75 protein-coding genes, 20 tRNA genes, 3 rRNA genes, 2 riboswitches and 1 other annotated feature are annotated in these 81868 nt (G+C 42.3%); of the genes, 76 read left to right on the forward strand and 22 right to left on the reverse strand.

Features of this window, described 5'->3' with window-relative positions:
• From FZC88_RS22165 to rocF, 12 genes are all read left to right on the forward strand, one after another.
• A 23S ribosomal RNA gene (locus FZC88_RS22165) occupies nucleotides 1-265 on the forward strand; the annotation flags it as partial.
• Between the two features lie 154 nt (nucleotides 266-419).
• Nucleotides 420-536, forward strand: a 5S ribosomal RNA gene (gene rrf, locus FZC88_RS22170).
• Between the two features lie 8 nt (nucleotides 537-544).
• Nucleotides 545-619: transfer RNA gene (locus FZC88_RS22175), tRNA-Asn, on the forward strand.
• Nucleotides 620-621: 2 nt separating this feature from the next.
• A tRNA-Thr gene (locus FZC88_RS22180) sits at nucleotides 622-694 on the forward strand.
• Between the two features lie 20 nt (nucleotides 695-714).
• Nucleotides 715-789: transfer RNA gene (locus FZC88_RS22185), tRNA-Glu, on the forward strand.
• Nucleotides 790-830: 41 nt separating this feature from the next.
• Nucleotides 831-906, forward strand: a tRNA-Val gene (locus FZC88_RS22190).
• Between the two features lie 61 nt (nucleotides 907-967).
• Nucleotides 968-1043: transfer RNA gene (locus FZC88_RS22195), tRNA-Thr, on the forward strand.
• Nucleotides 1044-1054: 11 nt separating this feature from the next.
• A tRNA-Tyr gene (locus FZC88_RS22200) sits at nucleotides 1055-1138 on the forward strand.
• 66 nt (nucleotides 1139-1204) lie between these two features.
• A tRNA-Gln gene (locus FZC88_RS22205) sits at nucleotides 1205-1279 on the forward strand.
• 4 nt (nucleotides 1280-1283) lie between these two features.
• Nucleotides 1284-1356, forward strand: a tRNA-Lys gene (locus tag FZC88_RS22210).
• 60 nt (nucleotides 1357-1416) lie between these two features.
• Nucleotides 1417-1492: transfer RNA gene (locus FZC88_RS22215), tRNA-Ala, on the forward strand.
• 960 nt (nucleotides 1493-2452) lie between these two features.
• Nucleotides 2453-3355, forward strand: coding sequence for an arginase (gene rocF, locus FZC88_RS22220; RefSeq protein WP_148971374.1), 903 nt, complete (start codon nucleotides 2453-2455; stop codon nucleotides 3353-3355).
• A 62-nt stretch (nucleotides 3356-3417) separates the two neighbouring features.
• Here rocF and FZC88_RS22225 read toward each other — a convergent pair whose 3' ends face one another.
• Nucleotides 3418-3579: an aspartyl-phosphate phosphatase Spo0E family protein gene (locus FZC88_RS22225; RefSeq protein ID WP_098351124.1), complete on the reverse strand. Its 162-nt coding sequence runs from the start codon at nucleotides 3577-3579 to the stop codon at nucleotides 3418-3420.
• A gap of 167 nt (nucleotides 3580-3746) precedes the next feature.
• Between FZC88_RS22225 and sigW the strand changes: the two genes are divergently transcribed.
• The 6 genes from sigW to glmS all read left to right on the forward strand — a co-directional run bounded on the left by sigW (nucleotide 3747) and on the right by glmS (nucleotide 11010).
• The gene (gene sigW / locus FZC88_RS22230; RefSeq protein ID WP_113970158.1) at nucleotides 3747-4310 is read left to right on the forward strand and encodes an RNA polymerase sigma factor SigW; all 564 of its coding nucleotides are present in this window, start codon (nucleotides 3747-3749) and stop codon (nucleotides 4308-4310) included.
• Between the two features lie 15 nt (nucleotides 4311-4325).
• Nucleotides 4326-4979 (forward strand): anti-sigma factor family protein, encoded by a 654-nt coding sequence (locus FZC88_RS22235; protein ID WP_148996497.1) that lies wholly within the window; start codon nucleotides 4326-4328, stop codon nucleotides 4977-4979.
• Nucleotides 4980-5214: 235 nt separating this feature from the next.
• Complete coding sequence (gene cdaA / locus FZC88_RS22240) at nucleotides 5215-6051, forward strand: diadenylate cyclase CdaA (RefSeq protein ID WP_148971376.1); 837 nt, start codon at nucleotides 5215-5217, stop codon at nucleotides 6049-6051.
• Nucleotides 6044-7285, forward strand: coding sequence for a CdaR family protein (locus tag FZC88_RS22245; protein WP_187443730.1), 1242 nt, complete (start codon nucleotides 6044-6046; stop codon nucleotides 7283-7285). Before cdaA ends, FZC88_RS22245 begins: the two co-directional genes overlap by 8 nt.
• Nucleotides 7286-7310: 25 nt before the next feature.
• A complete protein-coding gene (gene glmM / locus FZC88_RS22250; protein ID WP_148996499.1) occupies nucleotides 7311-8660 on the forward strand; it encodes a phosphoglucosamine mutase in 1350 nt (449 codons plus the stop codon).
• A 547-nt stretch (nucleotides 8661-9207) separates the two neighbouring features.
• Nucleotides 9208-11010: a glutamine--fructose-6-phosphate transaminase (isomerizing) gene (glmS, locus tag FZC88_RS22255; RefSeq protein ID WP_148996500.1), complete on the forward strand. Its 1803-nt coding sequence runs from the start codon at nucleotides 9208-9210 to the stop codon at nucleotides 11008-11010.
• A 64-nt stretch (nucleotides 11011-11074) separates the two neighbouring features.
• Here glmS and FZC88_RS22260 read toward each other — a convergent pair whose 3' ends face one another.
• The 3 genes from FZC88_RS22260 to FZC88_RS22270 are packed head-to-tail and all read right to left on the reverse strand — an operon-like array spanning nucleotide 11075 to nucleotide 14714.
• Nucleotides 11075-12187: a Ger(x)C family spore germination protein gene (locus tag FZC88_RS22260; protein WP_148996501.1), complete on the reverse strand. Its 1113-nt coding sequence runs from the start codon at nucleotides 12185-12187 to the stop codon at nucleotides 11075-11077.
• Between the two features lie 2 nt (nucleotides 12188-12189).
• A complete protein-coding gene (locus tag FZC88_RS22265) occupies nucleotides 12190-13641 on the reverse strand; it encodes a spore germination protein (protein ID WP_187443731.1) in 1452 nt (483 codons plus the stop codon).
• A complete protein-coding gene (locus FZC88_RS22270) occupies nucleotides 13638-14714 on the reverse strand; it encodes a GerAB/ArcD/ProY family transporter (protein WP_187443732.1) in 1077 nt (358 codons plus the stop codon). Before FZC88_RS22270 ends, FZC88_RS22265 begins: the two co-directional genes overlap by 4 nt.
• A 278-nt stretch (nucleotides 14715-14992) precedes the next feature.
• Here FZC88_RS22270 and FZC88_RS22275 point away from each other — a divergent pair, with 278 nt between their 5' ends.
• On the forward strand, nucleotides 14993-17191 hold the full coding sequence (locus FZC88_RS22275; RefSeq protein ID WP_148996504.1) for an FUSC family protein: 2199 nt from the start codon (nucleotides 14993-14995) through the stop codon (nucleotides 17189-17191).
• A 138-nt stretch (nucleotides 17192-17329) separates the two neighbouring features.
• Entirely contained in the window at nucleotides 17330-18061 is a 732-nt protein-coding gene (locus tag FZC88_RS22280) for a YqcI/YcgG family protein (RefSeq protein WP_148996505.1), read from the forward strand.
• Between the two features lie 37 nt (nucleotides 18062-18098).
• On the opposite strand, the gene liaG is transcribed toward FZC88_RS22280, so the two are convergent.
• The gene (gene liaG, locus FZC88_RS22285; protein WP_148996506.1) at nucleotides 18099-18962 is read right to left on the reverse strand and encodes a LiaG family protein; all 864 of its coding nucleotides are present in this window, start codon (nucleotides 18960-18962) and stop codon (nucleotides 18099-18101) included.
• Nucleotides 18963-19131: 169 nt separating this feature from the next.
• Nucleotides 19132-19890, reverse strand: coding sequence for a CAP domain-containing protein (locus FZC88_RS22290; RefSeq protein WP_262372021.1), 759 nt, complete (start codon nucleotides 19888-19890; stop codon nucleotides 19132-19134).
• Nucleotides 19891-20070: 180 nt separating this feature from the next.
• On the opposite strand from FZC88_RS22290, the gene FZC88_RS22295 reads away from it, so the two are divergent.
• From FZC88_RS22295 to FZC88_RS22325, 7 genes are all read left to right on the forward strand, one after another.
• Nucleotides 20071-21126 (forward strand): DmpA family aminopeptidase, encoded by a 1056-nt coding sequence (locus FZC88_RS22295; RefSeq protein WP_148996507.1) that lies wholly within the window; start codon nucleotides 20071-20073, stop codon nucleotides 21124-21126.
• A 103-nt stretch (nucleotides 21127-21229) separates the two neighbouring features.
• The gene (locus tag FZC88_RS22300; RefSeq protein ID WP_148996508.1) at nucleotides 21230-21814 is read left to right on the forward strand and encodes a DNA-3-methyladenine glycosylase; all 585 of its coding nucleotides are present in this window, start codon (nucleotides 21230-21232) and stop codon (nucleotides 21812-21814) included.
• Nucleotides 21815-21913: 99 nt separating this feature from the next.
• Nucleotides 21914-21994, forward strand: a riboswitch (cyclic di-GMP riboswitch).
• 58 nt (nucleotides 21995-22052) lie between these two features.
• The gene (locus tag FZC88_RS22305) at nucleotides 22053-22763 is read left to right on the forward strand and encodes an EAL domain-containing protein (RefSeq protein WP_148996509.1); all 711 of its coding nucleotides are present in this window, start codon (nucleotides 22053-22055) and stop codon (nucleotides 22761-22763) included.
• A gap of 139 nt (nucleotides 22764-22902) precedes the next feature.
• The gene (locus FZC88_RS22310) at nucleotides 22903-24882 is read left to right on the forward strand and encodes an ABC transporter permease subunit (RefSeq protein ID WP_148996510.1); all 1980 of its coding nucleotides are present in this window, start codon (nucleotides 22903-22905) and stop codon (nucleotides 24880-24882) included.
• A 14-nt stretch (nucleotides 24883-24896) separates the two neighbouring features.
• Nucleotides 24897-25370, forward strand: coding sequence for a helix-hairpin-helix domain-containing protein (locus FZC88_RS22315; RefSeq protein ID WP_148971390.1), 474 nt, complete (start codon nucleotides 24897-24899; stop codon nucleotides 25368-25370).
• 123 nt (nucleotides 25371-25493) lie between these two features.
• Nucleotides 25494-26279, forward strand: coding sequence for a divergent polysaccharide deacetylase family protein (locus FZC88_RS22320; protein WP_148996511.1), 786 nt, complete (start codon nucleotides 25494-25496; stop codon nucleotides 26277-26279).
• A 104-nt stretch (nucleotides 26280-26383) separates the two neighbouring features.
• Nucleotides 26384-27139, forward strand: a complete 756-nt coding sequence (locus tag FZC88_RS22325; RefSeq protein ID WP_148971392.1) for a (S)-benzoin forming benzil reductase — start codon at nucleotides 26384-26386, stop codon at nucleotides 27137-27139.
• 593 nt (nucleotides 27140-27732) lie between these two features.
• Here FZC88_RS22325 and FZC88_RS22330 read toward each other — a convergent pair.
• Nucleotides 27733-29049: a Na+/H+ antiporter NhaC family protein gene (locus tag FZC88_RS22330; protein WP_148996512.1), complete on the reverse strand. Its 1317-nt coding sequence runs from the start codon at nucleotides 29047-29049 to the stop codon at nucleotides 27733-27735.
• A gap of 86 nt (nucleotides 29050-29135) precedes the next feature.
• Nucleotides 29136-29240: riboswitch (SAM riboswitch) on the reverse strand.
• A 557-nt stretch (nucleotides 29241-29797) separates the two neighbouring features.
• Between FZC88_RS22330 and FZC88_RS22335 the strand changes: the two genes are divergently transcribed.
• Both FZC88_RS22335 and FZC88_RS22340 read left to right on the forward strand, forming a co-directional pair.
• On the forward strand, nucleotides 29798-30970 hold the full coding sequence (locus FZC88_RS22335; RefSeq protein ID WP_187443453.1) for an MFS transporter: 1173 nt from the start codon (nucleotides 29798-29800) through the stop codon (nucleotides 30968-30970).
• Nucleotides 30971-31261: 291 nt separating this feature from the next.
• Entirely contained in the window at nucleotides 31262-31534 is a 273-nt protein-coding gene (locus tag FZC88_RS22340; RefSeq protein ID WP_148971261.1) for a DUF2187 family protein, read from the forward strand.
• Between the two features lie 120 nt (nucleotides 31535-31654).
• Here FZC88_RS22340 and FZC88_RS22345 read toward each other — a convergent pair whose 3' ends face one another.
• The 6 genes from FZC88_RS22345 to FZC88_RS22365 form a co-directional block, all read right to left on the reverse strand.
• Complete coding sequence (locus tag FZC88_RS22345; protein WP_187443733.1) at nucleotides 31655-31912, reverse strand: YpbS family protein; 258 nt, start codon at nucleotides 31910-31912, stop codon at nucleotides 31655-31657.
• Between the two features lie 86 nt (nucleotides 31913-31998).
• The gene (gene cls / locus FZC88_RS22350) at nucleotides 31999-33447 is read right to left on the reverse strand and encodes a cardiolipin synthase (protein WP_148996513.1); all 1449 of its coding nucleotides are present in this window, start codon (nucleotides 33445-33447) and stop codon (nucleotides 31999-32001) included.
• 117 nt (nucleotides 33448-33564) lie between these two features.
• A complete protein-coding gene (locus tag FZC88_RS22355) occupies nucleotides 33565-34998 on the reverse strand; it encodes an alanine/glycine:cation symporter family protein (protein WP_148996514.1) in 1434 nt (477 codons plus the stop codon).
• A 306-nt stretch (nucleotides 34999-35304) separates the two neighbouring features.
• Nucleotides 35305-36507, reverse strand: coding sequence for a DUF819 family protein (locus FZC88_RS22360; RefSeq protein WP_148996515.1), 1203 nt, complete (start codon nucleotides 36505-36507; stop codon nucleotides 35305-35307).
• Between the two features lie 257 nt (nucleotides 36508-36764).
• Nucleotides 36765-36932: a hypothetical protein gene (locus FZC88_RS24180; RefSeq protein ID WP_187443454.1), complete on the reverse strand. Its 168-nt coding sequence runs from the start codon at nucleotides 36930-36932 to the stop codon at nucleotides 36765-36767.
• 219 nt (nucleotides 36933-37151) lie between these two features.
• Nucleotides 37152-37565, reverse strand: a complete 414-nt coding sequence (locus FZC88_RS22365; RefSeq protein WP_148971266.1) for a CBS domain-containing protein — start codon at nucleotides 37563-37565, stop codon at nucleotides 37152-37154.
• A 405-nt stretch (nucleotides 37566-37970) separates the two neighbouring features.
• Here FZC88_RS22365 and FZC88_RS24630 point away from each other — a divergent pair, with 405 nt between their 5' ends.
• The 3 genes from FZC88_RS24630 to FZC88_RS22375 all read left to right on the forward strand — a co-directional run bounded on the left by FZC88_RS24630 (nucleotide 37971) and on the right by FZC88_RS22375 (nucleotide 39551).
• Nucleotides 37971-38120 carry an Lmo0850 family protein gene (locus FZC88_RS24630; RefSeq protein WP_181778163.1) on the forward strand — a complete coding sequence of 50 codons (150 nt, stop codon included), beginning with the start codon at nucleotides 37971-37973 and terminating at the stop codon, nucleotides 38118-38120.
• 83 nt (nucleotides 38121-38203) lie between these two features.
• Complete coding sequence (locus FZC88_RS22370) at nucleotides 38204-38485, forward strand: hypothetical protein (RefSeq protein WP_262372022.1); 282 nt, start codon at nucleotides 38204-38206, stop codon at nucleotides 38483-38485.
• 166 nt (nucleotides 38486-38651) lie between these two features.
• The gene (locus FZC88_RS22375; protein ID WP_148996516.1) at nucleotides 38652-39551 is read left to right on the forward strand and encodes a diacylglycerol/lipid kinase family protein; all 900 of its coding nucleotides are present in this window, start codon (nucleotides 38652-38654) and stop codon (nucleotides 39549-39551) included.
• Between the two features lie 47 nt (nucleotides 39552-39598).
• On the opposite strand, the gene FZC88_RS22380 is transcribed toward FZC88_RS22375, so the two are convergent.
• The 3 genes from FZC88_RS22380 to FZC88_RS22395 all read right to left on the reverse strand — a co-directional run bounded on the left by FZC88_RS22380 (nucleotide 39599) and on the right by FZC88_RS22395 (nucleotide 44003).
• Nucleotides 39599-40180 (reverse strand): YqaA family protein, encoded by a 582-nt coding sequence (locus tag FZC88_RS22380; protein WP_148996517.1) that lies wholly within the window; start codon nucleotides 40178-40180, stop codon nucleotides 39599-39601.
• Nucleotides 40181-40837: 657 nt separating this feature from the next.
• Entirely contained in the window at nucleotides 40838-42520 is a 1683-nt protein-coding gene (argS, locus tag FZC88_RS22390; RefSeq protein ID WP_148996545.1) for an arginine--tRNA ligase, read from the reverse strand.
• A gap of 51 nt (nucleotides 42521-42571) precedes the next feature.
• Nucleotides 42572-42776, reverse strand: a binding site (T-box leader).
• Between the two features lie 51 nt (nucleotides 42777-42827).
• Nucleotides 42828-44003 carry an FtsW/RodA/SpoVE family cell cycle protein gene (locus FZC88_RS22395; RefSeq protein ID WP_148996519.1) on the reverse strand — a complete coding sequence of 392 codons (1176 nt, stop codon included), beginning with the start codon at nucleotides 44001-44003 and terminating at the stop codon, nucleotides 42828-42830.
• A 458-nt stretch (nucleotides 44004-44461) separates the two neighbouring features.
• Between FZC88_RS22395 and FZC88_RS22400 the strand changes: the two genes are divergently transcribed.
• Entirely contained in the window at nucleotides 44462-45241 is a 780-nt protein-coding gene (locus FZC88_RS22400; RefSeq protein ID WP_148996520.1) for a hypothetical protein, read from the forward strand.
• A 24-nt stretch (nucleotides 45242-45265) separates the two neighbouring features.
• On the forward strand, nucleotides 45266-45991 hold the full coding sequence (sfsA, locus tag FZC88_RS22405) for a DNA/RNA nuclease SfsA (RefSeq protein WP_148996521.1): 726 nt from the start codon (nucleotides 45266-45268) through the stop codon (nucleotides 45989-45991).
• A 43-nt stretch (nucleotides 45992-46034) separates the two neighbouring features.
• On the opposite strand, the gene FZC88_RS22410 is transcribed toward sfsA, so the two are convergent.
• Complete coding sequence (locus FZC88_RS22410) at nucleotides 46035-46526, reverse strand: BsuPI-related putative proteinase inhibitor (RefSeq protein ID WP_148996522.1); 492 nt, start codon at nucleotides 46524-46526, stop codon at nucleotides 46035-46037.
• Between the two features lie 214 nt (nucleotides 46527-46740).
• Here FZC88_RS22410 and FZC88_RS22415 point away from each other — a divergent pair, with 214 nt between their 5' ends.
• The 7 genes from FZC88_RS22415 to FZC88_RS22445 all read left to right on the forward strand — a co-directional run bounded on the left by FZC88_RS22415 (nucleotide 46741) and on the right by FZC88_RS22445 (nucleotide 53292).
• Complete coding sequence (locus FZC88_RS22415) at nucleotides 46741-47973, forward strand: ABC transporter substrate-binding protein (RefSeq protein ID WP_148996523.1); 1233 nt, start codon at nucleotides 46741-46743, stop codon at nucleotides 47971-47973.
• The gene (locus FZC88_RS22420; protein WP_148996524.1) at nucleotides 47951-48808 is read left to right on the forward strand and encodes an ABC transporter permease; all 858 of its coding nucleotides are present in this window, start codon (nucleotides 47951-47953) and stop codon (nucleotides 48806-48808) included. The genes FZC88_RS22415 and FZC88_RS22420 overlap by 23 nt, the downstream gene beginning before the upstream one ends.
• 178 nt (nucleotides 48809-48986) lie before the next feature.
• On the forward strand, nucleotides 48987-49622 hold the full coding sequence (locus FZC88_RS22425; RefSeq protein WP_187443734.1) for an ABC transporter permease: 636 nt from the start codon (nucleotides 48987-48989) through the stop codon (nucleotides 49620-49622).
• Entirely contained in the window at nucleotides 49619-50587 is a 969-nt protein-coding gene (locus FZC88_RS22430) for an ABC transporter ATP-binding protein (RefSeq protein WP_187443735.1), read from the forward strand. The genes FZC88_RS22425 and FZC88_RS22430 overlap by 4 nt, the downstream gene beginning before the upstream one ends.
• Before the next feature lie 12 nt (nucleotides 50588-50599).
• A complete protein-coding gene (locus tag FZC88_RS22435; protein WP_148996527.1) occupies nucleotides 50600-51259 on the forward strand; it encodes a TVP38/TMEM64 family protein in 660 nt (219 codons plus the stop codon).
• 14 nt (nucleotides 51260-51273) lie between these two features.
• Entirely contained in the window at nucleotides 51274-51855 is a 582-nt protein-coding gene (locus FZC88_RS22440) for a CDP-alcohol phosphatidyltransferase family protein (protein WP_148996528.1), read from the forward strand.
• Between the two features lie 12 nt (nucleotides 51856-51867).
• A complete protein-coding gene (locus FZC88_RS22445; RefSeq protein WP_148996529.1) occupies nucleotides 51868-53292 on the forward strand; it encodes a dihydrolipoyl dehydrogenase family protein in 1425 nt (474 codons plus the stop codon).
• 101 nt (nucleotides 53293-53393) lie between these two features.
• On the opposite strand, the gene FZC88_RS22450 is transcribed toward FZC88_RS22445, so the two are convergent.
• From FZC88_RS22450 to FZC88_RS22460, 3 genes are all read right to left on the reverse strand, one after another.
• The gene (locus tag FZC88_RS22450; RefSeq protein WP_148996530.1) at nucleotides 53394-54482 is read right to left on the reverse strand and encodes an NAD(P)/FAD-dependent oxidoreductase; all 1089 of its coding nucleotides are present in this window, start codon (nucleotides 54480-54482) and stop codon (nucleotides 53394-53396) included.
• 12 nt (nucleotides 54483-54494) lie between these two features.
• On the reverse strand, nucleotides 54495-55046 hold the full coding sequence (locus FZC88_RS22455; protein WP_148996531.1) for a GNAT family N-acetyltransferase: 552 nt from the start codon (nucleotides 55044-55046) through the stop codon (nucleotides 54495-54497).
• A 225-nt stretch (nucleotides 55047-55271) separates the two neighbouring features.
• Nucleotides 55272-56459 (reverse strand): dicarboxylate/amino acid:cation symporter, encoded by a 1188-nt coding sequence (locus FZC88_RS22460; RefSeq protein ID WP_148971281.1) that lies wholly within the window; start codon nucleotides 56457-56459, stop codon nucleotides 55272-55274.
• 299 nt (nucleotides 56460-56758) lie between these two features.
• Between FZC88_RS22460 and FZC88_RS22465 the strand changes: the two genes are divergently transcribed.
• From FZC88_RS22465 to FZC88_RS22500, 8 genes are all read left to right on the forward strand, one after another.
• On the forward strand, nucleotides 56759-57829 hold the full coding sequence (locus tag FZC88_RS22465) for a D-alanine--D-alanine ligase (RefSeq protein WP_148996532.1): 1071 nt from the start codon (nucleotides 56759-56761) through the stop codon (nucleotides 57827-57829).
• A gap of 89 nt (nucleotides 57830-57918) precedes the next feature.
• The gene (locus tag FZC88_RS22470; protein ID WP_148996533.1) at nucleotides 57919-59295 is read left to right on the forward strand and encodes a UDP-N-acetylmuramoyl-tripeptide--D-alanyl-D-alanine ligase; all 1377 of its coding nucleotides are present in this window, start codon (nucleotides 57919-57921) and stop codon (nucleotides 59293-59295) included.
• Between the two features lie 109 nt (nucleotides 59296-59404).
• Nucleotides 59405-60094, forward strand: a complete 690-nt coding sequence (locus tag FZC88_RS22475; protein WP_148996534.1) for an alpha/beta hydrolase — start codon at nucleotides 59405-59407, stop codon at nucleotides 60092-60094.
• Between the two features lie 261 nt (nucleotides 60095-60355).
• Nucleotides 60356-61882 (forward strand): degradosome RNA helicase CshA, encoded by a 1527-nt coding sequence (cshA, locus tag FZC88_RS22480; RefSeq protein WP_148971285.1) that lies wholly within the window; start codon nucleotides 60356-60358, stop codon nucleotides 61880-61882.
• A 298-nt stretch (nucleotides 61883-62180) separates the two neighbouring features.
• A complete protein-coding gene (locus FZC88_RS22485; RefSeq protein WP_187443736.1) occupies nucleotides 62181-63152 on the forward strand; it encodes a nuclease-related domain-containing protein in 972 nt (323 codons plus the stop codon).
• 47 nt (nucleotides 63153-63199) lie between these two features.
• Nucleotides 63200-64162, forward strand: a complete 963-nt coding sequence (gene uvsE, locus FZC88_RS22490) for a UV DNA damage repair endonuclease UvsE (RefSeq protein ID WP_148996536.1) — start codon at nucleotides 63200-63202, stop codon at nucleotides 64160-64162.
• 100 nt (nucleotides 64163-64262) lie between these two features.
• On the forward strand, nucleotides 64263-64742 hold the full coding sequence (locus FZC88_RS22495; protein WP_148996537.1) for a PH domain-containing protein: 480 nt from the start codon (nucleotides 64263-64265) through the stop codon (nucleotides 64740-64742).
• Nucleotides 64735-66192: a PH domain-containing protein gene (locus tag FZC88_RS22500; protein ID WP_148996546.1), complete on the forward strand. Its 1458-nt coding sequence runs from the start codon at nucleotides 64735-64737 to the stop codon at nucleotides 66190-66192. Before FZC88_RS22495 ends, FZC88_RS22500 begins: the two co-directional genes overlap by 8 nt.
• Before the next feature lie 46 nt (nucleotides 66193-66238).
• Here FZC88_RS22500 and FZC88_RS22505 read toward each other — a convergent pair whose 3' ends face one another.
• Entirely contained in the window at nucleotides 66239-66823 is a 585-nt protein-coding gene (locus tag FZC88_RS22505) for a rhomboid family intramembrane serine protease (protein ID WP_148996538.1), read from the reverse strand.
• Between the two features lie 693 nt (nucleotides 66824-67516).
• Here FZC88_RS22505 and acpS point away from each other — a divergent pair.
• From acpS to FZC88_RS22575, 14 genes are all read left to right on the forward strand, one after another.
• Nucleotides 67517-67867 carry a holo-ACP synthase gene (acpS, locus tag FZC88_RS22510; RefSeq protein ID WP_148996539.1) on the forward strand — a complete coding sequence of 117 codons (351 nt, stop codon included), beginning with the start codon at nucleotides 67517-67519 and terminating at the stop codon, nucleotides 67865-67867.
• Nucleotides 67868-68092: 225 nt separating this feature from the next.
• Nucleotides 68093-69106, forward strand: coding sequence for a LolA family protein (locus tag FZC88_RS22515; protein WP_148996540.1), 1014 nt, complete (start codon nucleotides 68093-68095; stop codon nucleotides 69104-69106).
• 479 nt (nucleotides 69107-69585) lie between these two features.
• On the forward strand, nucleotides 69586-70791 hold the full coding sequence (gene alr, locus FZC88_RS22520) for an alanine racemase (protein ID WP_187443737.1): 1206 nt from the start codon (nucleotides 69586-69588) through the stop codon (nucleotides 70789-70791).
• Between the two features lie 126 nt (nucleotides 70792-70917).
• Nucleotides 70918-71199, forward strand: coding sequence for a CopG family ribbon-helix-helix protein (locus FZC88_RS22525; protein WP_032085355.1), 282 nt, complete (start codon nucleotides 70918-70920; stop codon nucleotides 71197-71199).
• A 4-nt stretch (nucleotides 71200-71203) separates the two neighbouring features.
• Nucleotides 71204-71554, forward strand: a complete 351-nt coding sequence (ndoA, locus tag FZC88_RS22530; protein WP_034763063.1) for a type II toxin-antitoxin system endoribonuclease NdoA — start codon at nucleotides 71204-71206, stop codon at nucleotides 71552-71554.
• Nucleotides 71555-71967: 413 nt separating this feature from the next.
• The gene (locus tag FZC88_RS22535) at nucleotides 71968-72798 is read left to right on the forward strand and encodes an RsbT co-antagonist protein RsbRA (RefSeq protein WP_148971294.1); all 831 of its coding nucleotides are present in this window, start codon (nucleotides 71968-71970) and stop codon (nucleotides 72796-72798) included.
• Nucleotides 72795-73151, forward strand: a complete 357-nt coding sequence (locus FZC88_RS22540; protein WP_044340427.1) for an STAS domain-containing protein — start codon at nucleotides 72795-72797, stop codon at nucleotides 73149-73151. The genes FZC88_RS22535 and FZC88_RS22540 overlap by 4 nt, the downstream gene beginning before the upstream one ends.
• 2 nt (nucleotides 73152-73153) lie before the next feature.
• Nucleotides 73154-73555 (forward strand): anti-sigma regulatory factor, encoded by a 402-nt coding sequence (locus tag FZC88_RS22545; protein ID WP_034763056.1) that lies wholly within the window; start codon nucleotides 73154-73156, stop codon nucleotides 73553-73555.
• Nucleotides 73556-73565: 10 nt separating this feature from the next.
• Complete coding sequence (locus FZC88_RS22550; RefSeq protein WP_148971295.1) at nucleotides 73566-74576, forward strand: PP2C family protein-serine/threonine phosphatase; 1011 nt, start codon at nucleotides 73566-73568, stop codon at nucleotides 74574-74576.
• Between the two features lie 77 nt (nucleotides 74577-74653).
• Nucleotides 74654-74986 carry an anti-sigma factor antagonist gene (locus tag FZC88_RS22555; protein WP_148996541.1) on the forward strand — a complete coding sequence of 111 codons (333 nt, stop codon included), beginning with the start codon at nucleotides 74654-74656 and terminating at the stop codon, nucleotides 74984-74986.
• Nucleotides 74986-75453, forward strand: a complete 468-nt coding sequence (gene rsbW, locus FZC88_RS22560; RefSeq protein ID WP_282139240.1) for an anti-sigma B factor RsbW — start codon at nucleotides 74986-74988, stop codon at nucleotides 75451-75453. Before FZC88_RS22555 ends, rsbW begins: the two co-directional genes overlap by 1 nt.
• Nucleotides 75431-76228: an RNA polymerase sigma factor SigB gene (sigB, locus tag FZC88_RS22565; protein WP_148971297.1), complete on the forward strand. Its 798-nt coding sequence runs from the start codon at nucleotides 75431-75433 to the stop codon at nucleotides 76226-76228. The genes rsbW and sigB overlap by 23 nt, the downstream gene beginning before the upstream one ends.
• Nucleotides 76228-76824: a PP2C family serine/threonine-protein phosphatase gene (locus FZC88_RS22570; protein WP_148971298.1), complete on the forward strand. Its 597-nt coding sequence runs from the start codon at nucleotides 76228-76230 to the stop codon at nucleotides 76822-76824. Before sigB ends, FZC88_RS22570 begins: the two co-directional genes overlap by 1 nt.
• Before the next feature lie 344 nt (nucleotides 76825-77168).
• The gene (locus tag FZC88_RS22575; protein ID WP_148996542.1) at nucleotides 77169-79337 is read left to right on the forward strand and encodes a Tex family protein; all 2169 of its coding nucleotides are present in this window, start codon (nucleotides 77169-77171) and stop codon (nucleotides 79335-79337) included.
• An 87-nt stretch (nucleotides 79338-79424) separates the two neighbouring features.
• On the opposite strand, the gene cmpA is transcribed toward FZC88_RS22575, so the two are convergent.
• Nucleotides 79425-79538 (reverse strand): cortex morphogenetic protein CmpA, encoded by a 114-nt coding sequence (cmpA, locus tag FZC88_RS22580; protein ID WP_113970254.1) that lies wholly within the window; start codon nucleotides 79536-79538, stop codon nucleotides 79425-79427.
• A gap of 149 nt (nucleotides 79539-79687) precedes the next feature.
• Between cmpA and FZC88_RS22585 the strand changes: the two genes are divergently transcribed.
• The 13 genes from FZC88_RS22585 to FZC88_RS22645 all read left to right on the forward strand — a co-directional run.
• Nucleotides 79688-80164, forward strand: a complete 477-nt coding sequence (locus tag FZC88_RS22585; protein WP_148971301.1) for a SprT family protein — start codon at nucleotides 79688-79690, stop codon at nucleotides 80162-80164.
• 128 nt (nucleotides 80165-80292) lie between these two features.
• A tRNA-Asn gene (locus FZC88_RS22590) sits at nucleotides 80293-80367 on the forward strand.
• Nucleotides 80368-80374: 7 nt separating this feature from the next.
• A tRNA-Ser gene (locus tag FZC88_RS22595) sits at nucleotides 80375-80465 on the forward strand.
• Nucleotides 80466-80480: 15 nt separating this feature from the next.
• Nucleotides 80481-80552, forward strand: a tRNA-Glu gene (locus tag FZC88_RS22600).
• Between the two features lie 115 nt (nucleotides 80553-80667).
• Nucleotides 80668-80744 (forward strand) — tRNA-Asp (locus FZC88_RS22605).
• An 80-nt stretch (nucleotides 80745-80824) separates the two neighbouring features.
• A tRNA-Gln gene (locus FZC88_RS22610) sits at nucleotides 80825-80899 on the forward strand.
• A 5-nt stretch (nucleotides 80900-80904) separates the two neighbouring features.
• A tRNA-Lys gene (locus tag FZC88_RS22615) sits at nucleotides 80905-80980 on the forward strand.
• Nucleotides 80981-81009: 29 nt separating this feature from the next.
• Nucleotides 81010-81091 (forward strand) — tRNA-Leu (locus FZC88_RS22620).
• 83 nt (nucleotides 81092-81174) lie between these two features.
• Nucleotides 81175-81260: transfer RNA gene (locus FZC88_RS22625), tRNA-Leu, on the forward strand.
• 18 nt (nucleotides 81261-81278) lie between these two features.
• A tRNA-Arg gene (locus FZC88_RS22630) sits at nucleotides 81279-81355 on the forward strand.
• 55 nt (nucleotides 81356-81410) lie between these two features.
• Nucleotides 81411-81487 (forward strand) — tRNA-Pro (locus FZC88_RS22635).
• A gap of 14 nt (nucleotides 81488-81501) precedes the next feature.
• A tRNA-Gly gene (locus tag FZC88_RS22640) sits at nucleotides 81502-81575 on the forward strand.
• Nucleotides 81576-81670: 95 nt separating this feature from the next.
• Nucleotides 81671-81868: ribosomal RNA gene (locus FZC88_RS22645) — 16S ribosomal RNA — on the forward strand; the annotation flags it as partial.

An 81868-nucleotide genomic window follows, 5' to 3' on the forward strand; every position in this document is an offset into this window, starting at 1 on the left:
TTTGAGAGGAGCTGTCCTTAGTACGAGAGGACCGGGATGGACGCACCGCTGGTGTACCAGTTGTCTTGCCAAAGGCATCGCTGGGTAGCTATGTGCGGAAGGGATAAGTGCTGAAAGCATCTAAGCATGAAGCCCCCCTCGAGATGAGATTTCCCATCACGTATGTGAGTAAGATCCCTAGAAGATGACTAGGTAGATAGGTCAGAGATGGAAGCATGGCGACATGTGGAGTTGACTGATACTAATCGATCGAGGACTTAACCAYAAAGAGTCATTTTTTAAATGAACAACAAAATTGGTCGATATTCGGCTTTCTTGACATCAATTCTTTATCTAGTTTTCAGGGAATAAATTTTAATTTACCCCTTGAAAAATTTCAAAAATATTATATAATAAAATTTGTCATTGTAAGCAATATGTCTGGTGATAATGGCGAAGAGGTCACACCCGTTCCCATGCCGAACACGGAAGTTAAGCTCTTCAGCGCCGATGGTAGTTGGGGGATCTCCCCCTGTGAGAGTAGGACGTCGCCAGGCTATATCATTCCGCAGTAGCTCAGTGGTAGAGCTATCGGCTGTTAACCGATCGGTCGCAAGTTCGAATCTTGCCTGCGGAGCCATTGCTTCCATAGCTCAGCAGGTAGAGTGCTTCCATGGTAAGGAAGAGGTCACCGGTTCGAGCCCGGTTGGAAGCTTTTATATTTTTATTCGGAATGGCCCATTGGTCAAGCGGTTAAGACACCGCCCTTTCACGGCGGTAACACGGGTTCGAATCCCGTATGGGTCACCAAAGTTTTTTGCAAAAGCAAAATTACTCACCAGTTACATATTGGAGGATTAGCTCAGCTGGGAGAGCATCTGCCTTACAAGCAGAGGGTCGGCGGTTCGATCCCGTCATCCTCCACCAAGTTTTTTTGCGAATGCAAAATAAACCTCATTTTTTAAAAAAATGTTTGATAATGATATATGCCGGTGTAGCTCAACTGGTAGAGCAACTGACTTGTAATCAGTAGGTTGGGGGTTCAAGTCCTCTTGCCGGCACCATTTTTTAAGCTGGAGGGGTAGCGAAGTGGCTAAACGCGGCGGACTGTAAATCCGCTCCTTCGGGTTCGGCAGTTCGAATCTGCCCCCCTCCACCATTGTATATTTAAATGTAAAATGGACATCCTATAAATGTCCCTTTTTTATGCCATTAAAGTTATTATTGGGCTATAGCCAAGCGGTAAGGCATCGCACTTTGACTGCGACATGCGTTGGTTCGAATCCAGCTAGCCCAGCCATTACGAGCCATTAGCTCAGTTGGTAGAGCATCTGACTTTTAATCAGAGGGTCGAAGGTTCGAATCCTTCATGGCTCATCACACATTTTCTCACATGCTTCCTAAGGTGTGAGAATTTCTCTATAATCTATAACATATGGGGCCTTAGCTCAGCTGGGAGAGCGCCTGCTTTGCACGCAGGAGGTCAGCGGTTCGATCCCGCTAGGCTCCACCAAGATTTTTTGCGAGAGCAAAATAATCCTCATTGATTTCTTTTGCAAAAGCAAAATAAATGTCCTTTATGTTTGCGAAAGCAAAAAATCTATCCGCTTACGAAGCGTTAGCGGAGTGAAATAACCATACATACGACATGATTAAACCTTGAATCTTTTAGGAGATTTGAGGTTTTTTTGTTTGAGGGGAAACATTACGATTAAGGGATGATCCACAGTGAGAGATAGCTATTGATGATGGCTAGTGCGCTCATTAATCTGCAGCAAGGGGGACGGAGAGATGTGGGGAGGTTGTGTTTGGATGTATGTTTTGGAAGAGGATAGAAACTGGTTGACGAATATGAGTGTATCCAGGGTCAGTATGAGGTGCGTAAAGTTGAAAATGACTAATTTTTATTTAAAATCCTTCAATATAAGTCCTATTTTGAAGCTGATTTTTAAATATTATGTTTAAAAGCATGTAAGAGGTCCTTGAATGGGTAGTGGAATCCACTTTCAAACCGTCTGTGTAAAGGATTGCGGATTTTATTATCGACTTGCCCGTATATATTATCGACTTCACCACATATATTATCGACATTTTAAATATATTATCAACTTCCATATATATATTATCAACTCCATATCTTATCCGGAGCTTGATCCTGTGCAATAGAAAATCAATGCTCAATCTGTAAGTTGATCACCCAACCTCTTTGTCTATCCCAATCCGACCTGGGATATTATCAACTTTCTACCTTTAACTTCCATTATATACTTTCAAAATGAACCATACCACGCTCCGCCAACCACAATGGATTGCACACCACCTTCGTCCCAAACCAGCCTACATAATCTTACATCAATCTACATCAAACCCTTTTACACACGCATATATATACACAATTCTGTCCAGTTGAACCATGGGTCATAGTATGGATAGAATAGAGGTGTAAATAAATTTCGAATTGGGGGAATTTTTCATGAAGAAAAATATTTCTATTATTGGTGTACCGATGGATTTAGGCCAAATGCGCAGAGGCGTGGATATGGGGCCGAGTGCGATTCGTTACGCCGGTATTGTTGAGCGTCTGGAGAATCTTGGATATGACATTAAAGACTTGGGTGATATCGAGATTGGCCAGGCTGAGCGTGTACATAATAATCCTGATACGAACCTGCGTAATTTGAAAGCGGTTGCTGAAGCTAGCGAGACGTTGGCTGGTAAGGTGAATGATGTAATCGGGAGTGGAGATTTCCCATTGATCTTTGGTGGAGACCACAGTATTGCGATAGGAACATTGGCGGGTGTTTCTCCTCACTATGAAAACTTAGGTGTGATTTGGTATGACGCACATGGTGATTTGAATACGGGCGATACGTCTCCGTCAGGTAACATTCATGGAATGCCTCTTGCGGTTAGCCTGGGTATCGGGCATGAAGATTTAACTGGTATCGGGCAGAGCTCACCAAAGATCAAGCCTGAGAACATCGTCATTATCGGAGCTCGTTCATTAGATGAAGGTGAAAGAGAGTTAATTAAAGAAAAAGGCATTAAAGTTTACACGATGCACGAGATCGATCGCCTTGGCATGACAAAGGTAATGGAAGAGTCCATTGACTATTTGAAGGGCAGAACGGATGGCGTCCATTTATCACTTGATTTAGACGGATTGGATCCGAGCGATGCCCCTGGTGTAGGGACTCCTGTACTTGGAGGGATCAGCTACCGCGAAAGTCACTTAGCGATGGAGATGCTGGAGGAGTCAGGAATGATTACATCTGCAGAATTTGTAGAGGTAAATCCGATCCTCGATGAGAAGAATAAAACCGCTACTGTTGCTGTGGCGTTGATGGGATCACTATTTGGAGAGAAATTACTATAATCATGAAATAAAAAAATAAGGCTGGGAACCCTTCAAGGTTCTCAGCCTTTATCTATTTCTCTTCAATGGTGCTTGACCACTTGATATTGATTTAACAGATCGTCAAGACGAGTACTCAAATCAACTACTTGTTCGTCGGCAAAGGATGATTTTAATGCTAGTTCAACCATTTGGCGACGGCAGTCTTCAATTTGAAATAATAAATCATTCATTCTTCCCCTCATTTCGAGATCCTCCCACAATAGAAATAATTAGTTCCTTTATACCCTTTTTCTAATAATTGTAAACATTTTTCCCGTGAAATTTGTTAGGATAGTAATATAAAAAATTTGAAACCTTTTGATAGGAAGTTACGTATATAAATATAGCCGCATAGAGCGGAGGTTATGAAATGGAAGCGTTAGTGAAAAAGCGGATTAAGCAAGTATTGAAAGGTGATCAGAATGCCTTTGCCGAATTAGTCGAGCTTTATAAGGATAAAGTGTTCCAAATCTGCTACCGGATGCTTGGAAATCGTCATGAAGCAGAGGATATTGCCCAAGAAGCTTTTATCAGGGCATATGTCAATATTGAAACCTTTAACCAGAAGAGAAAGTTCTCGACCTGGCTATTCAGGATAGCGACGAATCTTTGTATCGACAGGATCCGTAAGAAGAAACCGGATTATTTCTTAGATGCAGAGGTAGCGGGGACTGAGGGCTTGACGATGTACTCACAAGTGGCTGCAGATGTTCAGCTGCCTGAAGAAGAAGTAGAGAATATGGAGCTTCAGGAAACCATTCAGAAGGAAATTTCCAAGTTGCCTGAGAAGTATCGATCGGTCATTGTCTTAAAATATATCGAGGAGCTTCCTCTTCAAGAAATCAGCGAGATATTGGATCTACCCCTGGGAACGGTTAAAACAAGAGTACATAGGGGGCGTGAAGCTCTCCGTAAACAATTAAGATCACTGTAGAGAGGGTGAGTGAATATGAAACCTTGTCCTGAAGAAATCATCGAGTATATGCACGATTATTTAGATGGAGATTTAAATAGAGAAAAAGAAGAAATGCTGAAGCATCATTTACAGGAATGCAGTGAGTGTCAGCATCACTTTCATGAGCTGAAAAAAGCGATTGCGTTTGTACAGAGCACGTCTCATATTAGTGCTTCTGCAGACTTTACAGATAAAGTCATGTCAAGATTGCCGAAAGAGAAGAAGAAAGTGGGGGTCGAGAGGTGGTTCCGCCACCATCCGCTACTCACGGCTGCGGCCCTATTCCTTTTCTTTATGACCGGAAGCTTCTTAACGTCATGGAATGACAATCAGGATTTTTCATTTACGAAGAATGCGAAGTTAGTGGTTCAGGATCATACGGTTGTGGTGCCTGAGGGCGAAGTCGTGAATGGAGATCTGACGGTCCGGAATGGTGATGTGAAAATTGAAGGAAAAGTAACGGGGAATGTCACGGTCATTAATGGAAATGTCACAGTCAATAACGGAAAGCAGTACTTGGCTTCTGCAGGGAGCGTGACAGGAGAAATCCATGAAATCGATGCTGCCTTTGAGTGGCTTTGGTACCAGATCAAAAAAGGGGCTAAAGACACGGTGGATTGGGGAAATTCGCAACTTGAAGAAAAGTAGGATAAAATAGAGGGGATGGAAGTAAGGTCCGTCCCTAAAAAGGACTGACATGTATGAATCCATGTCGGTTTTTTTATGCAAAAACGTGAGTTCATGAATAGAAGAGAAAGAATCATGAGGCCGTGGGTGTCTTTCATTTGACAGTGATAAAATATGCTATAATAGGAACGTTACGAAAATGGAGAAGCCACACATGGCGGCTTACGCTTTCGATTAAGCTATTGGAGGATGTAATATGCCGTTTATCGATATTTTTTCGGATTACTCCGCGCTGGATTATGTCTCGGATATAGTAGATATACTCGTAGTATGGTTTGTAATCTATAAACTGATCATGCTGATAAAAGGAACGAAAGCAGTACAATTATTAAAAGGTATTTTTGTCATAATCATTGTGAGAGGTCTTAGTAGTATCTTTGGGTTGGATACACTTGGATGGATGATGGAACAAGCCCTCACATGGGGGTTCCTGGCGATTATCATCATCTTCCAGCCTGAACTCCGCAGAGCCCTTGAACAATTGGGAAGGGGCCGTTTATTCTCAAGGACGGGACTTCAGGAAGAAGAAGAGCAGGAGCAGATGATTGAATCAATGACGAAAGCCGTAAGCTATATGGCAAAACGTCGGATTGGTGCCCTCCTTACTCTTGAACGGGAAACAGGGATGAGTGATTATATTGAAACAGGTATACCACTAAATGCCAAGATTACGTCCCAATTGCTGATTAATATCTTTATTCCCAATACACCTCTTCATGATGGAGCTGTTATCATTCAAAAAAATCAAATTGCTGCAGCGGCTTGTTATCTTCCCTTATCGGAAAGCCCATTCATTTCAAAAGAATTGGGAACAAGACACCGGGCAGCACTTGGCGTCAGTGAGGTAACAGATAGTATTACGATTGTTGTATCAGAAGAAACGGGAGCTATCTCCATTACGAAAAATGGAGAGTTACATCGCGACCTCTCTTTGGAGCGCTTCACAGAAATTCTTATGGTAGAGCTCATAGGCGATAAGACAAATGCTTCCTCGACGAAATGGAGTTTTAGGGGGAAGAAAGAAAATGGATAAATTCATGGAAAGTCGTTGGTTCATGCGAATTGTGGGGCTGATGTTAGCCTTCATTCTTTATCTGTCCGTCAACTTTGATGATATTCAGAAGACGGCTAACAACAACAACGGCAACTCTCAAAATGCGATTGAAACGATCCAGGACGTCCCGCTTGAAGTTTTCTATGATCGTGAGAATCTAGAAGTAAGCGGCTTACCTGATACAGTGAATGTGACTGTAGAAGGCTCTAAGGCGATAGTGCAACAAGCCAAGCAAGTGAAGGATTTCCGGGTCTATGTAGACTTGAATGATATCGGTATCGGTGAGCACCAGGTTGATATTAAGATAGATAATATTTCTGAAAAACTTGAAGTAAAACTCGATCCGGATTTCGTCAATATATCGGTTCAAGAAAAGGTAACCGAAGAATTTACGATTGAACCTCAATTCAATGAGAGTATATTATCCAATGGATATGAAGCAGAAGGACTGGCTGTTGATCCGAAAACGGTGAAAGTGACAGGCTCGAAGGATGAAGTGGAGAGAATTGCATATGTCATAGCCACTCTTGATGTTGATGAGGAAATCAATGAGAATGTGACAAGGGAAGCCAGGGTGCAAGTGCTTGACCGTGAGTATAATAAATTAGATGTTCAAATTGATCCGGAAGTGGTCGATGTGACCGTTTCGGTAGTAAACAAGAGCAAGAGTGTACCGGTCACGATTAAACAAAAGGGCAGTCTTCCAGAAGGGACGACGCTGGAGTCGATTTCAGTTGAGCCTAAAGAGGCAACCATCTTCGGGAGACAGGATGTACTGGATACAGTAGAAGAGTTGCTTGCAGAAATAGACCTTTCTAAGATTACGAAGGATTCAACCGTTACGGTACCGCTCGCCCTGCAAGATGGCTTAAATAAAGTGGCTCCTGAAGAAGTCAAGGTGAAGGTTGATGTCAATACAACCGAGGAAAAGAGCCTATCAGGACTTGAAATCACCCCACAAGGATTACCTGAAGAATATGAATATACCATCATGTCACCTGAGGAAGGTGTCGTCGATGTAGCGCTGAAAGGTCAGAATGCACAGGTGAGCAAAGTGACGAAAGAAGACTTCTCGCTTGCTCTGGATCTTTCAGGGCTCGAGCCCGGTGAACATGAGCTGGAAATAGTGGCAGAAGGACCTGAGGATATTGAATGGACCCTGTCTCAGAGAACAGTAAAAGTAGAAATTAAAGAAAAGAACACATCAGCATAAGAGCTGTAAAAAGGAGAGAATGACAATGGGTAAGTATTTTGGAACTGATGGAGTAAGAGGTGTAGCGAACACAGAATTAACACCGGAATTAGCATTTAAGCTTGGACGTTTTGGTGGTTATGTTCTAACAAAGGATGCTACGCGTCCCAAAATATTGATTGGAAGAGATACTCGGATTTCCGGACATATGCTGGAAGGAGCTCTTGTAGCCGGACTTCTATCAATAGGGGCTGAAGTGATGCGCTTAGGTGTCATTTCAACTCCAGGGGTAGCTTACTTAACAAGAGCGTTAGGGGCTCAAGCTGGTGTCATGATCTCAGCTTCTCATAATCCTGTAGGGGATAACGGAATTAAATTCTTCGGACCGGATGGTTTCAAGTTATCGGATGACCAGGAAAATGAAATTGAAAATCTATTAGATCAAACAGTTGATCAGCTTCCTCGTCCGATCGGTGCTGATTTAGGACAAGTAAGTGACTATTTCGAAGGCGGACAAAAATATCTGCAGTATTTAAAACAGTCAGTAGACGAAGATTTCGATGGTTTACATATTGCGTTGGATTGTGCACATGGTGCAACATCCGCTCTTGCTACTCATCTGTTTGCTGATTTGGATGCTGACATTTCGACGATGGGAGCATCACCAAACGGGTTGAATATCAATGAGGGTGTAGGATCTACCCACCCTGAAGCACTTGCTGAGATGGTGAAAGAAAAAGGTGCAGACCTGGGGCTTGCCTTTGATGGGGATGGAGACCGTATTATCGCAATCGATGAGCATGGACAAATCGTGGATGGTGACCAGATCATGTACATCTGCGGTAAATACTTGAAGTCACAAGGTCAGTTAAAACAGTCTACAGTCGTATCTACAGTCATGAGTAATCTTGGCTTCCATAAAGGGCTTGAAGAGAATGGGATCCAAAGCATTCAAACTGCGGTTGGAGATCGTTATGTAGTGGAAGAAATGAAGAAGCATGGCTATACTCTTGGCGGTGAGCAATCAGGCCACATCATCTTCCTGGATTACAACACAACAGGAGACGGTCTGTTAACGGGTATCCAACTTGTGAACATTATGAAAATGACCGGTAAATCATTATCTGAACTAGCGGGAGAAATGCAAAAGTTCCCACAAAAACTTGTGAATGTACGAGTGACAGACAAGCACCATGTAACGGATAATGAAACGGTTAAAAAAGTGATTCAAAAGGTTGAAGAAGAAATGAACGGAAATGGCCGTATCCTTGTTCGTCCATCTGGAACGGAGCCGTTAGTGCGTGTCATGGCAGAAGCTCCTACTGAAGAACTTTGTGATCGATATGTAAATGAAATCGTACAAGTCGTTGATGAAGAAATGGGTCTGAACGAATAGTGGAATTTATATGCATAAGGGGTCAATATGTGCCCCTTATGCATATTTAATAAGTAGAGTACTATTGAACTTTATCGTACTAACGTTCTGATAAACGGGGCTGTTGCCTATGGGTTTATCGCTGTTCTATTTCGGGAACATGACAATGGGATAACAACTTCTTGTTCTTGTAAAATTTTTATTGACTAGGGGAAACCTGCTAGTGTATGATGATTTTGTTTTCATTTTTCAAATTATATGGAAATGAGTCAAGAAGGAAAGGTGGATAGTGAGTAAACATCTTATAAAGCGCCAGGGCTAAACGATGGATACGAAAAGGATCGTTTAGTTGACGAGGTGGAGGTTTATCGAGCATTCGGCGGATGCCTCCCGGTTCGTATGTGTCACCGAACCGAAAGTTTCTTCCTTAAATCGTTGAGGCAACTTAATGGACAAAGGGAAGAAAAAAGTGACCAATGTGAATACTAATGACAAACAGAGATAAGGGGGCAAGTTGTCCCTAAAAGAGTTCTTGCCCCCTTGCATGTTCAGGGAGGATATATTAATTATGTGTGGAATTGTTGGATATATTGGAAGTTCAGATACAAAGGAAATTCTTTTAAAAGGTCTTGAAAAGCTTGAGTACCGCGGTTATGACTCTGCAGGTATTGCCGTTCAAAACGATGAAGGCATCCATGTGTTTAAAGAGAAGGGTCGTATCGCCGACCTTCGCGGTATCGTTGATGAGAGTGTATCAAGCAACACAGGAATCGGTCACACTCGCTGGGCTACCCACGGTGTACCAAGCAAGGTGAACGCTCACCCTCATCAAAGTAATTCAGGCCGTTTCACAATCGTTCATAACGGAGTAATCGAAAATTACTCTCAACTTAAGCGTGAATATTTATCGGATGTAACGTTCAAGAGTGACACGGATACAGAAGTCATCGTTCAGTTGATTGAAAAGATTGTAGAAGAAGGAAACACGGTAGAGGAAGCTTTCCGTCAAACGTTAATGCTTCTTAAAGGCTCTTATGCCATCGCCCTTTTAGATTCTGAAAATGATGAAACAATCTATGTAGCGAAAAATAAAAGTCCACTGCTCGTAGGTCTTGGAAAAGACTTCAACGTTGTAGCAAGTGATGCTATGGCGATGATTCAAGTAACAGACCAATACGTTGAGCTAATGGATAAAGAAATGGTCATTGTAACGAAAGAAAAGGTTGAAATTCAAAATCTGATCGGTGAAGTAATGGAACGTGCTCCTTACACAGCTGAAATCGATGCGAGTGATATCGAAAAAGGAACGTACCCTCACTACATGCTTAAAGAAATCGATGAGCAGCCACTAGTGATGCGTAAAATCATTCAAGCTTACCAAAATGAGAGCAACGAACTTCACATCGATGAGCCGATCGTCGGCGCGATGAAGGAAGCGGACCGTGTCTACATCATTGCATGTGGAACGAGCTATCATGCTGGTCTTGTTGGGAAGCAATTCATCGAGAAGAGTGCAGGAATTCCTGTAGAAGTGCATGTAGCAAGCGAATTCAGCTACAATATGCCTTTACTTTCTAAGAAACCATTATTTATCTTTATTTCTCAAAGTGGTGAAACGGCTGATAGTCGTGCCGTACTGGTTCAAGTCAAAGAGCTTGGGCATAAATCATTAACGATCACAAATGTAGCGGGTTCTACCCTGTCCCGTGAAGCAGATTACACTTTGCTTCTTCATGCAGGACCTGAAATTGCCGTAGCTTCAACAAAAGCGTACACAGCTCAGCTGGCTGTACTTGCTATCCTTGCACATGTTGCAGGGCAGGCATGTGGAAATAACCAGGACTTTGACCTTGTTCAAGAGCTTGGTATTGTTGCCACTGCGATGGAAGCACTTTGCGATACCAAAGAAGAGTTTGAAGATATCGCACGCGAATATCTGTCAACGACTCGCAACTGTTTCTTCATCGGCCGTTCACTTGACTTCTATGTAGGTCTGGAAGGCGCTTTGAAGCTGAAAGAAATCTCTTACATCCAGGCAGAAGGATTTGCCGGAGGAGAGCTTAAGCACGGTACGATCGCTCTGATCGAAGAAGGTACTCCGATCGTTGCACTTGCAACTCAAGAAGAAGTAAACCTAGGCATCAGAGGAAATGTGAAAGAGGTAGTCGCTCGTGGAGCCAACCCTTGTATCATTTCCATGAAAGGCTTAGAAGACGAAGAAGATCGCTTCGTCATCCCGGAGGTTAACCCATTGTTAACACCTCTTATCTCTGTCATCCCATTACAATTAATTTCTTACTATGCTGCTCTGCATCGCGATTGTGATGTAGATAAGCCGCGTAACCTGGCAAAGTCGGTTACGGTTGAGTAAGGGATAAATAGATGAAAACCGGTTGGTCTCTCTGGGCCGACCGGTTTTTTTATGCTATTAGGAGTTATTTCTTATAATCTCCTGTATGAGGGATGAATACATTTACCTTTACTTTTAAAGAATCCTTTGAAAGATCATTAATCGTCCCAACATCCCATCGCTTATGGTGAAAGCGATACGTGTTCCTTGTTAAATTATAGATGTCGATCTTTTTCTCAAGCGCTTTTTCGTACGTATTCATAACTTGTTTTTTGATTTTTTTCTCCAACTGTTTTTCAATCGTTGTAACCTCTAATCCCTCAACATTTTGATCTAACGTACTTTCAACATCGATTTCAACATTGTATACTGGCTTGTCCTTCCCTTTTAATTTTATTTTCACCTTAGGTTTAACAATTTGAACACTGACTTTTAATTTTTTCAGGGGGATATATATTTTATTGGTTTCTGGATTGAACCACTTCAGGCCTTCCATATCGTCTTTTGTAAATTTTCCTTTATACTTTTCTTCAGAGAATACATATAATCCGTCGATCGCCGCTAATTTCTTTTCTTTGTCCTCCTGCCAATTTTCTTTATTTATATAAATAGAAGGAATGTACGATGCCCCCACAGGCTCGTAAAAATCACCTATGAAATCATGAAATGGGACAACAGGAAGAAATGAATTTTCCTTCATCACCGTAATTGGCCTATGTATTATAGAGTAAAGAGGAGGTTGTCCAAAGAAGCTTTCCGCCTCAAAAATGTCTTGAATGCTTTCATTGGTTCCATACGTCCAGGTTGTATAGCGTAAAAAAGAATTTCTGCCCATGAAATCCAGAATCGTGTTTAACCATTTTTCCATCGCTTTCTCACTTATGACGAGCGTATTAATTTGTCCATAATGAAGAGGTACAGCCGTGGTTTGCTCTATATGATTGAACGCTTCTTCTATTGAAGAGCCTTTCCCCCTGCCAATCAGAATGGGTGCTGCTGTAGGCTCTCCTCCTTCCTTCTTTGCAATATTTGCAAAGCTCAGTGCCTGGAAGTAAACGATGATCTGCTCATCTTCTACATCAAATCCGATAGAGGTGATATAAGCCTGGTCCTGGATTTCCTTAGACCCTAAACAGCCCGTCAATAAACAACACAGAAGCAGGATAAGATGTAATGGAATGATTGATCGCCTCACCATCTTTAAGGCTCCTTCCTATCTTGATCGATTGGTGAATACCCCAAGTTCCGTTTTTTTGTGAGTGAGCTTGGCAATTTAATATATCCTTTAAAGTAATCAGCTATTGTCGGCTTTGCAAAGATGGTCATGAATGGTTGACCAAAACTTTCTGTACTGACAAGGGCAATCAAGAAGATAAACCCGCATAGGAAGAAGCCATAAAGGCCTAATAATGCGGAGACAAAAAGGTTTGTAAACCTTAATATAAGTACATTTCCAGTCAAGCTTTGATTCATTAATGTATAACTGGAGATGATCGTGACGGCCGCGACAACGAGCATAGTGGGGGAGGTGAAGCCTCCTCTGATGGCAGCATCCCCTACAATCAGACCTCCTAACACGGCAACCGTCTGACCGACTGCTTTCGGAAGACGTACACCTGCCTCCTTGAACAATTCAAATAGGATGAGCATAAGGGCCAATTCCATCCCGGTTGAAAGGGGCAGTCCCGTTCTCGATACTGTTATAGTCGCTAATAAAGGATAAGGGATTTGCTCCAGCTGATGAGTCGTAATCGCAACCCAGAAGCCCGGCAGGAAAATGGTCGTTGCGAAAGCAATGAACCTCAAGAGTCTTTCTATGCTCACATAGAAAAAGCTCGTGTGGGCATCTTCCGGTGAGTTCAGCATCAATCCAAGGTTAGCAGGACCTATTAAGCAGGTTGGATTCCCGTCTACGAGAATGGCGAACCTTCCCTGGTTTAAGGACTCCACTACGAAATCGGGTCTTCCCACATATTGAGCTAATGGAATGATCGAAAGCGTATTATCGTATAAATACTCTTCTAATTCGTAACTGCTGACAATAATGTCAGTATCAATGGATTCCAGTCGGTTTTTTACATCCTTAAGAATGTCGGGGTTCATGATATCGTCTATATATAGAAGCATCACATCTGTCTGACTCCGTCTCCCGATGGACATTTTGAGGCTCTTTAATGAGCTGGTTTTTAACCGATGCCTGATGAGGGCCATATTATCACCTATGTCTTCAACAAACCCGTCACGGGGGCCTCTAATAGAAACTTCTGTGTTTGATTCTTCAGGTGAACGTTTTGCGAGCTTGCCCGCAGAGAAAAAGAGCACATTCTGATCATGAGGAGTCACAATCATGATATCCCCTGAAAAAATCCTTCGCTCAGCTTGCCTCTGAATATCCATCCCCCTGTCAGGATATGAAACATTGATGAAATCAGAAAATTGGTCAGCCTCCAGGGAACCATAGAAATGGAGGAGCCTTTGGACTTCAGGGATAATCCACTTGTATAGGGTGTTTTGATCAGCCATATTGGGGGAATAGACATAGATCAACTCAATATCATTCCCGTCCCTCCGAACCTTTTTCTCTGAAACCAAGATGTCCGAGCTATCTTTAAAAGGTAACAAATCAATGGCTTTTCCATGGTTCTCTTTCATGATTTCTTCCCTCCCATCTTTACTAAAATCCCCAGTACACCAATGCATAGTACTAATAGAACAAGACTATAAGGTAAAAAATAGGTATACAAAAAATTGAAAAAAGAAGCTTCATTCCAAGGTATAAGAGCTCCTAGAAACAATAACCCGTATAAGATCAGGATTTTTAGGAACCGTTTATTTTCAGTTGTAAATAACAGTTTTTCAGTTATGTAGACACTGATGCTGATCCGGACAAATGCCCCGGACAGCCATTGAAGGATGGATAGGGAATCTAAACGGGTTATATACTGTCCCAGGGTCAATAATCGCCACTGTTCATATGCTGGATTCTTCATTTTAATGGATTCTTCTATACCGAATTCAGAAATTGCCCCTGTGACAGGTCCCAACGTAAGAAATGCAAGTAAAACCCCCAGACCAATAAGCCATTTCTTTTTGATTTCCCCTGTCACAACAAACGGAACTAAAAACAAAAAAACGGCGAGTTCAAAAATCCCTGCACCTACATAGATCATTCCAAATAATGCATCTGATACTCCATTTTCGAAAATAGGAAAAAGCCGGGAGTAATCCTTATTCTTCATGTTGCCTGAAGCCACAAAAAACCCTAAACCGGTGACAATAGGAAGGCAAATAAATGCAATCATCCCGATGGTCCTGACCCCTTTGTACGTCCCATAAAGGGTGGTAACCGTGATACTGGTCAGGATTACCCAGAAAGGGACTTCAAAGGTATAATTTGTCAGACTCCAGTTCGCAGTGTAATTAAGTGTGACGAACGCACTCCCCATAAAATAGAGGCTTAATAAATATCCAAACACTATCGAGAGTTTTCTTCCGAAATGGGTGCGAATGTATTGGATGGGATCTTGATTCCCAAGCTTTTTATAAATGTAAAACAAAAGAAAAATCCAGAGGGAAAGTGGAGGTACGGATAACAATACACTTATCCACGAATCCCGTTTCCCTGCACTTAAAAGACTGGGAAGAATGAGTACATGGACCATTAATCCCGATGAAAGAATAATGATTGAGAAGATGTGAATAAGATAGATCGATCGTTTATTCATAGAATTTATCACCATTTGGTAGTTTGCCATTTGGGGTGGGAATTATGCGCAGAAGAGGTAGTTCAATAGGTAATTGGTGAGAAAAAGAAAATAATCAAGCACTTTCCTTTACCCAACCACGTAAAACCCTTATAATCATACAAATAGATTCATGTTCTCTTCGTGCACCAGCGAATATAGAGTAACCTGCTGCTTCCGCAGTCCAGGTTACTTTTTTATTGGAACGGGTACGATAATAGAGAATGAAAAACGGTGTGAAAGTAAGGGTATGATGATAAATGAAACAGTTACATAGACAGCATGTATGGCTCGGGAGGTTCCTCGCATCAGATCCTGGCCGGAAGAGATTTCAGCAGGCAGGTAAGGCAACGATCAGTTTAATATCGGCTGTATTTACGATGCTATTTTTATTAAAACTATTTAATCACTCAGCGATTACACCGGCCATTGTGTCAGGGATGGTGGGGATGCTCGGGATCTTCGTTGTCATGGATGACACAACGGCTAAAAAGAAGGTCACGACCCCGTTGATCGGTGTGGCGGTAGCGGTTGGAATCACATTGGGATCTGCCTTTGCCCATTATAGTCTTGTGGTGAATATCTTACTGGTAGGAGCGATATTCAGCGCTTTTTACTTCTCCCGATTTGCCATCCGCTACTTTTCCATGGGAATGGCAGGATTTATGTCGATTTATATATCGTCGATTCTGCAGCTTGATGTGGCTCACCTTTCATGGTTCTATATCGGGATTGTAATTGGTGTTGTGTACGCTTTTCTTTATAACTTCATTATCTTTAAAGGTTCGGTTCATGTGTTAAGAAGGAGTATGCGTTCATTTCATATTCAATCCAACTTGACGTTTACGATATTAATGAAGATGATCGAGGATCCGGACACGAGTAGTAAGAGGAGAAAGCTTCTCGATCGAAATGTTCGAAGGCTGAATGAGTATGCAAGGATCGTAGCCGGTGATATCAATGAAAATGATTTGAAGAAGCTTTGGCCAGGCATCGAGCCTTCCCAGTTACGTCTCTATGTTTTTGATACAGAGATGTTGATACAGACGTTAACCGATTCTTTGAAGCGGCTCAAGGAGTTGGATGCCTTAGAGGTTACGGAACTTAGACGCTTGTTGGTCTGGGTTCTCCGTTCGCTCCGTGATGCAGAGGTGCTGGCCCAGGATTATGATCCCCGTTCCCTTGAAGAAGCGGAAAAGGCGATCCAGGCGCTTCGTCTACTTTTGTCAGAGGTGTTGAATCAAGAAGAAAAGCCTAAAGGATGGGTGTACCTTCTAAGGCGTATCGAGTCCATTGCCAATCATGTACTGGAAGCAGCCATCACCATCCAAGAATCACTGAAGATTTCAGAAAGCAAGGTAACGAACATAGAGAATAACGACGAGTCTGAAGTTGAGGAAAAAGAAGAAAAGCCTGAAGAAAAGACCAAGAGTTTAAAACCTTCTACGCGTAAGGCGATTCAAGCGCTTGTAGCCGGTACGCTAGCGATTATTGTAGGTGAGCTGATTGCTCCTGCACAACCTTACTGGGTACTGTTGACCACTTTCATTATTCAAATTGGTACAGAGTCAGTAGGAAGAACCTATATGAAGGCCTTTCAGCGATCGGTCGGAACGGTGATCGGGGCCATACTTGGATTCGGAGCGGCAAAGCTCGTTTCAGGAAATTCCGAGCTTGAAGTTTTCCTCTTGTTTGTGGTTCTGTTTCTGGCCTTCTATCTTTTCACGGTTTCCTATACTCTCATGAGCTTGTTCATTACGATGCTCATCGCGTTTATGTATGACCTGCTCCTGGGTGGAATCAGTATGCAGCTGATGGGGGCACGGGTCATTGATACAGTTGCTGGAGCTGTGATTGCCCTCACTGTCTCGGCATTTGTATTTCCAAAGAAAACGAAGGACAAGGTGGCAGATGCCTTAGATGATTTTCTTGAAGAGCTTGGAGGATATGTTTCTTCCTATATGAAAACCTTCACGAATATTGAAGACAAACCATTAACAGATCAAGCTTTCGATTTGGATCAGTTGCTTCAGGGAATTAAGGATGAGGCGCAATCACTTTTACAAAGACCTGGTGCCGTGACAAGGTCAGGAATCGGTCGTTGGATCACAGTGGTGACAGCCATAAACTATTATGCGAAGCATCTGCTTGCTTCATCTAATAGAAAAGTACCTGCAAAGGTTTCGAAAGACCTATCGAGTGTTCTTCAACAGACAGAAGAGAAAATCACTCATAATATCGAAACGCTTCGACAACTATTAAAAGAAAAAGAGAGCAGCCGTGTGTTGTGGAGCTTAGGTCAGGAGAGGGAAAAGATCGAAACCCTGGCACCGAGCTGGAAGAAATCACAGGTGGATCTGATTCATCACCTCTACTATGTGTGGAGGATCAATCAATCGATTGTAGCACTTGGTGAGGAACTGGGTGCAGAGGTGAAGGAAACTCAAACAAAAGGGTAAAGCGAATTTCGCTTTACCCGTTTACTTATTTATTGCGCTAATTATGTTGCAGATAGTCGTTAACTTCTTGTCAGAAATTGTTTTAACCCGTCTTTCTTCGGGAAAAGCATACCATCTGAATATCGTGAGGTGGAGGAAATGGCAGCCGAAAGCTTATTGCTAACAAAAGAAGATATGAAAAACCCTGAACTTGTCCCTCAATGGGTGATCGAAGAATATAAGAATTTTCATGAAGTTGTTACAGATCGAACGTTCCCTTGTTACTTCGGTATGACCGGAGAGAAAAAAGGGGAGCTTCGCTATTCGTATATAAGTCACGATAATTGGGAGCATCTTCCCGAGACGATTAAAGAGTTTATCGACTTGTTCGATGTACCAGAAGGTGAGCGGCTGATTCGTCACGGATTCTTTTTGTTTGTTGAACCGGAGGATGAGGAAAGGTCCGTCCCTCATTACTGGGAGTATTTCTGGAAGATTCTGCAGTTTCTTCATGATGAGGATGAGGAGTCTTGGCCAGAGGATTATCCGGAGGATCCGGATCATCATTTGTGGGCGTTTTCGTTTGCCGGGGAGCCGTTTTTCGTGTTTGGGAATGCTCCTGCTTATAAGCAGCGAAAGACGAGAGACCTTGGGAATAGCTTGGTATTAGGCTTTCAGCCGAGAAGGATCTTTGAAGGGTTGGAAGGAACGTCGAAGGGTGGCATTATGTCCCGTGAGAAAGTAAGGGAGCGGGTCGAGAAGTGGGACGGCTTACCGAAGCACCCGAATATCAGCCATTATGGGGATCCTGAACACCGTGAATGGAAGCAATACTTCATTGGAGACGACGTGGAACCGATCGAGGGCAAATGCCCCTTTCACCATAAATAAGAGAAAGAGTGTCAGGCCAGGCCTGACACTCTTTTCCTTAATAAATATCCACATTCCCACTGGATACGGAAACATTGATGTTGTATTTACCAGACCCGGCCACACCTGAAATATCGCCATCTTCTATCTTCTGATTCTTTAATGGCAGGTTGCAGGAGATGTCTCCGCTGCTTGCTTTTCCGTTCAGCTTAAAGCTCGCGTCTTCCGGCAGGTCCAGGTTGACACCTCCAGAGCTTACATCAAAATTCAGGTCTCCTTTTAGTGTTTCCATGGAGACAGTTAATTCACCAGATGATAAGTCACTTTCCAAAGGACCTTCGTAATTCGACAATTCCACATCCCCGGAGCTGATGTCTACATTACCTTCTTTTGTTGAGAGAGCATTCACGACCAAGTCTCCGGAAGAACCGTCATGTTCAAATATATTCGTCTCAAGGTTTTCAAGAGTCATGTTTCCGGAACCCATTTCTACAGTTAACTCATCCAGCTTCATTCGATTCGTTTCGGATTCTCCTGCAAACTGCAGGTTACCTGAGCCAATCTTGATTTCCATGCTTCGATCATATTCTTTTGGAATGTACACGGTTACGTTTGATTTGCGGTTGAATCCTATCCATTCATACCATTTATGCTTTACTGCCACTTCAATGGTGTCGCCTTTTTTAGCTAAAGTCAGCGCTCCTTTTCCTTCAATGTCGACCTTTACTTCATTCTGATCCACAGGGATGACTTCTGTGTCGCTGCCTTCCATTTTAAGATCGATGTGATCGATTCTGTCCGTTACCCCGATGCGTTCCCCTGACTTACTTTCTTTAGCAAATAACGATGTATTGTCATTCAGGATGACGTATAGGGTTCCAAGTGCAAGCAGTGCAATGATCACGGCAAAAGCATTTTTCATTAATATCCCTCACTTTGACTTGTTTTTCCATTTTATAGTTTTATTTTAATGCAGCTGCCGGTTCATCACATTGAGCCATAGGATTATTTTTGAATCAGACCAGAGGCCGAGTTCGGTGCAGGCTATGTAATAGAAAAAGACCGGTCATAGAGGTGACCGGTCTGAACCTTTATTTTGCGATGAACATCTGCGTCCAATAGATTCCCTGGCTTGAATCCTTCGCTGTTCCCACGCCAATATGAGTGACTTGTTTGTTTAAAATATTTTTTCGGTGTCCTGGACTGTTCATCCAAGCGTTGACGACAGATTCAGGTGTTTTTTGTCCAACGGCAATGTTCTCCGCTGCCGTGGAGTAATCCACCCCAAAGTTCTCCATCATTTCAAAAGGAGATCCGTACGTTGGAGACGTATGAGAGAAATAGTCATTTTCCTTCATGTCCTCTGATTTCATCTCTGCCACATTCGCTAACTCTCCATCCATCTTCAAGGCACCAAGTCCATTCTTCTTACGTTCCTGGTTGGTTAAATCAACTACCTGCTTCACAAATCCACTAGCATCGGATGCCTGTGAATCCTGTTTGGGCTGACCATCTGCAGGTGGTTCCGGTTGTGCCGCATTCGGTTCTTGTGCAGGCTGATTCGGCTGACGGGCTTCTTCATTACCTGGCGCATTTTCCCCTGGGTCTAGGTGGGTAAATTCACGTAAGTCCCCATTTGGGTCTATCGGAGCCATGAAACGGTGAAGGGGAGTTTGGTTACCTTGCATTCCATCCATCTCATCTCTACCACCGTTATCATAAGTGACAGGATCGTAATTCACGTTTTGTGTATCCATCAGGTTATCGTTTGCATCGTTATTGTTACAGGCAGTCATCAGCATAAACGGGATGACGGCGCAGACTGTTATCGAAAGAAAGCGTTTTTTCATGTATGATCCTCCAATATTGTTGATTACCTTTTATATCAGGCATTAACAGTCTTTAATATGTACTCCTGCCGTCATTATTATCCTGTTAAAAATAGGGTTTGCTTCTGTGTTTCAAAAGGGGTTTTGAGCTCCTGACCCGAATAGTTACTAATAAGAAAGAAGGGAAGGGGGTTTTCATTAATGGAACGGAAACGATTACGGGAATTGGGAGGAAGGATCGGCTCCTATACATGTGGGAAATATAACAGCATTACCGATATTGAGGGAGTGAAGGTCGGACATAAAACCCTTCACTATGAGCATGACAATACCGTGATACGAACGGGTGTAACGGCGATTTTACCTCATGGGGGCAATCTGTTCCGTGAGAAAGTATGCGCGGGCCGCCATGTGATCAATGGCTTTGGAAAAACAGTCGGGACGATTCAAATGGAGGAGCTTGGTGTACTTGAAAGTCCCATTCTCTTGACGAATACTCTTTCCGTTGGGGATGTGTTAAAAGGGACGGTTCAATATATGCTGGACGAAACACCTGAAATCGGAGACACAACGGGGACAGTAAATGTCGTTGTGGGAGAATGCAATGATGGGTTTCTGAATGATATCCGCGGTCTTCATGTAAAGCCTGAAGATGCCCGGGAAGCCATTGTTCATGCACAATCGGGACCTGTCGATGAAGGGTGCGTCGGAGCGGGAACGGGAATGCTTTGTTTAGGGTATAAAGGTGGTATTGGGACGAGTTCCAGGGAGTATCCCTTTGGAGATGAGAAGTATACGGTGGGAGCCCTCGTATTAACGAATTTCGGTCAGAGGAAAGATCTAAGGCTTCCCAATCTTAACTCCGGGGAGGATCAACATACACCGGATGGGTCAATCATGATCATCCTGGCGACGGATGCACCTCTAAATGAAAGGCAGCTTAAACGACTGGCAAAACGTGCTACATTCGGCCTTTCTAGAACGGGCTCGTATGCAGCCCATGGGAGTGGTGATGTTGTTCTTGCATTTTCTACTGCACACCGCATTCCACATCAGCCTTCCAATGATAACACGATTCCGTACTCGTTCATTAAAGAAGACGGACAGATTATCTCTACACTATTTGAAATGACAGTCGATAGCGTAGAAGAAGCCATATGGAACTCTCTCTGTAAAGCGGAAACCACAACGGGCAGGAATGGACGGGAAATGGAAGCGATACCTTTAGAATTGCTAAGGGCTGGACTGTTGAAATAAGACAAAATCTTTAGACGTTACCTATTTTCTGTTATTTAACGATTAAATTAATAGGGTATACCATATATATGTACGAACTATTTGGTTGAAGGAAGTGACAGTCATGAATTATATCCCTATGCCTCTTTCGTTTTTCCAACAGCCCACTTTGGAACTTGCAAAGTCTTTGTTGGGATGTGTGTTAGTAAAAGAGACGGAGGAGGGAAAAGCTTCAGGTTATATTGTGGAAACGGAAGCGTATCTAGGGCCAGCGGATCGAGCGGCTCACAGCTATGGAAATAGACGGACGAAGCGGACGGAAGTCATGTTTCATGAGGCTGGCAGGATCTATACATATGTTATGCATACTCACTGTCTGGTCAATGTAGTGAGCGGGGAAAAAGAAAAACCCGAAGCGATTCTCATTAGAGCGGTCGAACCCCTTGAGGGCTTGGAGCTAATGGAAAGAAGACGATCGGGTCATGTGAAAAAAAATTGGACAAATGGGCCGGGAAAGCTGACAAAAGCGTTAGGCATAACCATGGAAGATTACGGGGGCAACTTCCTGGAACCCCCTCTCATCATCTCAAAGGGATACCGGCCTGAAGAGATTGTGGAAGGAAAACGAATCGGGATCGATAACACGGGAGAAGCCAGGGATTATCCGTGGAGGTTCTGGGTAAAGGACAATCCTTATGTATCAAGATGATTATTTTTGAGAATTTTCTAATAATCAATTTAAAAATAACCCATAAGTACTATGTTTGTGGTATATTTTTCTTGTGAGATGAAAATCATATACTGACAATTCGAATGGGAGCTTTGAACCTAAATGATAGATGGGCGCTTACATTTAGGGGAGCTAGTAGCGCAACCGGCCACATACGAACGTAGGAATACGTTTTTGTGTGGTTTTTTTTATAAACTATAGAGAGTATAGGGGTCCTATGAATATCTTTACTATTTTTCAAAACGATTATATTTATCATGATTTTCAGCCCTTATATGAAATGGGCGAGCATCAAACCCTCTATGCATATGAGGGCCTGTTACGAAACAAGTATAACGAAAATCCCGAAAGTGTTTTTCAGTCTGCCATGAAAGCGAATATCTTATATAAGCTTGATACCTTATCCATTTCAAAAGCTCTTGAAAGCTTTTCGGAGAATGGACTGAAGAACTGTAAGTTATTTCTTAATATTTATATCACGACGATTCTTCACCCGAGCTTTCATACCTATTTTTATGACTTGATGAAGAAGCATCCTGATATATTGGGGCGTCTTGTGCTGGAGATTAATGAGTCGAGTGCGGAGGAACTCTGGCAGAATCCATTATTAAAAGAGTCACTTAAAGAACTTAAGGAATTCGGAGTTTGGTATGCGATTGATGACTTTGGTCAAGGGACATCCTCTATCAAGAAATCCATTGAATATGAACCGGAAGTCATTAAACTGGATCGCTATTTTGCTTTGAATCTGGCACAAGATGAGAAGAAACAACGATTCCTTTCCTTTTTCAATCAATTCTACGGTAAGGATACGTTAATTGTGTTAGAAGGCATTGAAACCAAACAGGATATGCAAGTGGCAAAGGACATTGGGATTACAATAGGACAAGGCTTTTACTTGGGAAGGCCGAGTCGACTATTAGCGTAAATGAGAATGGTGACTCTGGAGTGTATGAGTCACCTTTTTTCGTGGACATCTGCTATGGTATTGTCCGAATTAAAATAAAATTGAAAATATTTAACATTTCCATTAAACTGAGGAAAAAGAGAAAAAAGGGGATCAAGGTATGAGGCTTCTCACATTTCCGCTGAAATTTATGTTTTATTATATTCTCGGATTGATTGGTATTTTAGCTGTGAGTATTGCTCCTGAAGTATTTAAAGAGAGGGGCCTGTACAATTTTGTCGGGTTCTTGGAAGAGTTTTTTAAGTTCGTGTTTGTATTTTTGGACGGTGAAAATTGGAGCTATTCCTATAAAGGGATAACCGTCGATTTTCTGGACATGCTTTGGGGACCTTATCTGTATTCTTTACAGATTATCGGTGGAGCATTGGGCTTAGGCCTGGGAATAGCGTTTATCCTTACCATCTTCACAGTGTTTATGCCCCGATGGGTTACGTCTTCACTAAAGAAAGTATTAAACCTCTTTGAGACGGTGCCTGACTTAATGTTTGCGTTTATGCTCCAGCTGCTCATTGTCTATGTTATTAAATATTTTGGCGTGGAACTGATGAATTTCACGGAGTATGGGGAAGAAAAGATCTTTCTTGCTCCTATCATCACACTATCCATTATACCCATGATCTCTTTCTTTCGTATTCTCCTTTTTATTACGGAAGAAGAAATGCTAAAGCCACATGTAGAGTTTGCCCAAAGCAAAGGAATGTCGAAAGGCAGGATCCTTTTTGCTCACATATTGAAAAATATTTCTCCCAGCTTGTTTTATCATGGAAAGCTGATCATATGGGGGATGCTATCTAGTTTATTCATCATCGAGACGATTTTCAATATGAGGGGAATAACGTATTACATCGTACAAGACTTCAGACCTATGGTCATAGCCATCTCCCTGATTATGATTTACACACCTTTTTTCGTTGTGTATCAAGGCGTGTATCTATGGATTAATCGGGAGGGAAGCGTCGATCATACCAAATATAAAAGGGATAAAACGAAGTGGAATGAATGGAAGATCTGGGGCTGGCTTTCTACTATTAGACGGCTTTGGTGGCAGCATATGAATAATGGGAAGTTTGCTATCGGGTTTAGTGTCATCTTTCTCTTGATTGCTCTCAGTTTCCTTTATCCAATGATGAAAGAAGATCCGATTAAACAAATTCAGTTTATGAAAAACGATGAAGGACGTATCATCAGTGCCCCTCCACATAAGCCTTTTGGAGAGATGATCTTAGGCTCCGATTTCTTCGGGTATAGCATCCTCGACCAACTGATTGTCGGGGCAAAGTATACCCTCCTCTTTGCACTGGTTGTCGCATCTCTAAGGGTTATAGGTGGATTCTATCTTGGAATAGCCTATCATTTTCATCTGAAAGAAAATAGGAAGAATTGGATTGATCGGATGGTGGATTCCATTCATTTCTTACCTTTAAGTCTTATTGCATATCTTCTATTAAGACCTGTTCTTTGGGGATTGCCCGTTTTAGGATGGGATCACTCCATCTTTGAAAGACTTGTTTTTGAAGCTGTCGTCTTGACGATTCTTGTGCTGCCGTTAACGACGGTTTTAATAGGGAATGAACTGAAGTTACTAGGTAAACAGGATTTTGTTCTGTCGGCGAAGCTCTTAGGGGGAAGTAATCGTCATTTGCTGTGGACGCACCTTTTCCCACATCTGGCACCACGACTATTCATTATATGGGGGCAGCAATTTATTCAAACGCTTCTCATCCTTGTGCATCTGGGGTTATTTCATCTGTTCTTGGGCGGAACGATCATTACAGGAGGACTGGTACCCGATCCTCCAAAATCGGGGACATTTGAATGGTCAGGTCTGATCAGTTCCACTAAAGATTCCCTTATGACCGGAAAGTACTGGATTGTCATCGCTCCGTTAGCAGCCTTTATGATTGCCATCATCGCCATGCAGTTGATTGTGCAAGGTGTGAAGGAAATCCAGCAAACAAAGGTAGGCGTACTGATAAACAACACTCCAATTAAGAATAAACATAAGCTGGTCAAGAAGAAAACCTACCGTCCAGTGACGGAAGACTTTCATTTGGTTCGACAACAATCCTTTAAGGGATAAGGGGGAGATAGAGAGTGAGTAGAAAGAGTCCTAAATTGCCACTAACCGACGAGGAAAGGTCGGCACTTCGTAAAGAGAAGATCAGACTGGGAGACATCTTCGAACTGTATCCCGATGTATTAAGTGAAAGACTAAACATCTCTATGGCTAGAGCCCGGTACTTAGTCGGCATGTCCATTTTTCAACGAATTCCGTCAATCGGACCGAATATGGCGCATAATGTAGTTGAAGACCTTGGTTTTCATTCTTACGAAGACATAAAGGATGAAAAAGGGGAAGACCTCATTATAGACTTGGAAAAGAAGTACGGCGTCTGGATGGACCCATGCGTGGAAGACTCCCTCAGGTGCGTCGTCCACCACGCAAACAACCCGGCATCCAAGAAAAACTGGTGGGACTTCACCACCCAAAGAAAAAACTACCGTCAAACCCACGGCTACCCCAGTGACCGCCCAACGAAAGCCTGGGATGAGGGACGGACCTCATAAACTAAAAAGGCAGGAAGATAGAATCAGCTTCCTGCCTTTATTTATATACGTTCTCTTCAGGGACAAACCTCTTTCGTATATCCTCCTCAAAATGGACATGATAAAGAAAAGGAGTGATCAGAGATGAGAATCGTGTTCATCTGTTTACTAATGACTTTCTCTTTTCATGATTCCATTTCAGCCCGAAACATCCTGCCCCTTCCAGCCCATCATAATGAACTCGCAATCGTCATTGATGATTTAGGAAACGAGATGAAGGGAACAGAGGAAATCCTGAAATTACCCGTCACCTTGACGATTGCAGTTATGCCCTTTCTGCCAACTACAAGACAAGATGCGGAGAAGGCACATGGGCTGGGCCATGAGGTCATCGTCCATCTACCCATGGAACCGATGTCCGGGAAAGCAAGTTGGCTTGGGCCAGGGGCAATCACCACTTCGCTTTCAAATGACGAAATCCGGAAAAGAGTAGAAAAGGCGATCGAAGAGGTTCCCTATGCAGTAGGCGTCAATCACCATATGGGTTCAAAAGCAACAGCCGATGAACGGGTCATGAGGGTCGTTCTAGAGGTATGCAAGGAAAAGGGATTGTTTTATTTGGATAGTAAAACAACAGGAAAGAGCGTCATTCCCAAGCTTGCGAAAGAATTGAGTGTTCCCTATCTTGAAAATGAATTATTCTTTGATGATGTCTATACCATCCAGCATATCGGAAAGCAAGCCAAGCTTCTTTCTAAAGAATTAGACAGTGACACTTCCACCATTGCCATAGGTCATGTCGGGGTCACAGGAATCAAGGTCGCAACCATGCTTGAAGAGTTTCTTCCTCTTTATGAGAAAAAAGCATCCATTGTACCACTGTCAGATTTAATACCTGAATATCATTTGATTGATGAGAGCATGCCTTGATGGTGTGCTCTTTCTTTGTAAATCTTCTGTTAAACCAAAGCTTATTTTTTTGATATAAGAAGACCCTCCCTTATAATCAGAAGGTAAGAAGGAGATGATTCCATATGGATTATGCCATTGTGACGGGAGCAACAAGAGGATTAGGTGAATCGATCGCCAAGCTATTTATCGAAAAAGGCATAGGTTTGATCAATGTTTCCAGATCAAATAATGAAAGACTGCAAAAGCTTGCCGGGGAAAAAGAGGTTTCGTATGAATTCTTTCCATGCGATCTTGCACAATCAGGAGAAACAGAAGCGGTCTTCCGTGAAGTGGGGACAAAAGTATTCGGATATCAATCTGACAGAGTCTATATTGTCCATAATGCCGGTGTGGTGACACCAATCAATCGGTCTGGTGAAGTAGAAAACCAAGCTCTTGAAACGAGTGTGCATGTGAATTTACTTTCTCCCATGATCTCAACCAATGAGATGATAAAAGCAGCCCGGGGATCTGACTCGAAGATGATCATGATCAATATCAGCTCAGGAGCAGGAAGTCGTCCTGTTCACGGATGGAGTACGTACTGCGCAACCAAAGCAGGTGTGAACATGTTGACGGAAACCGTGAGCTTAGAGCTTTCTAAAAAGCATAGCCGGCATCAAGTGATTGCTTTCAGCCCAGGGGTCATGGATACGGACATGCAAGGAGAGATCCGTTCCTCTTCTAAAGAAGCCTTTGCCGATGTCGAATCCTTTCAGCGCTACAAAGAGGAAGGAATGCTTCGTGAAACAGATACGGTCGCAAATGCTCTGATTAAACTTGTAACAGAAAGCGAAATCGAAAGTGGTAAGCTGTATCATGTAAATGATTTGTTATAAAAAGAAAGCAGATTCCTGGCAACGGAATCTGCTTTTTTCTTATCAAAATAGTTTGTTGCTATTATAGAGGAGGAGAAAGTAATAGTTGATTTCCGCTACAGGATGCTCGCTTTCCGCGGGGCTGGCGGTGAGCCTCCTCGGCTTCGCCTCCGTGGTCTCACCTGTCCAGCTATTCCCGCAGGAGTCGAACATCCTGCAGCGAGAATCAACTTTCTAAGCATGTATCCTTAATGGAAAACAATAAAAATAAGTTTAGCAAACAGTCTCATTTAAGGTATTCTTTTAAGGAAGAAGAATTATTTTTTCTAGTTACATTGTTTTCTTGTACACCTTGAAGCTCTGTCATAAAAATTCTGATAAAGATGGTGAGGGGAACTGCGCAGACTCCTGCGGAAGTACGGTCGTGCCGAGACCCCGTTCCGTAAGCTGAGGAGGCTCGGCCGAACGCTAGCTGCAAGCGGAGCAGTTCCCATCACCATCTGGCACACGCTAATTGACAGAGCCTTGCAGAGCTTATGTTAAAAAGCAACAATTTTTGAGAAAAGAGCGTATCAAAAAAAGAGACAAACCCCAAAGGATTTGTCTCTCTAAAATTAAGATCGAACCGGGTTAGCTTCCGGTGCTGATTTACGTGTGAATTTCGGCAGTGCAAATCGAATGGCAATCAGACCGCAAACAGCAATCAGGACAGGGTAGAAGGCATATGGGAGGATGCTGACCGGTGAAATGCCTGCGACTTCAGCCACTAACAGTGCCTGTGCTCCGTATGGGATCAACCCTTGAATCGAACAAGAGAAAATATCCAGGATACTGGCTGATTTACGGGCATCCACTCCATAGTTTTCACTAATCGATTTGGCAAGTGGACCGGCAATAATGATCGAAATCGTGTTGTTTGCTGTGCAAAGGTTAGTGGAACTCACTAATCCTGCAGTAGCAAGCTGTGCTCCCTGAGGAGACTTGATTCTGCGTGTGGCATGATAAAGTAATGCCTGGATCCCGCCGTTATGACGAATGAGTTCGACAACTCCGCCAATCAGTATGGAAAGGATCACAATCTCTGCCATTCCTGTCATTCCATCGGCCACACTGCCGAAATAACTGGATGGAGTAAAGCTTCCATCTATGAATCCAATGATTCCAGCTAAAACAATTCCGCCTAATAAAACGACAAACACATTTAACCCTGCAAGAGCACCGATGATAACTCCAAGATAAGGCAGGATTTTAATCCAATTAAAGCTTTCCGCTCCGACAGTTGATTGATTCCCCATAGTAAGAACCAGGAGAATCACCATTGTCACGATTGCAGCAGGTAATACAATGAAGAAGTTCACTTTAAATTTATCTTTCATTTCCGTTTTCTGAGTACGAACAGCTGCAATGGTCGTATCTGAAATGAATGATAAGTTATCTCCGAACATCGCTCCTCCAATAACTGTCGCCATCGCAAGGGGCATAGAAATATCTGTACCTGAACTAATCCCGACACCGATTGGCGCAAGTGCTGCGATCGTTCCCATGGACGTACCCATTGATAATGATATGAAAGCAGCGATAATAAATAATCCAACGATGATCAAGTTACCAGGGAGCACGGATAGAGCGAAGTTTACGGTTGAATCAACGGCCCCCATCTTTTCAGCCACTCCGGAAAATGCTCCTGCTAACAGAAAGATAAAGACCATGATCATGATATCAGGGTGACCGGCTCCTTTAGCGAAACGCTCTATCTTAGCCGTTAAAGTCTCTTTTCGGTTCATCAACAAACCTACTACGGATGCAATGATAATCGATACTAATACAGGAAAGGCATAAAAGTCTCCGGAAATGATGCCTGCTCCAAGGAACAGTGAAACAAATATGATCAAAGGCAGTAACGCCAATAAATTTCCTCTTTCTTGATTCATTCCTAACACTCCTTTGGCGTCCAATTTACTAACATACAAAAAACCTCTTCCAAAATAAGAAGAGGTTTCAAAAGAACGAAACACTCCTCTTATCTTTCAAGCATTTCGCTTGCTGGATGTGGCACAGCACTCAATATGAGTCCGCTGCCGAGACATCGCAGGGCCAGTCCCTCCGTCTCTCTGGATAAGAAGAATATCGTATTTAGTTGATTTAAAATATACTTCCATACTTTAAAGGGTTTACTCGAAAAAGTCAAACGGGAATTTTTTCTGAAACAAAAGCGGAGGCGGCTCATTCAGTCCCGACAAGCATAAGACAAGAACGTCGGAAAGGCGCCTTATGCCTTTTTGTCGTTATTGACTTATGACCTCGAGGGACTAGCCGCCGTAGCTGGATGAAACAAAAGCGGAGGCGGCTCGTTCAGTCCCGACAAGCATAAGACAAGAACGTCGGAAAGACGTCTTTTGCCTTTTTGTCGTTATTGACTTATGACCTCGAGGGACTAGCCGCCGTAGCTGGATGAAACAAAAGCGGAGGCGGCTCGTTCAGTCCCGACAAGCATAAGACAAGAACGTCGGAAAGGCGCCTTATGCCTTTTTGTCGTTATTGGCTTATGACCTCGAGGGACTAGCTGCCGTAGCTGGACGAAAAGCATGACTTTATCCATAATAAGGTATAAACTCATAGACAATTGAACGTTCAAGGTCTACTATAAGGAAGACAAAAAACATCTTGGGGGATACGGTAGTGGAAAGAACAGTACGAAATCAAATTTTTACCTTACAAGGATTTTATTTATTAACGTTCTTCGGTGTTGGTAGTTTATATCCCTTACTCAGTGTGTATTTGAGCGAAAGTGTGGGGTTGAATGGTTATCAGATTGGAACGATCATGTCTGTAGGTCCCATCATGATGATTTTCTTCCAGCCTATTTGGGGAATGGTGAGTGACACGACCAATCGTCCCACCGTGGTTCTTGGTTTAACCTCTTTAGTAGCGGGGATCTTTGCACTCGGTTACTTGTTTATGGACTTTTACTATGGCCTGCTTATCGTGGCCATTCTAGTGGCCATTTTCCAAAGTGCAATCATTCCCGTTTCTGATAGTATCAGCTTGAAGTATACAAGTAAAGTCAGGTATAACTACGGAAATATCCGCCTGTTCGGCTCTTTGGGCTTCGGTATTGCAGTCTTTATGATGGGAAGACTTTCAGAAGGATTTATCGGGCCAACCATCATTTTTTACTCTTTCTTTATCTGTTTAGTACTATCCGGATTCCTTTCCTTCCGGTTTCCGAAAGAGAGGGCGGCAGCCAAGCTTGATTTAAAGGCAGGGATGAAGGAATTATTCACGATGAAAAAGTTCCTTATCTTTTTAGCAGTCACATTCTTAGTGTTCGGTCCGAATTTAGCAAACAATGTGTATTTCGGATTATTTGTTGAAGATTCAGGTGGAACGTATGCGGGGATTGGTCTTGCGTTCCTGATTGCAGTGTTATCGGAAGTTCCCTTTATGAGGATCGCCGGTGGCTGGATTGATAAGTTCGGTTTGTTAACCGTCGCTGCTTTGGCAGGTGCTGCTTCCATGCTCCGCTGGCTCTTTTACTTTACAGAACCAAGTTTATGGCTTGTCTATTCATCGGCTGTCATGCAGGGTCTTGCCATTGGGTTATTCATTCCAGCCGGCTTGCGCTACATTAAAGAAATCACGCCTTCCCACATTACAGCAACGGCCGTTACGGTATATTCAGCAATCGGAAACGGACTGGGGAATTGGTTCAGTACCTTTGTTGGCGGCTTTATCTATGAAACGTACTCCATTTACACGGTGTACTTATTCTTCGCAGTTCTATCCCTGTTGGGGATTTTCCTTTGCTTCGTCCTCATGAAGGAAGAAAAGAAAAATGCACTCGCTTATTAATACATCAAGGCGCCTGAAGAGAACATTTCTCTTCAGGCGTTTTTTGTTAAAAAATATTAAAAGGGAGGATTTTCCTTTGGTGGTAGCCAATAGGTATAATAAGGGAAGAACGTAAGTAAACAAAAAAGTAATCTGAAAAGGTTTTGATAAACATGAATTGTGGTAGAAGAAGGATAAGTATTCATTGAAAATTATATAAATACCAGTTAGAATAATATTATTAGAAAATTCTTTCAATTTTATAAACTAGATTAGAAACATATTACATTTTATTAAAAAGGGGATATTAAAATGGAAAATACATTCGTGTACTCAAAAGACAATGCAAACCTTGGAGATACCGTTCAGTTTAAAAGGAAGAAACATGTAATCAATGGTGTAGTTACTACCCTTAGAGAAAATACGGTCATTGTCAAAATGGACAGGGATGTTGCGAAGAAGCTGGATTTACCGGACGATCAGACCGTCGTGTCACATAAAAACTATGCCGTCATAGAACGTGCAGAAATTGGTACACAACCTGTATTTGTATACGATGGGTGGAATAGCGCATTAAAAGCTTAAGTTCAAACATACAAAGTAAAAGACCCTGACACTCTTACACCATTAACATGGATTAGATGTGTCGGGGTCTTTTATGTAATGTCCGTTAACTGCAGACTAAGAGAAGCAACTCTGATTAAATTAGTTTAATTTAGCTGCATACTCCTTCACCATTTCAATTGTGACAAGCTTTCTCTGTGGAACGACACCTTGACGGGCAAGGATATTGATTTCGTTCGTCACATGATTAATGGCATCCGTTGTAAACGGTTGATCTTTCAAACAAAGCTGAACGGCTTCATCGATTGCTCTTTCTCTACGCTCATCCAATAGCATAAATTGTTGTACCAGTTGATTTTGTTTACTTGAATGCTTCGTGATGTCTTTGTGTACACTCATGATTTCATCCCTCTCTATCAATTACGCATTATATCATCTATTATGCCTTCTTCCAGGCGCTCATGGCAACGTCTTAAATATCCCTTCTATAAGATAGGGGACAGGAGCCTTGAAATTGATTCTTTTACTTTGATTTTCATAGGTCTTTTATTATACTCTTCCTTGGTTACTTCTCTACTCTTCTCAATATCTTTCCTGAATACAGCACTCAGATTTTCAGAGATGGTTTGATCATATAAAAAGGCATTTACCTCGAAGTTGAGGCGAAAGCTTCTTACATCAATATTTGCCGTTCCAACTGAGGAAATGGTTTCATCCACTACAATGGTTTTGGCATGAATAAAGCCGTTATCATATATATAAATTTTCACTCCTGCCTTCAGTAACTCACCAATGTAAGAATAGGTCGCCCAATACACAAATAAATGGTCAGGTTTGTTCGGAATCATAATCCGGACATCGACTCCTGTTAGAGAAGCAATTCTCAACGAATCCAGTAGGCTGACGTCCGGTATGAAATAAGGAGTTTGAATATAGATGGATCGTTTGGCAGACGAAATCATTTTAATATAACCGTTTTTAATTTGCTCCCATTCAGAGTCGGGGCCACATGTCACGATCTGTACTCCTGCATGCCCAGTAAAGGAAGGCTGTGGGAAATATCGTAAATCGTAAGCGATCTTCTTTGAGCGGCTGGCTTGATTCCAATCCAGAATAAACCGGGTTTGCATGGCAAGTGATGAGCTCCCTAAAATCCGCAGGTGGGTATCACGCCAATAACCGAATTTAGGATTCAAGCCCAAGTACTCATCTCCAATATTAAATCCACCTACATAACCGACCTTCCCGTCAATAATCACCAGCTTTCGGTGATTTCGATAGTTGAGGCGGAGGTTGATAAAGGGAATTTTCGAAGGGAAAAACACGGCCACTTCCCCGCCGGCTGCAAGAAGTTCTTTAAAGAAGCTTCTTCTTGTCCGCCGGGAGCCCATTTCATCATACAGAACCCTGACCTTTACGCCTTGCTGTGCTTTCTCAGTAAGCTTCCCCAGGATCCGCTTGCCTAAGTGATCTTTCTTAAAGATATAGTATTGGATATGAATATGATCCTGTGCTGCATCCAAATCTTCCAATAAGGACTCGAATTTATCCTCCCCATGGGTGAACAATTGCACTTCGTTATCCTGGGTTAAAAGAGCTTCATTATTCATGAGGTGCATATAAATAAGGTCCTGATAGCGGGAGGACGTTTCATTTTTAAAAGGGAATCGGTGTTCTTTCAGGGAGAGTATCTGCTTTTGAATCAAATCTTCGATGCCGATTTTCTTCATATCTTCCCAGTCGAATAATCGCTTTCTGCTAAGGTTCTGACCGAAGATTAAATAAAGAATAAAGCCGAGAAGGGGAATGAAGAACAGAACCATAAGCCATGCCCAGGTCGCACCGGCATCTTTTCGCTCCAGGAAAATGATGACGCTGGCGAGGACCAGGTTAAGAACAAATAAAACCCCTAAAAGAGTAGATAGAATACTCATAGTATGTAAGGCTCCTTTAACTAGCTTTCTATAAGTAGTATACCTGAGAACGGAATAGAAAAAAATGACAAAGAAAAACAGAGCAGAAAGTCAGCCTGCTCTGTTCGGTAGGATTCTTTATTCATTCACAGCTTTTTTACTCATCTCGCGCCCGCGTGTTGGCCAGCTTTCGACACCCTTTAAACCGGGAATATCATCTGCATAGAAGATCGGGTCCAACCCTTGTCGACGCTGACTCATATAGTTGTCCAATGCTTTAAAAGCAATTGGTGCTAAAATACCGATGGCAACTAGGTTGGTAAGAGCCATTAATGCCATTGAGAAGTCTGCTAAGCTCCAAACTATATCAAGACTTGCAACAGAACCGAAGATCACCATTCCTAAAGCAATGAAGCGATAAATCAGAAGTCCAGTCTTGCTATTATTAATGAATGGAAGATTGGCTTCTCCATAATAATAGCTTCCAATGATTGAGCTAAAGGCAAAAGTGAAAATGGCAATCGCTAGAAAAATACCTGCCCATGAGTTAAAGTGCTCAGACATGGCTGCTTGAGATAGTTCGATCCCCGTCAGCCCGGAACCGTACGCATCTGAAGTTAAGATGATAAACGCAGTTGCAGAACAAACGAGCAGCGTATCAAAGAATACACCAAGTGCCTGAATGAATCCTTGTTTGACCGGGTGAGAAACAGATGCTGTAGCGGCGGCATTCGGCGCACTACCCATACCGGCTTCATTGGAGAATAGTCCACGTTTTACACCGTTCATAATTGCGGCACCAATTCCGCCACCAACCACTTGTTCAAATCCAAAGGCACTTTTGAAAATCAGTGCAATGACTCCCGGCATTTCCGTAATATTCGTAATGACTACAAATAAAGCTAAAACAATATAAAAGACCGCCATGATCGGAACAATGATGGAAGAAAAGGTGGCTATGCGTTTAACGCCCCCGAAGATAATGAGTGCAGTCAAACCGGCTAACACAATTCCGATAACAAACGTATTTATTCCGAATGAATTACTGAAAGCTGTTGCGATGGTGTTACTTTGAACCGCATTGAATGTTGTCCCAAAAGAAAGGATGATGGTGACAGCAAAGATCGAACTCATCCATGGCTTGCCCAGTTGTTTCTTCATATAGTAGCCGGGGCCGCCTTTAAATCCAACCTTATCCTTTTCTTTGTAAATTTGGGCCAGTGTACTTTCAACAAAGGCGCTGGCTCCTCCCAGAATGGCGACAAGCCACATCCAGAATACCGCTCCAGGTCCCCCAATTGCTAAGGCAATGGCTACTCCTGCTAAATTACCTGTACCAATTCGAGTACCTGCTCCGATAAAGAATGCTTGCAGGGATGATATTTGCTTTTCCCCTTCCGCCTCGACCACATCTTTATCACCTAATAATCGAAGCATTTCACCAAAGTGGCGAATCTGAACGAATTTAGATCCGATTGTGAAGTATAATCCTAAAATGAGGAGTACGCCTATTAAAATATACCCCCATAATATTGAATTTGCTTCCGTGACTAAATTGTTTAAAATATCCATGATAACCCCCTCAGAAATTTGTGTCGGTTACGTTTTATATTATCTGAAAATTTCAAATAAAAGTCAAGTTATTATCTGAATATTAAAATATTACCAATGGTTATTTAGAAGGACGAACTATTTTGTCATAGTAATAAAGGTTTCTTTTCAAGTTATGAGTCCAAAGTAATGGTTGGATAAATTATTCTGGAATAATATTTTTCTCTCTATCCGAATAATTATTTTTATTTAGGAACACTGACGGACGGCTGTTTAAGGTTCACAAAAAAACGGATCACTGATGGTCAGTGATCCGTTTTACATAACTTATAATGTCCTGCTTACCCATTCGGCAATCCAGGCACAGGCAACGGCGGCATAAGTCCCAACCACGTTACCTAGTATTCCCATCAATAATCCTACAGGGGCAAGGGAGGGCTGGAATACAGAGGCTACAACAGGAGCCGAGCTTGTCCCGCCGATATTTCCTTGAGATCCTACAGCTACGAAGAATAAAGGAGCTCTCAGTAAGCGTGCCACTAAGAAAATGATGATTACATGAATGGCTAACCATACAATTCCCATTGCAACGTATTGAGGAGAATCCCATACATAAGCAAGATCGGCTTTTGCTCCGATCGTTGCAAGCAGGAGATAAATTCCTGCGTATCCGATTTTACTTGCACCGTAGTTCTCAAGGGTGCGGACCTTAGTAAAGGAGAAGAGGATCCCGACTGCAGAAATGATCATAATCGTCCACGTTCCAGCAGAGAGTACATTTGTGACCGGTAACGTTTCTGAGAACTTTCGTACAACGTAAGCTACACCGAACCCTAAACCAATGATGGCAGCAAGGTAAGGAACCTCGATAGGCTTGGCATTTTTACGCTGAAGTTCTCCCATATCCTCATTTACCTTACGGATGATAGAGTTATCCGCTTTGTTCCATTTATCGAATTTATGTTGGAATCCTGCCAGGGCAATCATGATTCCCATCCAGCTATATCCGACAACGGTATCAACGACAATAATAGGAGAAAGAATTTCTTTCGGTGTACCAGTAGCTTCAATCATGGCAGCCATATTGGCGCTCCCGCCAATCCAGCTTCCTGCAAGTGCCGCTACTCCAGTCCATGCGTCCTCAGGAAGAAACGGCTGGAATATGGCTAAAGCGATGGGACCTCCGATCACGACACCAAGAGTCCCGGCAAGGAACATTGTAATCGCTTTTGGACCAAGCTTTAATGTTGCAGGAACATTTGCTGAAAGAAGCAGCAATAATAATCCCACTGGTAATATGTAAGCCGATGTAAAGTCATATAAAGCCGACTGATCCGGGATGATTCCAAACGTTGTAGATAACATCGGAAGGAAATAAGTCCAGATTAATGGTGGAGCATAATGAAAGAACTTTTGTAAGAAAGGATTCTTCGACTCCCCAAGAATAAACACAAGACCTACTAAGGCAGCTAAATAAGAAAAGATTGCCATAGGTTCTTGAATTAAGATAGTGTCAAAACGCCACCACATAGTAAAACCTCCTTAAAAATAGATAACAAGGTTTACTATAACATTGAAAACGGTTACTATTTAGAATTTTAATAAGTGCTAATCTTTAATCAATACTGAATATAAAAGAAGGGGCATTCAAAGGAACAAGGAGGAGTCACAAGGTCAGTTTGCTCAACAAAAAAAGCCACAGGAATCCATGGCAATGAGTTCAAATGAAGGAAAGATGTATGAATGCTTGTAATGAGGATTTTTAATATAGAAGGATGGGATAAGGATTAATAATAATTCCAGAATCCTAAAGCGAATAATAATATCCCCGTAATCATTGAAATTCCAAATAACATAAATAAGAAATCAAGAATACTGTCGGCGAAGACTCTTCTACGGTTTTCACTTTTAAAATGACGTACTTCCTTTCGATACGATCGTGCAGCACGACTCATAAAAAACCTCCTCCTCAATAAACATCATTTGTATTAACACATATTCGTCACAATCCAAGAAAATCCTTCCTGAAAGTGAAAAATATGCCGACTTACCTATAACCAAGTCGAATGGAGGGGCGGACCTTCACTACATCTACAACACAAAATAAGAGGCTATGCAAAGATAGCCTCTCATTTGGATAAAGAAAGCTTAGAAGTGAGTACCTGCAGCCTCAATTAGCGGAGGTTATTTTGAGAAATTCCGCTAAGGGCGCTTCCGGCACTTTGATCCGATTGCTGTTGTACTGCCAAATCCCCCAGAGCCAGCATCCCGACCAGCTGTCCGTTTTCCACGACAGGCAAACGACGGACCTGGTGTTGAGACATTAAAGCGGATGCTTCCTCAACCGATGCATCCGGAGAGATTGTCACGACCTGCTGTGACATAACTTGAGAGACATTTCCCTGTGCACCTTGAGTCAGTCCACGAGTAGCAATATCACGGTCTGTTACCATACCGACAACTTGTCCGTTTTCAACAACGGGGACGGAACCAACATTTCTGGAACTCATTTTAGATGCGACGCTCTGAAGTGAGTCCTGATTTGAAGCGGCTTCCACATTTGTCGACATAATATCACGAACTTGCATGTAAATTCCCCCTTAATCAAATTGGCAGTACAACATTATTATTCGACAAATCCACTCAACTATTCTTAATGGTTTCAGCCATTATTTTCAAATGAGAGGGACGGACCTTCATAGAGTGCTTCTTGGATATCATTTAGTAATAAACATTTGATTAACCCCCCGTAAGATCCTCCTTATCCTGGTATGAGTATAGGATCCAGTGAGAATGTTTTTTCGATGTACCGGGCGATTAATTTTCATGATATTAAATGTGTCATTAGGGACAAAATATTCTAAGAAAAAGTGAGGAAATAGGATTATAGTTTCATTTTTAGGGAAAAGGAAAACCATTAACGATAAAGTGAAACTTTTCTTTAGAATAAACGTACAAATAGGTAACGACATATTATAAAAGAGGTGAATAACGTGGTAAAGGAGAACGATCGCTTAAAAAAGGTGATAACGAAATTGTCGAACGTTGGTGTTAATATTTCAAAAACGAAATCAAGACGTGAAATTCTTCATTCACTCAAGCAGTATCAGCCATTACCTAAGACGTTAACCCAAGACTATTGAACTTACTCCCCGAGAAATATTGGACAGACATATTCCCCCTTTTTTCACGATATACTAAGTAGTAGTGAAGAGGAGGGGTAGTTATGGAAAGAATGATGTTTGATTTACAGGCATTAAAGGAAATCAGAAAGAAGGCAGATGAAATTTCATACTACTGTATGAGCCGAGATCAACCAGATCCTCATCGTGTAAGCACGGCGTTAGATCAGGTATGCCGTGCACTTGCTATGTTTGCAGAAACGGAAATTCATCGAATGGAGAATCACCATATTCCTTATGACCCCGAAAGTTATATTAAAGGTCGTCTTGGAATTGCCCATCGATCTGTTCTCCAAGTCCCTCAAGGGGATTCCAATACAGCATAGTAAAAGAGGTTGACCCAAGAATTCAAGGGCTTCTAAGTCAATAACATGATAGAAATAAATCAGAAACTCTGAAAGAATTAGGACTGGTCCTTTAAGGATGACATCACTCATCGTTTTGGGTCAGCCTCTTTTTATTTACTACTCTAAAAGTTAGGTGACGATATTCATGATGATGTTTTCGGATATACTGTTGGTCTGTAATGGGAAGGCAGGTCAAGGAACGTTAGAAGTTCTGTTAAAAGATGCCGTGCCCCCTTTATTAAATATCTGCACGAACTTAATTATTCATAAAACGAAAGAGAAAGGCGATGCCGAAAGAATTTGTAAGGAAACGGGTCATCAATATGAACTGGTGGTCATTATGGGTGGTGACGGAACGATTCATGAGGCCATTAACGGATTGGCAGGCTTAGAAAAACGGCCATTGGTAGGCATCCTCCCTGGAGGGACGTGTAATGATTTTGCACGCTCGTTACATATTCCCATGAATATTGGACAAGCTGTCCGACTCATTGCCGAGCGTCCTATTGAAAAGGATATCGATATCGTCAAAGCGGACGAGCGGTATTTCAGCAATTTCTGGGGAACGGGGCTGGTCGCAGAGACAAGCGATAATATCGATGTAGGATCAAAGAGTGTCCTCGGAAAACTGAGTTATTATATCAGTGCGTTTCAATCCATTCAGGAATCCCCAATCTTAAATGTAAAGATAACAACTGATAATGAAGTGATTGAAGAGGAAGTGGTGATGCTATTGGCTGCTAACGGACGATCGATAGGCTCTAACCCACTGCCGACCTGCATTGATATGGAAGATGGCTTGATGGATATCTACGTAGTCAAGAAAAGCGGATTTCCGTTATTAAAGGAATTTCTCGTTATCAAAAGTACTGGCAATATCAGTGAACAATATGACGATATTATTCACATACAAGCAAGGGAAGCCTATATCGAACTTGGACAGAATGAAAAGCTTGATATGGATGGGGAATTATATGAAGGATCCAGGCAATCTCTCCAAGTGTTAAATAAGCATCTGCGATTTGTGGTTGGAATGTCAGAATAAAAAGAGAGCAAGGGGGCTTCATTCACCCTTGCTCTCTTTTCCTATGATTATACAGTTTTCTTTCTCTTCTTTATTATCAGGTATACCAGATAAACGGCGATTAAGACGCCACCAGCTCCAAGTGTAAGAAGTGTAAAGTTCTCTTCAATGAAAGGCTTTGCTTTAGCTCCAAGTGCTAAGATGATTGCACCTTCAAGGAAGAAACGAATTCCTCTTCCGATGATCGACCAGATCACTAATACTCTGATCTTAACACCGGAAACACCTGCGAAAATCGTGAAGATCTTATAAGGTACAGGAGTAAGTCCTGCGATTAAAAGAGCCATCGCTCCGTATTTATTAAAGTATTCCTCTACTTTTTGAATCCTTTTTTCAGAGAAAAAATATACAAGGATCGGTCGTCCAAGTTTCTTACCAATCCACCAGCCAAGAAGGGCTCCGATAACGGAAGCGATAGTCGTATAAAGTGCATATAGCAGTGCGCTATCCGGATTGGCAATCGCTAATGGGATCAGTAGTACATCAGGCGGTATAGGGAAAAATGATGAGTCAGCGAATGAAACCAGAATCAGTCCCCATACACCATAATCCAGTAACCATGCTTCGAAAGCGTGAAGTAGTTCAGACATAAATTTAGTAATCTCCTTTATTGATCAAGCGTTATTTTTTCAATTTTAATGGAACATAAGAAAGTATATCACTTTTCACAAAAGGAGTCATGAATTATCCTGTAGGGATGAAACGAATTCACGGAAATTATTAACATAAAACCTGCCAAGGCTCTGACAATCAGTGTCTGCTGGATGGTGAGGGGAACCGCTCCGCTTTCCGCGGACGTACGGCCGAGCCTCCTCAGCTTCGCTTCCGGGGTCTCGGCACGCACGTTCTTCCGCAGGAGTCTACGCAGTTCCCCTCACCATCTTTAAGAGGTTTTGCGTGACAGAGCTGAAAAGTGTTAATAACAATCTAATTTTTAATAAGACATTAATCTCTACTCACTTTAAAGAGGTTGTTTGCTAAAAGTTTTGTTTTATTGATTTTTTTTAAAGATACATGCTAAGAAAGTTGATTGGAGTGGAAGGGTGCCCGACTCCTGCGGGAATAGCTGGACAGGTGAGACCACGGAGACGTGCCGAAAAGGCTCACCGCCAGCCCCGCGGAAAGCGAGCATCCTGTAGCGGAAATCAACTACTAATTTCCTTCTCTAAGATAACCACAAACTTGGCGAAAAGAGCTTAGCGAAATAATCTATTTCTCGGGAAATAGTGACAGAAAAATTATATATTCTACATTTCTGAAGGAGACTTCATTCCTAATAATCGCAATCCTTCTGCGAGGACTGTCGAAACAGCATGAACCAAGGCTAAACGGGAGGCCTGTTGGGAGTCTTCTGAAATGATTTTAGTTTTTCCGTAATAACGGTTAAAGCTTTGTGCGGTATCGACTAAATATTTGGCAATGGTTGAAGGCGCATAGTGTTTCCACGCTTTCTCGACCACCTCCGGAAATAAGCGTAGCTGTTTAATCACTTCCCAGCTTTCAGCATCGTCAAGCCCCTCAAACGTCAATGGAAGGGATCCACCCGCTTTTCTCAGAATGGATTGAGCTCTGGCGTACGTGTACTGAATGTATGGACCTGTTTCACCTTCGAAGGTCAGCATATGTTCCAGGGAGAATTCAATATCGTTCACACGATCATTTTTTAAATCATGAAAGATAATGGCGCCCACTCCAACATCTTTCGCCACCTCTGAAGCATTAATTAAGTGAGGGTTCTTCTGCTTAATATTTTCTTCAGCCATATGAATCGCTTCTTTGAGAACCTCTTCGAGTAAAATGACTCTGCCCTTTCTGGTGGACATCTTTTTTCCATCTTTCAAATAAAGTCCGAAGGGGATATGTTTCATATCATCCGCCCAGTTAAACCCGAGTTTTTTCAGTACTCCCATCACTTGTTTGAAATGAATGGTCTGTTCCTGGCCAACAACATACAGAGCTTCATCAAAGTCATGCTGACGGTGGCGATAAAGTGCTGCAGCCAGGTCTCTCGTAGCATATAGGGTAGCTCCGTCTGACTTCTTGATAAGGCAGGGCGGGAGATTTCCTTCTAAACGAACGACTTTCGCACCTTCAGAGGTTTCGAGAAGGTCATGAGCCTGAAGCAATGTCACGACTTCATCCATTTTGTCATTGAAGAACGCTTCGCCATTATAGGAATCAAATTCCACTCCGAGCAACGAGTAAATCGTTTTGAAGGCATGAAGTGATTCCTCTTTAAACCATCTCCAAAGCTCCGTTACTTCCGGATCCCCGTCTTCTAATAGCTTAAAGGCTTTTCTTCCCTCTTTCTCAAGTGAGGGGTCCTTTTCTGCTTCCTCATGAAATTGTTTATATAAAATAAACAATTCAGCGATTGGGTTATCCTTCACTTTTTGTTGATTTCCCCACTTATTGAATGCGACGATCAATTTCCCGAATTGTGTACCCCAATCACCGATATAATTGATTTTTTCTGTTGTATATCCGCACTTTTCGGCAATGGTGGCGATGGAATTTCCGATGACTGTGGAGCGTAAATGTCCCATGGAAAATGGTTTCGCAATATTAGGGGAGGACATATCCAATACGATGTTTTTTTGATTTCCAAATTCATGACTTCCGTAATCCTTGCCATTCTCTAATATAGCTGAAACAATTTCTTTCCCTGCTTTCACTCCATCAAATCGGATATTAACATAGGGACCTACTGCTTCCACTTTACTGAAAAAGGGAGAGGAGAGGGCATCGGCAACCTCACCTGCAATGACATGGGGGGCTTTTTTCCATGATCTCGCCAGCTGGAAGCATGGAAAGGCCAGGTCTCCCAAATGAGAATGTTTGGGCGTTTCAATCAACTCGTAAAGATTATTCTTGTTCCAATCGGACAACACATGTGTGAGCGCATCGGCTACTATTGATTTCAAATCCATCATCTACACCTCCTGATAAAATTAAACACAAAAAAACCCGTCTCTATCCAACATAGAGACGAGTTTTAGCTCGCGGTACCACTCTTATTCCCCAAAAGGGCGCTCATTGTATAACGGGAGATCCCGGTTCTTCTCTACTGACTTCAAGAAAAACTTCTCAGAAGTGCGGTTCATCCCAGGCTTCACACCAGGCTTCCACCAACCCCGGCTCGCTTTCGATCCACGTCAGAATTACTCTCTTCATCTTCGAATATGCGTATATAATTACTATTATTTTACACATTCTGGAGACGATTGCAACCTGTAATTAAGAATCTTCTGATGAAAACATATACGTTTTATGGTGGAACCTCATACTGAACACAAGTCCCAGGGCCAGCATATTCCCCATTAGTGAACTTCCCCCATAGCTGATAAAAGGAAGAGGAATCCCAGTGATTGGAAGTAATTGAATCGTCATTCCGATGTTCTGGAACACATGGAATGTAATCATACTGATAATCCCTGCGCATACATAGGCGTTGAACGGTTCTTTTGTGTCTAGAGCCGTTTTCGTCAGATGGTAAATCAACAAGAAGTATAAGCTGATCACGACACTTGCGCCAATAAATCCGTATTCCTCACCAATGACACTGAAAATAAAGTCGGTATGATTTTCCGGGATATATACTTCTCCATCACTGTAGCCTTTTCCGAAGATCTGCCCGGAGCCAATGGCGTTAAGGGAGTTAATTAAGTGAAAACCTTCTAATTTTGCGTAGTTATAAGGATCTAACCAAGCATAAATACGTCCAAATTGATAAGGCTTTACATTTAAATATTTTTCAAGCAGCTCAGGAGCCCAAATCACAAGTGAAAGGATGATTCCCCCAAGCACTCCGATAGAAGCATATATCGGAACGATCAGCTTCCACGTAATACCTGAAACTAAAATGATTCCGGTCATGATGGCTAAAATGACAAGGGAAGTCCCTAAATCCGGCTGCTGCATAATAAAGGCAAGGGGAAGGAGAGTCGTCGCCCCGATTTTCACTAACAATTGAAAATCTGTCTGTAATGTTTTACTTGGATTTAGCTCATGATGATTTGTAATGATTCGTGCAAGAGCAAGAATTAAGAACGTCTTCATAAATTCTGAAGGCTGTATCGAACCAAGCGGTCCAAGCATGAACCAGCTTTTGGCTCCGTTTCTGTAAGGGGCGATGCTTTCCGGTGAGATGAGTAATACTAGCAGCAGGAAAATCCCTGCACCGTATATGTACCAGGCAAGTCGCTTATACTGATCGGAATCAAGGAATAAGGCTCCACCAATAATAATTCCACCTACGACATACCAAAAAGCCTGTCTTATCACAAAGTTTGTCCCATATTGACCTGAAGTCTGGGCACTGCTTATTCCCATAGCACTAACGATAAAAAACAACATTAATAAAAAGAGAAGACCCCAATCGATCTTGTCAGCAAATCGCTGGCGAGTTTCCATAATCAATTCACCTGAATTTCTAAAGATTTCACATTCCTAGTCTAATAGAAATGAAGGGAAATTTCTACTCATGACCTGATAAAATACGGAAGTTCTGACGGGATGTTACAGGCATCAAACGAAATTTGTCGAAATGAATTCAATGATAAAGCCCATGGGAGTGGGATACGACAGAGGAAGAGTGAAAAGTAATACCATTTTTTACATAATTGTGATCATTATTTGTCTTCGGAATATGAGAAGAAAGTGCCGTGGCCTAAAAACCTGACCGCGATTCCTTCCATTCCTATAACCTAAATAGAAATAATTAAAGCCAACGGTCCTGCAATATGACTATTTTCGACAATTACCTGCGACTTTTGTCATCATTTTGAAATGAAATAGAAAAGAACAAGTACCCTACATATTTGCTAAAATAGAAACTACGAGTTGTGCATCGTGTCAATCAGATGGAGGGAATGTTCTTGAAGGCAAATAATCAGGTTAAAGATATCATCTATGTTCACAAGAATACGGATCGTCAGTATGTCGTTTCCTACGGGATCAATTTCAACGAGTTTGCTTCAAATGCCCGAAAACCATTGAAGAATCTACTTCTAATTAAGCATCAGTACGAACATGGCGCTTTTAATATACATACGCATATGGAGTATGTGGAACAGGATGAAATGAAGAAGATCATGAATGATGGGGTTCAGAGCTATGGTGATTTCTGTTGGATTGACTTTGAAGAAGAAGTGGGAGTCGACGAATTGAACGGTCAGGAAATCGCTGAGCTTCTTTATATGGGGCACGTCAAGCAACCCCTGAACCCTCCTTTTTATTCAAAGTTGAACAATCGTTACGCGTATCTTTCCCATGACGATGGGTGGTTTAATAAGATTTATTATCGGGAATTTGAAGACTTCTATCATATGTTAGGAGCAACGGTTTCTTCGAAATTGAGTACAGTCAAAGGCGGAAAAGGCTTATTTGGTATGAAGAAAGAGAAAGACTACCCGATCATCGGTCAGGAAGTGATTCATTCCTTTAGAGACAAATTAAAAGAAGGCATGGTCATTTCGTTGGAAAAAGCCATACTAACGAGAGGCAAGATAGAAATCCCTATATGGGTGATCGGTGATTATTACGATATGGATGAGATGGCGGAAGATTATAAGCAAATCCGTAAATCACCAGCAAACGGATTATTATCCTATGATCGCAAAACGAAAAGCTGGAGTGCTTTACTTCGGTGACGAGGAAAGAAGGAGCGTGAAGGCTTGGTAGAAATTCAGTTTCATGACAACTTGGTTCGAGGGGTGTTTCTCGAGCGCCTCAATCGATTTGTGCTCGAGTGTCAGCTTCCTTCAGGTTCAATCGAGAAAGTTCACTTACCTGACCCAGGCAGACTAAAAGAATTATTGGTGCGGGGGAACCCGATATGGCTTCAGGAATCAACCGACCCTAAAAGGAAAACAAAATGGTCGGCCGTCATGACGTATGATGCTTCTAACGAAATATATGTGTCTTTGAATACCCAATATCCGAATCGGTTAGTGCTCGAAGCCTTACAGTTGGAAGTGCTGGAAGAGCTAAAAGACTGGCGGTTAGAAAAAGCGGAATATAAAGTAGGAAGCTCACGCTTTGACTTCTTGCTCACCCACAAACAAAAGGAACAAAAATTACTGCTTGAAGTAAAAAGTGTCACCATGGTAGTAGATGGAATAGGCAGGTTTCCTGATGCCGTCACGTCAAGAGGTGCAAGGCACATTGAAGAGCTTACACATCTGCAGTCGATAGGAAGCCATCAATCAGCAGTCCTATTTATTGCTCAGCGAACGGATTTGTGCGGAATCACATCCGCTCCTGAAATCGATCCCCATTTTGCCCGGGTCATGAAAGAAGCCGAAGATCAGGGTGTCCGATTTTTCGGAAGAAGCTGTATCGTGACGCCAGAGCGCATTTCCTTAAATGGACCTTTACCTGTATATACAAAAAAGGATTAATCTCACATCCATTATAGCATGTGAAGATTAATCCTTTTTTGATCTACTGATCCACCTGCACTTTTGCTGTAGCTTTATAGTCCCGGTCTCCTTTAGCCGTTAACCAAACGGTCAATGTATAGGTACCGCTCCCGACATTGGGTAGAACAACTTTCTGGGAAAATTCTTCCCCCTGTTTAACGGTTATTTCCTGAATCGCCTGGGTATACATCTTATTTTTTGAGTCCTTATACACTACTTCGCCTTTATCGTTTCTAAGTTCAAAGTCAATGGTTTGTCCTGATGAAAAAACGAAGGTTTTCTCTTGCTCTGTTTGGTTCTTAATCGAATAGACATAGACAACCTGACCGCTTCCCTCTTGTTTCGTTAATGAAGGTTCCATTTCGCCTGCAACAATCCCTTTCTGTACAGAAATATCTTCACCAGCTCCTGAGTTTTTGTCCCCGTTGGACTGACTGCCTTTCTCCTCATCAGTCGTTCCGCAGCCTGCTATTCCTGCCATAAGTATTATAAATAATATGATCAATCGCTTCATGCCAGATCCACCTCCTTACCGTATTAGACAGGGTTTATCCCAAAAGGTTACAAGTGTTCCCGAATATAAGCAAGAAGACACAGGAGGATGTGCTGAACTTGTTTCTTTCTTCCTCTACAAGGGCATAGATTTACATATGTAAGGCAGATTACTTTTTTAAATCAAGAGGTTCAGTACAATAGAATTATAGAAAAAGAACAGAGGAGCAAGGTGTATGAAAAAATGGTTAGCTATTATTAGTGTTATTTCCTTACTATTAGTATCTGCTTGTGGTCCTTCAAATGCAACCGATAGCGGGGGACTTCCCGAAGAAGATTGGGAAACCATCACTTCAAAAGCAGAAGGAACGAAAGTGAATCTCTTCATGTGGGGCGGTGACGATGGGATTAACCGTTATATTGATGACGTAGTTGCTCCCATGCTGAAAGAAAAAAATAATATCGAGTTAAATCGAGTACCTTTGGACACACAGGAAATCCTGCAAAAGCTTCAAACGGAGAAACGGGCAGGGAAAGATAAGGGAACGATTGATATCGTCTGGATTAATGGAGAAAACTTTAAAAACGCAAAGGAAAATGATTTACTGGCAGGGCCTTTTACAGATAAGCTGCCAAACTTCACGAAATATTACGACACAGAAAGTCATGCGTTTCAATATGACTTCGGGACGGAAACAGAAGGATATGAAGCACCGTGGGGAAAAGTTCAATTTGTCTTCTTCTATAACAGTGAAAAAGTGAAAAATCCCCCCTCCAGCTACGATGAATTAAAAGCATTCATGAAAGAGCATCCGGGGAAATTCACCTATCCCAATCCGGCTGATTTCACCGGGAATGCATTTCTTCGACATCTTCTTTATGCTAAATCTGACTCGGATTTAGCTCAGTCTTCATTCAACGAAGGAACAGCAGAGAAGATGGGGGAAGAGGTATGGAAAGAGCTGAATGAAATGAAGCCATTCTTGTGGCGAGAAGGAGAAACGTACCCCGCGACATTAACAGACCTTGATAAGCTATATAGCCAGGAAGAGGTTTGGATGACGATGGGATACAACGAAGCAAGGGCAGAGCATCTGATCAAGGATGGAGTGTTCCCGGAAAACACAAAGTCATTTATTTTAAACGATGTTGGATCGATCGGGAATACTCATTTTCTGGCAATTCCATTTAATAGCCCCAACAAAGAGGGAGCGCTGGTGACCATTAATGAACTCCTCTCTCCTGAAGCTCAATATGAGAAAGTAAAGCCTGACTACTGGGGTGAGAGTTCACCAATTTCTTATGAAAAGCTGGATGAAAAATGGAGGGATAAATTTATGAGCGTCGATCGGGGGGGAAGTGTACTGGAGGCGTCTGTACTCGAAGAGACCTATAGGGGTGAACTGGATGCCAATTACGTGGAATGGTTAAAGGAGAACTGGATCCGTGAAGTGGCAGAGAGTCAATAATACGTTTCTCCTCATTCCCGCCCTGCTCTTTTTCATCTTCATTCCTGGACTTGGGATCGTGCTTGCACTGCTGGAAAGCGTAAGGAGTGAAGGGAATATCACACTCGGGCACTACGTTGATTTATTCGAAGAGAAGCGTTTTATGACATCTTTTCTCTTCAGTTTGACTGTGACTTCCATTTCGACCATTCTATCTCTTTGCATTGGACTCGGAATTGTGAAGTCATTCTCACCTTTACTAAAGGAAAATAAACATAAACTACTTGTATGGATTCCAATGCTGGTTCCCCATTTTGTATGGGCTTATCTCGTCTATTTGCTCTTTAATCAAAGTGGTTTTTTCTCCAATATGTTCGGACTGGCCGGTTGGATCGACGACCGAAGTCAGTTCCCGACCCTGGTCCAGGATCGGAATGGGATCGGAATCATTCTAACGTATGTCTGGAAGGAGGTTCCCTTTGTTACCCTGATGCTGTTACCCGTTTACACGACGCTCTCTAAAAGCTATAAAGAGATTGCTTCTTTACTGGGCGCGGGCTCTTATAAAGCGTTTTGGGTGGCAGAATGGCCATTTATCTTTCCCGTTCTGGTGGAAACCGGCGCGATCCTATTCGCATTCATTTTTTCAGCATTTGAAGTCCCCCAGCTTCTGGGAGTGACGTCACCGCAAATGCTTTCCATCCTTGCTTACGATTGGTTTTACAGTGGCAGCTGGATTGACCGACCCTTGGCTTTCACGTCACTCGTGTTAGTCGGGCTTGGCATTGGAGTCGTGATGTGGCTCCTAATTTACTTCACAAACAAGAAACGAATGCACATCACAAAAGGAATTTGAAATTAGAGGTGTTCACTTGAGAAAAAAGTTATTTTACATCATATCATTTCTTCTTTTTGTGTTTCCCCTCTTATTTTTAGTTTATAAAAGCTTTTTCGGTGTTTGGAGATGGGGGAATCCAGTTCCTGTTGAACCAAATTTAAGGGCGTGGCAGGTGTTAATAAATGAGGGGGAATTCGTGAATTCGATTGGTGCCTCTATCTGGATTGCCATTGTTGTACTGGCGATAAATCTTTTGATTGGCGTTACTTCGGGAAGAGTGTTTTCATTATCGTCGTTCAGAGGGAAATCAATCGTTGAAGCACTTCTTATGTTACCGCTATTCCTACCCGTATTGGTGGTGGCAATCGGGCTTCATATAACGTTCATTCGGTATGGACTTGCTGATCACTGGACAGGAGTGGCTCTCGTTCACTTAGTACCCACCATTCCGTATAGTATCAAAATGTTCAAAGCAGGCTATGAGAGGATCGGTACGAAATTAATCGAGCAATCAGCCATGCTTGGAGGCAGAGCTTTTCAACGTTTTTACCATATTGAACTGCCCTTGCTTCTTCCAAGCATTCGAAGTGTTTTATTCCTGACGATTGTGATCAGCCTGAGCCAGTATGTCCTTACAGCGATTATAGGGGGAGGGAATGTCGTGACGCTCTCGATGGTCTATTATCCTTTTACCGATACGGCAGATGAAGCGGTGATGGCGGCCTTCTCCATCGTGTTCGCCCTCATTCCCATCATACTGTACATCATTCTAGAAGGGTGTTTGAAATTCTCACTCCCTTATCAACATCCAAGAGGGAGGAAGAACCTTTGAGTTCATTCATAGAAATTAATCAGTTAACCAAATCGTTTAAAGATAAAGAGATTTTAACCAACGTTACGTTCTCGTTAAAAAAAGGCGAAATTCTCACATTGGTTGGAGCATCCGGGTCTGGTAAATCAACATTCCTTCGCATTCTCTCCGGGTTAGAGTCTGCGACAGAAGGGAATACGTATATTGATGGGAAAGATATCTCCTCTTTAAAGCCTCAAAAACGCCCCATTGGGATGGTCTTTCAACAGCCATTATTATTCCCTCATATGAATGTCCTGGAAAATGTCATGTACGGGTTGGAAATGAAAGAACGTAACAAAGGGAAAAACAAGAAAAAAGCCATGAACTATATTGAACGAGTAGGCCTCGGAGAAGTGATGCATCATTATCCTTCTGAGCTTTCCGGTGGTCAGCAGCAACGGGTATCCCTGATACGATCTTTGATTTTGAAGCCGAAGCTCTTACTTTTAGACGAACCTTTCAGCAGTCTGGATTTGCAGCTAAGGAAGGAACTGAGGCAATGGGTATGGCAGATTTTTAAAGAAGAAGAAACAACCGTCATATTCGTCACGCATGATCGCGATGAAGCGTATGAACTTGGAGATCGAGTGGCTGTTTTACAGAGTGGCAAATTCTTGCAAATAGGAACACCGGAGGATATCTATTATCGGCCACACACTCCATTTGTGGCATCTTTCATGAGTGACGGACTCATCCTGAATCAGAAACAATTCATTCACGCATCCCACATAAAGGTAGGCCCCACCTTTGCTGATGCTTCCTGGCCAAGATGGAAAGGAACTGTGCTACAAAAGTTATTTGTAGCAGGGACCAACCTCTATGAAGTATGGGTGGATGAACTGGAGCAAAAGCTAAACCTACCCATTGAACCAGAGACTTCTACTGAAGACATCTGGCTTTATGCAGAGGAAGAGAGCATCCAAACGTTTCAGAAAGAGGAATAGGAGGGAAGAAGAATGAAGAAGAAGGAAATCGGTAAGATCCTGTTGTTCATTACCATATTACTGCTCCTCATGTGGCTGAGCCGGAATTTCTTTAACGTAAAGCCACATGACATCAGAGATTGGATAGTGTCCTTCGGTATTTGGGCTCCTATTGTTTTTATTGTCGTCTATACGATTCGCCCGCTGATTCTTTTTCCAGCTTCCATCCTTTCATTGGCTGCAGGTCTTGCTTTCGGTGCATTTGAAGGCTTCATCTACATTTTGATCGGAGCTTTAGGTGGTGCAACGGTAGCCTATTATACTGCGAGCTTCCTTGGTGCGAAACTATTGAAAAGACCATCTCCACGTATGATTAAGATCCGCGAGAAGATGGAGGAGAACGGTTTTGTTTATGTATTACTATTACGGCTCGTTCCGTTTTTAAACTTCGATCTCATCAGTTACCTTGCCGGCATGGGGAAAGTGAGATACGTCCCATTCATTTTCGCTACAGCCATCGGGATTTTACCGGGTACGTTTGGGTATGTATTTCTGGGGTCAAGCTTGGTAGGAGAAGATCGAACGAATTTATATATCGCTATCGGCTTTTTCTTGATGATGATCATCGTGCCTTTAATCTTTAAGGAAAAAATGAAAGGCTGGCTGGGATTATCGAGTAAAGATGACAAGTAAAGGATGGGGAACACATGTTAGATACGCATGCCCGTAAGTGGGTGCAGCCAAGCATAGAGGGAACAGCACGTTTGCTTTTAAAAAGGGGATTATCAGCCAATCAAGTAACGTTGATTGCATTTATAGTAGGCTCAGCTACGGGTCTGGTTTATTATTTTGGATTCCCGATCTTAGCCGTCCTCTTATTATGGTCATCCGGCTTTTTGGACGCAGTCGATGGTACCATGGCCCGATCAACGAAGCCCTCCCCCTTTGGAACCGTCATGGATGTCACTTTTGATCGAATCGTCGAGATCAGTGTCATTCTGGGTGTTGCTTTCATACACCCTGAGATTATGTGGGCGCTTCTTTTACTGAGTGTATCCATCATTATTTCCATGACCATTTTCCTGACAGTCGGAGCCGTATCAGAGAAACAGGGAATGAAATCCTTTTATTATCAGGCAGGACTTGCTGAAAGGACGGAAGGATTCATTCTGTTCAGTGTCATGATGCTATTTCCGTCCATCGTCCTGTGGACCACCTTATTGTTTTTTGCAGTGGAATTGTACACGGGCTTACAACGATTTTTAGAAGCGAAACGATTACTTTCATAAGGAGAGATCAAGATGGATCAATACGATTTGATAGTAATAGGGGGAGGGGCAGGTGGACTCACCGTCGCATCGGGAGCCGCGTCTCTTGGAGCAAAGGTTGCCCTCATCGAAAAGAGCGGTCTTCTCGGCGGAGACTGCCTGCACTTTGGGTGCGTTCCATCCAAGGCATTCATCCAATCTGCGAGAGAAGTGGCTGTGATCCGGGCGAGCAATGATTATGGTTTCGATACAAAGGGTTCAGTCGATATGAAAAAGGTAAGGGAGAGGGTCAAAGAAGCCATTGCCCATATTCAACAACATGACGATCCCGATCGATTCCTGCAATTAGGGGTCGATATTTACTTCGGTGGAGCAGAGTTTCTTGATCCTCACACGATTTTAGTGGAAAAAGAGGACCGGATATCCGGGAAGAGAATAGTCGTTGCAACGGGGTCAAGTCCGCTCATTCCTGGAATCCAAGGCTTGGAAGACGTTGAGTATCATACGAACGAAACGGTATTTGAAGTAGATGAGCTGCCCCGCCGAGTCGTTTTTATCGGAGGAGGTCCGATTGGTTTAGAGCTGGCACAAGCATTCTCTCATTTGGGATCAAAAGCCGTTGTCCTTGAGAAGCACGATGAGATACTGGTGAAGGAAGATGAGGAAATCCGTGAAGCAGCAACGGGTATATTGGAAAAGGATATTCAGTTTGTTTATGGAGCGGACATTAAAAGTGTTTCGGAGCGGGATGGACAGAAAGTGGTTCAATATGTGAAAGACGGCGTAGAGCAATCTGTGGATGGAGACTTATTATTCCTGGCAACGGGCCGGAAACCTGGGACAGAATCTTTGAATTTGACCGCTGCGGGAGTCGAGGTAGACGATCGTGGCTTCATCAAAGTGAATGACGAACTGAGAACGAACCATTCCCATATCTTCGCCATCGGTGATGTCAACGGTCAATATCCATTCACCCATGGGGCGGGAATGGAAGGGAAGCTTGTCGTCCAAAATGCCGTATTCGGTTTGAAACGCAAAGTTTCCTACAACAAACTGCCGTGGACAACCTATACCACACCTGAGATCTTTCATATCGGGCTAACCGAGGAAGAGGCTGTGGAACAAGGATTAGAGTACAAAGTTTATAAAAAAACATTAGACGAAGTCGATCGGTTCGTAGCAGACCGCAACAAAGATGGCCTAGTCAAAATCATCACAGACGGAAGCGGGAAAATCCTCGGTGCCCACGCAGTCGGTTCCGGCGCAGGAGACTGGATGCAGCCCGTTGTGTTCGCCATGGAAAAAGGAAGCAAAATCGGCGCACTGTCCAATATGGTTTATCCATACCCGAATCACGCTGCAGCCGTGCAGCAGGTAGCGGATTTGTATTGGAGAGAGAAGCTGTTCGATGGTGTGCTGCCTGTGATTAGTAAGAAGTTTGTAGAAATTTTTAGATAAGGGATATTGGAGGCGCAACTGCTGGGAGGCGGTTGCGTTTTTTTTATGGAGATGTGTACGGACCTTGGCTCAACGAATATCGAACAACAAAACCTATCATCTCACCCACCATACCGCCTCACAAACCGTACATCAATCCAATTCTTAAACCGCCATGCCCAGCCGCTGACCAATGAAAACGATCCGTACGTTAAATAGCCTTGCTTATTCCCTATCGACATAATCGCAAGATAGCGTTTTTGAGGCTCAAAGGGAATGATTTTGTCATTCACCGCAGCTCCGTTCAGGTTCTTCCACAGGACAGGTCCTTGGCGTACCGCTGTCACCCCATTTTTCGGAGTATCCGGAAAGTCTTTTAATGTGGCGCAGTCGCCCGTTCCAAATATGTTCGGGTATTCGACGGATTGAAGAAAGCTGTTCACCATTAGAAAGCCTTTTTCATCTGTGGGTAAAATGCTGCTCCCAAACAGTGGCGGCGCTTTTGGCCCTCCAAAGAAGATGACTTCATCGTAGTCGATACTTGTTCCGCCATCTGTAAACACGTGAGTTTCATCTACTTTTTTGACACGGCCCTGATATAGCTCAACCCCTTTTGAAAGAGTAACCCCGGTTATTTTCCTTGAAGAATAGGGACCGGCTTTTTCTAAAATGGGGGAGGAATGAACAACCGTTACCAAATGATCCTTAAAGCCGTTGTCTATCTTCCATGCCTTCAATGACAATGCCATTTCAATACTTGCCGCCCCGCCCCCGATAAAGACGGTTTTCCTGCTGTTATGCAACTTTTCTATTTGCTCAGGGAAACGATAGTTTGGTTTGATTGGTAGATTGTGTTCATGTAAGCCCTGGATTTCCAATGAGTCATTACGGGATCCAATGTCAAAGGAAACAAAGTCGTAGGTGAAGATGTCCCCTTTGTCAGTCAGGAGATGCTGCTGATCAGGGTCGATCGATAGAACGGTCCTCTCGACGAATTCAAACCCAGCCTCTGCACACAACCTCTCTAAATCGATTCGCGTTTCCTCCAATGAGTAGATTCCTTCCGTGTAACCTGAGAACATTCCTGAATAATATTGATAACGTGATGGGGAGATGAGGGCCCACTTCACATTATCATCCTGATTTTCTGTCCGTTTTTTTAAACAATGCAGGTGACTGTGTCCGCCACCGACTAAGATGATTGTTTTCATTATGAATCTCCTTTATAGAGGACGTTGTTCTTCCCATTCCTCTCGAATCATGCCCATACGGATGGAGTCGTAGTAGACACCATTGTAATAACGGCATTTGCGCATTCTTCCCTCGAGCTTCATCCCGATTTTTTCTGCTGCCTTCATCATCCGTTCATTTCCTGACCATGTGGTGATCCCAACACGGCCAACTCTCTTCGATTGAAAAAGGTGATCCACCCAGAGGGATAACGCATCTGTTCCGTAGCCGCCGTTCCAATAGGATGGGTCATAAATGACGATGCCCGCTTCTAGCCATCTGGTAGGTTCGTATTCCCAGTAATATCCGATGGTTCCAATGATGGTTCCGTCAACTTCAATGATCCGCTGGAATTCATCGCTTCGACTTTTATTTTTTATGGATGATTCTATGTACTCTTCACGTGTTAAGTGTTTATGTTCAAAATAAGGGGCGTCCCATTTTTTCCATTCTGGAGAAGGATCACTGTAAATATAGTCCCATAGAGTAGGGAGATCTCTTTCTTCTATTTTTCTAAGTGTTACACGCTGACCGGTTATTTTCAATTCTTGAGCACTCCTTTAATATGTTAATATTTCCATTATACAGAAAATAGGACTCTCATGAAGAAAGCTCGTTTAATCGAATAAAAAGAAAGGAAGCGGAAGAGGCACTTCAAGCATATCCCGATAAACTGTTCATCCCTCAGGGAAAGGGACAAGAAGTATAATAAGCCCTTCAATAAGAAAACAGAGGTCCGTCCCTCGAATAGGGACGGACCTCCGTATATATCAGCTTGCTTTTATTTTAGAAAGGGGTACTTTTTTTTTCTGTGTAAGCTTGTCCACAATCGACGTAATCGCACCATCACCTGTTACGTTACACGCTGTACCGAAGCTGTCTTGTGCAAGGTACAGGGCAATCATAAGTGATGTCATTGTTGGTCCGAAGCCCAACATTGTTTCAAGTAATCCAAGGGCAGCCATGACAGCTCCACCCGGAACACCAGGTGCTGCAATCATCGTGATTCCAAGCATCAGAATGAATGGGAACAGCTGAGTGAACTGTAACGCTTCTCCTTGAATGAACATGACGGCCATGGCACAGCTGACAAGGGTAATCGTGCTGCCTGATAAATGGATCGTTGCCAGGAGAGGTACAGAGAAGTCAGCAATACGTTCCCTAGAACCGATTTTCTTTGAGCGCTCAAGGGTTACGGGGATCGTAGACGCCGAAGATTGAGTTCCCAGTGCCGTAAAGTAAGCGGGCAGCATACTTTTCATCATTGAAAGCGGATTTTGTTTTCTTAAAGTTCCGGCAGTTGTATATTGTAAAATTAAAAAGACTACATGTAAAAGAATAATCATAACAAATACTTTAGCGAATACAGACATGATGGCACTGACTTGTCCACCTTGAGTCATGTTCGCGAAAATTCCAAGAATATGAACCGGTAAGAGCGGAATGATGATTTTTTCAATCACAAGTTCAATGATGTTTCTGAATTCATTCATGCCCTTTTGAAGAGCGTCTCCCTTAATGGCAGCCATTCCCAGACCAATGGTGAAGGCGATGAGCAGGGCTGTCATAACGCCCATAATAGGAGGCATCTCGACTGTGAAGAATCCTTTGAGAAGCGCTTCTTCGGGATTTTCAAATGATTGAGACGTTTGATTTGCCAACAAAGTTGGGTAAATAGACTTCGCAACCGTAAAGGCGAGTAAGCCGGCTAACACCGTGGAACCATATGCGAGAGCTGTGGTTAAACCGAGAAGCTTACCAGCTCCTTTACCCATGGATCCGATTCCTGGAGCAATAAATCCAATAATGATTAATGGAATGGCGAATCCTAGGAAATTACCGAATAATCCATTGAATGTAGCGAAGATTTTTACGAACCACTCTGGTGCAAACGCTCCAATGACAATACCTAAAGCAATACCTAAGAGGATCTTAGGCAGTAAACCTAGCTTTCTCATCTTGGTGTCCTCCTCGAAAATACAAATGTTTTTAATAGAAAGATTGTACACCTTATTTGAGGATATTTTAATAGCTTTTCAAATAGGCGAAATCTTAAGTGTATTCAGAATAATATTGTTGACTCCCTGTCGCAGGACTAGTTTTCCTTTGCATACATATATAATGGGCTTTATCTTAAATGTCTTTCGAATCAAGACAAATGTGGTAATTTTTATTTTCCATAGGAATCATTCTTTCCCTTTCCGATGAAAGTGATAAAATAGAAACATCTATTGTGAATATTGGAGGTAACTCATACATGAAAACGAAGTTATGCTTACTGTACGGCGGTAAATCTGCTGAACATAATGTTTCCTTGCAAACAGCCAAGGCCGTGATCGGAGCCCTGGACTTAAATAAATATGAAATTCACCCTATTTTCATCTCGACGGAAGGCGGGTGGATCAAAGGCCCACAACTGAATGCTCCCGTTGAGGATGTGAAAGCATTACAGTTTAAGGATGGGGAAGAAATTGCCCCTAATGCGTTAAGTACATCCATTTCTCCTTCTGGGTCTGTTGGCTACGACATGATCTTCCCGTTACTTCACGGACCGAATGGGGAAGACGGAACCGTTCAAGGAATGCTTGAACTGTTAAACCTTCCTTATGTAGGAAATGGCGTTCTTGCCTCATCTGCTGGTATGGATAAAGTCATCATGAAGAATTTGTTTGCTCAGGCAGGCATTCCGCAAGTCAATTACACATGGTTCATCCGCAGCACATGGAAAGGGAACCCTGAGTCTACTTACAAACAAGTGGAAGATGAGATTGGCTATCCTTGTTTTGTAAAGCCTGCTAACTTAGGTTCATCAGTAGGGATCAGCAAATGTACGTCCCGCGAAGAATTGCAGGCTGCCTTCAAGGAAGCGTTCCAGTTCGACCGTAAAATCATCATTGAAGAAGGCGTGAAAGCGCGAGAAATTGAGCTTGGTGTATTAGGGAATGACCAGCCGGAGTGCTCAGTTGCGGGTGAAATCGTACCTAAAAAAGACTTCTATGATTACAAAGCGAAATATGAAGACGGAGATACGGCCCTCATCATTCCTGCAGAAGTAGAAGGAAGCATTTACAATGAAATGAAGAATATCGCGATTCAATCGTATAAAGCCCTTGATTGTTCAGGACTTGTGCGTGCGGACTTCTTCTTAACAGAAGATGGCCAGATTTATATGAATGAAGTCAACACGATGCCCGGCTTCACGCCATTCAGTATGTTCCCGCTTCTATGGAAGCACACTGGTGTAGACTATCCTACCCTGATTGGGAAATTAGTGGAACTTGGCTTAGAACGTTATCAAGACAAACAAACGATTAAACATACGATGTAACACGCAATACTTGGGACTGACCGGAAGATTCACCGTCTAAAGGCAGTCCCTGCTCTGTTTTTATTAAAAAGAGTAAAAGGAGAAAGCGAATGTTTGAGAAAAAGATAAAAGATATATGCAACATGCTTGATGTGAAAAACGATCTTTCCAAGTTTGAGTCGGTGGTGGTGAAAGGCGTTTCCATCGATACGAGAAAGATTGAGGATGCTAATCTGTTTGTTCCTTTTAAAGGGGAAAACGTGGACGGTCATCAATTCGTCCGAAATGCCATCGAAAATGGTGCGTCTGCCGCTCTGTGGGATGTCAATGTTCCAAATCCACCTGAAGATATTCCCGTAATAGTAGTGGAAGATCCCCTTCTTGCCCTTCAGTCATTGGCCAATCAATATCGCCATGAGCTGGATTTAAAGGTAGTCGGAATTACAGGCAGTAATGGAAAAACAACAACGAAAGATATTGTGGCAAACCTTTTGTCAGTGAAGTATCGAGTTCATAAAACACAAGGGAACTATAACAACCACATCGGTCTTCCTCTAACGATCCTTTCTTTGCCCCGGGATTCTGAAGTGGCTGTACTTGAAATGGGAATGAGTGGGTTCGGAGAGATTGAACTTCTATCAGAGATTTCTCAGCCCGACGCTGCCATCATTACCAACATTGGAGAATCACATCTTCAGGATCTGGGATCACGGGAAGGAATCGCCAAAGCCAAATTGGAGATTGTGAAGGGCTTGAAGTCTGATGGGTTATTTGCATACTACGGAGATGAACCGCTGTTACAGGATGGTGTTCAGGAACTCAACCTGAAGCATGTGGAGACTTTCGGAAGAAGCGAATCCAACACTATTTATCCAACAAAAATCAATATGGATAATAAAGGGAGTCATTTTGAGACTTCTCTCACTAAAGGAGAAAAATTCTTTCTTCCTGTATTAGGCCAGCATAATATCCACAACGCTCTAGCCGGGATTCTCATCGCCCGTAAATTTGGTCTTAGTGTCGATGACATGAAAGAAGGTTTACAGTCATTAAAGTTGACCCAGATGAGAATGGAAATGGTGGAAGGAAAGAAAGGCGAAAGTATCATTAACGACGCCTATAATGCCAGCCCTACTTCCATGAAAGCCGCGATTCAGCTTGTGTCAGAACTTGAGGGGTTTCATACAAAAATCCTGGTGCTTGGTGATATGCTGGAGCTTGGCGACCAGGAAGAAGAATTTCATAAGGAAATTGGACAATTGATCAATCCGGAAAAAATTCAGCATGTGTTTACCTTTGGTCCTTTAGGTGACTTTATAGGTAAGGGTGCACTTGAGAATTTCCCTCCTGATCGTGTTCATTCTTTTACAGATAAAGAAAGCCTGACAAAAGAGCTGTCCTCCTTCATTACAGGGGAAGAGCTGGTTTTATTCAAGGCATCCAGGGGAATGAAGCTTGAAGAAGTCATCGATGGATTAAAGGCATAAATTTCTACTGACGTCCAAGTTTAAACCTTAATGGAAATGAACAAAATGAGCTTGTAGATGATGGGAGATTGGCTCTCTCCCTACCTTTTGAAAAGTAAGAGGGGATAACATGATAGGTTGTTTACTAATCCATGGATTCACCGGGAGCCCTTTTGAAGTAGAGCCTTTGGCAGATTTCCTTCAAGAGAAAACCGACTGGGAAATCGTTGTGCCCACTCTTCCTGGTCATGGTGAAACCCTTGAACTGAAAGGGGTCAAACATATTGAATGGATCGAGCATGCTGAGGAAGAACTTCAGGCTCTTATAGAGAAATGCGATGAGGTTTACGTAATCGGCTTCTCCATGGGCGGGTTGATCGCTTCTTATCTTTCAGTGAAATATGAAGTCAATAAGCTCGTGCTTTTAAGCGCGGCAGCTTATTATGTAAATGTGAAGCAACTACTGAAAGATATTGGAAATATGATTAAAGAAGGAATTCAAGGAAATCTGATTAAAAACGAGCTGTACAACAGGTACAAATGGAAGGTGACAAAAACCCCAGTTCTGTCCACGTACGAATTTAGAAAAGTCGTTCGTATTGCTCGTCCACTCCTGAAGAAGGTTAATGTTCCAACCTTTATTGCCCAAGGAGAGATTGATGGAATAGTCCCCCCTAAAGCTGCAAAATATATATACGAGACTATTTCTTCCCAAGAAAAAAACCTTTTTTATTCCCCTAAAGCAAAACATTTGATCTGTCATAGTGAAGATAAGCACGAACTTTTTGAAGAGATCTACCAATTCCTTCTAAATGAATAGATTGACTATTTGACATTAGATTGAAATTCATTTCTAGAAGTGGTAACATAGCTACAACATAGTTCTTAATTTGTTGGACGTGCTAGCTCTTCTATTTTGAAGAGTGTATTTTTTTGTACCAAACATAAAACTAAACATCTCATATAGACGGTTTTAGATTAGATACCGAAGTCTTTCGGTGGGTAAGATTTCGTTCCGACCTAAAAATATAATCAGATATTGATTAGTTATAAAAGATGTAAATTAAAGGAGAATGTAACATTGACTAAGTTTGCAGATTTAAACTTAAGCGCATCTACGTTGAAATCAATTAAACGTATGGGCTTTGAAGAAGCGACACCAATTCAGGCGAGTACGATTCCAGTCGGTTTAGAAGGTAAGGATATTATCGGTCAGGCACAAACTGGAACAGGTAAAACAACAGCATTTGGAATCCCGATGATCGAGAAGATCGATGTGAAAAATCCAAACGTTCAAGCTCTTATCATTGCACCAACTCGTGAACTTGCCATCCAAGTTTCTGAAGAGTTATATCGTATCGGAGCTGACAAGCGTGCGCGCGTGTTATCTGTCTACGGAGGACAGGACATCCAGCGTCAAATCCGCGCGATGAAAAAGAACCCTCATATCATCGTTGGTACACCTGGTCGTCTTCTTGACCATATCAAACGTAAAACACTCAACCTTGAAAACGTTGAAACATTAGTACTTGACGAAGCAGACGAAATGCTGAATATGGGCTTCATCGAAGACATCGAAAGCATTCTTGAGACTGTTCCAAGCACAAGACAAACACTTCTATTCTCTGCGACAATGCCGGATCCGATCCGTCGCATTGCAAATCGCTTTATGACAGAGCCGGAAGTAATCAAAGTAAAATCAAAAGAAGTAACGGTTTCGAACATCGAACAATACTTCACTAAAGTAAGCGAAAAAGAAAAATTCGATACTCTTTCCCGTTTAATCGACGTTCAATCACCGGAACTTGCGATTGTTTTCGGTCGTACAAAGCGTAGAGTAGACGAATTAGCGCGTGCTCTTAGCATTCGCGGCTACCTGGCTGAAGGAATTCACGGAGATCTTTCTCAAGCTCGTCGTATGACGGTCCTTAAGAAGTTCAAAGAAGGACGCATCGATATCCTGATCGCAACAGACGTTGCTGCCCGTGGATTAGATATTTCCGGCGTAACGCATGTTTACAACTTTGATATTCCTCAAGATCCTGAAAGCTACGTTCACCGTATCGGACGTACAGGTCGTGCAGGTAAGAAGGGTATGTCCATCACTTTTGTAACGCCAAGAGAAATGGGTTACCTGAAGATCGTTGAACAAACAACGAAGAAGAAAATGACGGCTCTTAAGCCACCTAGCTTAAACGAAGCCCTTGAAGGTCAACAACGCTTAGCTCTTGAAAAATTAGCTGAAGCGGCGAAAGAAAGTGATCTTAAAGATTACTATCCATTAGCAGAAGAATTCCTTGGTGGCCACGATTCTGTTCAAGCAGTTGCAGCAGCAATCCGTGTCTTGACGAAAGAGCCGGATACAACTCCAGTTGAAATCACTGAAGAGCGTCCATTACCATCAAGAGGTGGTGGAAATCGTGGCGGCGGAAATCGCGGCGGTGGATACAAAGGTGGAGCACGCAGTGGTAAAGGCGGAAGCCGTGGTGGATCTTCACGCAGCGGCGGTGGAAATCGCGGAGGCGGAAGCCGTGGCGGAGATCGCAACCGTACTGGCGGCGGCAGACCACAATCTTCAACCAAACGTAAATCTTATAACAATTCTTGATCAATAGATTTGAGGACACGATGACCTTTGGGTTGTCGTGTTTTTTTGTTATGTTGGTTTGATTGCGTATAGGAATGGGGGGAGGATCAATAACCGCTTCCAATTTTTACAAAAATACGCAATTATCCTGAGAAGCGACGCAATAAATAAAAAAACGACGCAATTATTCAGATATCGACGCAATAAACCCCCAAATCGACGCAATTAGTGATATTCTGTGGATTTGTAAATTAAAAAGAAGGGTTTATTAAGCCTGTGGCGAACTAAAGTAGGCAAAACCTTAAAGGAGAGTGATCAATTGATCTGTAAAGAACTCAAAATCCCAATCAATATTGATAAAAGCCAAGCATTATTATGGCGCCTGCCTCTCAATCATCAAAAGATTCCCATTGTAGCTCAGGATTTAAAGAAAAGAAAAGCAGGTTTAAACGGTGAATCAGCCGTCTACTACCACCTCAGTTTCTTAAATGACAAGAAATATAAAATCTTTCATGATGTAAGGCTTCCTCTATTCTCAAACTATTTCCAAATCGATTTCCTCATCCTCACCCCATCCTATATTTTACTAATCGAAGTAAAGAATATTTCAGGAATAGTTACCATTGATCCATTCATAAGACAGCTTACCCGGACTTATAAAGGAATTACAGAAGGATTCTCTGACCCGATCTCTCAGGTTCAAAGACAAAAATTATTACTGCAAAAATGGTTCAGTGTCCAAAAGCTGAAGCACCCTCCAATCAAACACCTCGTTGTATTCAGCAATCCATCAACCATCTTGAATTTCACCGAATCCCCACCAGCTGACTCACCTTATAGAAATATTATTCACTCTCAAAATATAATAGATAAGATCAAGGATTTAAATGAGACATACGTAAAAGAAGCCATGACTGATAAAGAATTGACTAAAATGAAGAAAACCATTTTAAAAAAACATGAAGAATCTGAGTTAGACTTTATGGAGGCACATTCTCTTACCCAAAGCGATATTGTGACTGGAGTCCGTTGTGAAAACTGCCATCACATACCAATGATTAGAGTAAGTGGAACATGGTCATGCATTAAATGTGACAGTTCATCTAAATATGCTCATCTACAAGCGGTTAGGGATTATTTCTTACTACTAAGTGATCACATAACCAATCGCGAACTTAGGAGGTTTTTGCATCTGGACTCACGAAACACCGCTTATAAAATGTTGAAATCCCTTCAATTAAAAACAAAAGGAGGAACAAAGTCTGTCACCTATTCAAAACCCATGAGATAAATCCCCTATTTCCGCACATACTAACCCCAAAAAGGAGTCCACCCCACATGACACTCGTAAAGTTAGGCTATGTTGCCATGAGTATGAACCTCCAGAATGCATCACCTTCGCAAACCATGACCTATAAGCAGTTTTCCGGGATTAAGGATCGTGAGGCTGCTATTCATAAACTCGAACGGATCGCCCAATCGAATCTTGAAAACTGCCTGCGGCTTTTAAAGCATAATGTTCTTAATGAGGTTCATTTTTTCCGGTTCAGTTCAAAGTTGATCCCTCTTGCGAATCATCCTGAATTGAAAGGGTGGGATTTCATATCCCCTTTAAAACCTGAACTCCAGGCGATAAAAGAGTATTTAACGCTTCATCCTATGCGTGTGGGTTTTCACCCTGATCATTTTGTACTGTTGAATTCAAGTGACGTGGATGTGTTGAAGAACACCCTTAAAACACTTAAGATGCATGAGGTATTATTAGAAGGGATGGGAATCGATCCAACTCACCGCTGTGTTCTCCATGTTGGTGGAGCTTATGAAGATAAAGAAAAGGCACTTGAGCAATTCATACACAATTGGGGTCTGACCCCCGTTTCTCTTCAACAAATGATCATTCTTGAAAACGATGATACTGTGTTCAGTGCAGCGGATGCCCTTTATCTATGTGAAAAGCTCGGGATCCCCCTTGTATTCGATTACCATCATCATCTTGCTTATAACGAAAGGGATTGGTTGCTGGATTGGGAGAGAATCGTTGGAACGTGGAGCCAGTCATCATTACCTGTAAAGATGCATATTTCAAGCCCTCGTTCTCAGGAGGATTACAAAGCCCATGCCGATTTCATCGATCCTAAGATGTTTCTTGATTTTCTTCAAGGGATAAAGGGCTCGGTGAATGAAATTGATTGTATGATAGAAGCGAAAAAGAAGGATGACGCATTGTTCCGATTAGTGGATGACCTGCAAGGGATTGATGGGATTGAGTGGGTGGATAAAAGTTCGTTTCATCTAAAATAGGCCAATCTCCCAAAGCTTTCACCATAATCTGAAACCATCTCTGTTCCAAAACGTAAATATACTGTAAGATTTAGTAAAAGAGAGAAGTGAGGGGATGGGTATGATCGGAGAGCCGCAAAAACGAATTTCACCAAAGGCTTTAAAGGTGTGGAAGATATATGGTGTGATTGAAACGTTGATCGTCGCAACTGTAGCTGCAGGAGCAATTACTTTGACTGTGATGTTTGAGTGGCCACAATGGATCATTGCAGCAGCAGTTGCCGTGTTGATTCTGTTTACATATTTGTTTGTTTTCTTTATTCCAACGATCAAATGGAAGAGATGGCGTTACGAAGTGAGAGAGCAGGAAATTGAGCTTCAAAGAGGGATTTTTATCGTGAAGCGCACGTTGGTACCGATGGTGAGGGTTCAACATGTTGATACGGTTCAGGGTCCGATTTTAAAAAAGTATGAGTTGGCAACCATTACGATTTCGACTGCGGCCACGGTTCATGAGATACCGGCATTGGATGTGGAGGAGGCAGATGAATTGAGAAACTCCATTTCACAACTAGCGAGGGTGGCGGAAGATGATGTCTGAGCACAAGAGACTGCATCCTATTTCAGCTGTAGCGAACTTTGTAAAACAGTTAAAAGACTTGATCGTTCCCTTTGTCTTTTTATTTGTATTGAATAACCGGGGAGAGAAGACAGGGTTTTGGGATTATATGCCTGTTATTTCTATGGCGGCAGTTCTTGTGTTCGTTCTGGTCACTGGCATTGTAAAGTGGCTTCGGTTTACATATCGATTGGAAGAAGGGGAGCTGCGGATCGAGTACGGATTATTCGTTAAAAAGAAAAGATATATTCTCATTGACCGGATACAGAGTTTGAATTTTTCTGAGGGCATACTGCATCGGCCATTTGGATTGGTTAAGGTCAAGGTCGAAACGGCAGGGTCTTCGAATCCGCGGGAATCAGAAGCGGAATTGACAGCTATTTTAAAAGAAGAAGCGATAGAGTTGGAGGAAATGATATATCGGGAGAAAAAGGGTCATAACGTATCCGAAGTTCTTCCTGGCGAAACTACAGAGACTTTGAAAGATGAAGCTCCCTTTTTCAACCTCAGCTCGAAAGACATCTGGGTTCTTGCTACGACTTCAGGCGGTATCGGGGTCATTATTTCCGGGGTGTTTGTTTTCTTATCCCAATTTAATGAGTTCATTCCGTACGAAGCTGTGTATGATGAGCTGGCTGTTTTTGTGAAAAGCGGCGTGTTTGTGGTTTCGGTGATGGCATTCTTGGGATTGCTCATTGCCTGGTTATTATCGATTGCCTGGACATTTATTATTTATGGTGATTTCAGAATTAAAATTGTGGATGATCACATTGTCATAACAAGAGGGCTTCTGGAGAAGAAGCAGGTGACTGTTCCCTTAAATCGTGTTCAAGGCATCCGGGTAGTGGAAAATCCAATCAGGCAGCTCTTGGGGTACTGCACCGTTCACATTGAAAATGCAGGCGGATCTGTTTTGGAGAAAGACAGCACGAGTATAAAATTATTCCCGATCGTGAAAAAGAAGCGAATTACGGGTTTATTAAACGACTTATTTCCGGATTATGTCATTCACGATGATTTTAAGAGGCTTCCGGGACGTTCCTTAAGAAGATATGTGTTCAGGCAAGCAATTTGGGTAGTGGTCCCGACCGCTGCGGTTTGTTTTATGTACTGGCCATACGGCCTTTGGGTCGGCTTGTTGATGATTCCTTTCGGGATTCTCGGATACTACCAATATCGTGCAGGGGGCTGGAAGATTGTTGATGGACAATTATCTTTACAATATAGGGGCGTATTGAAAAATACGATGCATATAAAGAAAAGTCGCATTCAATCTTTGGACGCCCATGAAAGCTGGTTTCAAACGAGGAAAGACTTAGGCAGTCTCAGAACAACGATAAAATCTGGAGAGACTGGTTATGTCAGTCCTATCCGGGATCTTGAAAAGAAGGACCTTCAAATCATCGCTTCTTGGTATTCTCATAGTGTGTAAACGATAAAAAGTGACCCGCGATTCGTTAGCGGGTCACTTTTGTTTCTTATTTTTTACCTGAAATCCACCCGATCACAAAGCCGCCGATCAATCCGAAGATATGGGCAGTTATGTTGATTCCGGATTGCATAAAGGTCATGATAACACCAATGACGACGATCGGTATGATGATTTGCCGGCTTTCTCTCGTGATGAAATGATTTTTTAAGAGAATCATGGCGATGTAAAAACCGAATAAACCAAAAATCGCTCCCGATGCCCCCACATGACTATACGTAAGGGGCTTGATAACATAGGTGATGATATTGGCAAACACGCCGCTTGCTAAATAAAGACCGATAAACTTTGCTTTTCCCAGAAGCTTTTCCAGGGGTGGGCCAAACAGGACAAGGGAAAACGAATTAAATAGCAGATGAGCGAATCCCAAATGTACAAAGATAGGGGTGACGAGTCGCCACCATTCTCCCTCTTTGATAAATAAATTCACACCGGCCAGCTGCTCGTACACCCACAGTTGTGGGAAAATAGGAAGTGCACTGACAACGTATAAAGCGATATGAATAAATACTATCACAGAAATAATAGGATAGAACCGTAAAAATTGTGAAAAGCTTTCAGTCCGGACAAACATATTGTATCCTCCTAAGTAGGTTGTTTCTTTTTATATCATTACTAAATCATTTATTTAAAAGGCTCTTTTTGTAAACTTTGTTGCTTTTGAAAAAGCGAGTAGTGGTTGATTTCCGCTCCAGGTGCTCGCTTTCCGCGGGGCGTGAGTTGAGCCTCCTCGGGCTTTGCCCTGCGGGGTCTCAACTTTCCCGCTATTCCCGCAGGAGTCGAGCACCTTCCGCTCCAATCAACTTTCGAAGCGTGAGTTTCTGAAAATAGACAAATATAAAAATGCACGTTTTATCATTAACAGGCTGCTTTTTTCGAAGTGTTGAGCGATTGATATTAGCTATAGTAGATATCCTGTACTGTCGATTGCTTTTTGTCCCACCTGTGATCTGTCACGCAAATTTTGTTTAGATGGTGAGGGGAACTGCGTAGACTCATGCGGAAAAACGGGCGTGCCGAGACCCCGGAAGCGAAGCTGAGGAGGCTCGGCCGTACGTCCGCGGAAAGCGGAGCAGTTCCCTCACCATCCAGCAGACACCCGTTGACAGAGCCATGGCAGACAAATTGTTTAAAGCAACAATCATTACAAAAAGAGCTATTTAAAAAAACGCAGTCAATACTATATTATAAGAAAACGTCGAAAATCACGAGTATAGTTCATTATACAAATATGCATGACAGGACAAGAGTAGAAGGGGAATCACATATGATAAAAGGTATAGGGTTGGACATCGTTGAAACAGGGCGCATTCAGAGGATGATTGAACGGCAGCCGAAGTTCGTCAAGAGAATTTTAACACCTAAGGAGGAGGATGCTTTCTGTACATTAAACGAGCAGCGCAAGGTTGAGTTCGCAGCAGGACGATTTGCAGCCAAAGAAGCTTTTGCCAAGGCGAATGGAACGGGCATCGGAACAGCGCTCTCCTTTCAGGATATTGAAATCAGTAAGGATCCGAATGGAAAGCCTTATTTTTCAAAGCCGGAGGGGGCGAATGCCCATTTATCCATCACACACAGCCGGGAATTTGCGGCTGCACAGGTGATCATCGAAGAGTGAAAATTATTTCAAGCCTGTCATCTTCACTAGCATAATCCTTCAGGTTGTCTCATATATTCAGTAGTGCAATAAGAGAGACAAGGCCAGGTGTTTAACAATCGCGGTTCTTTGGCGAATTGCAATTGGACTAATGAACGGGGCATTCTATAAGAATCGTCCATTCTTAGACGGCTGGCTTTCCCCTCTCTCAATTACGTTTATCCTGGGACAAAAGGGGTTGAAAAAATGAAGAAAAAGCTAGTGATACTAGTGATGGCCATGTTAGCGGTGCTTGTGCTGGCTGCTTGTGGAGAGCAATCGAAAGAAGATGTAACCAAGGATCTTAAGGCTAAAGTAGAGGATATGAAGGGGTACAAAGCAGATGCAAAAATGACCCTGCAGGTGGGCGACGAGCCTCAAACCTATGATGTGGAAGTGTGGCATAATGACCCTAATTATTATCGAGTGGCATTAAAGAACGCTGCAAAAGATCAGAGTCAAATGATCTTACGTAATGATGAGGGAGTATTCGTCCTTACGCCGGCACTGAACAAAAGCTTCCGATTCCAAAGCAACTGGCCTGAAAATAGCAGTCAGGCGTACTTGTATGAATCGCTTGTTCAAGATGTGCTAGAGGATAAAGAGGCTACTTTCAAAGAAACAAAGAATCACTACATCTTTAACACGAAGACACGTTATCAAAACAGTCAGATGCTACCAACTCAAGAGATTGCCTTTAACAAGAAAGACCTGACTCCGGCATCCGTAAATGTATTGGATTCAGATAAAAATCCACTTGTAAAAGTAGAGTTCTCCAAGATGGATATGAAAGCTGCATTTGATAAAAAAGACTTCGACATGAAGAAAAACATGACAGGTGCCCAGCTTGAAGTACCGGTTACGGCAAATGTAGAGGACACAGAATTCACTGTTCTTTACCCAATGTCAGAAATCACCGGCACCGAATTAATTGAAGAAAAAGAAGTCGCCACCGATACGGGTAAACGTGTAATCTTAACGTATGATGGTGAAAAGTCCTTCACAATCGTACAAGAAAAAACAACTGTCGTTCCAACGATGACGGTTTCTACTTCTCTTAAAGGTGAATTAGTGGACCTTGGATTCACAGTAGCGGCCATGACGGAGCAGTCAATCAGATGGACCAATAACGGAGTGGACTATATGCTTGCCTCCAATGACCTGACTCCTTCTGAGATGGTGATGGTAGCTCAATCCGTACAAGGTTCAATGGTGAAATAAAATAACTGAACGGGGCGGGCCTATCAGGTTCGCCTCTTTCCTTGGTGTGCGGATGTGATGTAGGAAGTCTGATTTTTTGAAAGGATGGTGGGTGCCGGAAATACAAATTCTAAAGTCGATAATAAAAGTGGTGAAGTCGATAATAAACAGGTAAATAATCCATGAATAATCTTATCCAAAGCACCAAGGGAAATTAAAACTCTATTACTCGATATAAAGCCGTCTGAGATCGGCAGAAAATGAATAAGATTATCCAAATCAAATCAACCAAGTTTACAAGATCCCATCAAACATCCACCAATATCTCCGTACCATTAGAAATACCGATATTACTTCTCGCGGTGCCCCATCCCGAAATCCCCTTTCCCACCCCCTCTCCAAAAAATCCATTTGACACAATGAATGATAATATGAATAATCAATGGTATTCTTGAATAGAATGACAATGTTTTGTGTAAAGATATGAGGAAGTGAACATAGTGGAAACCCAGACGCAATTTTTTCGTGATACATGGGCAGAAATCAACCTAGATCATTTATATGAAAACGTAAAGAATATTAGAAACCATATCCCTGGAGATGTGAAAGTGTTTGCTGTTGTGAAAGCGAATGCTTATGGGCATGGGGATGTGCAAACCGTTTTTACTGCTCTTTCTGCTGGGGCACACGGCTTGGCTGTTGCATTCTTAGACGAAGCGATTTCTTTAAGAAGAGCAGGCGTAACAGCTCCTATTCTCGTATTGGGAGCTACGAGACCGAAAGATGTGAAGATTGCTGCCGATTTGGATATTTCGTTAACGACCTTCCACAAAGAGTGGCTTGTGGAAGCCGGAAATCAGCTGTCAGAAGGAGATCAATTAAACCTTCATATCAAGTGTGATACCGGGATGGGCAGGATAGGCGTTCGTTCCACTGAGGAATTAAAGGGTATCGAACAGTATGTTCAAGCTCATGCTCAATTTAATCTTGAAGGGATCTTTACCCATTTTGCCACGGCAGATGAGTTGAAGGATGACTATCTTGACCGGCAGTTAGCTCGATTTGAATACATGCTGAATCAATTGGATTCACTACCAGCTTATATCCATTCTTCAAATAGTGCCGCTACATTAAGGAAAACCAACACCCTCTTTAATGCTGTGCGGGTGGGAATTGCCATGTACGGACTGACTCCATCTCAAGAGATGAAGCCCGAGCTGCCTTTTCCTTTAAAAGAAGTGTTTTCTCTTCATTCAAGACTTATTCATACAAAAGAGCTTTCAGCTGGAGAGAAAGTGAGCTATGGGGCTACTTATGAAACGGGTGAGGCAGAGTGGATCGGGACCATTCCTATCGGATACGCTGATGGATGGCTGCGTAAATTACAAGGTCAGGACGTCATTGTAAACGGGGAAAGGGTTCCAATTGTTGGAAGGATATGTATGGATCAATGTATGATTCGGCTGCCTGGATTTCTGGATATGGGTACCCGTGTAACGTTAATAGGCAAACAGGGTGAAGAAGCGATTACAATGGATGAAATCGCTGATAAGCTTGATACCATTAACTATGAGATCCCTTGTATGATCTCCACGAGAGTGCCGCGTATCTATATCCGAAACGGGGAGCCGACGGAAGTATCGAATAAACTCTTATCGACAGGTATTCACAGTCAACAGGAAAATAACAACCAACTTGATGAATAATTAGTATTTTATATGGTGGATAATAGAAGAGATTGATAAATTAACTTTTCATTCCCCTTAATTGATGGTATGATAAATATGTTAATGAACAGAAACGGTATGTAGTGATTGGTGGAGGTGTAGTTTGTGTCTGAATCCAGCGCAACAACAGAAATCTTAATTCGTCTACCGCAACAGCTCGTTACAGAATTAGACGGCTTTGCAGATCAAGAAAATGTGAATCGCAATGAGTTTATTTATCGTGCAACCAAAATGTATTTGAGAGAGCGTAAGAAAAGACAATTACGTGAATCTATGAGACGCGGCTATATGGAAATGGCTAAGATTAATCTCGCAATTGCTTCAGAGGCGATTCAAGCAGAATATGAGGCAGAACATACAGTCGAACGCTTAGTAAGCGGGGGTTAATCCTTTGATTGTAAAGCGTGGTGACGTATATTTTGCAGACCTTTCTCCTGTTGTAGGATCAGAACAAGGCGGAGTTCGGCCGGTACTTGTTATTCAAAATGATATAGGGAACAGGTTTAGTCCCACAATTATTGTAGCTGCCATTACCGCTCAAATTCAAAAAGCGAAACTGCCTACTCATGTTGAAATTGATGCAAAACGTTATGGCTTTGAACGTGATTCCGTTATCTTGCTTGAACAGATTCGAACGATTGATAAACAACGTCTTACCGATAAGATTACGCACTTGGATGATGAGATGATGGAAAAAGTGGATGACGCCCTGCAAATCAGCGTGGGTCTGATCCAATTCTAACCATGAGCTTTTCATCGTGTAGATACTTTATCATGTTATACAATAGGTACAATATAACTTCAAACCAGAAGGCTTGCTGATCAACAATAAGTATGATCGTTAAGCCTTTTTGTTTTGTCTTTTTTTCTTTTGAGAAGGAGAGGTCTAGTCCCAATTAACCCCAAAAGAAGAATATGGATAATGGAAATATAGTCAATGTTATGACAAAACTCCGTAAACAATTTATAATGGGAAAAGCAGGAACTAAAAATACCCGAAAAGGCATAGGTTTTTTCTTTTTTGTATTTATTTGTTACTATTAAAGTAATTACGTCATTTTTTAGTTCACCGTTGTAAACTACTTTAAAATTAAGTTACATCATTCGGCATAAATACGAAGTTCAAATTACATATGATAGAATGGAGAGAACTAAATGTTTAGTGAAGTCACGGATTATATTCAGAATAATAAATCAGATATCACTAGTATTTGGATGGAACGAATGAGGAACGAAGCGGATGAGAAGTTTCTTCAAGTTGTTTCAGATCAAGTTTTTACTAAGACAAGCCATGAGTTTGTAGAAATGATTGTTTCAAACTTAAGGGATTCCAATGAGTTCAATAGCCGGTTGGGAGATTTCGCTGAAAAGGTTGTCAGGTTAGGATGGCCGCTGACCTTTGTGACATCGGCTCTAAGCACTTTTGGTAAAGTGGTTTACGAAGGCATGATGAAAGAAGGTATTATTACAGATCAAAACTATGCGGCACAAGTTGAGAAGTTCGATAAATGGTTAACGCCGATGAATAATAAAGTAATCAGTGCTTATACAGAATCATGGGAAAGAACCGTTTCGCTTCAAAAAATAGCGTTGCAGGAATTGTCCGCTCCATTGATACCTGTTTTCGAAAAGATTTCTGTGATGCCGCTTGTGGGAACGATTGATACAGAACGAGCGCGATTGATTATGGAAAATCTATTAAACGGTGTAGTGAAGCATAGAGCGGAAGTGGTGTTAATCGATATCACCGGTGTACCTGTTGTGGATACAATGGTAGCCCATCATATCATCCAGGCAGCTGAAGCTGTTCGATTAGTAGGGGCGAAGTGCATGTTGGTTGGGATCAGACCTGAAATCGCGCAAACGATTGTAAACTTAGGAATTGATTTAAATCAATTCAGTACAAATAGTACGTTACGAAAAGGAATTGAAAAGGCTCTTGAAATGACAAATCGAAAAATAGTTTCGGCGGAGGGATTAGAGTGAGAATACCAATTTTAAAGCTGCATGATTGTTTGCTGATTTCCATTCAGTGGGAGCTTGATGATCAAACAGCCCTTCAATTTCAAGAAGATCTTCTGCATAAGATCCATGAAACGAGTGCCAGAGGGGTAGTAATCGACATTACTTCCATCGATTTTATAGATTCATTTATTGCTAAGGTACTTGGGGATGTCATTAACATGTCAAGGTTAATGGGGGCAAAGGTAGTCATCACCGGCATCCAGCCTGCTGTAGCGATAACGTTGATTGAGCTTGGAATCAGGTTAGAGGACGTTCTGACCGCTCTGGATCTGGAAAAAGGTCTGGAGAAATTACAATTGGAACTGGGGGACTAGGTATGGATAGCCAATCCTGCGTGAAAATCACGAATGAATGGGACATCGTTGCTGCCCGCCAGTTAGGAAGGAATGTAGCGAAAGAGCTCGGATTCGGTACCGTTGACCAAGCTCGTATCACTACGGCTATCAGCGAATTAGCAAGGAACATCTATTTATATGCTGGCTACGGTCAGATTTGCATAGAAAAATTATTCGATGCCGGGAAAAAAGGTGTACGAATTATCGCCTTGGACGAAGGACCCGGAATCGCAGATATTAGAAAAGTAATGGAAGATGGATATTCCACATCAGGCGGATTAGGAGCAGGTTTGCCTGGAGTCAAGCGTTTAATGGACGAGTTCAACGTTGAGTCTGTGCCGGGTGAAGGAACAGACATTAGGGCGACTAAGTGGCTCCGCTAGGGGGAGTTATATGAATTTCAGAGATTTAATGGACTCTAAATATAGAGAAATTATTGAGCATTACCTAAATGAACAAGATGAAAAGGCTCTTTATTTAGGACAGAAATTTAGTCGTAAATCAATAGAGCATCATGTTTCACCTGAGGAGATCATAAGTCTCCATAAGAGTGTGATATTGGAAATGGAGCCCGATATACCACATCAGGTACTGCACTCATTCGATATTTTACTTGAAGTCATGATAGGCTACGGTTTTGCTTATCGGGAGCATCAAAGTCTACGTACAAAACAACAAGAATTAAATAACGAAATAGATGTGGCATCCAACATGCAACAAACCCTGCTGGGGACCATGATACCTTCAGTAGAAGGCTTGGATATTGGAGCTGTAAGTGTACCTGCCAAAAAGATGAATGGAGATTACTATCACTTTGTTCAGGATGAGAATGACAGCGTCAGTGTTGCCATTGCTGATGTGATCGGTAAGGGTATACCCGCAGCTCTTTGTATGTCCATGATCAAGTATGCGATGGATAGTCTACCTGAGTACCGGAATGAACCTAACGCTGTTTTGGAAAGCTTAAACAGAGTAGTGGAACAAAATGTAGATGCAAGTATGTTCATAACCATGTTTTACGGTGTATACAATTCGGCGGAACATCTATTTTCATACTCATCAGCTGGGCATGAACCTGGCTTTTTTTATAGAGCGTCAACCAACGAATTTGAAGATCTTGATGCAAAAGGTCTTCTATTAGGTGTAGATAAAAAAGCGAAGTACCGACAATACGAGAGACGGGTTGAGACAGGGGACATGATCATTCTTCTCTCTGATGGAGTAACAGAGTGTCGTTCAGAAGAGGGCTTCATTGAAAGGGAAGATTTGGTTCAATTAATAAGCAAGTACAATCACCTTCCTCCTCAAGAGATTGTCAATAACGTATACAAACAACTCGAGAAGCTGCAGCACTTTGAGCTTAGAGACGATTTCACTCTAATCATCATAAAAAGAAATTCATAAATAAAGTTTATTCCTGTTATAAATAGGGTAAATGTACAAAGACTTATTATAAATGTTGCCAAAAAGGTGGTCTTTTTATGAACTTATCAATAGATATGAAAGAAAAAGAGAACGAGCTGCTTGTTAAAGTAGCTGGTGAAATCGATGCATATACAGCACCAAAGCTTAAAGAAACGCTTCAACCCTCTGCTGAAGCTGATAATAAAGATATAACAGTTGATCTTTCAGACGTATCGTATATGGATAGTACTGGATTAGGTGTATTTGTTGGTCTTTTCAAAACGGTTAAAGCCCGCGGTGGGCAATTATATCTAATCGGCTTATCCGATCGTCTGCAGAGACTGTTTGATATTACAGGTTTAGGGGATATTATGAATATTAATTCCAAGGTAGAAGGTGGCGTGGAATGATGAAAGCTTTTGATTACATCGAGATGAAGATCCCCGCAAAGCCGGAATATGTAGGGGTCATTCGTTTGACGCTTTCAGGAATTGCAAGTCGTATGGGATTTGACTACGATGCAATTGAGGATTTGAAGATTGCTACTAGTGAAGCTATCACAAATGCGGTTCAGCATGCGTATAAAGACAACGACGGAGAAGTGGTTGTTGGATTCGCGCTATATGAGGATCGCCTTGAGGTTATGGTAGCGGATCACGGTGAAAGTTTTGATTTCAAAGAAATTCGCAGTGCTGTTGGTCCTTATCATGCCGATCATTCAGTGGAGTTCTTAAGAGAAGGTGGGTTAGGTCTTTACCTTATTGAGAGCTTGATGGATGATGTAAAAGTGCATCACAAGGAGGGAGTGACAGTCTTTATGACTAAATTCCTATCAGGGGAGCAGGTGGAGAGGGATGAAAAAACTATCTCAACCTAACCAGCAGGCTCAAAAAGAAAAAGTACTACAATGGATCAAAGACTATCAGGAAAGAGAAGATGACGATGCACAAAGTCAACTGATCTTACATTACCAGAATCTTGTTGAATCCATTGCGAGGAAATATTCAAAGGGAAGATCTTTCCACGAAGACATTATCCAAGTAGGGATGATTGGATTGCTTGGTGCAATCAGAAGGTACGATGAATCTTTCGGTAGATCATTCGAGGCCTTTGCGATTCCGACAATCATTGGAGAGATAAAAAGGTTCCTGCGTGATAAAACGTGGAGCGTACATGTTCCGCGAAGAATTAAAGAGCTTGGTCCTAAAATTAAATCTACGGTTGAAGAGTTAACAAACAGTTTAGAACGTTCTCCTCAAGTCCATGAAATTGCTGAGTATCTGGAGGTTAGTGAAGAAGAAGTTCTGGAAGCAATGGAAATGGGTAGAAGTTACCAGGCATTATCGGTGGATCACTCGATTGAAGCGGATTCTGAGGGAAGTACTGTTACAATATTGGATATTGTGGGAGATCAGGATGAGGGCTACGAGAAAGTCAATCAGCGTCTCGTTCTTGAGAAGGTACTTCACGTTCTTTCCGACAGAGAAAAGGCTATTATACAACACACCTATTTAGAAAATTTAAGCCAAAAAGAAGCTGGCGAGAAGCTCGGTATTTCCCAAATGCATGTTTCCCGTTTACAAAGAAGAGCGATTAAAAAGCTTAGGGAAGCCATTCAGGAAGAGATGGACGATTCGGAGAGCCATTATTAATGGCTTATCTTCAACAAAATGAAATAGAGCTTTATGCAGAGCAAGTATCGAAAAACGGAAATCCTTATTGTGGGGACAGTTATTTCTATACCTCTACAAGCGATTACTTTATCTGTGTTTTGGCCGATGGTTTAGGTAGCGGTAAGTTTGCTTATGAATCGTCTCATGTTGTCGTCGAGATAGTTGAAGAGCATCACCACGAGGATGTTGAAACCCTCATGACTCTTTGTAACGAAGCTCTTCAGAAAAAACGTGGCGCTGCAGTAGCGATCATTAAAGCGTATTACCATTCTAAAGAGTTTGTGTATAGCTGTGTAGGGAATATACGTTTTTATATGTATGCACCTGAAGGAAAGATGACTTATCCATTACCGGTTACCGGGTATTTATCCGGAAGGCCGCAAACATATAAAACACAACGTTTTCATTACGATTCCAACTCAAGATTTCTTATTCACTCAGATGGCCTGAGTATATCGGGAGTAAAGAATATCCTTCAAAGATATCCAACGCTTCATGGCGCTTTAGGTGATATTCAATCTCTAGTCGACGGTACATCAGATGATACAACATACATTATTGGAAACTTACTCTAACGGTCTTAGGGTAAGTTTTTTTGTTTAGGCTCTTTACACAAAGATTGGTGTTTTTAACATAAGCTCTGTCAATCGGTGTGTGCTGGTTGATGTAGTAGCACATAGTGGATTGTAGCGGAAGACACTGGACTCCTGCGGGAAATAGAGGCTCGACTTCCTCCCCGCGGAAAGCAAGTGTCTGGAGCGGAAAGGAAAGGTCCACGATTTGTTCACAGAACGACTTACGTTGGCAAGTGCTTAATTTCAGAACAAATATATCCTTCCTTGTTGTTAATACACCTTTTCAATCCTCAAAGACAGTTATGGTAAAATAAACAAGAATCCTATTCATGGAGGTTATACCAATGGCAGCAACATTAACAAATCAAGAACCACTACTTAACAGAGTATCAAAAGAATTGAACCTATCAATAAAAAATGTCAAAAACGTCATCTCACTACTGGAGGAAGGAAATACAGTCCCTTTCATCGCGCGTTATCGGAAAGAACAGACCGGAGCACTAGACGAAGTACAGATCCGAAATATAATGGATAAATGGAATTACCTGCAAAACTTAGAGCAAAGAAAAGAAGAAGTTATTCGATTGATCGAAGAACAAGGGAAGCTGACCGAAGAGTTAACCCAGGCCATTAAAAAGGCGGATAAGCTGCAAACGATAGAAGATTTGTATCGACCATATAAGCAAAAACGAAGAACAAAAGCGACCGTAGCGAAAGAAAAAGGGCTGGAACCTCTTGCAGAATGGATTCTAACATTCCCCATATCAGGAGATCTTGAAGAAGAGGCTTCTCGCTACGTGACTGAAGATAAGGAATTAAAGACAACCGAGGAAGCTTTAACTGGAGCAAAAGACATTATTGCAGAGTACATTTCCGATGAAGCTTCATACCGAGAATACATAAGAAGTTATACATTCCGGAAAGGGTTAATTGAATCAAAGGTTAAAAAAGAAGAGGAAGATGAGAAAAAAGTTTTTGAAATGTACTACTCTTATCAAGAACCGATCCATAAAGTAGTTCCTCATCGGATTTTGGCGATGAACCGAGGGGAAAAGGAAGATATATTAAAGGTGAATATCCAGCCTGATACAGAAGGTATTGTGCACTATTTACAAAGGCAGGTCATTAAAAATGTTCACTCGATCTCCGTTCCTCTTGTGAAAGAAGCAGTGGAGGATAGCTATAAAAGATTAATCCAACCATCGGTAGAAAGAGAAATTCGTAATGAATTAACAGAGAAAGCAGAGGATCAAGCCATTCATATCTTCTCTGAAAATTTGAGGAAATTATTGCTTCAACCGCCGATGAAAGGAAAAATGGTCTTGGGTGTAGACCCTGCTTTCCGAACAGGTTGCAAATTAGCAGTCATTGATGAAACAGGAAAAACTCTTGATATAAATGTGATTTATCCGCATTCATCCCATTCTCAACTCGAAAAGGCGGAAGAAGCGATCAAAGCGATAATGACAAAATATTCGATTGAGGTTGTCGCTATTGGAAATGGGACGGCATCCAGGGAAACAGAGCAATTTGTTGTGAATGTGTTAAAAGATATGGAACAACCGATTTTCTATTTAATTGTCAACGAAGCTGGAGCAAGTGTATATTCAGCATCAGATATTGCGAGAGAAGAGTTCCCGGATCTTCAGGTTGAAGAAAGAAGTGCCGTCTCCATCGCAAGAAGATTGCAGGATCCGTTAGCTGAATTAGTGAAAATCGATCCTAAATCTGTTGGAGTTGGGCAATACCAGCATGATGTTTCACAAAAGAAGTTAAATGAATCACTAACCTTTGTGGTGGAAACGGCTGTTAACCAAGTGGGGGTAAATGTGAATACCGCCTCCTCATCACTATTACAATATGTTGCGGGACTCTCCAAGACGGTGGCTACTAATATTGTTAAAAAGAGAGAGGAAGAAGGCAAGTTTGTTTCCAGGTCCCAATTAAAGAAAATTCCAAGACTTGGTGCAAAAACGTACGAACAATGTATTGGCTTCCTAAGAATAATGGATGGGAAAGAGTTACTCGATCGAACATCTATTCATCCGGACAATTATAACGATGTGAAGAAGCTTCTTTCGAAAGTTGGGTTGACTGTAAATGACATCGGGTCCGAAGAACTGAGACAGTCCTTGAACCAATTGAAATTAGAAGAGGTCTCTGAGGAGTTGGAGATAGGGGGATTAACGCTCAAAGATATTGTGGATTCGTTAATTCGACCAGGGCGTGATCCACGGGATGAATTTCCTAAACCTCTTCTCAAGAAGGATGTCTTGAAACTTGAAGATTTAACACAAGGTATGGAGTTGCAAGGGACAGTAAGAAATGTAGTGGATTTCGGTGCGTTTATCGATGTGGGTGTGAAACAGGATGGGCTTGTCCATATTTCAAAGCTGAAAAATGGTTTCGTTAAGCATCCATTAGATGTGGTGTCCGTTGGGGATGTTGTGACCGTTTGGGTTGACAGCGTGGATGTTCAAAAAGGCAGAGTCGCATTGACGATGATTCAATAATCAGGTAAGAGCTGACTGCGGGGAGTGAATGCTATCTCAGGTCAGCTCTTTTTGCCATTTAGGATGGGCTATGATGGATGTCCATACTTAAGAGCTGTTCTTCTTACGGTAAAAATACCAGCATTGATTAAGGAGTTTGATTTGATAGCGATCCTTCTCAAAATAGGCTCTCCTCAATTGATTCACAAGCCAGTTAGGCATGGGGTAACCTCCTTATCTCTAAGAAAGTGCCAGTTGAATCCATGTGGTGACATTCCTTGGAGTATTTTGTCATGCTGAAACAGTAAGGGTGATATCTAGTTTATGCTATAATAGGTTGTCATGTTCTAATTAAGAAAGAAGGATTTCAAATGACGGACGCTGAGCTGCAATTTCTTGTTGAAAAAATTTCCATTCAATCTTTTCACAAGCCTTTTCTTCATAAGGCATATTTCAACCCAAGGTTAAGAACCACTGGGGGAAGGTATATGTTAGGCAGTCATAATATCGATATTAATCGTAAATATTTAGACGAGCATGGTATGGATGAATTAATAGGAATCATTAAACATGAGTTGTGTCATTATCATTTACACATTGAAGGTAAAGGATATAAGCATGGAGATGAAGATTTTAAGAGACTTCTAAATGAAGTTGGGGGTCCAAGACATTGTTCAATATTAACGAGTGTGAATAATAGAAGAAGGTATTTGATTTATGAGTGCTCGAAGTGTGGTTTGGAGTTTAAAAGAAGAAGGAAGATCAATTTAAGAAAATATGTATGTGGGCGTTGTAAAGGCAGGCTTAAATTAGTGAAGGAAGTTATTATGAAGGAAGACAAATCTTGAGTGGTTATTCTCTTGATTACCATCATCTTTTTTTGATGAAAAGTGCTTGAAAGTAGTTGACAATAAATAGCTGAGTCATTATAATCTAAAGAGTCGATAAGACAAGTTAAGCGAAAAATACTTTACGTTCCGCAGTAGCTCAGTGGTAGAGCTATCGGCTGTTAACCGATCGGTCGCAAGTTCGAATCTTGCCTGCGGAGCCATTTTTATGGGGAAGTACTCAAGTGGCTGAAGAGGCGCCCCTGCTAAGGGTGTAGGTCGGGCAACTGGCGCGAGGGTTCAAATCCCTCCTTCTCCGCCATTACTTTTAAAACATGGCCCATTGGTCAAGCGGTTAAGACACCGCCCTTTCACGGCGGTAACACGGGTTCGAATCCCGTATGGGTCATTTTCATTTTTGCTATTGGCAACTTAATAATAGCTATTTTGCTGACGCAGTTAATGAATGTTATTTTGACTGGCGTCAAGGTAATGAAAGTTATTTTGCTGGCGCAAAAAACTCTGGTCCGGTAGTTCAGTTGGTTAGAATGCCTGCCTGTCACGCAGGAGGTCGCGGGTTCGAGTCCCGTCCGGACCGCCAAATTATTTCTTTGAAAAGTTATTGACTTTAATATTTTGGACATGTTATTATATAAACCTCGTCACTTTTTGACGAAACATTGGGCTATAGCCAAGCGGTAAGGCATCGCACTTTGACTGCGACATGCGTTGGTTCGAATCCAGCTAGCCCAGCCATTTAAGAGCCATTAGCTCAGTTGGTAGAGCATCTGACTTTTAATCAGAGGGTCGAAGGTTCGAATCCTTCATGGCTCACCAAAGATTTTTGCGAAAGCAAAATCATCTATGCGGGTGTGGCGGAATTGGCAGACGCACCAGACTTAGGATCTGGCGCCGCAAGGCGTGGGGGTTCAAGTCCCTTCACCCGCACTTTAAAAGTTGTTGAAATAACTTATGATAAAGTATTGACACAACAGATTATCCTCGATATAATAGTGTTTGTCGCTTAAAACGCGGTCGTGGCGGAATGGCAGACGCGCTAGGTTGAGGGCCTAGTGGGGGCGACCCCGTGGAGGTTCAAGTCCTCTCGGCCGCACCAAAGCTTTTACAACATATTGCGCCCGTAGCTCAATTGGATAGAGCGTTTGACTACGGATCAAAAGGTTAGGGGTTCGACTCCTCTCGGGCGCGCCATCTTGTTTCTACAAGCGAGTGTATCATACTCAATGTAATACATATGCTTTTCTGGCGGGAAGTAGCTCAGCTTGGTAGAGCACTTGGTTTGGGACCAAGGGGTCGCAGGTTCGAATCCTGTCTTCCCGACCATCACAATATTATATGCGGGTGTAGTTTAGTGGTAAAACCTCAGCCTTCCAAGCTGATGATGAGGGTTCGATTCCCTTCACCCGCTCCAATTTACTTCCTTTTATTGAACCTTGAAAACTGAACAAAACAAGACAATACGTCAACGTTAATTCTAGATTTATTTTTAAAGAGCTATTCAAACTTTTATCGGAGAGTTTGATCCTGGCTCAGGACGAACGCTGGCGGCGTGCCTAATACATGCAAGTCGAGCGGATTGATGGGAGCTTGCTCCCATCAGTCAGCGGCGGACGGGTGAGTAACACGTGGGTAACCTGCCTGTAAGACTGGGATAACTCCGGGAAACCGGGGCTAATACCGGATAACTCATTTCCTCGCATGAGG

The organism is Rossellomorea aquimaris (assembly GCF_008180865.1).
In the GTDB taxonomy this organism is placed as follows: Bacteria; Bacillota; Bacilli; order Bacillales; family Bacillaceae_B; genus Rossellomorea; species Rossellomorea yichunensis.

What these genes read in the sequence shown, in the direction of transcription:
- FZC88_RS22575 (WP_148996542.1), top strand. Translation starts at nt 77,169, where the DNA reads ATGGCAGCAACATTAACAAATCAAGAACCACTACTTAACAGAGTATCA.
- cdaA (WP_148971376.1), top strand. Translation starts at nt 5,215, where the DNA reads ATGCCGTTTATCGATATTTTTTCGGATTACTCCGCGCTGGATTATGTC.
- FZC88_RS22555 (WP_148996541.1), top strand. Translation starts at nt 74,654, where the DNA reads ATGAACTTATCAATAGATATGAAAGAAAAAGAGAACGAGCTGCTTGTT.
- FZC88_RS22245 (WP_187443730.1), top strand. Translation starts at nt 6,044, where the DNA reads ATGGATAAATTCATGGAAAGTCGTTGGTTCATGCGAATTGTGGGGCTG.
- FZC88_RS22395 (WP_148996519.1), bottom strand. Translation starts at nt 44,003, where the DNA reads ATGGAAACTCGCCAGCGATTTGCTGACAAGATCGATTGGGGTCTTCTC.
- FZC88_RS22365 (WP_148971266.1), bottom strand. Translation starts at nt 37,565, where the DNA reads ATGCAAGTTCGTGATATTATGTCGACAAATGTGGAAGCCGCTTCAAAT.
- FZC88_RS22295 (WP_148996507.1), top strand. Translation starts at nt 20,071, where the DNA reads ATGGAACGGAAACGATTACGGGAATTGGGAGGAAGGATCGGCTCCTAT.
- FZC88_RS22360 (WP_148996515.1), bottom strand. Translation starts at nt 36,507, where the DNA reads ATGTGGTGGCGTTTTGACACTATCTTAATTCAAGAACCTATGGCAATC.
- FZC88_RS22450 (WP_148996530.1), bottom strand. Translation starts at nt 54,482, where the DNA reads ATGAAAACAATCATCTTAGTCGGTGGCGGACACAGTCACCTGCATTGT.
- FZC88_RS22470 (WP_148996533.1), top strand. Translation starts at nt 57,919, where the DNA reads ATGTTTGAGAAAAAGATAAAAGATATATGCAACATGCTTGATGTGAAA.
- FZC88_RS22235 (WP_148996497.1), top strand. Translation starts at nt 4,326, where the DNA reads ATGAAACCTTGTCCTGAAGAAATCATCGAGTATATGCACGATTATTTA.
- FZC88_RS22465 (WP_148996532.1), top strand. Translation starts at nt 56,759, where the DNA reads ATGAAAACGAAGTTATGCTTACTGTACGGCGGTAAATCTGCTGAACAT.
- FZC88_RS22310 (WP_148996510.1), top strand. Translation starts at nt 22,903, where the DNA reads ATGAGGCTTCTCACATTTCCGCTGAAATTTATGTTTTATTATATTCTC.
- FZC88_RS22280 (WP_148996505.1), top strand. Translation starts at nt 17,330, where the DNA reads ATGGCAGCCGAAAGCTTATTGCTAACAAAAGAAGATATGAAAAACCCT.
- rsbW (WP_282139240.1), top strand. Translation starts at nt 74,986, where the DNA reads ATGAAAGCTTTTGATTACATCGAGATGAAGATCCCCGCAAAGCCGGAA.
- FZC88_RS22545 (WP_034763056.1), top strand. Translation starts at nt 73,154, where the DNA reads ATGGATAGCCAATCCTGCGTGAAAATCACGAATGAATGGGACATCGTT.
- FZC88_RS22500 (WP_148996546.1), top strand. Translation starts at nt 64,735, where the DNA reads ATGTCTGAGCACAAGAGACTGCATCCTATTTCAGCTGTAGCGAACTTT.
- FZC88_RS22305 (WP_148996509.1), top strand. Translation starts at nt 22,053, where the DNA reads ATGAATATCTTTACTATTTTTCAAAACGATTATATTTATCATGATTTT.
- FZC88_RS22400 (WP_148996520.1), top strand. Translation starts at nt 44,462, where the DNA reads ATGTTCTTGAAGGCAAATAATCAGGTTAAAGATATCATCTATGTTCAC.
- FZC88_RS22375 (WP_148996516.1), top strand. Translation starts at nt 38,652, where the DNA reads ATGATGATGTTTTCGGATATACTGTTGGTCTGTAATGGGAAGGCAGGT.
- rocF (WP_148971374.1), top strand. Translation starts at nt 2,453, where the DNA reads ATGAAGAAAAATATTTCTATTATTGGTGTACCGATGGATTTAGGCCAA.
- sigB (WP_148971297.1), top strand. Translation starts at nt 75,431, where the DNA reads ATGAAAAAACTATCTCAACCTAACCAGCAGGCTCAAAAAGAAAAAGTA.
- FZC88_RS22330 (WP_148996512.1), bottom strand. Translation starts at nt 29,049, where the DNA reads ATGAATCAAGAAAGAGGAAATTTATTGGCGTTACTGCCTTTGATCATA.
- FZC88_RS22495 (WP_148996537.1), top strand. Translation starts at nt 64,263, where the DNA reads ATGATCGGAGAGCCGCAAAAACGAATTTCACCAAAGGCTTTAAAGGTG.
- sigW (WP_113970158.1), top strand. Translation starts at nt 3,747, where the DNA reads ATGGAAGCGTTAGTGAAAAAGCGGATTAAGCAAGTATTGAAAGGTGAT.
- FZC88_RS22225 (WP_098351124.1), bottom strand. Translation starts at nt 3,579, where the DNA reads ATGAGGGGAAGAATGAATGATTTATTATTTCAAATTGAAGACTGCCGT.
- FZC88_RS22320 (WP_148996511.1), top strand. Translation starts at nt 25,494, where the DNA reads ATGAGAATCGTGTTCATCTGTTTACTAATGACTTTCTCTTTTCATGAT.
- cls (WP_148996513.1), bottom strand. Translation starts at nt 33,447, where the DNA reads ATGAGTATTCTATCTACTCTTTTAGGGGTTTTATTTGTTCTTAACCTG.
- FZC88_RS22535 (WP_148971294.1), top strand. Translation starts at nt 71,968, where the DNA reads ATGTTTAGTGAAGTCACGGATTATATTCAGAATAATAAATCAGATATC.
- FZC88_RS22270 (WP_187443732.1), bottom strand. Translation starts at nt 14,714, where the DNA reads ATGAATAAACGATCGATCTATCTTATTCACATCTTCTCAATCATTATT.
- cmpA (WP_113970254.1), bottom strand. Translation starts at nt 79,538, where the DNA reads ATGCCTAACTGGCTTGTGAATCAATTGAGGAGAGCCTATTTTGAGAAG.
- FZC88_RS22325 (WP_148971392.1), top strand. Translation starts at nt 26,384, where the DNA reads ATGGATTATGCCATTGTGACGGGAGCAACAAGAGGATTAGGTGAATCG.
- FZC88_RS22460 (WP_148971281.1), bottom strand. Translation starts at nt 56,459, where the DNA reads ATGAGAAAGCTAGGTTTACTGCCTAAGATCCTCTTAGGTATTGCTTTA.
- FZC88_RS24180 (WP_187443454.1), bottom strand. Translation starts at nt 36,932, where the DNA reads ATGAGTCGTGCTGCACGATCGTATCGAAAGGAAGTACGTCATTTTAAA.
- uvsE (WP_148996536.1), top strand. Translation starts at nt 63,200, where the DNA reads ATGACACTCGTAAAGTTAGGCTATGTTGCCATGAGTATGAACCTCCAG.
- FZC88_RS22265 (WP_187443731.1), bottom strand. Translation starts at nt 13,641, where the DNA reads ATGAAAGAGAACCATGGAAAAGCCATTGATTTGTTACCTTTTAAAGAT.
- acpS (WP_148996539.1), top strand. Translation starts at nt 67,517, where the DNA reads ATGATAAAAGGTATAGGGTTGGACATCGTTGAAACAGGGCGCATTCAG.
- glmS (WP_148996500.1), top strand. Translation starts at nt 9,208, where the DNA reads ATGTGTGGAATTGTTGGATATATTGGAAGTTCAGATACAAAGGAAATT.
- FZC88_RS22370 (WP_262372022.1), top strand. Translation starts at nt 38,204, where the DNA reads ATGGAAAGAATGATGTTTGATTTACAGGCATTAAAGGAAATCAGAAAG.
- FZC88_RS22415 (WP_148996523.1), top strand. Translation starts at nt 46,741, where the DNA reads ATGAAAAAATGGTTAGCTATTATTAGTGTTATTTCCTTACTATTAGTA.
- FZC88_RS22290 (WP_262372021.1), bottom strand. Translation starts at nt 19,890, where the DNA reads ATGAAAAAACGCTTTCTTTCGATAACAGTCTGCGCCGTCATCCCGTTT.
- FZC88_RS22345 (WP_187443733.1), bottom strand. Translation starts at nt 31,912, where the DNA reads ATGAGTGTACACAAAGACATCACGAAGCATTCAAGTAAACAAAATCAA.
- FZC88_RS22435 (WP_148996527.1), top strand. Translation starts at nt 50,600, where the DNA reads ATGAAGAAGAAGGAAATCGGTAAGATCCTGTTGTTCATTACCATATTA.
- FZC88_RS22440 (WP_148996528.1), top strand. Translation starts at nt 51,274, where the DNA reads ATGTTAGATACGCATGCCCGTAAGTGGGTGCAGCCAAGCATAGAGGGA.
- FZC88_RS22275 (WP_148996504.1), top strand. Translation starts at nt 14,993, where the DNA reads ATGAAACAGTTACATAGACAGCATGTATGGCTCGGGAGGTTCCTCGCA.
- FZC88_RS22260 (WP_148996501.1), bottom strand. Translation starts at nt 12,187, where the DNA reads ATGGTGAGGCGATCAATCATTCCATTACATCTTATCCTGCTTCTGTGT.
- FZC88_RS22340 (WP_148971261.1), top strand. Translation starts at nt 31,262, where the DNA reads ATGGAAAATACATTCGTGTACTCAAAAGACAATGCAAACCTTGGAGAT.
- FZC88_RS22505 (WP_148996538.1), bottom strand. Translation starts at nt 66,823, where the DNA reads ATGTTTGTCCGGACTGAAAGCTTTTCACAATTTTTACGGTTCTATCCT.
- FZC88_RS22410 (WP_148996522.1), bottom strand. Translation starts at nt 46,526, where the DNA reads ATGAAGCGATTGATCATATTATTTATAATACTTATGGCAGGAATAGCA.
- FZC88_RS22445 (WP_148996529.1), top strand. Translation starts at nt 51,868, where the DNA reads ATGGATCAATACGATTTGATAGTAATAGGGGGAGGGGCAGGTGGACTC.
- FZC88_RS22380 (WP_148996517.1), bottom strand. Translation starts at nt 40,180, where the DNA reads ATGTCTGAACTACTTCACGCTTTCGAAGCATGGTTACTGGATTATGGT.
- FZC88_RS22570 (WP_148971298.1), top strand. Translation starts at nt 76,228, where the DNA reads ATGGCTTATCTTCAACAAAATGAAATAGAGCTTTATGCAGAGCAAGTA.
- glmM (WP_148996499.1), top strand. Translation starts at nt 7,311, where the DNA reads ATGGGTAAGTATTTTGGAACTGATGGAGTAAGAGGTGTAGCGAACACA.
- FZC88_RS22355 (WP_148996514.1), bottom strand. Translation starts at nt 34,998, where the DNA reads ATGGATATTTTAAACAATTTAGTCACGGAAGCAAATTCAATATTATGG.
- liaG (WP_148996506.1), bottom strand. Translation starts at nt 18,962, where the DNA reads ATGAAAAATGCTTTTGCCGTGATCATTGCACTGCTTGCACTTGGAACC.
- FZC88_RS22550 (WP_148971295.1), top strand. Translation starts at nt 73,566, where the DNA reads ATGAATTTCAGAGATTTAATGGACTCTAAATATAGAGAAATTATTGAG.
- argS (WP_148996545.1), bottom strand. Translation starts at nt 42,520, where the DNA reads ATGGATTTGAAATCAATAGTAGCCGATGCGCTCACACATGTGTTGTCC.
- FZC88_RS22585 (WP_148971301.1), top strand. Translation starts at nt 79,688, where the DNA reads ATGACGGACGCTGAGCTGCAATTTCTTGTTGAAAAAATTTCCATTCAA.
- FZC88_RS22515 (WP_148996540.1), top strand. Translation starts at nt 68,093, where the DNA reads ATGAAGAAAAAGCTAGTGATACTAGTGATGGCCATGTTAGCGGTGCTT.
- FZC88_RS22475 (WP_148996534.1), top strand. Translation starts at nt 59,405, where the DNA reads ATGATAGGTTGTTTACTAATCCATGGATTCACCGGGAGCCCTTTTGAA.
- FZC88_RS22300 (WP_148996508.1), top strand. Translation starts at nt 21,230, where the DNA reads ATGAATTATATCCCTATGCCTCTTTCGTTTTTCCAACAGCCCACTTTG.